General features: G+C 67.0%; 91 protein-coding genes, 2 pseudogenes and 1 CRISPR repeat array (2 of these 94 only partly in view). Of the genes and pseudogenes, 35 read left to right on the forward strand and 58 right to left on the reverse strand.

Features of this window, described 5'->3' with window-relative positions; translation table 11 throughout:
* The 12 genes from ahcY to ACVT6V_RS24860 form a co-directional block, all read right to left on the reverse strand.
* Positions 1–179 carry the 5' end (the start) of an adenosylhomocysteinase gene (ahcY, locus tag ACVT6V_RS24805; RefSeq protein WP_489896741.1) on the reverse strand. It extends 1,288 nt beyond the left edge of the window, so only the first 179 of its 1,467 coding nucleotides appear in the window; its start codon is at positions 177–179; its stop codon lies beyond the left edge, outside the window.
* Positions 180–304: 125 nt separating this feature from the next.
* The gene (locus ACVT6V_RS24810; RefSeq protein WP_489896742.1) at positions 305–1,798 is read right to left on the reverse strand and encodes an amino acid permease; all 1,494 of its coding nucleotides are present in this window, start codon (positions 1,796–1,798) and stop codon (positions 305–307) included.
* 144 nt (positions 1,799–1,942) lie between these two features.
* A complete protein-coding gene (locus ACVT6V_RS24815; RefSeq protein WP_489896743.1) occupies positions 1,943–2,875 on the reverse strand; it encodes a cation diffusion facilitator family transporter in 933 nt (310 codons plus the stop codon).
* Positions 2,876–3,025: 150 nt separating this feature from the next.
* Positions 3,026–3,322: a WXG100 family type VII secretion target gene (locus ACVT6V_RS24820; protein ID WP_489896744.1), complete on the reverse strand. Its 297-nt coding sequence runs from the start codon at positions 3,320–3,322 to the stop codon at positions 3,026–3,028.
* 30 nt (positions 3,323–3,352) lie between these two features.
* Positions 3,353–3,682: a WXG100 family type VII secretion target gene (locus ACVT6V_RS24825; protein WP_489896745.1), complete on the reverse strand. Its 330-nt coding sequence runs from the start codon at positions 3,680–3,682 to the stop codon at positions 3,353–3,355.
* Positions 3,683–3,807: 125 nt separating this feature from the next.
* Positions 3,808–4,629 carry an ESX secretion-associated protein EspG gene (locus ACVT6V_RS24830; protein ID WP_489896746.1) on the reverse strand — a complete coding sequence of 274 codons (822 nt, stop codon included), beginning with the start codon at positions 4,627–4,629 and terminating at the stop codon, positions 3,808–3,810.
* A 1-nt stretch (position 4,630) separates the two neighbouring features.
* Positions 4,631–5,668 (reverse strand): PPE domain-containing protein, encoded by a 1,038-nt coding sequence (locus tag ACVT6V_RS24835; protein ID WP_489896747.1) that lies wholly within the window; start codon positions 5,666–5,668, stop codon positions 4,631–4,633.
* 51 nt (positions 5,669–5,719) lie between these two features.
* Positions 5,720–6,025 (reverse strand): PE family protein, encoded by a 306-nt coding sequence (locus ACVT6V_RS24840; RefSeq protein ID WP_489896748.1) that lies wholly within the window; start codon positions 6,023–6,025, stop codon positions 5,720–5,722.
* A 46-nt stretch (positions 6,026–6,071) separates the two neighbouring features.
* Entirely contained in the window at positions 6,072–7,412 is a 1,341-nt protein-coding gene (locus tag ACVT6V_RS24845) for a hypothetical protein (RefSeq protein WP_489901004.1), read from the reverse strand.
* Positions 7,413–7,435: 23 nt separating this feature from the next.
* Entirely contained in the window at positions 7,436–7,744 is a 309-nt protein-coding gene (locus ACVT6V_RS24850) for a hypothetical protein (RefSeq protein ID WP_489896749.1), read from the reverse strand.
* Between the two features lie 117 nt (positions 7,745–7,861).
* Positions 7,862–8,182, reverse strand: a complete 321-nt coding sequence (locus ACVT6V_RS24855; protein WP_489896750.1) for a YbaB/EbfC family nucleoid-associated protein — start codon at positions 8,180–8,182, stop codon at positions 7,862–7,864.
* 9 nt (positions 8,183–8,191) lie between these two features.
* Complete coding sequence (locus ACVT6V_RS24860) at positions 8,192–8,608, reverse strand: YbaB/EbfC family nucleoid-associated protein (RefSeq protein ID WP_489896751.1); 417 nt, start codon at positions 8,606–8,608, stop codon at positions 8,192–8,194.
* A gap of 346 nt (positions 8,609–8,954) precedes the next feature.
* Between ACVT6V_RS24860 and ACVT6V_RS24865 the strand changes: the two genes are divergently transcribed.
* Complete coding sequence (locus ACVT6V_RS24865) at positions 8,955–10,175, forward strand: CaiB/BaiF CoA transferase family protein (protein WP_489896752.1); 1,221 nt, start codon at positions 8,955–8,957, stop codon at positions 10,173–10,175.
* Positions 10,176–10,314: 139 nt separating this feature from the next.
* Complete coding sequence (locus ACVT6V_RS24870; protein WP_489896753.1) at positions 10,315–11,805, forward strand: MinD/ParA family ATP-binding protein; 1,491 nt, start codon at positions 10,315–10,317, stop codon at positions 11,803–11,805.
* Between the two features lie 43 nt (positions 11,806–11,848).
* Here the strand turns inward: ACVT6V_RS24870 and ACVT6V_RS24875 are convergent, their stop codons facing one another.
* Positions 11,849–12,472: a DedA family protein gene (locus tag ACVT6V_RS24875; protein WP_489896754.1), complete on the reverse strand. Its 624-nt coding sequence runs from the start codon at positions 12,470–12,472 to the stop codon at positions 11,849–11,851.
* Positions 12,473–12,798: 326 nt separating this feature from the next.
* Between ACVT6V_RS24875 and ACVT6V_RS24880 the strand changes: the two genes are divergently transcribed.
* Positions 12,799–13,824: an alpha/beta fold hydrolase gene (locus tag ACVT6V_RS24880; RefSeq protein ID WP_489901005.1), complete on the forward strand. Its 1,026-nt coding sequence runs from the start codon at positions 12,799–12,801 to the stop codon at positions 13,822–13,824.
* A 62-nt stretch (positions 13,825–13,886) separates the two neighbouring features.
* A complete protein-coding gene (locus ACVT6V_RS24885; protein ID WP_489896755.1) occupies positions 13,887–14,369 on the forward strand; it encodes a TM2 domain-containing protein in 483 nt (160 codons plus the stop codon).
* Here the strand turns inward: ACVT6V_RS24885 and ACVT6V_RS24890 are convergent.
* Positions 14,364–16,331 (reverse strand): sugar phosphate isomerase/epimerase and 4-hydroxyphenylpyruvate domain-containing protein, encoded by a 1,968-nt coding sequence (locus ACVT6V_RS24890; protein WP_489896756.1) that lies wholly within the window; start codon positions 16,329–16,331, stop codon positions 14,364–14,366. The genes ACVT6V_RS24885 and ACVT6V_RS24890 overlap by 6 nt on opposite strands.
* A gap of 225 nt (positions 16,332–16,556) precedes the next feature.
* Between ACVT6V_RS24890 and ACVT6V_RS24895 the strand changes: the two genes are divergently transcribed.
* The 4 genes from ACVT6V_RS24895 (at position 16,557) to ACVT6V_RS24910 (ending at position 20,807) form a co-directional block, all read left to right on the forward strand.
* The gene (locus ACVT6V_RS24895; RefSeq protein WP_489896757.1) at positions 16,557–17,921 is read left to right on the forward strand and encodes an MFS transporter; all 1,365 of its coding nucleotides are present in this window, start codon (positions 16,557–16,559) and stop codon (positions 17,919–17,921) included.
* A gap of 42 nt (positions 17,922–17,963) precedes the next feature.
* Positions 17,964–18,902, forward strand: coding sequence for a shikimate dehydrogenase (locus ACVT6V_RS24900; protein ID WP_489896758.1), 939 nt, complete (start codon positions 17,964–17,966; stop codon positions 18,900–18,902).
* Between the two features lie 43 nt (positions 18,903–18,945).
* On the forward strand, positions 18,946–19,632 hold the full coding sequence (locus tag ACVT6V_RS24905; RefSeq protein ID WP_489896759.1) for a TetR/AcrR family transcriptional regulator: 687 nt from the start codon (positions 18,946–18,948) through the stop codon (positions 19,630–19,632).
* Between the two features lie 287 nt (positions 19,633–19,919).
* Positions 19,920–20,807: a hypothetical protein gene (locus ACVT6V_RS24910; RefSeq protein ID WP_489896760.1), complete on the forward strand. Its 888-nt coding sequence runs from the start codon at positions 19,920–19,922 to the stop codon at positions 20,805–20,807.
* Between the two features lie 41 nt (positions 20,808–20,848).
* On the opposite strand, the gene truA is transcribed toward ACVT6V_RS24910, so the two are convergent.
* The 9 genes from truA to ACVT6V_RS24955 all read right to left on the reverse strand — a co-directional run bounded on the left by truA (position 20,849) and on the right by ACVT6V_RS24955 (position 27,121).
* A complete protein-coding gene (truA, locus tag ACVT6V_RS24915; protein WP_489896761.1) occupies positions 20,849–21,724 on the reverse strand; it encodes a tRNA pseudouridine(38-40) synthase TruA in 876 nt (291 codons plus the stop codon).
* A gap of 22 nt (positions 21,725–21,746) precedes the next feature.
* Positions 21,747–22,370 carry a 50S ribosomal protein L17 gene (rplQ, locus tag ACVT6V_RS24920; RefSeq protein ID WP_489896762.1) on the reverse strand — a complete coding sequence of 208 codons (624 nt, stop codon included), beginning with the start codon at positions 22,368–22,370 and terminating at the stop codon, positions 21,747–21,749.
* Positions 22,371–22,431: 61 nt separating this feature from the next.
* Positions 22,432–23,484: a DNA-directed RNA polymerase subunit alpha gene (locus tag ACVT6V_RS24925; protein WP_489896763.1), complete on the reverse strand. Its 1,053-nt coding sequence runs from the start codon at positions 23,482–23,484 to the stop codon at positions 22,432–22,434.
* Positions 23,485–23,575: 91 nt separating this feature from the next.
* Positions 23,576–24,181 carry a 30S ribosomal protein S4 gene (gene rpsD / locus ACVT6V_RS24930; protein WP_489896764.1) on the reverse strand — a complete coding sequence of 202 codons (606 nt, stop codon included), beginning with the start codon at positions 24,179–24,181 and terminating at the stop codon, positions 23,576–23,578.
* Positions 24,182–24,205: 24 nt separating this feature from the next.
* Positions 24,206–24,613, reverse strand: a complete 408-nt coding sequence (gene rpsK, locus ACVT6V_RS24935; RefSeq protein WP_007616245.1) for a 30S ribosomal protein S11 — start codon at positions 24,611–24,613, stop codon at positions 24,206–24,208.
* Complete coding sequence (gene rpsM, locus ACVT6V_RS24940) at positions 24,613–24,981, reverse strand: 30S ribosomal protein S13 (protein ID WP_235725006.1); 369 nt, start codon at positions 24,979–24,981, stop codon at positions 24,613–24,615. Before rpsM ends, rpsK begins: the two co-directional genes overlap by 1 nt.
* A gap of 257 nt (positions 24,982–25,238) precedes the next feature.
* Positions 25,239–25,352, reverse strand: a complete 114-nt coding sequence (gene rpmJ / locus ACVT6V_RS24945; protein ID WP_005207978.1) for a 50S ribosomal protein L36 — start codon at positions 25,350–25,352, stop codon at positions 25,239–25,241.
* 74 nt (positions 25,353–25,426) lie between these two features.
* Positions 25,427–25,648 (reverse strand): translation initiation factor IF-1, encoded by a 222-nt coding sequence (infA, locus tag ACVT6V_RS24950; RefSeq protein ID WP_005170487.1) that lies wholly within the window; start codon positions 25,646–25,648, stop codon positions 25,427–25,429.
* A 273-nt stretch (positions 25,649–25,921) separates the two neighbouring features.
* On the reverse strand, positions 25,922–27,121 hold the full coding sequence (locus ACVT6V_RS24955) for an FAD-dependent monooxygenase (RefSeq protein WP_489896765.1): 1,200 nt from the start codon (positions 27,119–27,121) through the stop codon (positions 25,922–25,924).
* A 71-nt stretch (positions 27,122–27,192) separates the two neighbouring features.
* Here ACVT6V_RS24955 and ACVT6V_RS24960 point away from each other — a divergent pair, with 71 nt between their 5' ends.
* The 4 genes from ACVT6V_RS24960 (at position 27,193) to ACVT6V_RS24975 (ending at position 29,328) form a co-directional block, all read left to right on the forward strand.
* Positions 27,193–27,654: a MarR family winged helix-turn-helix transcriptional regulator gene (locus ACVT6V_RS24960; RefSeq protein WP_489896766.1), complete on the forward strand. Its 462-nt coding sequence runs from the start codon at positions 27,193–27,195 to the stop codon at positions 27,652–27,654.
* A 127-nt stretch (positions 27,655–27,781) separates the two neighbouring features.
* On the forward strand, positions 27,782–28,123 hold the full coding sequence (locus ACVT6V_RS24965) for an iron chaperone (protein WP_489896767.1): 342 nt from the start codon (positions 27,782–27,784) through the stop codon (positions 28,121–28,123).
* Positions 28,124–28,213: 90 nt separating this feature from the next.
* On the forward strand, positions 28,214–28,600 hold the full coding sequence (locus ACVT6V_RS24970; RefSeq protein WP_489896768.1) for a phage holin family protein: 387 nt from the start codon (positions 28,214–28,216) through the stop codon (positions 28,598–28,600).
* Positions 28,597–29,328, forward strand: a complete 732-nt coding sequence (locus tag ACVT6V_RS24975) for an SIMPL domain-containing protein (protein WP_489896769.1) — start codon at positions 28,597–28,599, stop codon at positions 29,326–29,328. The genes ACVT6V_RS24970 and ACVT6V_RS24975 overlap by 4 nt, the downstream gene beginning before the upstream one ends.
* Here ACVT6V_RS24975 and ACVT6V_RS24980 read toward each other — a convergent pair.
* Both ACVT6V_RS24980 and ACVT6V_RS24985 read right to left on the reverse strand, forming a co-directional pair.
* On the reverse strand, positions 29,309–29,827 hold the full coding sequence (locus tag ACVT6V_RS24980; RefSeq protein ID WP_489896770.1) for a flavodoxin domain-containing protein: 519 nt from the start codon (positions 29,825–29,827) through the stop codon (positions 29,309–29,311). The genes ACVT6V_RS24975 and ACVT6V_RS24980 overlap by 20 nt on opposite strands.
* Before the next feature lie 80 nt (positions 29,828–29,907).
* Positions 29,908–30,768, reverse strand: a complete 861-nt coding sequence (locus ACVT6V_RS24985) for an LLM class F420-dependent oxidoreductase (protein WP_489896771.1) — start codon at positions 30,766–30,768, stop codon at positions 29,908–29,910.
* 58 nt (positions 30,769–30,826) lie between these two features.
* On the opposite strand from ACVT6V_RS24985, the gene dtd reads away from it, so the two are divergent.
* The 3 genes from dtd to ACVT6V_RS25000 are packed head-to-tail and all read left to right on the forward strand — an operon-like array spanning position 30,827 to position 32,896.
* Entirely contained in the window at positions 30,827–31,276 is a 450-nt protein-coding gene (gene dtd / locus ACVT6V_RS24990; protein ID WP_489896772.1) for a D-aminoacyl-tRNA deacylase, read from the forward strand.
* Between the two features lie 32 nt (positions 31,277–31,308).
* Positions 31,309–32,169 carry a formate dehydrogenase accessory sulfurtransferase FdhD gene (gene fdhD, locus ACVT6V_RS24995; protein WP_489896773.1) on the forward strand — a complete coding sequence of 287 codons (861 nt, stop codon included), beginning with the start codon at positions 31,309–31,311 and terminating at the stop codon, positions 32,167–32,169.
* A gap of 4 nt (positions 32,170–32,173) precedes the next feature.
* Entirely contained in the window at positions 32,174–32,896 is a 723-nt protein-coding gene (locus tag ACVT6V_RS25000; protein ID WP_489896774.1) for a TIGR00266 family protein, read from the forward strand.
* 20 nt (positions 32,897–32,916) lie between these two features.
* Here ACVT6V_RS25000 and ACVT6V_RS25005 read toward each other — a convergent pair whose 3' ends face one another.
* The 11 genes from ACVT6V_RS25005 to ACVT6V_RS25055 form a co-directional block, all read right to left on the reverse strand.
* A complete protein-coding gene (locus ACVT6V_RS25005; RefSeq protein WP_489896775.1) occupies positions 32,917–35,031 on the reverse strand; it encodes a bifunctional lysylphosphatidylglycerol flippase/synthetase MprF in 2,115 nt (704 codons plus the stop codon).
* 134 nt (positions 35,032–35,165) lie between these two features.
* Positions 35,166–35,960, reverse strand: a complete 795-nt coding sequence (gene map, locus ACVT6V_RS25010) for a type I methionyl aminopeptidase (protein WP_489896776.1) — start codon at positions 35,958–35,960, stop codon at positions 35,166–35,168.
* Positions 35,961–35,995: 35 nt separating this feature from the next.
* The gene (locus ACVT6V_RS25015) at positions 35,996–36,550 is read right to left on the reverse strand and encodes an adenylate kinase (RefSeq protein WP_489896777.1); all 555 of its coding nucleotides are present in this window, start codon (positions 36,548–36,550) and stop codon (positions 35,996–35,998) included.
* Complete coding sequence (gene secY, locus ACVT6V_RS25020) at positions 36,547–37,872, reverse strand: preprotein translocase subunit SecY (protein WP_489896778.1); 1,326 nt, start codon at positions 37,870–37,872, stop codon at positions 36,547–36,549. The genes ACVT6V_RS25015 and secY overlap by 4 nt, the downstream gene beginning before the upstream one ends.
* 241 nt (positions 37,873–38,113) lie before the next feature.
* Positions 38,114–38,554, reverse strand: coding sequence for a 50S ribosomal protein L15 (gene rplO / locus ACVT6V_RS25025; protein ID WP_489896779.1), 441 nt, complete (start codon positions 38,552–38,554; stop codon positions 38,114–38,116).
* Positions 38,554–38,736: a 50S ribosomal protein L30 gene (rpmD, locus tag ACVT6V_RS25030; protein ID WP_489896780.1), complete on the reverse strand. Its 183-nt coding sequence runs from the start codon at positions 38,734–38,736 to the stop codon at positions 38,554–38,556. Before rpmD ends, rplO begins: the two co-directional genes overlap by 1 nt.
* A 5-nt stretch (positions 38,737–38,741) precedes the next feature.
* Positions 38,742–39,398 (reverse strand): 30S ribosomal protein S5, encoded by a 657-nt coding sequence (gene rpsE / locus ACVT6V_RS25035; protein WP_489896781.1) that lies wholly within the window; start codon positions 39,396–39,398, stop codon positions 38,742–38,744.
* A gap of 46 nt (positions 39,399–39,444) precedes the next feature.
* The gene (rplR, locus tag ACVT6V_RS25040) at positions 39,445–39,855 is read right to left on the reverse strand and encodes a 50S ribosomal protein L18 (RefSeq protein WP_489896782.1); all 411 of its coding nucleotides are present in this window, start codon (positions 39,853–39,855) and stop codon (positions 39,445–39,447) included.
* A 3-nt stretch (positions 39,856–39,858) separates the two neighbouring features.
* Positions 39,859–40,395 carry a 50S ribosomal protein L6 gene (rplF, locus tag ACVT6V_RS25045; protein ID WP_489896783.1) on the reverse strand — a complete coding sequence of 179 codons (537 nt, stop codon included), beginning with the start codon at positions 40,393–40,395 and terminating at the stop codon, positions 39,859–39,861.
* A gap of 14 nt (positions 40,396–40,409) precedes the next feature.
* Positions 40,410–40,808, reverse strand: coding sequence for a 30S ribosomal protein S8 (rpsH, locus tag ACVT6V_RS25050; protein ID WP_489896784.1), 399 nt, complete (start codon positions 40,806–40,808; stop codon positions 40,410–40,412).
* Between the two features lie 456 nt (positions 40,809–41,264).
* Positions 41,265–41,939, reverse strand: a complete 675-nt coding sequence (locus ACVT6V_RS25055; RefSeq protein ID WP_489896785.1) for a hypothetical protein — start codon at positions 41,937–41,939, stop codon at positions 41,265–41,267.
* A 90-nt stretch (positions 41,940–42,029) separates the two neighbouring features.
* On the opposite strand from ACVT6V_RS25055, the gene ACVT6V_RS25060 reads away from it, so the two are divergent.
* From ACVT6V_RS25060 to ACVT6V_RS25110, 11 genes and pseudogenes are all read left to right on the forward strand, one after another.
* Positions 42,030–43,112 (forward strand): PQQ-dependent sugar dehydrogenase, encoded by a 1,083-nt coding sequence (locus ACVT6V_RS25060; protein ID WP_489896786.1) that lies wholly within the window; start codon positions 42,030–42,032, stop codon positions 43,110–43,112.
* Between the two features lie 29 nt (positions 43,113–43,141).
* On the forward strand, positions 43,142–43,471 hold the full coding sequence (locus ACVT6V_RS25065; protein ID WP_489896787.1) for a cupin domain-containing protein: 330 nt from the start codon (positions 43,142–43,144) through the stop codon (positions 43,469–43,471).
* A 127-nt stretch (positions 43,472–43,598) separates the two neighbouring features.
* Positions 43,599–47,311: pseudogene (locus ACVT6V_RS25070) on the forward strand (nitrate reductase subunit alpha).
* Positions 47,311–48,975, forward strand: coding sequence for a nitrate reductase subunit beta (gene narH, locus ACVT6V_RS25075; protein WP_489896788.1), 1,665 nt, complete (start codon positions 47,311–47,313; stop codon positions 48,973–48,975). Before ACVT6V_RS25070 ends, narH begins: the two are co-directional and overlap by 1 nt.
* Complete coding sequence (narJ, locus tag ACVT6V_RS25080; protein WP_489896789.1) at positions 48,972–49,619, forward strand: nitrate reductase molybdenum cofactor assembly chaperone; 648 nt, start codon at positions 48,972–48,974, stop codon at positions 49,617–49,619. Before narH ends, narJ begins: the two co-directional genes overlap by 4 nt.
* A gap of 4 nt (positions 49,620–49,623) precedes the next feature.
* A complete protein-coding gene (gene narI / locus ACVT6V_RS25085; RefSeq protein WP_489896790.1) occupies positions 49,624–50,370 on the forward strand; it encodes a respiratory nitrate reductase subunit gamma in 747 nt (248 codons plus the stop codon).
* On the forward strand, positions 50,367–51,587 hold the full coding sequence (locus tag ACVT6V_RS25090) for a nitrate/nitrite transporter (RefSeq protein ID WP_489896791.1): 1,221 nt from the start codon (positions 50,367–50,369) through the stop codon (positions 51,585–51,587). The genes narI and ACVT6V_RS25090 overlap by 4 nt, the downstream gene beginning before the upstream one ends.
* 135 nt (positions 51,588–51,722) lie before the next feature.
* Positions 51,723–52,787 (forward strand): endonuclease domain-containing protein, encoded by a 1,065-nt coding sequence (locus tag ACVT6V_RS25095; RefSeq protein WP_489896792.1) that lies wholly within the window; start codon positions 51,723–51,725, stop codon positions 52,785–52,787.
* Between the two features lie 2 nt (positions 52,788–52,789).
* Entirely contained in the window at positions 52,790–53,518 is a 729-nt protein-coding gene (locus ACVT6V_RS25100) for a MarR family transcriptional regulator (RefSeq protein ID WP_489896793.1), read from the forward strand.
* Positions 53,518–56,781 carry a helicase HerA domain-containing protein gene (locus ACVT6V_RS25105; RefSeq protein ID WP_489896794.1) on the forward strand — a complete coding sequence of 1,088 codons (3,264 nt, stop codon included), beginning with the start codon at positions 53,518–53,520 and terminating at the stop codon, positions 56,779–56,781. Before ACVT6V_RS25100 ends, ACVT6V_RS25105 begins: the two co-directional genes overlap by 1 nt.
* Before the next feature lie 156 nt (positions 56,782–56,937).
* On the forward strand, positions 56,938–57,531 hold the full coding sequence (locus ACVT6V_RS25110; RefSeq protein ID WP_489896795.1) for a DUF4262 domain-containing protein: 594 nt from the start codon (positions 56,938–56,940) through the stop codon (positions 57,529–57,531).
* A 249-nt stretch (positions 57,532–57,780) separates the two neighbouring features.
* Positions 57,781–58,116: a CRISPR direct-repeat array (repeat unit 35 nt; unit sequence CCTCAATGGAACCCGGTCGTGAAGACCGGGAGCAC).
* Positions 58,117–58,439: 323 nt separating this feature from the next.
* Here ACVT6V_RS25110 and cas2 read toward each other — a convergent pair.
* The 13 genes and pseudogenes from cas2 to rplN all read right to left on the reverse strand — a co-directional run bounded on the left by cas2 (position 58,440) and on the right by rplN (position 72,974).
* Entirely contained in the window at positions 58,440–58,727 is a 288-nt protein-coding gene (cas2, locus tag ACVT6V_RS25115; protein WP_489896796.1) for a CRISPR-associated endonuclease Cas2, read from the reverse strand.
* A gap of 185 nt (positions 58,728–58,912) precedes the next feature.
* A complete protein-coding gene (locus tag ACVT6V_RS25120; RefSeq protein ID WP_489900698.1) occupies positions 58,913–59,686 on the reverse strand; it encodes an ExeA family protein in 774 nt (257 codons plus the stop codon).
* 38 nt (positions 59,687–59,724) lie between these two features.
* On the reverse strand, positions 59,725–61,185 hold the full coding sequence (locus ACVT6V_RS25125) for a transposase (protein WP_489896797.1): 1,461 nt from the start codon (positions 61,183–61,185) through the stop codon (positions 59,725–59,727).
* 38 nt (positions 61,186–61,223) lie between these two features.
* Positions 61,224–61,883: a helix-turn-helix domain-containing protein gene (locus ACVT6V_RS25130; protein ID WP_489896798.1), complete on the reverse strand. Its 660-nt coding sequence runs from the start codon at positions 61,881–61,883 to the stop codon at positions 61,224–61,226.
* 192 nt (positions 61,884–62,075) lie between these two features.
* Positions 62,076–63,676: pseudogene (cas4g/cas1g, locus tag ACVT6V_RS25135) on the reverse strand (CRISPR-associated endonuclease Cas4g/Cas1g).
* A 151-nt stretch (positions 63,677–63,827) separates the two neighbouring features.
* Positions 63,828–65,303 carry a type I-G CRISPR-associated protein Csb2 gene (gene csb2, locus ACVT6V_RS25140; RefSeq protein ID WP_489896799.1) on the reverse strand — a complete coding sequence of 492 codons (1,476 nt, stop codon included), beginning with the start codon at positions 65,301–65,303 and terminating at the stop codon, positions 63,828–63,830.
* Between the two features lie 3 nt (positions 65,304–65,306).
* The gene (gene cas7g, locus ACVT6V_RS25145; RefSeq protein ID WP_489896800.1) at positions 65,307–66,239 is read right to left on the reverse strand and encodes a type I-G CRISPR-associated RAMP protein Csb1/Cas7g; all 933 of its coding nucleotides are present in this window, start codon (positions 66,237–66,239) and stop codon (positions 65,307–65,309) included.
* A complete protein-coding gene (gene cas8g1 / locus ACVT6V_RS25150; RefSeq protein WP_489896801.1) occupies positions 66,223–68,472 on the reverse strand; it encodes a type I-G CRISPR-associated protein Cas8g1/Csx17 in 2,250 nt (749 codons plus the stop codon). The genes cas7g and cas8g1 overlap by 17 nt, the downstream gene beginning before the upstream one ends.
* On the reverse strand, positions 68,469–70,856 hold the full coding sequence (gene cas3g / locus ACVT6V_RS25155) for a type I-G CRISPR-associated helicase/endonuclease Cas3g (RefSeq protein ID WP_489896802.1): 2,388 nt from the start codon (positions 70,854–70,856) through the stop codon (positions 68,469–68,471). Before cas3g ends, cas8g1 begins: the two co-directional genes overlap by 4 nt.
* Positions 70,857–71,516: 660 nt before the next feature.
* Positions 71,517–71,702 carry a type Z 30S ribosomal protein S14 gene (locus ACVT6V_RS25160; protein ID WP_006338055.1) on the reverse strand — a complete coding sequence of 62 codons (186 nt, stop codon included), beginning with the start codon at positions 71,700–71,702 and terminating at the stop codon, positions 71,517–71,519.
* A gap of 1 nt (position 71,703) precedes the next feature.
* On the reverse strand, positions 71,704–72,285 hold the full coding sequence (gene rplE, locus ACVT6V_RS25165) for a 50S ribosomal protein L5 (RefSeq protein WP_489896803.1): 582 nt from the start codon (positions 72,283–72,285) through the stop codon (positions 71,704–71,706).
* A 1-nt stretch (position 72,286) separates the two neighbouring features.
* Positions 72,287–72,604 carry a 50S ribosomal protein L24 gene (rplX, locus tag ACVT6V_RS25170; RefSeq protein ID WP_489896804.1) on the reverse strand — a complete coding sequence of 106 codons (318 nt, stop codon included), beginning with the start codon at positions 72,602–72,604 and terminating at the stop codon, positions 72,287–72,289.
* A gap of 1 nt (position 72,605) precedes the next feature.
* Complete coding sequence (rplN, locus tag ACVT6V_RS25175) at positions 72,606–72,974, reverse strand: 50S ribosomal protein L14 (protein ID WP_004019493.1); 369 nt, start codon at positions 72,972–72,974, stop codon at positions 72,606–72,608.
* 623 nt (positions 72,975–73,597) lie between these two features.
* Between rplN and ACVT6V_RS25180 the strand changes: the two genes are divergently transcribed.
* The 4 genes from ACVT6V_RS25180 to ACVT6V_RS25195 are packed head-to-tail and all read left to right on the forward strand — an operon-like array spanning position 73,598 to position 89,421.
* Positions 73,598–87,376 carry a non-ribosomal peptide synthetase gene (locus ACVT6V_RS25180; RefSeq protein ID WP_489896805.1) on the forward strand — a complete coding sequence of 4,593 codons (13,779 nt, stop codon included), beginning with the start codon at positions 73,598–73,600 and terminating at the stop codon, positions 87,374–87,376.
* Complete coding sequence (locus ACVT6V_RS25185) at positions 87,373–87,615, forward strand: MbtH family protein (RefSeq protein WP_489896806.1); 243 nt, start codon at positions 87,373–87,375, stop codon at positions 87,613–87,615. Before ACVT6V_RS25180 ends, ACVT6V_RS25185 begins: the two co-directional genes overlap by 4 nt.
* A complete protein-coding gene (locus ACVT6V_RS25190) occupies positions 87,593–88,642 on the forward strand; it encodes an ABC transporter ATP-binding protein (protein ID WP_489896807.1) in 1,050 nt (349 codons plus the stop codon). The genes ACVT6V_RS25185 and ACVT6V_RS25190 overlap by 23 nt, the downstream gene beginning before the upstream one ends.
* Positions 88,642–89,421, forward strand: coding sequence for an ABC transporter permease (locus ACVT6V_RS25195; RefSeq protein WP_489896808.1), 780 nt, complete (start codon positions 88,642–88,644; stop codon positions 89,419–89,421). The genes ACVT6V_RS25190 and ACVT6V_RS25195 overlap by 1 nt, the downstream gene beginning before the upstream one ends.
* Positions 89,422–89,527: 106 nt before the next feature.
* Here the strand turns inward: ACVT6V_RS25195 and ACVT6V_RS25200 are convergent, their stop codons facing one another.
* A complete protein-coding gene (locus tag ACVT6V_RS25200) occupies positions 89,528–90,307 on the reverse strand; it encodes an anti-sigma factor (RefSeq protein ID WP_489896809.1) in 780 nt (259 codons plus the stop codon).
* Positions 90,300–90,878, reverse strand: a complete 579-nt coding sequence (gene sigK / locus ACVT6V_RS25205; RefSeq protein WP_489896810.1) for an ECF RNA polymerase sigma factor SigK — start codon at positions 90,876–90,878, stop codon at positions 90,300–90,302. The genes ACVT6V_RS25200 and sigK overlap by 8 nt, the downstream gene beginning before the upstream one ends.
* Before the next feature lie 214 nt (positions 90,879–91,092).
* Here sigK and ACVT6V_RS25210 point away from each other — a divergent pair, with 214 nt between their 5' ends.
* On the forward strand, positions 91,093–92,034 hold the full coding sequence (locus ACVT6V_RS25210; RefSeq protein WP_489896811.1) for an alpha/beta hydrolase: 942 nt from the start codon (positions 91,093–91,095) through the stop codon (positions 92,032–92,034).
* Between the two features lie 16 nt (positions 92,035–92,050).
* Here the strand turns inward: ACVT6V_RS25210 and ACVT6V_RS25215 are convergent, their stop codons facing one another.
* Entirely contained in the window at positions 92,051–92,446 is a 396-nt protein-coding gene (locus ACVT6V_RS25215) for a LuxR C-terminal-related transcriptional regulator (RefSeq protein ID WP_489896812.1), read from the reverse strand.
* A 232-nt stretch (positions 92,447–92,678) separates the two neighbouring features.
* On the reverse strand, positions 92,679–93,422 hold the full coding sequence (locus ACVT6V_RS25220) for a LuxR C-terminal-related transcriptional regulator (RefSeq protein WP_489901006.1): 744 nt from the start codon (positions 93,420–93,422) through the stop codon (positions 92,679–92,681).
* 267 nt (positions 93,423–93,689) lie between these two features.
* Between ACVT6V_RS25220 and ACVT6V_RS25225 the strand changes: the two genes are divergently transcribed.
* Positions 93,690–94,451: an acetoacetate decarboxylase family protein gene (locus ACVT6V_RS25225; protein ID WP_489896813.1), complete on the forward strand. Its 762-nt coding sequence runs from the start codon at positions 93,690–93,692 to the stop codon at positions 94,449–94,451.
* A 61-nt stretch (positions 94,452–94,512) separates the two neighbouring features.
* Positions 94,513–95,523, forward strand: a complete 1,011-nt coding sequence (locus ACVT6V_RS25230; protein WP_489896814.1) for a pirin family protein — start codon at positions 94,513–94,515, stop codon at positions 95,521–95,523.
* A gap of 13 nt (positions 95,524–95,536) precedes the next feature.
* Here ACVT6V_RS25230 and ACVT6V_RS25235 read toward each other — a convergent pair whose 3' ends face one another.
* Together ACVT6V_RS25235 and ACVT6V_RS25240 are read right to left on the reverse strand one after the other, a co-directional pair.
* The gene (locus ACVT6V_RS25235) at positions 95,537–96,232 is read right to left on the reverse strand and encodes a CE1759 family FMN reductase (RefSeq protein WP_489896815.1); all 696 of its coding nucleotides are present in this window, start codon (positions 96,230–96,232) and stop codon (positions 95,537–95,539) included.
* Complete coding sequence (locus ACVT6V_RS25240; RefSeq protein ID WP_489896816.1) at positions 96,229–97,323, reverse strand: LLM class flavin-dependent oxidoreductase; 1,095 nt, start codon at positions 97,321–97,323, stop codon at positions 96,229–96,231. The genes ACVT6V_RS25235 and ACVT6V_RS25240 overlap by 4 nt, the downstream gene beginning before the upstream one ends.
* A 125-nt stretch (positions 97,324–97,448) precedes the next feature.
* Between ACVT6V_RS25240 and ACVT6V_RS25245 the strand changes: the two genes are divergently transcribed.
* A complete protein-coding gene (locus ACVT6V_RS25245; protein ID WP_489896817.1) occupies positions 97,449–97,961 on the forward strand; it encodes an MTB12 C-terminal domain-containing protein in 513 nt (170 codons plus the stop codon).
* Positions 97,962–98,107: 146 nt separating this feature from the next.
* Positions 98,108–98,632 (forward strand): DUF4190 domain-containing protein, encoded by a 525-nt coding sequence (locus tag ACVT6V_RS25250; protein WP_489896818.1) that lies wholly within the window; start codon positions 98,108–98,110, stop codon positions 98,630–98,632.
* A gap of 53 nt (positions 98,633–98,685) precedes the next feature.
* Here ACVT6V_RS25250 and ACVT6V_RS25255 read toward each other — a convergent pair whose 3' ends face one another.
* The 3 genes from ACVT6V_RS25255 to ACVT6V_RS25265 all read right to left on the reverse strand — a co-directional run.
* Complete coding sequence (locus ACVT6V_RS25255; RefSeq protein WP_489896819.1) at positions 98,686–98,985, reverse strand: hypothetical protein; 300 nt, start codon at positions 98,983–98,985, stop codon at positions 98,686–98,688.
* Between the two features lie 267 nt (positions 98,986–99,252).
* Positions 99,253–99,507, reverse strand: coding sequence for an MbtH family protein (locus ACVT6V_RS25260; protein WP_489896820.1), 255 nt, complete (start codon positions 99,505–99,507; stop codon positions 99,253–99,255).
* Positions 99,504–115,343, reverse strand: the 3' portion of a protein-coding gene (locus ACVT6V_RS25265; RefSeq protein WP_489896821.1) for a non-ribosomal peptide synthase/polyketide synthase. 9,105 nt of this gene lie beyond the right edge of the window; 15,840 of the gene's 24,945 nt are visible here — the last part of the coding sequence; its start codon lies off the right edge, out of view — the gene reads right to left on this strand; the stop codon is at positions 99,504–99,506. Before ACVT6V_RS25265 ends, ACVT6V_RS25260 begins: the two co-directional genes overlap by 4 nt.

Genomic DNA, 115,343 nt, shown 5'->3' on the forward strand with positions numbered 1-115,343 from the left:
ATGCGGGCGCCCTTGAGCGGCAACACATCCGCGTTCTCGCGCCGCAGCGACATCAGGCCCGGCATCTCGTGCTCGGCCAGTTCGATCTCCTTGCGGCCGAAGTCCGCGAGGGACAGGTCGGCCACCTTGTAGTCGATCCCGTTGCGGCTGTCGGCAGCCAGCGCCTGCGCAGTCGTCATCAAATCCCCTTGTCGTTCGCGTCGGGCACTGATCGATTTCAGTGCGGAATGCGTTCCACTCAGGCTATCCGACCCCGGCCGACGACCTATCTCCGGGAGCTGACCCGGTCCGTCACCTCTCCGGGTCAGACGAAGCTGTCGCTGACCTCACCACGTTCACGTTTGCCGACCATCGAATGGCGCTGGCTGTAGAGGAAGTAGACCGCGATGCCGATCACCATCCACACCACGAACCGGATCCACGTCAGGGCCGACAGATTGAGCATCAGCCACAGGCACGCGAGGACCGCCAGCACCGGGATGACCGGCCCGCCGGGCACCGTGAACCCACGCTCGAGGTCGGGACGGGTCCGGCGCAACACCATGACACCCGCGGCGACGACGATGAACGCGAACAGCGTCCCGACGTTCACCATCTCCTCGAGCTTGTTGATCGGGAAGAACCCGGCGACGATCGCAACAACGACGCCGATCAGGATGGTCAGCCGAGCCGGTGTACCGAAGCGCGCACTCGTCTTCGACATCGAGCGCGGGAGCAAACCGTCGCGGCACATCGCGAACAGCACTCGCGATTGCCCCAACATCAGGACCATCACCACGGTCGTGAGTCCGGCCAGCGCGCCGATCGCGATGATCTTCTCCGCCCAGGTCACCCCGTTGAGCGCGAAGGCGTCCGCGAGGTTCTTCGCATCCCCGTCGCCGGTGGCGAGTTGCTTGTAGCTCACCATGCCGGTCACGACGATGGTGACCAGGACGTAGAGGACGGTGACGATGGCCAGCGAGCCGAGAATGCCGCGCGGCACGTCCTTCTTCGGATTGCGGGTCTCCTCGGCCGTCGTGGCGACGACGTCGAAGCCGATGAATGCGAAGAACACGATGGACGCCGCAGCCAACACGCCGTACCAGCCGTAGGACGAGTCGCCGCCACCGGTGATCAACGAGAACAGCGTCGAGTCGACCGACTTCTCCGTACCGGCACCGTGTTCGGCGGGTGGCACGAACGGGGTGTAGTTGTCGGCCTTGACGTAGAAGGCGCCGACGATGATCACCATCAGCACGACCGCGACCTTGATGGCGGTGATGACGGCCGAGACCTGCGACGACAGTCGCGTCCCGAGGACCAGGAGCGTCGTGACCACCGCGATGATCGCGATCGCTCCCCAATCGACATCGAGGCCCGCGACCTCGACCGTGCCGCCAGCGAACCCGAAAACGCTGCCGAGGTAGCTCGACCAGCCCTTGGCGACCACCGCGGCGCCGACCGCGAACTCGAGGATGAGGTCCCATCCCAGGATCCAGGCCAGGAACTCGCCGAACGTCGCGTAGCCGAAGGTGTAGGCCGATCCGGCCACCGGGACCGTGGAGGCGAACTCCGCATAGCAGAGCGCGGCGAGCGCGCAGGCAATCGCGGCCATCACGAAGGACACCGAGATGGCCGGTCCCGCCTTGTCCCCGGCAACCGATGCCGTGATGGTGAAGATGCCGGCGCCGATGACGACCGAGACGCCGAAGACGATCAGGTTCCAGGCCGACAGGTTCTTGCGCAGTTGATGTTCGGGTTCGTCGGTGTCGGCCATCGACTGTTCGATGGACTTGATGCGAGTGAGCGGATTGGCCATTCGATGGACCTCCCGTTATCCGAGTCCGGTCAGGATCGCTGCCCGACTCGATCGTCGCGAACGTCTGGTGAAGCGATCACCAACGCTAGCCGACCGTCACCACGTGTACGGGGTGAATTGTGTAGTTCACCCACGGACCGTGACTCAGGCCGTCGTCTGGGTGGATGCCCGGTCGATGTCGGGTTCGAGATAGATGACCCGCGCCTGCGGGACCGCGTTGCGTATCCGCACCTCAGCGGCATCGATCGTGGTCGCCACCGTCTGCGCGTCCGCGCCGGGCGGGATCGCGATCTTCGCTGCGACCAGCATCTCTTCGGGACCGAGGTATTGGGTCTTCATGTGGATGACCCGGTCGACGCCACCGGACTCCAGCGCGGCGTACAGGGCGCGTTCCTCTGCCTCGGTCGCACCTTCACCGATGAGCAGGCTCTTCATCTCCACGATCAGGATGATCGCGATGACACCGAGCAGCAGACCGATGCACAGGGTGCCGATCCCGTCCCAGACCGCATTGCCGGTCAGCATGGTCAGGCCCACCCCGGCGAGGGCGAAGAGCAGACCGATCAGCGCTCCGCTGTCCTCCAGCAGCACCACCGGCAGTTCGGGCGATCGCGAGTTGCGGATGAACCGCCACCACGACGCGCCTCCCTTCAGCGGTTTGGATTCACGGTAGGCGGTGGTGAAGCTGTAGCCCTCCAGGCAGATCGCCACGAGCAGGATGATGACCGCGACCAGCGGCGAGTCGAGGCCGTGATCGTTTGCATGGCGGATCTTCTCGATCCCCTCGTAGATCGCGAATAACGACCCGAGGCTGAAGAGCACAAGCGCGACGACGAACGAGTAGAAGTACCGACTGCGCCCATAGCCGAAAGGATGCAGGCGGTCGGCTTCTTTGCCTGCCCGGTTCTGACCGAGCAACAACAGGCCCTGGTTCGACGTGTCGGCGACCGAGTGCACGGCCTCGGCGATCATCGACGACGACCCGGTGATCAGGAATCCGACGAACTTGGCCAGTGCGATACCCGCATTCGCCAGCAGCGCGGCGATGATCGCCCGCTTGGAGCCCTCGACAGACACGAAAACATCTCCTTGCCCGCGCATTCTCCGGCGCGACCGATTCATCCGATTCCCAGTGCCGAAAAGTGACTCTACTGCCCGCATCACGGCCCGGACACACGACGAGACCCACCGGGAGAACCAGTCCCGGTGGGTCCCGTCGCGAGTGGGCTATGCGTGGAAGGTCGCGCCGACGGCGCGGTCGGCACCCATCATCCGCTCGGCGGCGTTGGCGACGCCGTGGCCGAGTCCGCTGAGCTGCATGCGCGCTTCGTCGAACAGCTTGTCCCAGTGGGCCTGCGCGGCGTGGTAGGCCTCGGCGCCGTCCTGCGACATCCAGTTGTTGCTCAGGTTGTTCACCTGAGACTTCAACTGATCCGCCAACTGTCCCAGAGCGACGAAGTGCTGATTCAGGTCGCCGGACAACACGTCCATGCCGGCGAAGTCGTACTTGATGGGTTCGGACATGAAGAACTCCTTACGGGTGTGTGGGGTGTGTCAGAGGTTGAGGTGACCGGTGCTCGACGCGATCGCCTGCGCGATGTTCTCGTCGTGCTCGGCATAACCCTTGAAGCCCGTGGTCAGCTTCGCCTCGATGTCATCGAGCGCCGCGTGCAGCTTCGCTGCTGTCCCACTCCAATCCGTCTGGGTGGTGTTGTACGACTTCGCAGCCGTACCGCCCCAGGTCGCCATGCCACTGTCCGCCGAACTCTGGATCTTGCGCAGTACCCCGTGCATCTGCTCGACGATCCCTGCGATCGCCTGCGACGTGGCCTGCGCGCTGCCTACGTCGAGATGCACACCTGAAGCCGGTCCTTGACCTGCCATGCTTGATCTCCTCCTGTGTTACGGCACCGGTCGTCGATGCCACGGTGGTATCCGCGGAAAGCTGCCCACTCGCGGTGCTCCCGGCGCCGGCGGCACAGATACCCTGACAATTCCCCCCGCCCGGTTCACGGCATCCACCGTCCCTCGGGCAGCGTCTCGATCAAGAGGCCGACGGCCTGCGTGATCCGATGACCGCTACCCGCGGAAAGGGTGGTCCACACCCGTCCGTCCGGAGACTTGCTGGGACTGGCCACGATCCGACCCCGATCGGTGTCGAAGATGGCCAGAGCACCAGAAGATTGTGTGCTGACTCCGCCCGACCACGAGACCCCGACGATCTCGGTGCGCGTGTGACAGCTGGTCAACGCCGTCGCGATGGCCACTGCGTCGGAACTCACCGCACCGAGTGCGTGCAGTGCATCCGCGGCGTCGTTGGCGCTCTGACAGGTCGCCAACCGCGACGCCAGTTCGTCGGCGGGGACGCTCAGGCCACCGAACCGCGCGCTCTCGGCGGGCGGGAACTCCCGGGCGACGATCGTGCCCAGCTCGGACTCGGCGGTCACATCCACCAGCCGAAGTTCGACACGGGATCCCTGCCGTCGGGCGAAAACGTGGTCATGGCCGTTGCGGGCCAGGCAGATTCGCCGAATCCCGGTTTCTTCACCCGCTACTGCGAACAGCATCCGCATCTCGATCTGCCGTTCCGGCGCGGCCAGCACCCGCAGCGCGGTGGCCATCCAAGCGATCGGCTCGCCGCCGTCGATCAGCCCGCGCGCGCGGATCTCGCGATCCGCCGCGGTCGCACTCGTGGCCATTGCGTCGGTGTCGTCGTCGGCGGCCCACATGTCGAGGACGACCGGCCAGGTCTGCACGCCGGCCAACTCGCCGATGCGCCGGAGCACGTCGACGTCGAGGGTTGCGCCCGGGTCGGTGGTGAGACTCCACATGTCAGGTCCCCGTCCCCTGGTCGAGGATCAAGGTCTCGTTCAGGTACCGGGGGTCGACCGTGGTTCCGCCGTCGACGTGGGTGAGCGGTTGCACGGCAGTTCTGTCCGCGACTGCCAACTCGGCCCAGGTGGCCGGGGCGTCGCCGGCGGCTGCCGACGGCTCCTGCTCATCCGGCTGTTCGGGACCGGCCGGGCCACGAGCGACGACCCGCTCGGCCGACGCTGCGCCCTGCGCCGGCGGCGGCGCGACCGGTGCGCCCGGCGCGGTGTGACCGGTGGGAGCCGGCGTGGTCGGAGCCGAGCTGTTCACCGCGGACCCACCGGCCAGGATGGTCGGTGCGTAGCTCGTCTTCGCCGGAGGCGACGCAGCGACGGTCATCGGCACGCCGACAGGTGACGTGCCGACAGGTTCGGCAGTGCCGGCCTTCGCGGGTGAAGCGCTCGGCCGCGCCTGTGCGGCACGGGCGGCACGCTCGGCGGCGAGTGGATGCCCGGACACCAGATCGGGGGCGGGCGGGCCGGAGGGCCACGGTCGTGCCGCCGACTCCGAAGCCGACTCGTAGGTCTGCATCACGCGGGCCGCGCGCATCCGTTGATCGTGCACGGCCCGCTCGGCCTGTGCCGCTGCGCCCACCAGTGCCGGCGCGAGTGCACTCACGGTCGTCGCGACCCGCCTGGCCTGCTCGGCGAGGTCGACTTCGGCGAGGTCGGGCATCGTCAATCGCGCCACGGCCACCGCCGCGGCCTGCGCCTCCGCTCGGGCGGCATTGCCGCCCGCGGCCTCGGCCGCCTCGGCGAACCACGGCCCCAGGCGACTCAGCCTCTCGAGGATCGTGCTGGTGTGCGAAGAGTCCCAGTGGATGCCGAGCGCGCCCAGGATGGCGCCGTATTCGGCTGCGGCCGAACCCAACTCCGCGGCCAGCTGCGCCCATCCCGCGCCCGCTTCGACCAGCGGAGCGGGGCCTGCGCCGTCGCCGAGATCCGAGGCGAGCTGCGCGGTGGTACGTGCGTCCCAGATGACACCGGTGAAGCCGGTCAACGTCGTCTCCCTTCTCGTCGACGCGAGTGGTGGGTGTGAAAGGCTCGTGCGTCAGACGCGGAACCCGGCGGCAGCCTCGTCCTCGCCGCGGGAATATCCGGCTGCCTGCGCTCGCAGCACCGCCGCGATCTTGCGGAGTTCCTCGACGCCGCGGGCCGAGTCGTCGGTGAACGTCTCGGCCACCGCGTTGAAGCTTGTCGCCGACGTTCGCGACACCTCGTCGCGGCCGGCGCTGGGCACGGTGAGGCCCGGCGCCGCGGTGATCAACGACCGTTCGAGCCGCTCGGCGAGCCTATCGAGTCGGCCGGCGGCCGAGATGAGTTCTGCGGGATCGACATTCAACTGGGTGTCGGTCATGTTTCCTCGTTCCGGGTGCTGTCGGTCGGGTCGGTCGATCAGATGGTCAGGTGTCGACGGGTGAGCCGGCGTGCCCGCCGGGTGCGGGTCCGAGGCGCAGCTCGATGTCCGGCGACGAGTCCGTGGCGGGTTCGTCCTCGTGGCCGAGTACCGCCGGCGCGACGTCGGGAACCTGACCGACGACCCGCTGCCCGTTGTCCTCGGTGACGAGATAGTCGGGCACCTGATGCTCGTCGGCGGCGGCGCCGGCTCCCCGCGCCGCACCCGCCGCGCCCATCGGCGCCATCGATGCCGGGACGGTCGACGTGGTCGGGACGGCGGCGCGGACCGGCTGCTGCGGGCTGTACCCCGCCGGCTCGGTTGCGCCGAGGGAAGGGCTCATGAACGGACGTGCGGCCAAGGGCGCGGTGATGGCGCCGACACCACCGACTCCTCCCCCTCCGGCAGCGTGAGTTCTTCCTCCGGCTCCTCCACCGCCTCCGTCGGGACCGCCTGGCTTTCCCGCGGTGGCGCCGGGGGTGGTCATCACCTGTTCGGTCCGGGCCGCCGACAACATGGAGGTGACCGGCGACGCGATCATCGAGGGCAACTCCGACGCCGACGACACCGCCGGTGTCGCACCGTCGAGAACGGCACTGGCCACGGCGAACGGGGATTGGGTTGCGCCGCCGGCCGCAGGTGCGCTCGTCACCGGCACCTGCGCACCGTTGGCCGTCATCTGTGCGGTGGGACCCAACAACTGAGCTCGGGTGACGGCGACCTGGGCGGTGGCCTCCGCGAGTCCTTCGGTCGCGAAGCCGACGGCCAGTCCCTGTCCGAACGGGGTCATGATGAGCGGGACGGTCCCGGCGATCTTGCTGATCGTCGCCGCGATGATGGCCTGTACCGCGGCCAGACCGGCCCCGACAATGCCTGCGGCGGCGTTGATGTCGAACGACATCCCGGTGCCCTGGGTGGAGACGTTCGCCGTGTCCGCAGTCGCGACCGCCGACTTGCCAAGGGCGGCGGTGGAGGCGGTCCCGGTCCACAACTTGTCGAGCGCCTTGACCGCGCCCGAACTCATCGACATCGTCGTCTCGAGGACTTTGGAGAGGCTCTCGAAGATCGCTGAGGGATCGAAATCCGCCATCGAGAGGTCGCCGGTGCCGAAACCGCCGAGAAGATCGGTCATCGGCTTGATCAGCAGGTCGAGGTCGATGGCGGGCAGCGGCGGAAGGCCGGGCAACGGCGGACCCGGAGGCGGGAGACCCGGCAGGGCGGGCAGTCCGTGGCCGGCGAGCACATCGGCGACCGACTTGTCCAGGATCGGCCCCAGCGGGGAGGCGTTGATCATCTCCTGAACGGTCATGTGCGACATCGCGGGAACGTCGGGGATAACGACCGGCATGGGGCCGGGTGCCTGCGTGCCGGTCACAGGACCGATCGGATGGTGGCACCGGAGGCGGCGTCCTCACCCTCCAGCTGGGCCAGGCCCGCGAATGTGGCTGCGGCGCTCCCGGCGTGGACGGCAGCGAGGTTGCCCACCGCCAGCAGGTGGTTGGCCTGCGCCACGATGAACGATGCCAGGAACTCCTGTCCGATCAGGCCGAAGACGGGGACCATCACCGCGGTGTTGGCCGCCGCGTTGATCGAGCCGGCGGCACCGACCGCGGTCGCCATGGCCGCACTCGTCGCCCCGAATGCCTCGACGACCTCTGGCACAACCGTCACATCGCTCAAAGCTCTTCCCTCCCCTTCACCGCTGTCGACAAGTCGCAGGTCCCGATGCGATCACTCATTCAGACGCACCGGCGATCGACCTGGTTCCACTGCATTGGAAAATTCATTTCCCCGCCCTCACCGTGGCCGCGACCCGAGCAGATCGCCGAACGAGTCGGTGAACTCCTCGGTGATCAGCGCGCGCTTGGCGAATGCCCGCTGCGCCGCGAGCGCGGCCGTGGCCACGATCTGATCGCCCAGGCGGGTGCCGCCCAACTCGTTGGCGCCCGGCGCCAGCCAGAGACCGGTCAACGCACCCACCCCATCGATTTCGACGGTCACCAGATCATCGTCCGAGGTCTCCCGGACGGCGATCGCGGCATACTTCTCGTTCAATTCGTACAAGCTGTTCAGCTGTGCGTTCGCCCTCGCCTCGAGCTCATCCATCGCCCAACTCATAGCGGTGCCTCAGACCGATCGCAGCCACGACGCCGGAGCGTCGAGATCGTGGTCGTCGACTTGCTCGGCGCGCGCCAGGTCGTCGGACTTCGGCAACTTCATCGCATCCACGACGTCTCGACCCACCCCCGACGTGATCAGCTGTTCCCGCAGCCGAATACCGGCGACCATCGCCGATTGCCGACACAGGCGCAGAATCTGGTCGGCCAGGACGGCCGGCTCCTTCGACAGCGCCGAGTCGTCGATGCGCACCGAAACGGGCAGACCCTGCGGAGTCGTCACCACGGCGACGGCGCCGGAGCGCGACCGCGCGGTCGACAATGCGTGCGCGGCGTCCACGGCATCGGTATCCTGCGACGGCACCGCGGCATCGTGCTCGCCGGAGCCCGTGCGGCCGGACCATGTGCTGTTACCTCGTGTCGACATGGTGATCTGTCCCCCTCAAGACACCTGGATCATCGTCGTGACAATTCTTTCGACGTCGCCCGGCCGCAATCGGTTCCCCTGATCCGTCAGATTGGATCGATCCGGGTCCCCCGACCAACCGTGCGTACGCCAATGGCCGTCCACACTGATCCGACCGGGCGGCGCTGCGCCCGGACGTACCCGACGATCCTGCCATAACAGCCCACCCGTAACCACACAACACCCGGGTTTCCCACCGTTCGAACGACCCCCGGCTCCGCGGACATCGGCGTCGTCGTCGGCCGACCGGAACACGGCCTCGCGCCCCGAGGTACCGGCGGGGAACCGGATCGGCAATCCTGGCAGGGTGACGAATACCGACGCTTCCCCACCGGGCGCACTCGACGGACTGCGGGTACTCGAACTGGGCACGCTCATCGCCGGCCCCTTCGCGGGTCGCCTGCTCGGTGACATGGGTGCCGAGGTCATCAAGATCGAACCGCCTGGCTCGCCCGATCCGATCCGGACCTGGGGACAGGCCGAACAGGACGGCGAGCGGGTGTACTGGACCGTGCACGCCCGCAACAAGAAGGCCGTCACTCTGGACCTGCGGACGCCGGCGGGACGCGCGGTCTTCCTCGAACTGGTCGACGTCGCCGACATCATCGTGGAGAACTTCCGTCCGGGCACCCTCGAACGCTGGGATCTGGGATACGACGTGCTGTCGGCGCGCAACCCCGGCATCATCCTCGTCCGCGTCTCCGGCTACGGACAGACCGGGCCCGCCGCCTCCCGTGCCGGATACGCATCCGTCGCCGAGGCCGAGAGCGGCCTGCGCTACCTCAACGGCTATCCGGGAGAGGCGCCGCCGCGACTGGCACTGTCCCTCGGCGACACCCTGGCCGGCATGTTCGCCGCGCAGGGCGCGGTGGCCGCCGTCTACCGCAGGACCGTCACGGGCCGGGGGCAGGTGGTCGACACCGCGCTCACCGAGGCCTGTCTGGCCGTACAGGAGTCGACGATCGCCGACTACGACCTGGGCGGTGTGGTCCGGGGGCCGTCGGGAACCCGGCTCGACGGAATCGCACCGTCGAATCTCTATCTGGCCGCCGACGGGTTGCGGGTCGTGATCGCGGCGAACCAGGACACGGTGTTCCGTCGGCTCTGCGCCGCGATGGAGCGCCCCGAACTGGCCACCGACGAACGGTTCGTCGACCACCGCGCCCGCGGCATCAACCAGGACGAGCTCGACGACATCATCGCGGCGTGGGCCAAGAACCACACGAGTGAGGACCTCATCGAGATCCTCACTGCCGCCGGTGTTGTGGTGGGCCCGGTGAACACGGTCGCCGAGGTCGTGCGTGATCCCCAGATGCAGGCGCGGGACATGCTCGTCCCACATCACGACGAACGGCTCGGCCGCGACATCCTGGGTCCCGGTATCGTGCCCAAACTCTCCGAGAGTCCCGGTGGTGTGCGCTGCGCCGGACCGCCACGCCCCGGCGCGAACAACGACGAGATCTACCGTGGCCTACTCGGCCTCGACGACGAGAAGCTGGCGTCGCTGGCCGAGCAGGGCGTCATCTGACCACCTGCCTCGCCACAACCTGCTGGTCAGCGGCACGGAGTCGCTGTCCGCTCCATTCGGTACCGCTCCGAGTCTTCGTTACACTCTGGGGTCACGACGGATTGCGCGCAGTCGAACACCAACGGGGGGACCTTTCCGCATGACGTACGACAACTCCGGGAGTGTGGACGATTCCGGTGTGCCTGCGCCCCCTCCCTGGCTCCAGTTCGCCGAGCCGGAGCCGACCGAGGCGCCCCGACCGACACCGCCGCCCCTCGAGCAGCCGGCCTCCGGGCTTCCGCCCGGCGCACCCCGGGATGTGACGGACCCCGGCACCATGCGTGGCGACCACCCGCCGATGCCTTCGGTTCCGCCGCCCCACCCCGGTTCGCCGACCGGTGACCGGCCGGAACCGGCGCCCGCGCCGAACGTCGTCCGCCCCGAGGTGGCCGCGCCGGGCGCCGAACCGCCGGGAGCGGGCGCGCCGCGACCGACCGGCTGGGTCGAGTCCGCGCCGGCACCGGGTGCACAGCCGCCCTACCCGCCCATGAACCACCCGCCACAGATGCCCCGCCACGACGCGTCATCGCCGCAGATGCCGCCTACGCAGATGCCGCCCGCGCAGATGCCAGGCCCGGCGTACCCGCAACCGCAGGGACCGGGAGCACACTACGGATACCCGATGGGTCCCCCCGCTCACGCCGAACCCCATTCGGGCCCGGCCCTCGACGAGGTGGCCCTGATCCGCAAGGCGCGCAGACCACCGAGCCGCGGATGGCGACGCGCGGTGCACACCATCTCCGCAGGCACGATCAATCCGGGCGAATCCTCCGCCGACGTCGAGTACAAGCGTCTTCTGGAGCGAGTCAACCGACCGGTCCGCGGCGACTACCGGATCGCGGTGTTGTCGCTCAAGGGTGGGGTCGGGAAGACAACCACCGCAGTCGGATTGGGGTCGACCTTCGCGTCGTTGCGTGGCGACCGCGTCATCGCGGTGGACGCCAACCCCGATCTCGGCACGCTCGCCCAACGGGTTCCCCAACAGACCCGGTCGACCGTTCGCGACCTGCTGGCCGACCCGAACGTCTATCGGTACTCCGACGTCCGCGCGCACACGTCGCAGGCGCCGAGCCGTCTCGAGGTGCTCGCCTCCGAACGGGACCCCGCGATGGCGGAGGCGTTCAGCGACGAGGAGTACCGCGGCGTCATGCGCATCCTCCAGCGCTTCTACAACATCATCATCACCGACTGCGGTACCGGACTGAGCCATTCGGCCATGGGCGGCGTCCTCGATCAGGCCAATGCGATCATCCTGGTCAGTTCGCCGGCGATGGACGGCGCACGCAGCGCCGGTGCCACGCTCGATTGGCTGGAGGCGCACGGTTTCGGCCATCTCGTCTCGCGCGCCGTGGTCGTGTTGAGTTCCTCACGACCGGGGGCCTCGACGATCGACACCGATCAGCTGGGTCAGCATTTCCTGACCCGCTGCCGCGCGGTGCACAAGATCCCCTTCGACGACCATCTGTCCGAGGGGGCCGAGGTCGACCTGGATCTGGTCGGCAAACAGACCCGGCGGGCATTCGTCGGGCTCGCCGCGACCATCGCCGACGACTTCGCCTCACCGGCGACCGAGCCGTTCTACCCGTCTTAGCTACGCCCCTCTCGGCGTCGCCCCTCGTGGCTTCGTAGGAGCCTCACGCGGACTGTTTCGGCGACCGGCGCGACTCTCGCCAGCGACGACCGATGTGGATTGCCGTCGGTATCACCACGGTGAGCACCGAGCCGACGATGAACAGTTCGATGTGGTCGCGGATGAGGGTCACCTGCCCGAGAAAGTAGCCGAGCAGGATGATCCCGGCCGCCCAGGCGATACTGCCGAGCACGCTGAAGACGGTGAAGATGCGGTAGGACATCCCGGTGAACCCGGCGACCAGGGGGGTGAGAGTTCTCACGATCCCGATGAATCGGGCGAAGAACACAGTCAGCGCGCCGAACCGCTCGAAGTAGCGATGCGTCTTCTCCAGGGGTTCCGGTCCGATCCACCGCATCAGGCGCCCCTCGACGACCCCGGAACCGAGCCGCCGGCCGATCAGGTAGCCCACCTGGTCGCCGGCGATGGCGGCCGCGGGCACCGCGATACACAGCAGCCACACCGGGGCGAACGGATCCGGTTGGGCGGCAAAGACGCCCGCGGTGAACAAGATCGAATCGCCGGGGAACACGAACCCGATGAGCAGGCCGGTCTCGACGAAGATCAGAACGCACAGACCGATCAGCCCACCGGTCGCGAGGAATGTGTCGACGTCGAACGGATTCATCGACCTCAAGCCTAGTGACGCGCAGTGACGGATGACCCAGGCAGCCGCCGGCGACGCATGTCACACCCGATGCGCGCGGCGGAGGTTAACTCGATGCAACATGTCGGGCGAACTGTGCCAAACTGCGGTTTACTCGATGGTAAGGATGTCGACGTCGCAGACCCGTCGGCGTCACCGGAGGCGGTCACACCCAGCTGATCGCCCGACACAGACCATCACACAGACGTGATCGCGAGGAGCCCACCGTGTCCGGAAACACCCACCCACCAACCAGGGGTTCCCGGAGCCAGGCACGCACGCGCACCCAAACCGGCAAGTCCCCCGCGCTGCGTTCGGTGACCGACACCCAGGTACGGATCGAATACCACACCATCCACGGGTATCGGCGCGCCTACCGGATCGCGGGCAGCGGACCCGCACTGCTGCTGATCCACGGCATCGGCGACAACTCGTCGACGTGGGACGAGGTGATCCCCACCCTCGCCCAGCACTACACCGTCATCGCCCCGGATCTGCTCGGTCACGGCAGGTCGGAGAAACCGCGTGCCGACTACTCGGTGCCGGCATTCGCGAACGGGATGCGAGATCTGCTCGTGGTCCTCGGCTACTCCAAGGTCACCGTCGTCGGACATTCGCTCGGCGGCGGCGTCGCGATGCAGTTCTGTTATCAGTTTCCCCGCTTCGTGGAACGGCTCGTGCTGGTCGCGGCCGGTGGCGTGACCCGGGAGGTCAACCCGGCGTTGCGTCTCGTCTCGATGCCCGTCGCCCACGAGATCTTGAACCTTCTGCGGGTGCCGGGGGTCGTCCCGTCGCTGCGGCTGGCCGCACGCACACTCGCCGCCGTACCCCACGTACCGGGTATCCCGTCCACGGTGTCACCGCGACGCCTGCTGAACGACCACGAGGACCTGGTCCGGGTTCTCGGTGACCTCACCGACCCGACCGCATCGTCGGCATTCCTGCGCACCCTGCGCGCAGTCGTCGACTGGCGTGGTCAGGTCGTGACGATGCTGGATCGCTGCTATCTGACCGAACGGCTTCCCGTCCTGTTGATCTGGGGCGATGAGGACACGGTCATCCCCTATCACCACGCTCAGCTCGCACACGCGGCGATTCCGCACTCCGATTTCGTAACCTTCTCGCGCTGTGGACATTTCCCCTTCCACAGCGATCCGGAACGATTCACCAAGGTCATCATCGACTTCATCGAGAGCAACGAGGCGGTGCAGTTCGATCCGGCGAACTGGCGTCATCTCATGAGCGAGGGTCAGCGCCCGGGCGAGTTCACCGGAGATGAGGAGACCGTGGAGGCGGTACTCGACGCCATCGAAGACGAACGCAGCGCGACCTGATCCGTCATTCACTCGACTCCCACAGCCGCCGGGTTCGCCGGAAATCGTGAAATGATGTGGCGATGAGCTATCAGGGCCCTCAGTACGGGCCGGGACCGGACCCGTATCAGTCGAATCCGTACACTCAGCCGCCCGCATTCGGCTCCCCCGAGCCGAGTCCCTGGGGATATCCCGCTGCACCGGGCGGATACGGCGGCTTCGTCGACCCGATGGCCCCGTTCGGCCGGGATCCCCGGACGGGCGAACCATACTCGGACAAGTCCAAGGTCGCCGCAGGCCTCCTGCAGATCTTCCTGGGCGGATTCGGTGCCGGCCGCTTCTACATCGGGGACAACTTCACCGCACTTCTCCAGTTGGGCCTGAACTTCGGCGGCATAGTCCTGATCTTCTTCGGGGCGATCCTGTCGTTCCTGATCATCCCCGTGCTGTTCGTGTTGGTCGGCCTCGCCATGACGCTGGGTGTCGGCATCTGGGTGCTGGTCGATGGGATCATGATGCTGACCGGCGGCGTCCGGGACAAGAACGGGCTGCCGCTGCGATCATGACGTGGCGCGTCGATGTAGTTCGGCAGCGACGCGACCCGGTGAGTTCACCTCACCGTATCCGCGGTAGCCGCCGCGCCGGCTCACGACCTCGAAGAAGAGATCCTCACCGATCGACGGAGTGAAGAAGTGCAGGAACTCGCCTCCCTCGCTGTCCGCGTCGTACAGGATGTCGAATTCCCGCAATTGCTTGATCATGTTCTCCGACAGGTCATATCGCGCTTGCACGTCGTCGTAGTAGTTGTCCGGGATGACCAGCGGTGAAAGCCCACGGGCCCGACACTGTCCGGCGGCCTCGATGATGTCGTCGCAGGCGAATGCGGCGTGCGTGAGTCCGCCGGGGCGGCGTAGCGGTCCGTGCGCGTCGAGTTGACTAGGCACCATCGCCGCGACGACGCGGACCGCAGATCCCGACGGCGTCGGCATCGTCAGTGCCTGACTGCGCATGGTGCCGACCGCGTCCGGGACGTCGAGGCCGTCGTCGACGCGCATCCCGAAGACCGAGCGCAGCAGCAGCATCGCGCCCTCCCAATCGGCTGTCGCGATGCCGATGCCGATGTGATCGACCCCGGTGAACAACGCCGACGGCAGCACCGGTTGTCGCGGCACGAGGTCGAACCGCTGCTGCCACTCGGCTGCCGAGACAACGGCCCGCAGGTCCACCGCCAGTGTGTCGGTGACCTCGAGCCGCACCACATCGTCGCGTTCCGAGGCCGCGGTGCCCGGCGCCGTCACGGGTGCGACCGGGACGTCGAAGGCGGCCGCTCGCTCCGCCCACGCGCCGGGATCGTCACTGCGCAGCCCGATCTGCGCGATGGTCGGCATGTCGGCCGGCACACCGGGCGCAGTCCACACCGTGCCTGCCGTGTTGTCGACGACGACGGCGATGTCTCCACCACGATGCAGGCGCAGGCCGGTCTCGCTGTCGACGCCTTGCAGGTCGAATCCGATCTGCGACAAGGTCTGGGCCACCAGCGGCGCCATCACCGGCCCGGCGGCAACCCGGATCGAGACCACATCCCCGGCGACGGCGCGACCGGCGCGCCCCGCCCCGGTCGGTGACGACGGGCGAGCACCGTCGATGCCGTCGACGCCATGGCCGACCAGTTCGGCCAGGTAGCGCAACGACCGATGGGCATCACGCGCGGTCCGCCCGGCATCGGCGTGCCGGAACAGGTCGCTGAACACCTCCAGTGACCACGGGCCGCGATAGCCGGCGTCACAGACCGCACGCATGAAACCGCCGAGGTCGAAGTTGCCCTGACCCGGCAGACACCGATGGTGGCGACTCCACTGGAGTACGTCCATACGCATGGCCGGCGCATCGGCGAGCTGCAGGAAGAAGATCGAATCCGGCGGAAGGTCTGCGATGCCGGCCGGATCGTCGGCGCGCGACAGGACGTGAAAACTGTCCAGGCAGGTGCCCAGAACCGGATTGTCCACTGCGGCGACCAGGCGCGCGGCGTGACGATAGTCGTTGACGTGGGTGCCCCAGGCAAGCGCCTCATAGGCGAGGCGTTTGCCCCGTCGCGCAGCCATCGACGCGGCCCGGGCCAGCTGCTCGGTCAGTCGGTCATCGTCGGCGACGGCGCCCGGCAGCGGCGAGGAGCAGACCAGCAGGAGGTCACATCCCAGCTCGTCCATCAGGTCGAACTTGCGTTCCAGCCGAACCAGGTTTCGGGCGAACTGATCGTCGTCGGCACTGTCGAGGTCACGGAACGGCTGATAGAGATCGATCGTCAGTCCGCGATCGGCGGTGGCAGCGGCGAGGGATCGCGGCCCCGACGGCGATGCGATCAGGTCGGGTTCGAAGATCTCGACACCGTCGAACCCCGCCGCGGCCGCGGCGTCGAGCTTCTCCTCGAGAGTCCCGGACAGACATACCGTGGCGATCGAGGTCCTCGGTAGCCGAACAGGGCCCCGGCGCGGTGATTCGACTCCCGTCGCGGTGGTGCCTGTGGTCATCGTCGACCTCCTACAGTGACGTCGGACACGGTGCCCATAATGTACCAAATAGTTCACTAGTCGTGTTCAGAGTTCCGACTATGCGAAAATTTTTATGGCCTCTGAACTGCCTAAATGGAACTTTTTATGAACTATCTGGTTAGTTGTCTTGACGAAGGCCGAACGTGTTTGTAGTCTCAGTCACACGCCATCCGAGCCGTGGCGCACACCACACCTGGAGGACCGATGACCACCACCCACCACGACCTGCCGGCGCCCGCGCCGCGCAAGGCGGCGCTGGCCAGCTTCATGGGCAGCCTGGTCGAGTACTACGACTTCTTCATCTTCGGCACCGCGTCCGCGCTGGTGTTCAACAAGATCTTCTTCCCCGAGTTCAGCTCCGGCGCAGGAACACTCGCCGCCTTCGCGACCTTCGGCGTCGCTTATGTCGCGCGTCCCGTCGGTGCCGTGATCCTCGGCCACTTCGGTGACCGGATCGGCCGCCAGCGCGTGCTGGTGTTCACCCTGCTGCTGATGGGGGCTGCCACGTTCCTGATCGGCTGCCTGCCCGATTACCACACCATCGGGATGGCGGCGCCCATCGCACTGGTCACCCTGCGCCTGCTGCAAGGGCTGTCCGCGGCCGGCGAGCAGTCCGGAGCCAGTTCCCTGACCGTCGAGCACTCGGACTCCGGGAAGCGCGCGTTCTATGCGAGCTGGACCCTCAACGGCACCCAGGCCGGCCTGCTGGTCGGCACCCTGGCCTTCATCCCGGTCGCAGCCCTGCCCGAGGACGCCCTGCTCAGCTGGGGTTGGCGCATCCCGTTCCTGTTCAGCTCCGTCGTGATGCTGGTCGCCTACCTGATCCGTCGCACCATGCCCGAGACCCCGGTCTTCGAGGCCGTCAAGGAGGCCGACGGCGTCTCCGAGGTGCCCCTGTTCAACCTCCTGCGCAACCATTGGCGTCCGCTGCTGCGCGTGATCGCCTGTGCCCTGATCGCCACGATGAGCACCCTGTTCTCCACCTTTGCGCTCAAGTACGCCACCGACGACTTCGACGTCTCCAAGGGCTCGATGCTGACCGTGAGCGTCGTGGCGAACCTGGTCATGCTGTTCACCCAGCCCCTGTGGGGCATGATCTCGGACCGCGTCGGTCGCAAGCCGATCTTCATCGGCGGTGCCGTGGGCTGCGCGGTGCTCTCGTTCCCCTACCTGTTCCTGCTCACCACCGGATCGTTCTGGGTGATCCTCTTCTCCACCCTCGTCATCCAGTCGTTCGTCTACGCCGCGGCCAACGCCATCTGGCCGTCGTTCTACGCCGAGATGTTCCCGGCGCAGGTCCGCTACTCGGGCGTGGCGATCGGCACCCAGATCGGCTTCATGGCCAGTGGCTTCCTCCCGCTGATCGCCGCCGCGATCCTCGGTGAAGGCCGCATGGGGTGGGTCCCGGTCGCGATCGTCGTCGCCGTCTGCGCACTGATCGCAGCGGCCGCCGCCACCACCGCGATCGAGACGAACAAGACCGACACGATGCGCCTCGGCGAGAAGGCCGGCACGGGCGAGTCCGACGCCGTGGCCACACCGCCGGTGCTCAACGGCGCGCCTGCCTGATCAACGTCAGCCCCCCAGCCCAGCCCGACCAGGAGACCACAGATGTTCGCTTCCGAGTTCGCCACCGCCACCCGACGGATCAACGAGGGAGCCACGGTCTGTGCCCTGGTCGGGCAGGGCATCTCCCGGTCCCTGACCCCGCCGATGCACGAGCAGGAGGCGGCCGCGCAGGGCCTGGACTACACCTATCTCATCCTGGATGTGCCCGAATCGACGTCGGCGACCGTCGACCTCGGAGAGGTCCTGCGTCGTGCCGAGCAGGCCGGGATGCGCGGGTTGAACGTCACACATCCGTTCAAGCAGCGCGTGCTCGAACACCTCGACGAGCTGTCCCCCGACGCAGAGCGGCTCGGCGCGGTCAACACGGTGGTGTTCGAGGGCGGGCGACGAATCGGGCACAACACCGACTGGTCGGGCTTCGCCCGCAACTTCGATCTCGGGTTCGGCGTCGAGAGCCCCCGCCCGGTGTCGCGATCATCGGTCGTCCAGGTCGGTGCCGGCGGGGCCGGCGCGGCGGTGGCCTACGCGATGCTCACCCGCGGCGTCGAGAACTTCCACATCGTCGACGTGGATCCGATACGGGCAGAGGCGCTCGCAGCGTCATTGCGCCCACTGTTCCCCGCGACCGCACTGACCGCGGGCGGCTCCGGCGACGCGGACCAGCGGATCGCCACGGCCGACGGCCTGGTGCACGCGACACCCATCGGGATGTCGGCGCACCCCGGGATGGCGGTCTCCCCCTCGGCGCTGCGGCCCGGGCTCTGGGTGGCCGAGGTGGTCTATCGGCCGGTCGTGACCGAGCTGGTCGCCACCGCCCGCGCAATCGGGGCGCGCACCCTGACCGGCGACGGCATGGCCGTCCACCAGGCGGTCGACGCGCTTCGACTGTTCACCGGCATCGAGCCCGACGCGGAGCGCATGACCCGGCACATCGGTGCACTGATCGCCGCCGAGGACCACGCCGCCCTGCGGACCGCGTGAAGCGCGCCGGGCCTGCCGATGAACTAACGATAGAGTTCACATGGTGACCACCGAGATCATCCGCCGACGCGACGCCGACAAGACCAAGGCGAACATCGTGGCCGTGGCCACCAAGGAGTTCGCCAACAAGGGCTACGCGGGCGCTCGGGTCGACGAGATCGCCGCGAAGACCCACACCACCAAGCGGATGATCTATTACTACTACGGCGACAAGGACGGGCTCTATCAAGCTGTCCTGGAGGCGTCGTACGGAAAGATCCGACGCCTCGAGCAACGGGTCACCCACATCGAGGACGACCCGGTGACGGCGATCCGCCAACTGGCCGAGATCACCTTCGACCACCACGACCGCAACCCGGACTTCATCCGTATCGTCGCCGGCGAGAACATCCTCAAGGGCGCGCACATCAAGAACTCTGCGGCCGTCCAGGAACTGGGCAGCCCGGCCGTCGACATCCTCGGACGCATCCTCGAGGTGGGCCGGGACCGAGGACTGTTCCGCACCGACGTCGACGCGCTCGACGTGCATCAGGCGATCAGCAGCTTCTGCTTCTTCCGGGTCGCCAATCGCTACACCTTCAAGACGCTGTTCGGCCGCGACCTGACCGCCCCGGAGCAACGCACCGGTCAGCGAAAGATGCTGGGCGACATGATCGTCGCCTACCTGACCGACATCGGCACCGCCGCCGACACCGATCACGATCACACAGACCACGATCACACAGACTGAGCGCGGCGGAGCCCCAAACCCCGCCGACAGAAACCACTTTCGCGCCGACAGAACCCGAAATCTTGCCGACAGCATCGCCATGCGCGAACTCCGCCGTCTTCCCGCCGCCGGTGCGTGTAGATCCGAGGACCGACCCGTTCGGCGAGGGCGGACCGTAGAGAACAGTCGACATCGGGCGGCTCGTCGTCCATGCGCGAGCCGTCGATGACTCCAATCAGCACTGATCGATTGCCCGATCGTTGTAGGCTCTGACCCACAGCGTGCAAGTATTGCCCCTGGGAGTCCTGATGGAATGGCTGCGCTATGTCCGCGTACTACCGATCGTCGCCATTCTGGCGGCGTCAACTGCTGCGACACTGGGGAGTCCGGGTCAGTCGTCGGCGGCCGAGATCGTTCAACCGTCGACCGTCAGCCTCGAGCCCCGGTCGTCCGTCGGATTCGAGCTCCGGCCGGTCGCCGGGCCGCCGCCGGGAGCCATCATCTTGGGGATGGCAAAGAACCAGTGGGAGTACTGCGTGCTGCTCTGCCCACCGATGATCGAGTTCGCGATCACTGTGCCGACTGCGGCGTTGCGCGCTCCCGATGTGTACGCCACAGCCCTGGCGGAGACCGGATCCGACAGCCGGGCAAAGGGTATCGCGTTGGCAACGGTGACCGGTCCGGCGAGCAGCGGGATCACCGACATGTTCGGCCACGATATCGCGATGGTGGTACCGAAGGTGAAGAACGTCATGGGAGTGGCAGCCGTCGAGATGATCAATGTTCTCGACACTGCCCGTTCGGGTGGCACACCTGATCAAGTCGGTGCGGCCTACGATGCGGGGCGCACCCGGATTCTCGACGCCGTCCAAACGCCGATGATGATGAACCCGCCGGACCTCAGACATCCGGAGACCAAGGCGCAGGCCGCCGCCGTCAACGCCGTCGACATCGGATGGACTGTGGGCTATGTGGTGCCGGAACTGATGCTGATCGGCGGTGCCGCCTCGGCCGACAAGGCTGCGAACACCCTGGCCGCGACGGGCGACCCCGACCAGGCACGGGCCGCGGGGACTGCAAGCCTCAATCAGGTCCTCAACAAGGTGGGTGACGTCATCACCGGGGCGATCCAGAATCGCCGGGTACCGGAGACGCCCACCGGCGCGCCACCCGCGAGCGATGCCGGCGCGCGGTGAGATCGATGTGCTTGCCCTCACCGGCCACGAGCTGATCGCGTTCAGCCGCCGCAGCACCCTCCGGAAGACCGCACGTCCCTGGTGATCTCGTTACGGGCGGCGAGTTCGTCGTCGGCGGGATAGTCGACGCCGGTCAGACATAAGCCGCGGGCCTCGGCGACGGGGATGCGGCTGTTGCGGGTGGTCTCGGTCAGCAATCCGACGCACCACTGCCCATCTCGCCGGCCATCCCCGACACTCGCAACGGCGCCGACGAGCGAGCGGACCATCGACCAGCAGAACGCGTCGGCGCTGACCCGGCCGATCAGCACTCCGCCCGGCCCTTCCGTCCAGTCGAAGTGCTGCAGATCGCGGATCGTGGTCGCGCCTTCGCGTCGCCGGCAGAAGGCGGCGAAGTCGTTGAGACCCACCAGCGACCGCGACGCTGCGTTCATCGCCTCGATGTCGAGCGGGCGGCGCCAGGTGGCGGTGGTGCGAGCCTCGACGGGCTCGGCACCGAACGGCGCGTCGGTGAGGCGGTAGCGATAGTGCCGGCGCAGGGCCGAGAATCGGGCGTCGAAGTCACCACTGACCCGGGTTATCTGCCGGACACGAACGTCGTCGGGCAGCATCTTCGCGAGCCGGCCGACCAGCCGAGAAGGATCACCCGCGATGGACCTGGCGGCCAGCGCCGATTCCGGGATGTCGGTGTGTGCGACCTGCCCCGTGGCGTGGACACCGGCGTCGGTGCGCCCGGCGACGGTGAGCCGGACCGGCACCCGCACGATGGTGCTGAGCGTGTCCTGCAGCACCCCGCAGACCGTGCGCTGCCCCACCTGGGTTGCCCAGCCCGCGAAGTCGGTGCCGTCATAGGAGACGTCCAACCGCAGACGACAGAACCCGCCGTCACCTGATGTGGTGACGGCGGGTTCTGGCAACTGATCTGCGCTCAGACGACGACTACTTCTTGTCGCCGTCGACGTCTGCGTCGGCAGCTTCGGCGTCGGCAGCGGTGGCGGCGGAGGACTCGTCGTCGACGGCCTCGGCAACGGCCTCGGCGTTCTCGACCTGAGCCTCGGTGGCCTCGGCCTCAACGGCCTCGACCACGTTGTCGGCCTCGGCAGCGTCCGACTCGGCGACGACCTCTTCGGTGGCGTCGAGCTTGTCCTCGGCGGCCTTCTTGGAGGCGGCGACACGGGTCGCGCGGCTGGCCTCGCTCGAGGCGGTCGTCTCACGCACCAGCTCGATCACGGCCATCGGGGCGTTGTCACCCTTGCGCGGCAGCGTCTTGATGATGCGGGTGTAGCCGCCGTTGCGCTCGGCGAAGAACGGACCGATCTCGTCGAACAGCGTGTGCACGATGTCCTTGTCACGGATGTCCTTCATCACCTGGCGACGGTTGGCCAGCGAACCGGCCTTCGCGTGGGTGATCAGCTTCTCGGCGTACGGACGCAGCCGTTTCGCCTTCGCTTCGGTGGTGGTGATACGGCCGTGCTCGAACAGCGACGTGGCGAGGTTCGCCAACATTGCCTTCTGATGGCTGGCCGACCCGCCGAGGCGGGCACCCTTGGTGGGCTTGGGCATTGTCTTCTCCTAGAAGAAACTCACGATCTCACGACCGGAAGTCAGGGTTTTGGCGACAGCCTTACAGCTGTTCGGTTTCAGCGAAATCCTCACCGGAATCGGCGTCGAAGGACGCGTCATCCGACCACGTACCGGTTGCCGGGTCGTATCCGGCGACCTGCGACGGGTCAAAGCTGGCCGGGCTGTCCTTGAGCGACAGACCCAGCGCGTGCAGCTTGACCTTGACCTCGTCGATCGACTTCTGCCCGAAGTTGCGGATGTCGAGCAGATCCGACTCGGTCCGTGCCACCAGCTCGCCGACGGTGTGCACACCTTCGCGCTTGAGGCAGTTGTACGACCGGACGGTCAGCTCGAGATCCTCGATCGGCAGGCTGAACGACGCGATGTGGTCGGCCTCGGCCGGCGACGGCCCGATCTCGATGCCCTCGGCCTCGACGTTGAGCTCCCGAGCGAGCCCGAACAGCTCGACCAGGGTCTTGCCCGCCGAAGCAAGCGCGTCCCGAGCGGTGATCGAGTTCTTGGTCTCCACGTCGAGCACGAGCCGATCGAAGTCGGTGCGCTGCTCGACACGGGTGGCCTCGACCTTGTAGGTCACCTTGAGCACCGGCGAGTAGATCGAGTCGACCGGAATGCGGCCGATCTCGGCTCCCGACGCCTTGTTCTGCACGGCCGGCACATAGCCGCGGCCCCGCTCGACGACGAGCTCGATCTCGAGCTTGCCCTTGTCGTTCAGGGTGGCGATGTGCAGGTCAGGGTTGTGCACGGTGACGCCGGCCGGCGGGACGATGTCGGCGCCGGTGACGGTGCCCGGACCCTGCTTGCGCACGTACATGGTGACCGGCTCGTCCTCTTCGGAGCTGACCACGAGGCCCTTGAGGTTCAGGATGATGTCGGTGACGTCTTCCTTCACTCCGGGAACGGTGGTGAACTCGTGCAGGACACCGTCGATCCGGATGCTGGTGATCGCGGCGCCCGGGATCGAGCTGAGCAGGGTACGACGCAGCGAGTTACCAAGGGTGTAACCGAATCCCGGCTCGAGCGGTTCGATGACGAACTTCGACCGGTTCTCGGCGATGATCTCCTCGGTGAGGGCGGGTCGCTGTGAGATGAGCATTTCTGTGTTTTCTCCTTTGGCCTACCGCTATTTGAAGGCCTCGAGGGTGAAACCGAACAGCCTTGTGGCTGTTGGCTGGACTGCTCGAGAACTACTTGGAGTAGAACTCGACGATGAGCTGTTCCGTGAGCGGCACGTCGATCTGGGCGCGCTCGGGCACCTGGTGCACGAGGATGCGCAGGGTCGACGGAACCACCTGCAGCCAGCCCGGAACCGGACGGTCGCCCTGGATCTCCTTGGCGATCTGGAACGGGACGGTCTGCAGCGACTTCGGACGGACGTCGATGATGTCGTACTGGCTCACGCGGTAGCTGGGCACGTCCACGTTCACACCGTTGACGGTGAAGTGGCCGTGGCTGACCATCTGACGGGCCTGACGACGGGTCCGGGCCAGGCCGGCGCGGTACACGACGTTGTCGAGACGGGTCTCGAGGATCTTCAGCAGCTCGTCGCCGGTCTTGCCGTTACGACGGTTGGCCTCTTCGTAGTAGCGACGGAACTGCTTCTCCATCACTCCGTAGGTGAAGCGGGCCTTCTGCTTCTCCTGCAGCTGCTGCAGGTATTCGCTCTCCTTGATCCGCGAACGGCCGTGCTGGCCGGGCGGGTAGGGGCGACGCTCGAACGCCTGGTCGCCGCCGATGAGATCGACGCGCAGACGACGGGACTTCTTTGTTGCGGGGCCGGTATAACGAGCCATGGTTTTCTAGTCCTCCCTTTCCCGCTAGACCCGACGCCGCTTGGGCGGACGGCAACCGTTGTGCGGCTGCGGGGTGACATCGGAAATCGTGCCGACCTCGAGACCGGCGGCCTGCAGCGACCGGATGGCGGTCTCACGACCCGAACCCGGTCCCTTGACGAACACGTCGACCTTCTTGACGCCGTGCTCCTGGGCCTTGCGTGCAGCGTTCTCGGCCGCGAGCTGAGCCGCGAACGGAGTGCTCTTACGCGAGCCCTTGAAGCCGACGTGACCCGACGACGCCCAGCTGATGACGTTGCCGTTGGGGTCGCTGATCGACACGATGGTGTTGTTGAACGTCGACTTGATGTGTGCGTTGCCGTGCGGGACGTTCTTCTTATCGCGACGGCGGGTGCCCTTCTTGGGGCCTGCGCTACGTGACTTGGGTGGCATTACTTCTTCTTCCCGGCGATGGTCTTCTTCGGGCCCTTGCGAGTGCGGGCATTGGTCTTGGTGCGCTGTCCACGGACGGGCAGGCCACGACGGTGGCGCAGACCCTGGTAGCAGCCGATCTCGATCTTGCGACGGATGTCGGCCTGCACCTCGCGACGCAGGTCACCTTCGACCTTCACCGAGTTCTCGATGTACTCACGCAGCTTCGCAACGTCTGCGTCGGTGAGATCCTTCGCGCGGAGGTCGGCGGAGAGGCCGGTCCCCTCGAGGATCTCCTTGGAGGTGGTACGACCAACTCCATAGATGTAGGTCAGTGCGATCTCCAGCCGCTTCTCGCGGGGGAGATCCACACCAGCAACACGTGCCATGTGGCGGTTTCCTTTTCTTCTCAGAGGTCTGCTCCCAGTCCGTCCCGAAACTCTTGTCGGGCTCCGGCCTCTGAACCGGAGGTAGGCGACGACCCGTATGTCGGCGCTGGTGCTGGGAGGGCTTCCCACTGTGTTGGCTACAAAATGTTGGCTACAAAATGTTCAGCTCTGTTTTCGTATTCAGTTGTTCTGTATCCATCGCCCGTTCGCTCTCGCTCCCGGCGCGACGCTCAAGCGACCACGAGGGTTGCCAGTGATCAGCCCTGACGCTGCTTGTGACGCAGGTTCTCGCAGATCACCATGACCCGGCCGTTACGGCGGATCACCTTGCACTTCTCGCAGATCGGCTTGACGCTCGGCTGAACCTTCACGTCCGCTTCTCCTTGACTGGTCCAGGCACGACAAAGCCGCACCCGATCTGTCCTCGCCCCTGTTGGGGGAAGTCTTACTTGTACCGATAAACGATGCGCCCACGACCGAGGTCGTACGGCGACAGTTCCACGACGACCCGGTCCTCGGGCAGGATGCGGATGTAGTGCTGCCGCATCTTGCCGCTGATGTGGGCGAGAACCTTGTGACCGTTCTCCAGCTCAATGCGAAACATCGCATTGGGCAGGGGTTCGATGACTCGTCCCTCGACCTCGATGGCCCCGTCTTTTTTCGCCATGTCCTCCGCGATCCTGGCTTCTGGTCCACCGAGACCGCGAAGCGATCCCACGACGTGAAGCCGGGTTGAATCCGTGTTTATCCGTTAGTGTGATGGCACTCCGATCATCACTGACCGGACCCACCGGTGGTGACCCATGCCGGACCCGCTGTTCCGCGGCCGGAAAGCCGAGGACACGCAGAGACCGGCGCGCGACGCACACCGACGTTCTATGTTACGCGAACTGCCAGTTCAGACCAAACCGCCAGGATCTCGCGCGCAGCACCCCACGTGTCACGAGCCGATCGACGCATTCGGGTCGAGTCGGACGCGGTGATCGAACATCCAGGACTGTGATCGCTCGGTAACGACATAGCGGAAGATCAGCCGCATGATCGCGTCGTTGAGCACCCTCCGCAGGCCGCCGGGCGTCTTGGTGCTGCTGGCCCGTGCCCCGACGGCGACGATCTTCTCGACGCGTGCCCGCCGTGCCGCCTCGAACGTCGCGAACCCGTCGTCGACGCGATCAGCCCCTGCCAGGCAGGACGCCAGCACCACGGCGTCCTCGAGTGCCATCGACGCCCCCTGCCCCGAGCTCGGCGCCGGCGCGTGGATCGCGTCCCCGACCAGTCCGATCCGACCGCGGTGCCAGACGGGCACGGTCGGCAGGTCATAGGTGTTGTCGCCGGCGAGCTCGAGTTCACCGGCGACGATGAGGTCGGCGAAACCTCCGTCGTCGCCGGAGGCCAGCTCGACGAGCAGGGCGCGCCACTGCGCCTCTGACGTCCGCGCTCGCTCGGACGGCGGGATCGGCTCCCGGGGCACGTTGGCGAACCACACCACGTCGCCTGCGGGTGTCGGCAGTGCACCGAAGAAGGCGCGGCGCCCGAAGACAAACGTCCAGGACTCGGCACGCAGCGCCGCCGCCATCGACGTGCCGCGGGTGATCCCGCCGAAGTTGGTGAGCCCGACGTAGCGCCCTCGCGGAGTTGCCGGGTCGATGGCGCCACGGACCACCGAATGGATCCCGTCGGCGCCGATCAGCAGATCTCCGGTGCACCTCTCGCCGTCGGCGAGGGTGACCACGACCCCGCCGGTGGCCTGTTCCACGGCAACGGCACGGGCCCCGTGCCGCACCTCGATCCCGCGTGCCGCGGCTTCGCCGACCAGCGCGGCCGCGAGTTCGGACCGTTGGAAGGACAAGGCCGGCGTGCCGTCCGGCAGGGGCGAGCCGAGCGAGAGCATCCCGAGTTCATTACCCGTCGCACCCATCATCAGGTTGTGACGCGTCGGCACGCCGAGAGCACGCACCGGGTCGAGCGCGCCCAGCGCATCGAGCGCCGCCAGCCCGTTCGGTGAGATGGTGAACCAGGATCCCACCGGCCGCGCCGACGCGGACCGGGACTCCACCACGACCGCATCGACGCCGACGGCCCGCAACGCCATCGCCGTCGCCGGCCCGGCGATTCCGCCGCCCACGATCACCGCGCGCATGTCATCATCCCTTCGTACGAAACTTGTATGATTCGAAAATCGAATCTTTCACTTATCGAAAGGAAAGCACGATGGCGACGCCCCGTCAAGAGGCGATGGATGCCGTCGGCCGTGCACTGCAGCGTTATCAGCGCACCGTGCAGTCATTCGACGACGCGGTAGGGCGACGCCTCGGGGTCGGGCCCGCGGATCTGCGCTGCCTCGACTGGCTGAGTGAAGGGCCGCGATCGGCCGGTGAGCTGTCCGTCGCGACCGGTCTGCGACCCGCCGCGACGACCGCACTCATCGACCGGCTGACCGACAAGGGATTCGTGCGCCGATCGCCCTCGCCCACCGATCGGCGGCGGGTCCTCGTGGAGCTGACAACTGCAGGACAGCAACAGATCTGGGATCTCTACGGCCCGATGGTCGCCGATGGCCAACACCTCTTCGACGACCACTCGACCGCACAACTGGACGCGCTGGCCCGTCTGCTCGGCGAGATGACCGACCTCACCGAGCGCCATCGTGCTCGCGTCGAGGGCGCCGAATGATCACCACGGTCGCGAAACAACCTGCGCCGCATGCCGTCAACCCCGTAGATTGACCCGCGTGGGCGGACCACTCGTCGGGACCCGCACCCGCCTCTTCGATGGTCCCGGCAACTCATAGAGGAGGCCGATGGCAACCATCGACGACTACCTGACCGGACTCGCCGACGACGATCGGCAAGCGATCGAGCGGATCTATGCGATAGCGCGCGAACTCGTGCCGGACGCCGAGCAGGGAAAGGGATACGGGATGCCGGCCCTCACCTACCAGGGCAAACCGTTGCTCTCGGTGATGCGGACCAAAAAGCACATCGGCATCTATCCGTTCAGCGCGGACGCGGTCGCGGCCGCGGCGCCGATGCTCGACGGCTTCGACGTCGAGAAGGGAACGATCCGATTCCAGCCGCAGACTCCCCCGCCGGCGGAAGCGATTCGAGCGCTGGTGTCCATTCGCCGCAGCCAGATCGGGTAGGTGCCGGAGCCATCTCCATGCACCGCCGACCCCGCGACCCGGCACGAGCGAAATCCGGGACGACGTCCACCGACCTGGCACACTGTGCCCATGTCCGCGTTCTTGATCCGTTCCGCATTCACCGGGTTCGCCCTGTGGATCGCGACTTTGATCGTTCCGGGGCTCGATTTCGTCGGGGGGTCGACGGGCTGGCAGCAGTTCGGCATCGTCGTGGTGGTCGCCCTGATCTTCGGTGTGGTCAACGCCTTCATCAAACCCGTCGTCCAGATCCTCTCGATACCCCTGTACATCCTGACCCTGGGTCTCATCCACGTCGTGATCAATGCCTTCATGCTGGAGATCACGGCCTGGATAACCCGGAACACCACACACTGGGGCCTGGAGGTCGACAGCTTCTTCTGGTCGGCCATCTTCGGCGCCATCGTGATCTCCATCGTCGGCTGGATGGTCGGTCTACTGCTCAAGGAGCCGGTGTGAGTACCCCGCGACGACCGGCGCGTCTGTTCGCGCTCCTCGCCGCCCTGTCCATCGGCGCACTGTCGCTGGCGGCGTGTGGCGACGACGGTGGCGGCGACAAGCCCCGAACGGTGACCGTCGTCGGCAATGGAAAGGTCACCGGGACACCGGACACCCTGCACGCCGATATCGGGGTGCAGGCAACCGCCGACGATGTGTCCGGGGCCCTGAACGAGACCAGCACGAAGGTCACACAGGTGACCGACGCCGTCGTCGGTGCCGGGGTCGACCGCAAGGACATCCAGACCCAGCAGGTCAACCTCAGCCCGCAGTATTCGTCGCCGGCGCCGGGCGGGACCAGCCAGATCTCCGGGTATCAGGCCACCAACACCATCCGGGTCACCATCCGTGACATCGGCAAGGCCTCCGACGTCCTGGCGGCGGCGGCGACCGCCGGCGGAGACAACACCCGGATCAGCAACGTCGGCTTCAGCATCGACGACGACTCCGAGTTGATGAAGCAGGCCCGGGAGGCCGCCTTCAACGACGCACGTTCCCGCGCGGAGCAATACGCGTCGTTGGCCGGGGATTCGCTCGGCAAGGTGCAGACGATCACCGAGCAGACCAGTGGACAGGACCAACCCGTGCCGCTGCAACGCGATTCCGTCGCGTCCGCGGCTCCGGTGCCGGTGGAACCCGGCCAGCAGACGCTCAGCTTCTCGGTGACCGTCACGTATGCGCTGAGCTGAGCTCCGCGGCGATACCGTCCGCCCACTGCCGGATGGCGTCCCAGTCGCGGGTGTCGCGGAACGCCTCCGGTGTGTTGCGGGCCATCGACTTCTCGATGAACCCGTGCGGATCGTCCGGAACGCGACCGGCGAAGACCTTGTGGCCCCTCACCCCGGCCGATTCCGCGAGCTCGAGGACCTTATGCGGTTCGAGCCATTTCGAGTCCTCGTCGAGTTGCTCTTCGGCATGCTCGCCGGTCGGCCCGGAACTGAAGATCCAGAACGGCATCGTCGCGAGCTCGTCGTGGTGCTTTTTCAGGAAATCTCGCGCATGTCTGCGCCAACGTCCCGTGTACACGGCGCTGCCCAGGACCACGGCCTGATAGCCGTCGCACCCGGTCTCACCGGCCTCGAGACAGTCGACGTCGAGACCACGGTCACGCAGTTCGGCGGCGATCGCCTCGGCGATCTCGGCAGTCGAATGATGCTTGCTGGCGTATGCGACGAGAACTTTCGACATGATGTCATCGTCACTCGCCGCCTCACGTCGGACCAGGGCCCAACGTCACATCGTTCGGGGCCAGGTGTTGTCCCGCGTGATCAGACCGTCGAGCCGGCCCCGAGAATCGCCGCGACTTCGACTGCAGGCGCCGCTGAGCCGAGCACCTGGATGGCGACGTGGTCGGCGCCCGCGGCCAGATGTTCGTCCACGCGGGCGCGCACCAGTGCGGCATCGCCGTGCGCCACCAGCGCGTCGATCAGGTCGTCGCTGCCGCCGTCGGCGATGTCGGCGTCGGTCCAGCCGAGCCGTTTCAGATTGGACGTGTAGTTGCGCAGATGCAGGTACGGCTGGTCGACGGGTGGACGACCGACGGCACGCGCGGCGGCCGGATCGGTGTCGACAACGACCTTGTGTTCGGGCGCGAGCAGCACACCCGCCCCCAGCTCATCCCGGGCGACCTCCGTGTGCGCCGGGGGCGTCAGATACGGGTGCGCACCGAGGGCACGATCTGCCGACATCCGCAGCATCCGGGGTCCGAGCGCGGCGAGCAGGCGGCGCTCGACCGGTACCCCCTTCTCGTCGAGCACATCGAGATACTCGCTGACCGCGTCGTACGGCTTGCGGTACTCGGCGATCGCCTCGGGATGTCCGGCACCGATCCCGAGGTAGAACCGACCGGGGAAATCCGATTCCACCTCGAAGAACTCGTCCGCCATGGCGGCGGCGTCGGTGTTCCAGATGTTGACGATTCCGGTCGCCACCGTGACGGTCTCCGTCGCGTCCAGGATCGCGCGGACCGGCGTCAGGTTCTTCGGCGAACCACCGAGCCAGATCGCGCCCAGACCCAACTCTTCGAAACGACGTGCCTCGTCGGGGGTGAACCGGTCCCACCGACCCCAGACGCCGTGGCTACCGAAGCGTGCGATGTGTGTTGACCTGTCGATGTCGTCGCTCGTCATATGCGGCACAACTCATCGCGGGCGCCGAAGATTCCACCGACATGGCACGCTATGGCCCATGCGTGCAGTGATCCAACGCGTCAGCCAGGCATCGGTCGTGGTCGACGGCGATACGGTCGGCGAACTCGACCTCGCCGACGGACGTCAAGGGCTGGTCGCGCTCATCGGTGTGACGCACGTCGACACCGTCGAGCAGGCCGCGAAGCTGGCCGACAAGATCTGGCGCCTGAGAATTCTGGACGGCGAGGACGGCCGCGAGAGTTCGGCATCCGATGTCGGCGCACCGATACTCGTCATCAGCCAGTTCACCCTCTACGCGAACACCGCGAAGGGACGGCGACCCTCGTGGAACGGTGCCGCCCCGGGTCCGGTGGCCGAACCACTCGTCGACGCGGTCGCCGACGCGCTGCGCGACGCCGGCGCGACGGTGGCCACCGGCCGATTCGGCGCGCACATGGAGGTCGCGCTCATCAACGACGGACCGGTCACGCTCATCCTCGACGTCTGATCACGCATCGTCGGATCGGTAGTCTCGACACCGTGGGACGTATCACCGCCCGACGACGGGTGACCAGGATTCGACGTGACGCACCGGCCTCGGTGCGCGCCGACGTCCTGGCCGTCGAGGAGCCGCTGGAGATCCGGGTGAACGGCACCCGGCTCTCGGTCACCATGCGCACACCGGGCAGCGACGTCGAACTCGCGATCGGGTTCCTGGTCTCCGAAGGTGTGATCACCAGCGGAGCCGACATCGAACTGGCCCGATACTGCGCGGGGGCCACCGACGAAGGCGTCAACACCTACAACGTGCTCGACGTCGTGCTCTCCCCCGGTGTCGCCCCACCGGCCCCCGAGCTGAGCCGCAACTTCACCACCAGCAGTGCGTGCGGCGTGTGCGGTAAGGACAGCATCGAGTCCGTGACCACCCGGTCGCACTTCGATCCAGCCGCCGACCCGATCGTCGTCGACGCCGGGATGCTGCTGGATCTCCCGGCCCGCCTGCGTGCCGGACAGGCGGTCTTCGACAAGACCGGCGGTCTGCATGCCGCCGCGCTCGTCGACGGCCATACCGGCGACATCCTGGTGCTCCGTGAAGACGTCGGGCGCCACAACGCCGTCGACAAGGTGATCGGGTGGGCGACGGCAGAGCATCGACTTCCCTTGCGCGGTCACATCCTTCAGGTGTCCGGACGTGCCAGCTTCGAACTCGTCCAGAAGTCGGCGATGGCAGGTATCCCGGTGCTGTCGGCGGTGTCGGCACCGTCGTCACTGGCCGCCGAGCTCGCCGACGAGCGCGGCATCACGCTGGCCGGCTTCGTGCGAGGCGACTCGATGGTCCTCTACACGCGACCCGACCGGGTCGATACCGACACCGAGCACGCCTCTGCCGCATTAGGCTGAGCGGGTGCAGACACGGATCACCGGCACCACGATGCCGGTCCTGGAACTGACCCTCGACCCCGGCGAACACATCATCGCCGAGGGCGGTGACGTGGCCTGGTTGACACCTGGTTTCGACATGGAGACATCGACCGCGTTCGGGTCGGGCGGCAAGGGCGGATTCATGAGCGGCCTCAAGCGCATGCTCGGCGGCGGCCAACTCTTCCTCACCAAGTACACCGCGCCGTCGCGTGGTGGATTCGTCGCCTTCGCGGCCAGCATGCCCGGCCAGATCCGGCAGTTGCAGATCGACGCGGCCGACGAATTCATGGTGCAGTCGGGCTCGTTCATGGCGAGCACCAACGACGTCGAAGTATCCGTGGGCATACAGAAGAAGCTGGGCGTCGGCGTGTTCGGTGGCGCAGGGGTGGTGTTCCAGAAGCTGTCGGGGTCGGGCGCCGCCTGGGTGCAACTGTCCGGCGAACTCGTCGAATACGATCTGGCAGCGGGCCAGTCGATGCTGGTTCACCCTGGTCATCTGGCCCTGTTCCGAGGCGAGATGACCCTGGACTTCGCCAAGATCAAAGGCGTCAAGAACAAATTCTTCGGCGACTCGCTGTTCCTCGCCGAAATCCATGGCCCCGGCCACATCTGGTTGCAGTCGATGACCCCGGACAAGCTGGCGGCAGCCCTGGAACCGTATCTGCCCAAGGACAACTCGCCGTCGGTGTCGACCGGGAACAACTGACGGTCACACTCTCGACGGGTTCACCCGTCGCCCGAGGTCGCCAGCCGGACCAGCTGTCCCGGTGTCGCATCCGGCAGGTAGGCCCGGCTGATGGCCAGGCCGATGCGCGGCAGGTCGGCCTCGTCGCGGTAGGCGAGATACACCGGTTCGTAGCGCGGATTGAACTTCTTCTTGAACACGTGCAGCGAGCGGAATCCGTAGAACGGCTCCATCGCCGCCCCGAGACTGTCGAGCACACGGTCCATCCGTTCCGGTTCCGGCTCGTCGTCGCTGTGTGCAAGCGGCGCTCCCGACAGCGAGAGGAACTGTGCCCCCTCCTGTTTGAATGCCACCGCCGATGATGCGATCAGGTATTCGATGACCGGGCCGAAACCATCGGTCCGACGACGCATGATGTCCAGGGTCCATCCCCGAGCCTCTCCGCCCGGAGCGAAGACGGGCAGCCACGACAGCACGCCGTGCACGCTGCCATCCTCGTCGAGGGCCAGCGCCACCCGGACCTCGCGATCCATCGCCTCCTCGACACTGCCCAGGGTGAACCCCATCTCGGGCAACCCCTTGTCGCCCACCCACTCCTCGGAGATCGCCCGTACCTGGGCCTTGATCGAGAAGGATTCTTCGGCCAGTCGGGTCAACCGAAACGAGATCGCCTGCTTCTTTGCCTTGTTCAGCGCTGACCGCACGTGCTGCCACTTCTTGCCGGTGAACTCCAGCCCGGGCAGGTCCACGATGGTGTCCTCGGCGATCTGCACACTGCGCCAGCCCAATTCCTCTGCCGTGCGGGCCGTGTCGGTTCCGACGGAGAACCAGCACGGTGTCTTCCCACTGTGCTCGGCCAGATCGATGAACCCCTGCACCGTGGGCCCGAGGTCTTCCTCGTCGCACACCGGATCGGCCAGAGCGAGCAGGGTTCCCACATGATTCTGATAGGCGACGACCCCGGACCCGTTGTCGGAGAACAGATACTCGTTGCCCGGCCAGGTGATCATCCAGGACATGGTGCCGCCGCCGTGCACACGCAGCAATTCCTTGACCGCGTCCACGGGGTCATTGCCGCCGGTGGGCCCCACATGGCGAACCCGCCAGGGCACCCGGAACGCGAAGCGGCCGGGGATCAGGATCGCCAGGACCACGGCCCACAACAGCGATGTGCCCACGGTGACGGTTCCCTGTGACCCGAAGTCTCTGGTGATCGCGACGAGCACCAGCACGATGACCGTCGCCACCACGTTGAGCGAACCGATGATCACGGCGACCCACCAGGCCCAGCGGCGCCCCCGCCGCAACTGGTCGGCGATCAGCACGTTGATGGCGACGCCGATCAGCATGGACCACAACGAATCGTCGTCGGTCGCGTCGGTCGGGCCCAGCGGCCCGCTGGTCGGGAAGAACCACACGACGAGACTCGCGGCCGCGATGATGAGGATGCCGACGCACCCGAGCATCCGCACCTCGCGCCTCGTTCTGGGAAACAGTCCCTTCTCGCCGGTGCTGAGCCATCGCTCACCGACGAAGATCATCAGCACGACGGCGATGACATACTCCGCGGTCGCCAGCGTGCCCTCGAAGAGGAAAGTGATCGCGACCGCTGCGGCGAGCAACGCGCGCAGACGAAGTCGCCACGGCGAACGAAGGGTTGCGGTTGCCGCGGCGACCGCGCACACCACCATCGTCATCGCGCCGACGGTCCGGGCATCGCCGAGTTCACGCGCCCACTGCCACGACAGTCCACCCCGAGTGAGCAGCCAGAACAGCAACGCGCAGAGCAACTCGACGACGACGAGACCGCCGACGGCGACAGCGAGCACCCGGGCCGTACCCAACCGCCATTCCGCCCAGCCGATCCCGACGGCGATCGCGATCAGTGCGACCGCGTATGTGCCGGGACTGGTCTCCACGACCGCCGAGGTGAGCAGCGTCCACCATTTCTGGTCGGCCAGCGACGGAACACCGAACGCGACGTCGGCGTACCAACCCTTGTCGGGCGCCTGACCCCACAGCGCTCCTGTCGCGATTCCGAGCACGAGCACCGCCAGCCACAGCACGATGGTGAACGGGACCCGTCGGACCGTCGCCGTCACCGACGCCGCGAGATCTGATGCCGTTTCAGGCTCTGCAATGTCGGCCGTGTTCATCGCTCACCGTCCGATCCGCCGGGCCCGACGGGCTCGTGGCGCCACCGGGAATCGATCTCAAGTGGTCAGCGTAACAATCGGCGGGTCGATCGGGTGGCGAACCGAGTCAGGCCGCGGCCCAGCTCGGCAGCGGCTCAGCTCGGACGGGTGGTGAGAATCCTCGGTCCGTCGCCGGTGACCACGACGGTGTGCTCCCAGTGCGCCGAGCGAGACCCGTCGTCGGTGACCACGGTCCAGTCGTCGTCGAGCACGGATGTCTCCGTCGTCCCGAGCGTGAGCATGGGCTCGATCGCCAGGGTCGAACCCACCACGAGAACCGGACCACGATTGGGTTTGCCCTCGTTCGCGAGGAACGGTTCCATGTGCATCTCGCGGCCGATCCCGTGGCCGCCATAACCGGAGACGATGCCGAACTGCCGACCGAACTTCTGCTCCGCGGCGCGAGTGCCCATCTCGATCGCGTGCGAGATGTCGGTGAGGCGGGCGCCATCCACCATGGCGGCGATACCGGCCTCCATCGATATCCGGGTGGCCTCGGACAGTTCGGCGTCGGCGGTGGACAGTTCGCCGACCCCGAAGGTCCAGGCGGAGTCACCGTGCCAGCCGTCGAGGATCGCGCCGCAGTCGATCGATACGAGGTCACCGTCGGCCAGGACCACGTCCGCCGAAGGGATGCCATGCACCACAACGTCGTTCACCGAGCTGCAGATCGAACCGGGAAATCCGTGATAGCCCTTGAACGATGGGACGGCGCCGGCCTCCCGGATGACTGCCTCGGCCACCTGATCGAGGTCGAGCGTGGTCACGCCGGGCGCGGCGGCCGCGCGTACGGCGACCAGGGCGGCGCCCACGACAGATCCGGCCGCAGCCATGGCGTCGACCTCACCGGCCGTGCGGAACGGGACCGGCTTGGGTTTGCGAAATGCCATGGGTGCGACCGATATCTGTCGTCAGTGAATGTGAGTCAGGACACACCGGCGCCCAGCGCGCTGAGGACGCGCTGATGCACGTCCTGCACGTCGCCGACCGCGTCGATGGTCTTGACCTCGGTGCCGTAGTACTCGAGCAACGGGGCGGTTTCCTTGGTGTAGACCGCCATCCGGTTGCGGATGACCTCTTCGGTGTCATCGGCGCGCCCGCGGGCCATCATGCGATCGACCACGACGTCGGTGTCCACCTCGAACGACAGCACCGCGTCGAGGCTGGTGTCGAGCTTGGCGAGAATGTCGGCGAGCGCGTCGGCCTGCTCGGTCGAGCGGGGGAAGCCGTCGAGGATGAATCCCTTTGCGGCATCCGGCTCGGCGACGCGTGCGCGAACCATGTCGACGGTGATCTCCGAGGGGACCAGGTCACCGGCGTCGAGGTAGCGCTTGGCCTCGATGCCCACCGCGGTGCCCTGGGAGATGTTGGCACGGAACAGGTCTCCAGTGGAGATGTGCGGAATGCCTAGGGCCTCCGAGAGCAGTTCCGCCTGGGTACCCTTGCCGGCGCCGGGGGGGCCGAGAATGACGAGTCTCACTTGAGGAATCCTTCGTACTTGCGTTGCATCAATTGACTGTTGACTTGCTTCATCGTGTCCAGACCCACGCCGACCATGATCAACACGGCCGTGCCCCCAAATGGCAGGTTCTGCACACCACCGCTGTTACCGATCTCGAGGAACAGGTTTGGCAGTACCGCGATGATACCCAGGTAGATCGAGCCCGGCAGTGTGATGCGGCTCAGCACATAGCCGAGGTAGTCGGCGGTCGGGGATCCCGGACGGATGCCGGGGATGAACCCGCCGTACTTCTTCATGTCGTCGGCACGCTCTTCCGGATTGAACGTCACCGCCACATAGAAGTAGGTGAAGAAGATGATCATCAGGAAGTACACGAGGATGTAGACCCAGCTGCCGGGGTCGGTCAGGTACTGATTGATGTAGCGCTGCCAGGTCGACTGCGTGCCGTCCGATCCCTGCGTCAACTGCAGGATCAGCTGCGGCAGGTAGAGCAGTGATGAGGCGAAGATCACCGGGATGACGCCGGCCTGGTTGACCTTCAGCGGCAGATATGTCGACGATCCGCCGTACATCTTGCGGCCCACCATGCGCTTGGCGTACTGGACCGGGATACGGCGCTGGCCCTGCTCGATGAAGACGACGCCCGCCACGATCAACAGGGCGGCGAGGCAGACGAGGCCGAAGACCAGACCGCCGCGGGTGTCGAGGATGTTCTTGCCCTCGGCCGGGATGCGGGCAGCGATACCGGCGAAGATCAGCAGCGACATACCGTTGCCGACGCCCCGCTCGGTGATCAGCTCACCGAACCACATGACCACACAGGCACCGGCGGTCATCACGAGCACGATGATCCCGAGACCGAAGATGGACTGGTCGTTGATGATCTGATCGGCCTGCGAGCAGTCCTGCAGCAGCTGGCCGCGATCGGCCAGCGCGACGATGCCGGTCGACTGCAGCAACGCCAGGGCGACGGTCAGATAGCGCGTGTACTGCGTCATCTTCGCCTGGCCGGACTGGCCTTCCTTGCGCAACTGTTCGAAGCGCGGGATCACCACGGTGAGCAGCTGCACGATGATGCTGGCGGTGATGTAGGGCATGATGCCGATCGCGAAGACCGACAGCTGCAGCAAGGCGCCGCCGGAGAACATGCTGATCAGCGAGTAGATGTTGGCCGCGCTACCGTGCGACACCTCGTCGATACACGCGTGTACGGCCTTGTAGTCGACGCCGGGGGACGGAATGGTCGCACCCAGTCGATACAGCACGATGATGCCGACGACGAAGAGGATCTTCTTCCTCAGATCGGGCGTCCGGAAGGCCGCGACGAGGGGGGAAAACACTAACTCCTCCTAGGAACGACCACGCGGATGGACTCGGACGTCCCCCACGTGCTCGGCAATCGACGTTGATCGAAGCGTCAAGACAACGCTTGAACTCTAACAGTCACGCCATCGGGCCTCGTCAGCGCGACGAGCTGATGTCCGGCTTGTCCTGTCCGGTGGCCGATGACAGACACCGATACCGCCGACGGGCCGGCAGCGTGAACGCAGCTGCCGGCCCGCGGCGGTACGGGCGAATCGATCAGAGTTCGGTCGCGCTGCCACCGGCAGCCGCGATCTTCTCCTTGGCCGAAGCCGTGAACTTGTCGGCGGTGACGTCGACCTTGACGCCGAGTTCGCCGTCGCCGAGCACCTTGACGAGCTGGTTCTTGCGAACCGCACCGGCTGCGACGAGCTCGTCGACGCCGATGGTGCCGCCCTGCGGGAACAGCTTGGCGATGTCGCCGACGTTGACGACCTGGTACTCGACCCGGTTGCGGTTGGTGAAGCCCTTCAGCTTCGGCAGCCGCATATGGATCGGCATCTGGCCACCCTCGAAGGCGGCGGGCACGTTCTTGCGCGCCTTGGTGCCCTTGGTGCCGCGGCCGGCGGTCTTACCCTTGGAGCCCTCACCGCGACCCACGCGGGTCTTGTCGGTCTTCGCGCCCGGGGCGGGGCGAAGGTGATGGAGCTTGATGGTCATTACTTAACCTCTTCGACTGTCACGAGGTGCCGAACCACGTTGATGAGGCCGCGGTTGATCGGAGTGTCCTCGCGGATGACCTCCTTGCGGATGCCCTTCAGGCCGAGGGTCCGCAGGCTGTCACGCTGGTTCTTCTTGGTACCGATGGTGCCCTTGATCTGGGTGATCTTGAGTTCTGCCATGTCGATCAGACTCCTTGTCCGGCACGAGCACGCAGCATGCCCGCGGGAGCGACATCTTCGATCGGCAGACCACGACGTGCGGCGACCTCTTCGGGGCGCTGCAGCATCTTCAGCGCGGCAACGGTGGCGTGCACCACGTTGATCGCGTTGTCGCTGCCGAGGCTCTTGGCGAGCACGTCGTGCACGCCGGCGCACTCCAGCACGGCACGCACCGCGCCACCGGCGATGACACCGGTACCGGGGCTGGCCGGGCGGAGCATCACGACACCGGCCGCGGCCTCACCCTGGACGGGGTGGGTCACGGTGCCGGCGATCAGCGGCACGCGGAAGAAGTTCTTGCGAGCCTCTTCGACGCCCTTCTGGATGGCCGCGGGAACTTCCTTGGCCTTGCCGTAGCCGACACCGACCATGCCCTGTCCGTCGCCGACGACGACGAGAGCGGTGAAGGAGAACCGACGTCCACCCTTGACCACCTTGGACACACGGTTGATGGAGACCACGCGCTCGAGCTGATTGCGGTCCTCGCGGTCGCGGCCACCGCGGTCGTCGCGACGGCCACGGCCGCCGCGGCGGTCGCCGCCACGCTGTTCGTTACCCGCCGAGGCGGTGTTGTTGTCGTTTCCGGCGGGTCCGTTTCCGCCGTCACGCTGACGTCCGGGCATCAGAGGTTCCCTCCGGTCAAGTTGGTGAAGCTGGTGAAGATGGTCATCAGAAACTCAGGCCTCCCTCGCGGGCGGCGTCGGCGAGTGCCGCGATCCGGCCGTGGTAGTCCTTGCCACCGCGGTCGAACACGGCGGCCTCGACGCCGGCAGCCTTGGCGCGGGCGGCGATCAGCTCGCCGACCTTGCGGGCCTGCGCGGTCTTGTCGCCGCCGGCGGCACGCACGTCGGCCTCGATCGACGACGCGGCGGCCAGCGTGTTGCCGGCCAGGTCGTCGATGAGCTGCACGTGGATGTGACGCGAGCTGCGCTTGACCGCGAGACGTGGGCGCTCGGGGGTTCCGCTGACCTTCTTGCGCAGGCGGAAGTGACGGTTCGTGGTCGCGGTGCGACGACGGGTCGACACGTCCTTGCCGAGCGGCTTGCGGGCGGTCTTGGTCTTGGTTGCTGTATCACTCATGGCTTACTTACCCGTCTTTCCGACCTTGCGACGGATCTGCTCGCCTTCGTAGCGAATGCCCTTGCCCTTGTAGGGGTCAGGACGACGCAGGCGGCGGATGTTCGCCGAGATCTGGCCGACTTGCTGCTTGTCGATACCCGAGACCGAGAACTTGGTGGGCGACTCCACGGCGAAGGTGATGCCTGCGGGCGCCTCGATCGGCACGGGGTGGCTGTAGCCCAGGGCGAACTCGAGGTCGCTGCCCTTGGCCTGCACGCGGTAGCCGACACCGAAGATCTCCATCTTCGTGGTGTAGCCCTGCGTGACGCCGACGACGAGGTTGTTCACCAGCGACCGGCTCAGACCGTGCAGGGCACGGCTGCGGCGCTCGTCGTTCGGCCGGCTGACAACGATGGTGTTGTCTTCCTTGGCGATGGTGATCGGTTCCGACACGGTCAGGCCGAGCTCACCCTTGGGGCCCTTGACCTTCACGTTCTGGCCGTCGATCGTGACGTCGACGCCGGCCGGGATCTCGATGGGGTTCTTTCCGATACGCGACATGTTGTGAGCCTCCCCTACCAGACGTACGCGAGGACTTCGCCGCCCACGCCCTGGTTGGCTGCCTGGCGGTCGGTGAGCAGGCCGGATGACGTGGAGATGATCGCCACGCCGAGGCCGCCCAGGACCTTGGGCAGGTTGGTGGACTTTGCATACACCCGAAGACCCGGCTTCGAGACGCGGCGCAGACCTGCGATGCTGCGCTCACGGCTGGGGCCGTACTTCAGAGAGACGACGAGGTTCTTGCCGACCTCGGCATCCTCGGTGCGGTAGTCGGTGATGTAGCCCTCGCGCTTGAGGATCTCGGCGATGTTCACCTTGATCTTCGACGACGGGAGAGTCACCTCGTCATGGAACGCCGAGTTGGCGTTACGCAGACGTGTCAAGAAGTCTGCGATCGGGTCAGTCATGGTCATGGTTGACCGTCAACCTTTCTCGTGGCGGTTCCCATACAGCGCCGATCGCGGGAAACAATCCCTGACCTGCGGTGGGCCTTCCACGAAGTGGATAGTTGTGCATAAGGTTCTCGCCGCCGATGCCCTTGGCTTTTCACCGGCACCGGCGACTATTCAGTTGTGTCGATGAGCCGGCCCAAGGGCAGGCAACCGCTCAAGTGTAGAGAATTCGCTGGCCAGACCCAAATCGGTGCCGCCGAGGGCGCCCCAACCGCCGATCGAGCGGCCCGCGAGCGGCTCGAACTACTCAACCAACGACGGGGCCACCCCACCGGCGCAATGATCCCCAACTCAACCAGCGGCGGGGCCACCCCCACCACGCAACCGCCGGCTCAACGGTCCCCCAACCAGCGACGGGACCACCCCAACCGCTGATCGAGTAGCCCGCGAGCCGCCAGGCGAGCGAGCGTATCGAGATCACCGCCGCCCCAGCTCGAAGTCATACCGTGACGTCGGGACGACGTCGAGGTGCCGGTCGGCACCGAACCGCGCCACACTCGCCAGCATCTCGGTCAGGCGGCGTTCGAGTTCGCGCTGGTCACCGCCACTGCCGTAGAAGGCGTGGACGTCGGAGACCGCGGCCATCGGGAACAGTTCCTCGACGATGGCGTCGACGTGAACAGGGTCGTCGGTGAGCGGCCGGTCGACGATGTTCTGGTAGTAGCCGAACGTCGCCTGGGTCTCGATGGCCACCGACGTGTGCTCGTCGAGCCACAACCGCAGCCACTCGACACGCTCGAGTTCCGTCGGCCGCCGGAGGAACGCCAGATTGGCCAGGGCGTCGACACGGGTGCCGTCACGCGGCAGGTCGGGATTCAGCGGCGCGCGTTCGGTCACCGCCCACGCGGCGACGCGTCCCACCCGTCGCGCCACTGCGTCGATGACCGGCTGCGGGTCGTCGGCCCAGAAACTCACCGCTCCGTCGATCGGTGGGTTCACCTCTCTGATCCGCATCGCGCCGGCGACCGGTTCGTCGCTGACGTTCACCTGCAGCCGCCCCACACCGGCTGCGGCGCAGGTCTCGAGAAACGTCTCCGACGTCAGCGTCGCCCTGTCCGCGCCCCACACCGCCACGATCACCTTGTCACCCACGCCGCGGACGGTAACCGGTCACACGGTGCGCCGTGTGGGAATCCCCGTCACCGCAGCGCACGAGCCGGGCAATTCCGGCACCATCGGGTCATGGACCGTCGACAGTTTCTGTCCGCGGGCGCGGTCGCCGGGCTTTCGGTCGTCGTCGCGGCCTGCGGAACCGACAACGCCACCACTCCGGCGTCGGACGCACCGACACGCGGCAGTGCGGCATCCGGCGGGAGGGCTCCCGCGGTGACCACGATCGCCGGTGGCCTCGATGTCCCCTGGGCCATCGCCTTCCTGCGCGACGCGAGCGCACTGGTCACCCAACGCGACGACGCCACGATCGTGCGCGTCTCCCCCGACGGCGCGGTGACGACGATCGGCGACGTATCCGGGGTCGCCCCACGCGGCGAGGGCGGCCTCCAGGGCCTCGCGGTGACACCGGACGAGTCCGCCGTGTACCTCTATTTCACCTCCGCAAGCGACAACCGCCTGGCCCGCGCCGACTTCGACGGCCGACGGATATCGGCGCCCCGACCGCTGCTAACCGGCCTCGACTCCGCCGTCAACCACAACGGCGGAGCAGTCGTAATCGGCCCAGACGGTGCGCTGTATGTCGCTGTCGGCGACGCTGCTCAACCCGATGTCGCGCAGGATACCGATTCGCTCAACGGGAAGATCCTCCGCCTGGATCGCGACGGTCGTGCGATGCCGGACAACCCGTTCGGCAACGAGGTGTGGTCCTACGGACATCGGAACGTCGAAGGCCTGGCATTCGACGCGGCCGGCCGCCTGTGGGCCACGGAGTTCGGCCTCGACGACTCCGACGAGCTGAACGTGATCCGCCGAGGCGGCAATTTTGGGTGGCCGATCGTCGAGGGAAACTCCGACGATCCCCGCTTCGTCGCGCCGATCACCACCTGGTCACCTCGGGAGGCCTCACCCGCGGGACTCGCCATCATCGGCAGCACCGCCTACGTCGCAGCACTGCGGGGACGGCGGCTGTGGCGGGTGCCCCTCGAGGGAGCGTCCGCACAACCGCCCGCCGATCTGTTCACCGGCGACTTCGGCCGGCTCCGCGCGGCCGCGGCCGCACCGGACGGGTCGCTCTGGATCAGCACCAGCAACACCGATGGACGGGGACAACCCGCCGATGGCGATGACCGAATCCTGCGAGTCGCGGTGTGAGCGACGGGTCGTGGTGCCAGAGTGAAACCATGGATGCCACACGCCTCCCAGAGCTCGTCGATCAACTGCTTTCCTCGGCACACTCCGCCCGCAGCGGCCGTGCGTCGCACACGCTCTTCGGCAGCGCCGACCACCGGCTGCGCCAGACCGTGATCGCGCTGGTAGCCGGCAACCGCCTGACCGATCACGAGAGCCCCGGCGAGTCGAGCCTCCAGGTCCTGCGCGGTCACGTGACCCTCAGCACGGCGACGGCGCAGTGGGAGGGCATGGACGGAGACCTCCTCGTGATCCCCCGGGAGCGGCATGGGCTTACCGCGCAGCATGATTCGGCAGTGCTGCTCACCGTGGTCACGGGTTGATCACCGCCGCAACACCTACCGAGACAAACCTCACACGCCACCACCTCCACTGTGAGCGGGCACGGTTCATCAACTGATTTCCGGCATTTCACCAATTGCCGCGGCGACGCTCGTATCGTTCCCGGGTATGAGCCGACCATCCGGTGTGGACGGTGAAGCGGCGAAGGCTCTGCTGGACCTCGGCAGATTCTTCACCCGGTGGGATGAGACCGATGACGGGCGCGCGGTATTCCGTCGCGGTGGGCGGACCGGCGACGTGTTCTATCGCGATCGCTGGAGCCACGACAAGATCGTGCGGTCCACCCACGGCGTGAATTGCACCGGGTCGTGCTCGTGGAAGGTGTACGTCAAGGACGGCATCATCACCTGGGAGACCCAGGAGACCGACTACCCGTCGGTCGGACCGGACCGACCCGAATACGAACCCCGCGGTTGCCCTCGGGGAGCGGCATTCTCCTGGTACACCTACTCACCCACCCGGGTGCGCTACCCGTATGCCCGGGGCGTTCTCATCGAGATGTTTCGGGAAGCGAGAGCACGCCTGGGCGACCCCGTCCTCGCCTGGGCCGACATCGTCGGCGACCCCATCCGACGGAAGTCCTATCAGCAGGCCCGCGGCAAGGGCGGTCTGATCCGGGTGTCCTGGGACGACGCCATCGAGATCGCCGCGGCCGCACACGTGCACACCATCAAGACCTATGGGCCCGACCGCTGCGCGGGCTTCTCCCCGATCCCCGCCATGTCGATGGTCTCGCACTGCATCGGAACACGATTCATCCAGCTGATCGGTGGGGTGATGACGTCGTTCTACGACTGGTACGCCGATCTGCCCGTGGCGAGCCCCCAGGTCTTCGGCGACCAGACCGACGTCCCCGAGTCCGGCGACTGGTGGGATGCCACGTATCTGATGATGTGGGGCTCCAACGTCCCGGTCACCCGCACCCCCGACGCCCATTGGATGGCCGAGGTGCGCTACCGCGGCACCAAGGTGGTGACGGTCAGCCCGGATTACGCCGACAACACCAAGTTCGCGGACGAATGGCTGCCGGCGCAGGCCGGTACCGACGCCGCACTCGCCATGGCGATGGGTCACGTGATCCTCACGGAGTTCTTCGTCTCCACACGTACCCCGTTCTTCGACGACTATGTCCGCACGTACACCGACCTCCCGTTCCTGATCCATCTCGACGAGCACACCGACGAGCACGGCACCGGCCACGTGCCCGGAAAGTTCCTGACCGCCGACGAGATCGCAGACGGCGAGAGCATCGACGATGACGTATGGAAAACGGTGCTGCTCGACGAGGCCACGGGCCAACCGGTGGTACCCAACGGTTCCATGGGATTCCGCTATGCCGAGGGGGGCGTCGGCCGCTGGAATCTGGATCTCGGCGGTGTCATACCGGCGTTGACGCTGTACGAAGACGCGGCCGAGACGACGACGGTGCGCTTCCCGGCCTTCGACGCACCCGACGGCAGCGGCACCGTGCTGCGCCGCGGTGTGCCCACCCGCCGGGTCGGCGGCCACCTGGTCACCACGGTCTTCGACCTGATGCTCGCCCAGTATGGGGTTCGGCGCGACGGGCTGCCCGGCGACTGGCCCAGCGGCTACGACGATGTCAGTACGCCGTACACCCCGGCCTGGCAAGCGGAGATCACGAGTGTCCCCGCTGACGCCGCCATCCGCATCGCCCGCGAGTTCGCCTCCAACGCAGCCGAATCCGAGGGCCGCTCGATGATCATCATGGGAGCCGGGATCTGCCAGTGGTTCCACGGCGACGCCACCTACCGGTCGATCCTCTCGCTGTTGATCCTCACCGGATGTATGGGCCGCAACGGCGGCGGATGGGCGCACTATGTCGGACAGGAGAAATGCCGTCCGATCACCGGTTGGATCTCGCTGGCCAACGCCCTGGACTGGACCCGCCGCCGCGAACCATGACCGGGACGTCGTACTGGTACATGCACACCGACCAATGGCGCAATGACGGGTATTCGACTGCGTCGCTCGCCTCCCCGCTGTCACGCGGCATCCTCGACCACCAGCACACCGCCGACGCGATCGCCCAGTCGGCGCGACTCGGCTGGATGCCGTTCTATCCGCAATTCTCCACCAACCCGCTCGACGTCGCCGACGCCGCCCGGTCCGCCGTCGACGACGGCCGCGCCGACACGGTCGGCGACTACGTGGCAGCGCAATTGAAGTCGGGGTCGTTGGTGCCTGCCATCAGCGACGTCGACGCGCCCGAGAACTGGCCGCGGACGCTGGTGCTGTGGCGCTCCAATCTGATGGGCTCGTCGGCGAAGGGCAACGAGTACTTCCTGCGTCATTTGCTGGGCACCCACCACAACGTGCTCGGCACCGAGGCGGCCGACACCCCGCGACCACGCGATGTCGCCTGGCGCGAGACCGCTCCCGAGGGCAAGCTCGATCTGCTCATGTCCGCGGATTTTCGGATGACCTCGACGACCCTGCTATCCGACGTGGTATTCCCGGCCGCCACCTGGTACGAGAAGTACGATCTGTCGTCGACCGACATGCATCCGTTCGTGCACGCCTTCTCGCCGGCCATCGACCCGCCATGGGAGGCCAAGACCGATTTCGACATGTTCGGTTTGCTCGCGCAGAAGCTGTCCGCACTCGCCCGGACCCATCTCGGGGTTCGTCGTGACCTGGTCAGTGTGCCACTGCAACACGACACGCCCGGTGAGACCGCCCAACCGCACGGCAGGGTGGCCGATTGGTGGCAGTCCGACATCGCTGCCCGGCCTGGCCGCAACATGCCGGTGTTCACCGTCGTCGAACGCGATTACACGGCGATCGCCGACAAGCTCGCCACGATCGGTCCGCTCGCCGACTCGCAGGGCTTCACCGTCAAGAACGTCACCTACGATCTGGACGAACCGATCCGGTTGCTCGGCGAGGCGAACGGGGTGATGCTCGGCGGTGCGGGAGACGGCCGCCCCGCGATCGACACCGACTCGAAACTGGCCGAGGCGATCCTCGCGCTCTCCGGGACCACCAACGGCGAACTCGCGGTGCAAGGTTTCCGCAAGCTGCAGCAACGGGTGGGCTTCGTGCTCGACGACCTCGCACGCGGCTCCGAGGAGAAACGAATCCGATTCGCGGACACCCAGCAGGCACCCGTGCCGGTCATCACGTCGCCGGAGTGGTCGGGCTCGGAGACCGGCGGTCGCCGCTATGCTCCGTTCACGGTGAACATCGAGCGGCTCAAGCCGTTTCACACACTCACCGGACGGATGCACTTCTATCTCGACCACGACTGGATGATCGACATCGGGGAATCGTTGCCGATCTACCGGCCCCCACTGGACATGCACCGCTTGTTCGGGGAACCCGAACTCGGCTCAGACGGTTCGCGCGCGATCACTGTCCGCTACCTGACGCCGCACTCGAAATGGTCGATCCACTCGGAGTACCAGGACAATCTGTTCATGCTCTCGCTGTCCCGCGGTGGGCCGACGGCATGGCTGAGCCCCGACGACGCGGCATCGATCGACGTCGCCGACAACGACTGGATCGAATGCGTGAACGCCAACGGGGTGCTCGTGTGTCGCGCGATCGTGAGTCATCGCATGCCGGCAGGTGTCTGCTATGTCCACCACGCACAGGAACGGACCATCGACGTGCCCAAGTCCGAGACGACCGGACGTCGCGGCGGCATCCACAATTCGGCCACCCGGCTACTCGTGAAGCCGAGCCACATGATCGGCGGATACGCCCAGCTGTCCTACGCCTTCAACTATCTGGGGCCGGCCGGAAATCAGCGCGACATCGTCGCCACCATCCGCAAACGTAGTCAGGAGGTGACGTACTGATGCGCGTGATGGCCCAGATGGGCATGGTCATGAATCTCGACAAATGCATCGGGTGCCATACCTGCTCGGTCACCTGCAAACAGGCGTGGACCAATCGCGCGGGCACCGAATACGTCTGGTTCAACAATGTCGAAACCCGACCTGGACAAGGCTATCCGCGACGCCACGAGGACCAGGAACAGTGGCGCGGTGGGTGGCACCTGAACAAGCGCGGCAAGTTGCGACTGCGCACCGGCGGGCGGCTGCAGAAACTGTTGACACTCTTCGCCTCCCCGGTCCAGCCGACCCTCGACGACTACTACGAGCCATGGACCTACGACTACCAGACCCTCGTCGACGCACCGCTGGGCGACGACTTTCCCGTCGCGCGGCCCAAGTCGCTCATCACCGGCAAGGACACCAAGGTCACCTGGTCGGCAAATTGGGACGACAATCTCGGCGGCGCGCCCGAAATGGGTGAACTCGACCCGATAGTCGCGAAACTCCGACGGGAGTCCGAGGAAGCGATCAAGTTCAGCTTCGAACAGACCTTCATGTTCTACCTGCCCCGGATCTGTGAGCACTGCCTGAACCCGTCGTGCATGGCCTCATGCCCGTCGGGGGCGATCTACAAGCGCGCCGAGGACGGCATCGTGCTCGTCGACCAGGATCGCTGCCGCGGCTGGCGGCAGTGCATCACCGGATGCCCCTACAAGAAGATCTATTTCAACCACAAGTCGGGCAAGGCCGAGAAGTGCACGTTCTGTTACCCGCGCGTCGAGGTGGGCCTCCCCACGGTGTGTTCGGAAACCTGCGTGGGACGGTTGCGCTACCTCGGTCTGTTCCTCTACGACGCCGACGCGGTGACCGAAGCAGCCTCGGTCCCCGATGAACACGATCTCTACCAGGCGCAACTCGACCTGATTCTCGATCCTGACGACGCCGAGGTGATCAGCGCGGCACGGGCCCAGGGAATCCCCGACGACTGGCTCGACGCCGCCCGCCGGTCCCCGGTGTACGCGCTGGCCAAGACCTACCGAGTCGCGCTGCCGCTGCATCCGGAATACCGCACCATGCCGATGGTCTGGTACGTCCCACCGCTGTCGCCCATCGTGGACCTGCTGTCCGATCAGGGACACGACGGGGAGAGTCACCGAAATCTGTTCGGTGCCATCGATTCCCTGCGCATACCGGTGAGCTACCTCGCCGAACTGTTCACCGCCGGTGACACCGCGGTGGTCGACGGTGTCCTGCGCAAGCTCGCCGCCATGCGGGCCTACATGCGTGATGTGACCCTCGGTCGTGAGCTCGACGCATCGATACCTGCCTCGGTGGGGATGTCCGAGGAAGAGCTCTACAAGATGTATCGGCTGATGGCGATTGCGAAGTACGACGAGCGCTACGTCATCCCCACCGCACACCTCGAACAGGCCCACGATCTCGAGGAACTGGGTTGCTCGTTGGACTACGACGACGGGCCCGGCATGTTCGACTCGTCGGCATTCGGCGAGGCCAGCGGCAAACCTGCGCCGGTCTCGGTGGAGACGTTCCACGCCCTACGCCAACGCCAGACCTCCGATACCGCAGCGGGTTCGGACAGTCTCGCGGGCCGCACCAATCTGCTGAACTGGGACGGCAATGGCGTGCCGGACGGCCTGTTCCCGCACCGATCGGAACGCCGATGAGGTGGGGCCGCGGTCACCCACCGGATGCTGCGGTCATCCGCCAGGTCGCGTCGGTGTGCCTGAGCTACCCCGACGACGACGTGCTCGCAATGGCGCCACTGCTGGAGGCCGCACTCTGCGAACAACCGGGGAACGAAACGGTCACCGCTCTAGGTGAATTCGTCGGCCACCTCCGACTTGGCGTCCCGGAGGTGTTGCGGCAGAACTACGTCGACCTCTTCGACCTGTCCCGCAAGCACACCCTCTACCTCTCCTACTGGACCGCCGGCGACACCCGGCGACGTGGTGAGATCCTCACTCGCTTCAAACAGTGTTATCGCGACGGCGGTTATGTCGTGGACCTGCGGGGCGAGTTGCCCGATCACCTCCCGATCGTGCTCGAGTTCGCCGCGCGCGTGGATCCCGTCGCCGGATCCGAACTGCTGCAGGAGTTCCGCCCGGCACTTGAACTGCTCCGGCTGTCGCTGGTCGAGGTGGAGTCGTCGTATGCCGCTGTGCTGGAGGCCGTCTGCTCGACCCTCCCAGGCACATCCCCCGCCGACCGCAACGCCGTGCTGGCCATGCGAGACACCCCCACGCCGGTGGAGACGGTCGGACTCGAGCCGTTCGACCCCCGATTGTTGCCGATCGCAGAGGCGAGGTGATCTCGTGGACGTCGTGCTGTGGGGAGTGCTGCCGTACATCACCCTGTTGCTCGTGATCGGCGGCACCATCTGGCGATACCGCTATGACAAGTTCGGCTGGACCACGCGGTCGTCGGAACTCTACGAGTCCCGGCTGCTGCGAATCGGCAGCCCACTGTTCCATTTCGGCATCTTGGTCGTGATCATAGGGCACGCAATGGGATTGGTGATCCCGGAGTCGTGGACCGAGACCCTCGGCATATCCGAGGACATGTACCACTTCACCGCTGCCTTCTTCGGTATCATCGCCGGCATCGCCACTCTCGGCGGCCTCGTGATCCTCATCTACCGGCGGCGCACCTCCGGGCCGGTGTTCATGGCCACCACGACGAACGACAAGGTGATGTACCTGGTGCTGACCGCCGCCCTGGTACTCGGCGTCTACATCACCCTCATCGGTACCGTTCCCGATGCCGAGGGCGTGAACTACCGCGAGACCGTGTCCCCGTGGTTCCGCTCGATCTTCTACTTCCGGCCCGACATCGACGCGATGAGCGAAGCGCCCTTGCGGTTCCACATCCACGTGCTGGTCGGGATGCTCGTCTTCGCGATGGTTCCGTTCACCCGCCTCGTACACGCGTTCACTGCGCCGGTTCACTATCTGTTCCGGCCCTACATCGTCTATCGAAGCCGGGACGTCGCGAACACTCCCGGTAGCCGTTCGTCCCGGCCCGGTTGGGCTCCCGTCGGAACAGAGGACCGAAAGCGATGACCACCGCCACATCCAACCCGGCCGTCCTGCGCACCGGCCAGACTCGCAACCTCGTCCTCGCCACCCTCGCCTTCTGTATCAGCTTCTGGGCGTGGAACATCATTGCGCCCCTGGGCGTCCGCTACTCCGAGGTCCTCGGCCTCTCGTCCACTCAGAAGTCGGTCCTGGTGGCCATCCCGATCGTGGTCGGTTCGGTCGGTCGAATCCTGACCGGTGCACTCACCGACCGTTACGGCGGACGACTCATGTTCCCGATCCTGCTGATCGCAACGGCTCCGTTCGTCGTGTTGGTCGCGGTGGCAGGCGAACTCGAGTCGTACCCGATGATGCTCGTCGTCGGGTTCTTCCTCGGCATCTCCGGTACCACCTTCGCTGTGGGCATCCCGTTCGTGAACGCGTGGTACGAGTCATCCAAACGAGGCTTCGCCACCGGAGTGTTCGGCGCCGGCATGGGCGGCACCGCACTGTCGGCGTTCTTCACCCCTCGTTTCGTCAGCTGGTTCGGCTATGTCACGACACACGTGATCATCGCGGTCGCGCTTGTCGTGGTGGCCGTCATCGTATGGATGTTCATGCATGACTCACCCGCCTGGCGGCCGAACCGCGCCGCGGTCACACCCAAGTTGGTCGCCGCCGCCAAGTTGCCGATCACCTGGCAGATGTCGTTCCTGTATGCGGCCACCTTCGGTGGGTTCGTCGCGTTCTCGACCTATCTGCCGACGTTCCTCAAGGATGTCTACGATTTCGACCTGCAGGCCGCCGGCACCCGCACCGCGGGGTTCGCGGTCGCCGCGGTCATCGCGCGCCCGGTCGGCGGAGTGCTCTCCGACCGCTTCGGTCCCCGGCTGATCACCTTCATCTCGTGTGCGGGTGCCGCAGTGCTGGCGCTCTGGATGATCACCCAACCGCCCCTGGAGATCCCCGCCGGGATCAACTTCGTGCTGATGGCCGCGTGCATGGGACTCGGCTCGGGTTCGGTGTTCACCTGGGTGGCCCAGGCAGCCCCGGTCGAACGTGTGGGGTCGGTGACCGGCGTCGTCGGTGCCTGTGGCGGCCTCGGCGGCTTCTTCCCGCCGATGGTGATGGGTGCGACCTACGACGCCGAGGACCACAGCTACACGATCGGACTGGCATTGCTGGCGGTGTTCGCGACCGGCGCGGCTCTGTTCACCCTGTTCGGGATCAAGAAACGACCTGTTCAGGATCAGCCGGTGTAGGTCGTTCATTCCCTTACCTGCCGCGCCCGTACCGATCGCGGCCACTTCATCGAGCCGCCGTGGGCGCCAGCGGATATATTTCTCAGCGATGAACGCCGCTCCCACGCCATCGGTTCTGCTGACGGCAGGCACCGGGTGACCCGCCACCGATCCGAGTGGCTCACCGGAGCACAGCGCCCGGGCCGCGTGCTGCGACTGGTCGACGTCTGCCGTGCCGATATCGACGCGATGGTCGCCGAGATCGTCGACGACCGACCGGTGATCCTCACCTATTGCGGGTCGGCGCCGGCCTCCTCGCGTGCGGTGGTCGGCGAGATTCTCGACGAGCTCGAGCAGATCGTCATCGCACTCGCACCGGCGTGGTTGGGCGGCGACGAACCGCTGGCTCGCACCATCGACGTCGACGACGCCGAGATGCGCGCACGCGCGTTGTGCGCTGCCGGCGCCGACTACCGCCCATTCGTCATCGACCTGGCCCGCGCCGCAGCGACCGGGACCGGGACCGCGCTGCGGGCCGGTCCCGCACCCGAGACGCGGGCCCGAGGCCTGACTCGGCTTCTCCGGCGCGCATACGCTCGTGAGTCGGTGGTCCTTGCGGTGACGGTGCCACCCGACCTCGACGGCGCCGCGGAATCCGTGGTGGCCACGGCGGTCGGGTGGATCGCCGAACACGGCGACGTCACCGTCTGGCTGCCCGCCGACACGCTGCCCCACCTCACGAGGTGCTCCCCGGTCCGCGGGCCGATCCGCACGCACCCGGCGGTCGCCGAACCGAGACCCGAGCCCCCCGCGGCGATCACGATCAGCCGATGCGAGGGCATGCCCGCACCACACAGCGACGCCGAGCAGGCGCTCGAGCGAGCGCTGAACCGGCATGCCTGGGCGGTCGAACGACGATGGAATCGTCGCATCCACGATCTCGATCCGATGCTCCCGATGGCGATCGCCGACATCCATTGGCCCGATGAGCGGGTGATCGTCGAGGTCGACGGCGACGATCATCGGCAGCCCGCGAAGTACGCGGCCGACCGCGCGCGTGACAACATGCTTCAGCGGCACGGATATCTCGTACTCCGCTACACCAACAGGCAGGTTCTCGCGGATGTCGGTGTGGTTGTCGACGAGATCCACGACGCACTCGCCGAACGAGCCACGTCCGGCACCCGCCCGATCCCGGCCACCACATCGAGGAGTCACTGACGTTGGAACACGTATCGCTCACGCCATCGCAGAGTGCGGTGCTGTTCGTCCTCATGTCGCAGGCACGCGACGTCGCAAACCCGGAACTCAAGGCACTCGCGCCCGAGTTGACGAAGCAGAGTCGTGACAAACTCAACCGGCTCGGTCTCATCGAGTCGGTCAAGGGCCCACGCAACAGCTTCGTGCATTCCCTCACCGACGACGGGTGGGCCTGGTGCGCAAGAGAACTCATGTCCGCTCCACCCAAGGGTGCGCAACCACCCATTCGCGCGCTGTACACGGTCATGGCGGGACTCGGGCGCTACCTGGATGCAGAAGACCTGCGACTGTACGAGGTGTTCCGCCCGCCAACCGAACCGGCGCCGGCCGCGCAACCGTCCGGCGCCGGAATCGAGAAGCGCATCAGGGACGCCTACGCAGATCTGGCCTCTCGACCCGGTTCATGGGTCGCGCTGAGGAAACTACGCGCGGCTCTCGGCGACGTGGACCCGACAGTTCTCGACGAAGCACTCGTCGAGATCCAGCGACACCCCGGGGTGAGCCTCATCCCGCAGGAGGACCGCAGCCTGCTCACCGACGCCGACCGGTCCACGGCAGTCCGCGTCGGCAGCCAACCGTGCCATCTCTTCGCGATCGAAGAATCGGCCGTTCTCCACACATCGAACGGCGGGCCCGTCACCCCCCGCTCCCTGAGGAGCGAGCCTGCGAGCGTCACGAAGGGCCGATACTGATGGACGAACGCACCCGAGACGCCCTGGAATCGATCCGGCTGGATTGGGCGGCCACCCCCGACGACGTGTGGGGAGCCCAGGCGCCGCTTCATGTTCCCGGGCTTCACGAATCGACCGTCCAGGACATCATGCGCGCCTTCGACGACGCGCAGCGCAGCGCGGCGGCCAGTCCCCTCGGTGTCGCCGTCCGCGGCCCTGCCGGGGCCGGCAAAACCCACCTGCTGGGTCAGGTACGCGAACGCGTCCAAATCGGCGGCGGCTACTTCTTTCTCGTCAAGCTGCTCGACGGCGAGGACTTCTGGCGGTCGGTCCTGGTCGCGATGCTCGAGGATCTCAGTCGACCGACCCCCACCCACCGATCCCAGTTGGCGCAGCTGCTGTACCGACTCGGCGCCGACACCGGAGTCGAGGCCACCGATCTGGCGGCGGTGACCGGCGAGGAAGAGGTCACCCCGGAGATCCTCGACCGGTTCGTGACGGCGGTCTACCGGAAACACTCGCGGCACCGTCGGCGGTCGCAGCACATCCTGCGCGCACTGGTGTTGACCGAGGCGGATGATTTCGCGACCAAGGACCTCGGCGAGGCCTTCCTGCATCTCGACGTCGACGACGGCGAGGAGTTGGCTGTGTGGGGCATTCGCAATGCGCGCCTCGGATACCAGGAGATCGTCGAGAACATCTCTCGGATAATCGCTTTCGACAACGCCGCGGTACTGGCGATCGACCAGCTCGACACACTCATCGAGGCGGCGAAATCGGAGAATCGGCACGATGCGAACGCGGTCGAGAAGGTCGCGCACGGTTTGATGTCGATCCGGGAGACGATGAGCCGGACGACGGCGGTGGTCTCGTGCATCACGGCCGCGTGGGAGTACTTGGAGAGCAATGTGATGGCGTCGGCGATGGATCGGTTCCGTCAGCCCCCGACGCTCCAGCGCCCCGCCTCGGCCGACTTCGGCGCGACGTTGCTGGCCAAACGTTTCGCCCCCTGCTTCGACGAAGCCGGTTTCATCCCGCCATATCCCACGTGGCCGGTGACCGGTCAGGCCCTGAGCGCATCCGTCGACTTCACGCCCCGGGAACTCATGCGCACGGCGGACCGACACATCGGCGCATGCCTCCGTGCCGATGTGTTCGCCGAGATGACGTCGTTGCGCACGGACCAGCCCGTCACGACGGTGTCAGCCACCGACGACAAACCCGAACTCGCCCAACTCGATCGGCGGTTCGCCGAATTGGCGGCCGCCGCCGACCCGACGTCGGCGCTGACCCCCGAGGACGAGGACCGGGTCGTCCCGCCGCTGCTGCACGCCGGATTCGCCTCGTGGATCGAGGCACTCGCCGACGAGGGCACAGCTTTCCAGCAGGACCCCAAGCCCGGGCCCAAGGCCGTTCTGCACGCACGCATACGGCGCACCCTCGATCCGGAGACCGACGCCGAACAGTCGTGGAGTTTTCGGGCACTGTCGGCGGCCCACTACCGGTCCGTGCAGGCGCGACTCGCCAACGCGACGACCGCGGCGGGGCTGTCCCTCGGCACGGTCGCGCGCACACTCGTCGTCCTGCGACGCGACCCGTGGCCGTCGGGCACGAAGACCGAGGAGATGGTGGCCGAACTCCACGAACGTGGCGGCATCGTCGTCGCCTGGACCGACGACGACATCCGAATCCTATCCGCACTGGCCCAGATACGTTCGGAGCGTTCCGAATTCCTCACCGAGTGGATCGCCCATCGCAATCCGGCGGCGAACGTCAGCTTCATCAAGGAGGTCCTCGAACCGGTCGTCGACGAGATGACTTCCGAGGCGCCCACTGTCGATACCACACCGCCACCGGCCCGCCAGACGTCGCGCCAGGAGACCACGCGACCCCGCCCCACACCGGACTCTGCGCCCGGCCTGGACCGCTATTCGGTACCGGCGCTCAGTGAGATCGCGACGAATGTCGTGCTGGGCGAGTTCAGCCCCTCGATCGCACGAGGGCCGATCGTACGAGCGCCATCAGCCGCGGTGGGCACCGATTCGGCCGGCACGATGTCGATCCCACTCGGTGTCGTCAGCGGGTCCAAGCGACCGGTCGGCGTCGCGCTCGAAGCGCTCCGCAAGCACACCGCGATTTTCGCGGGATCGGGCTCGGGCAAGACCGTGCTGATCCGTCGGATCATCGAAGAGTGTGCGTTACAGGGCGTTTCGTCGATCGTGCTCGATGTCAACAATGACCTCGCCCGACTCGGCACACCATGGCCGGACAATACCCGCCAGTGGCAGGGCGAGGACGAGCACAAGGCCGATGCCTATCTCGCCGGGACCGAGGTCGTCGTGTTCACCCCCGGCCGCAGCAACGGCAGGCCGCTGAGCTTCCGGCCGTTGCCCGACTTCGCCGACGTCCTCGACGACGCCGACGAGTTCAACGCCGCGGTCGAGTCGGCGGCGGCCGGTCTGACCCCTCGGGCGATGGTCGAGGGCAAGACCGCCAAGTCGGTGCAGTCCCGCGCCGTTCTCCTGGATGCACTCCGACATTTCGGCAGGCACGGAGGTACGTCGATCGGCGATTTCATCGAGTTGCTGTCCGACCTACCGGACGAGGTCAGCGATCTGATGAACGCGCGTAAGTTCGCCGGGGAGATCGCGGAGAACCTCAAGGCGGCCCAGGCAAACGATCCGCTCTTCGGCGGTGACCCGACCGCGGCCGATCCGGGGGTGCTGCTCACGCCCTCGCCGGGTTTCCGTGCGCGGGTGTCGGTGATCAACTTGGGCGCCCTCGGCAACGAGGACAAGCGGAACAACTTCGTCAACGAGCTGCAGATGGCCCTGTTCGCCTGGATCAAGCGCCATCCCGCCGGTGATCGCCCCCTCGGGGGCCTGTTCGTCATGGACGAGGCGCAGAACTTCGCGCCGGCGAACCGCACCACACCATGCACCCAGAGCACCCTCGCCCTGGCCTCACAGGCCCGCAAGTATGGACTCGGACTGATCTTCGCCACGCAGGCTCCGAAAGGGCTGGACAACAAGATCCCCGGCAATGCGGCGACCCAGTTCTACGGGCTTCTGCACAGCCCGGCGCAGATCACGGCGGCCCAGGACATCGCCCGCGCCAAGAACAGCTCCATTCCCGATATCGGCCGCCTGCCGACCGGTGTGTTCTACACCGCGCTCGACGGCGGCGACTTCGCGAAGACCCAGACACCGCTGTGCCTGTCGTATCACCCGAAGAGCCCGCCGACCGAAGAGGAGGTCGTGGCGATCGCACGCCAGGCTCGGTGACCGACAGCGCGGTCCGAGCACCTCGAGCAGCGCAACAGTGCGCCAGGCATGACGACGTTCTCCTGTGGACCGTCGCCGGCGACTGCCGACAGGTGCGCGCAACCTGTCAGACCTCGATGCTCTACTGGGTGGCACCTTCGAACAAAGGAGCGAATCATGTCGGACCATGCCGCCGCGATCCGGGGTCTTCGACGATGGCACCCGGACCCGCTCGTACACGACACCATCAACCGGATCCGCGCCTGCGGATGGGCGGTGACCGCGGTCAGTGGTGTCTGCGAGGTCTGCGCCCGCGAGCCGGACGGCTGTCAGACGCCCGCTTGTTCCTTCGCCTACACCTCGGGCCTCGTCCTACACGACATTCCCGAACTCGCCGTCTACGGCCTCGACGCCTGGACCAGTCGGGAAGTGCTCAACGAACTCGGCGACATCTTCCACACCCACGACTGGCGTGACACCATCGACCGCGGGGTCGCCATCGAGCTCAGTTCCCTGAGCGTCCCGGTCCGCCTGATCGAGATGATCGACAAGGACGATCTGATCATCACCAACGAGCTGTTCCCGGATGCTGCTGCCCTGCAAGCTGTCTGGCCAGATGAGGGCGGCTTGTTCCCGTGGGATGAGGGATATTCACTCGGCATCGTGGATCAGGACATCAAGGGCATCGAGGGAACCGGCGCGCATCGGGTGCGAGGGCCGCGGGTGATCACACCGGGCACAGCGTTCAACCGGGCGCGCCGTCGGCCATGACCTCGTAACTGGTCGAGTATCCGTGGAGCCCGCAGATCCCGCTGATTGATTAGTCCACGAGCCCACCCATCCTGCTGATCGAGTAGCCCACGAGCCGCAAGGCGAGCGAGCGTATCGAGATCACCGCACTCGTCCGAGGTAAATTGCACCTCAACAGATCTTGATTCGCCGTCTCGCCCAGGGACTCGACGGCTGCTCCACCAGCAGACCGGATTAGTAACTGAGTGAGCACTGACCCCACGAATGAAGTCACAATGGAACCCGGCCACGAAGACCGGGAGCACCTAATAGGAGCGGCTGACAACCGCGTCGGCCATCCGGCCACCTCAATGGAACCCGGTCGCGAAGACCGGGAGCACTCGAGTACGAGGTGCCGCGCCCGCATCACGCGTTCCTCGTGCCTCAATGGAACCCGGTCGTGAAGACCGGGAGCACAAAGCGGACAGCCGACTATTCCGATATTCCGAACTTCTGCCCTCAATGGAACCCGGTCGTGAAGACCGGGAGCACCATCACACAGGACTTTCCCCACGAACACAGTGACAGCCTCCCTCAATGGAACCCGGTCGTGAAGACCGGGAGCACCCACATTCCGCACACCCTGCCTACGGACTCCACCTCCCCCTCAATGGAACCCGTCGTGAAGACCGGGAGCACCGGAACTATCTGGAGTAGGTGTGCGGCGCAGGAGATGACCCCTCAATGGAACCCGGTCGTGAAGACCGGGAGCACCGCTCGCGAGATTCACCACCTCTGACCAGCAAAGATTCAGCTTCACGCGAGCAGTACCGTGAATTCGGCACGCGGGTAACGTTACCTATCGCTGTAGAGTTATCAAACAACATTCTGACCAGCGCGCGAGCGCTGACCGGGGATCGCGCGGCGGACCCACCGCTCGCATCAGGAGATCACACGACCGTGGGTCCGGAGTCGGGCATCGTACGCGGCCGGCCCAACTGTGTGACCGTAGCTGCGGTACCGACCGCGCCTAGGTCAATAACTATGACCGAGTCCTCACGGTAGTCCATGACGTCGTGGATATCTGTCCTCCAGCGGGTTCGCTCCAGTTCGGACAAATCGCACAGAAATACCGAGTACTGCAGACGCGTTCCGTATGCCTCCATGACCTTGCACACCCGCCTCAGTCTGGCGGGCTCACAGATGTCGTAGGCGATGAGATGTCGACGGCGCGCCACCGCCGATCACCTCGTCACCATGGCTGTGTAGGTGGGTGTTGTCCGTCGCTGAGTGTGCAGATGATGCCGTCACTGGTGTTGCCGATGATGTCGATATGGGTGGGCCCCGGCCGCGGTAGCGGTCGGGGCCCTGTGTCTGCGATGTGATGGTGTGGTCGGCGTGGTGACGTCGAGCGGTGAGTGCCTCAGTCGTTGCCGGATTCGGTGACGGCGATCCGGGCTGCTTTCTCGTCGACGATCGCAGATTTGGCGGCGAACGCGGCGGTGAGAGCGTGCACGGCAAGGTTGTTCACCGACCGCGGGTGCCCGCGTGCAGCGGTGTGAATCAGCGTGACGGCGTCGTCGGAGAACAGCGGGTCGGAACGGCCGGCAATCTTGAGGTGGTGGCCGATGTAGTCGGCGGTGTCGGCCGGCGCCATCCCGCCGAGCGCATATCGGACGGCGATGCGCTGATCGAGTGCCGCCAGGACGCCGAGTTTGAGCCGGTGCCGCAAGGTCGGCTGCCCCACCAATAGTGCGGCGAACGGGGAACCGGAGTCCATGTCGTGGTTGGTGAGCATGCGGATCGCTTCCATCTGTGCGTTGTCGAGCAGGTGCGCCTCGTCGACGACGACCACCGGGGTGCGGCCGCGTTCAGCGTGTTCGGCGGCCAGTGATTCCGCTGCTTGCGGCGCCAGCGTCGCGGTGTAGAAGTTCGGGGCCCGTCCCAGTGCGGTGACGATGTGGTGCAGCATCCCGCGGACCCCGACCGACGGGTTGGGCAGGTAGATGATCACATGGCGCGCCGGGTCCAATGCGGCTGTGGCCGAGCGGATCGCGACAGTTTTACCGGCTCCGACCTCACCGGTGATCACCCCGATGGCGTGTTGGTCCACGCACCAGGTGATGCGGGCGACGGCTTCGGCGTGACCAGGGTGGCGATGCAGCATCGACGGTGCGAGGTTACGCCCGAACGGCATCCTGGTGAAACCGTAATGTGCTTGTAGCCGTTCGATACTCACGCCGAACCCTCCGCTCGTTCGGTGTCTTCTCTGGCGATGTCATCGATGCTGAGCTGCCCCTCGATCTCTGTGTCGGTGCCTGCGCCGAACAGTGCATCGTAGCCGATGCGCCGATCTCGGCGCAGTTGATCATGATGGGCTTCGGCCACCAAGTGCAGGTAGTCGATCCCTGTGGCAGTGGGTGCCGGTGGTTCGGGTATCTCGGGTCGAGCTTTCGGATGGACGTGCCGAGTGATGTTGTGCGGCACCGCCCGACCATACGAAGCATCCTTGTAACGGACCTCGATGGTCTCCATGTCGAACGGGGAGAACACCAACTCCACCTTCCGCCCGACCAGCGCGCCGTCGACTTGATAGGTGTTGCCGTGCAACGACACTGTCGCCGTCTTGGTGACCGTGCGGTATTCCGACCACAGAAATGCTTCGGTGAGAGCGGCAGCGGTCGGCATCGCCGCGGTCCGGCCCAGGCGTGCCCAGCCCGCCTCCCACCGATCCAGCGGGGACTGCCCGGTCTCGGAATGGGGCTGGCGGTGGTACTGGGTTTCCACCCATCCGGTGAACAGCCGATTCAACTCCAGCAAAGCGGTGCGATGATCGACACCCGTCTGTGCGAGTTCCTCGGCGGTGGTGTCGGCGATCTCGACGAGGAACTGCTCGCGCACGGTGCGAAAAAACCGTTCGATCTTCCCCCGGCCTTGGGGGCGGTGCGGCGTCGAATGCACCAACCGGACACCGAGTTTCGCACACGCCCGCAGCAACCACGCATCGACGAACGCGGACCCGTTGTCGACATACACCGACTCCGGGACCCCGCGGGCAGCCAACGCCGGCTCGAGGGCGACACCGAGCCGGACGGTGTCTTCGGAAAACCCGAACCGATATCCGGTCAACAGGCGTGAATGGTCGTCGAGGAACGCGAACAGATAGCTCTTGCGGCCACCGATCTTCGGACCGTGCAGTGCATCGCCGACCCACCGGTCGTTCGGGTTCTCCGCCTCGAACCGCCCGAACACCGGCGCAGCGTCGGCGGCCGCCGGGCCGATCAACTCCAGGCGGTGGAAGTGCCGCAGCAACGTCGATTCCGACGGTGACCACCCCGACGATGCCCGCAGAATTCGTTGCACCTGCGCCGCGGTGCGAGCCGGGTTCTCCCGCTTCAACGCCGCCGCCATCTCCAACACCGAGGCATCGGTGCGCAACGTCGCCTGCCGCGTTGCCGGCACCAACGCCTCAAACCCGTCGGCCTTGTAGCGGCGGATCCATCGATCCAACGTGTCCCGCGAATACCGCACCGCAGTACCGAATGGGTCGGTGTGCTCGCGTGCGGCGATCGCACGCACCACCTTCCCACGGGCCTTCGTCGACAACCCGGCATCAAGGGCCGGGCAGATCAACTGATAGCGGAACAACCCCACCTTCTGACGCCGTTCCCGTTCCTTGTCGTGCGACACGACCAACCCACTCTCCCCACACTGAATGCTGCCTGAACCCTGTGTCAGGCAGTCGCATCCGAGGATCGCCGACCGTCACCCACACGGGGAGAGGCAACTGGTGTTGGGTCGGCGACCCCGTAGCCGGCCGGCCACCCGGGTGCCAGAAGCCGACTACCCGAGAGCGCCACCAACACACCCGCCGCCGTCACCGCACCGACAATGTCGGCACCGAATCGGCTGCCCACCGCCGACCGTGCCGCATCGATCGCCGCGAGTGCGTCACCGCACCGACTGCCGGTCGCCTTCGGAATGTTCACGTCGACACCCGCGGCGACCGCAATGCTGAGGAAGTGATCGCGCACCGCATCCGCCCGTGAGGCCAACACCCGAATCCAGCCGCGCACCGTCGTCGCCGGAACGCCCAAAGCGGCACCGATCGACCGGTGCCCCGACCCTGCCGCCGCCAACTGCAACGCCGCATAGATCCACTCCGCGAGATAGGCCCGGCGCAGCAGCAACACCACCGGAAGTAGCACGTGCGTCGCCGAACACCCCCGACAGCGCGAACGTCGTGGCCGAATCGGATCCGGTGCCCCGACAACGCGTCGAACCCGTGCGTGGCCCCACCCGCCGAGCACTCCCGACGGGCACGACGGGCACGCAAGATCGCCCGAGAGTAGACGGGACTCGACGCGTGCAGGATCGACCTCTACGGTGACCATCAGTGCCCTTTCGCACTACGCACGGCACCCCCGAACAATCTTGCCGGAGAGGGCGGGGGTGCCGGGCAACCATCAGTTCCTCGTCACCCTGACGACGCCGACGACCACCGTCAATTCCAACGCGCCGGCAATCAACAGATCCGCACCCTCAAAGACTCCACCCCACCCGGTGGTCGCCACCCCCAGAGACGGTCAACAGGTGGGCAGTTCGCCAAGGATCACGCCAGCAAGAATTCTCGCCTGCACGTCGAGGACCCTGCGATACGACACCTTGTACTTGAACACCGGATGGGTGACCTGCACATCGAGTCGACGCTCGTATGCTCGTATCACCTTTCGTCGCCCCTGCATGGTCAACCAGCATCCGCCACTGCGACGTTCGAAGTCTCCAGAGGTCACCTCGCCGTTGTTGAGCATCCCGATGACGGCCGAATCAGCCAGCAAGGGCCGAAACTCCTCCATGAGGTCGAGAGCAAGCGCTGGACGTCCGTAACGAGGACGGTGGTAGACGCCGAGATAGGGGTCAAGACCAACCCCGATACACACTGCAACAAGGTCCTTGACCAGCAAGGAGTACACGTACCCGAGTAGCGCGTTGACCGGGTCCGGTGCAGGGCGACGCTTTCTGCCGTTCGCGTCAAACTCCGCGGCCAGTTGCGCGTGCGAACCGCGGAGCAAACCACTGAAGTTCTCAAAGTAGATCCGGGCTGCTGCTCCCTCGACCCCCAACAGCTCGGATGGTGAGGCTGCGCCGAGCGCAGAGTCAGCCATTCCAGCGAGTGCATCGACCGCCCGCTCGGCGTCACCACGGGAGTTGCGTCGCAGCATCGTCCTGGCGTTCTTGATCTTGCCCGCGACGATCGATCGTGAGACATTTAACGCGAGGTCGGGCTTCAACCGGGCTTGCGCAGTCCGCAACTGGACGTACTTCGACATCTCGCCCTGCGCCCAACCGCGCAACCAGCCGTTATAGCTAAACCACAGCACCGGAATCCCGCGCCCCCCAACTCGGCCAGGGCCTGAGTGCTCACCTGGACGTTGCCGAACACGCACAAATGACTTACGTCAATCAGGCGAACCTCTGCAGGTTCAGTTCCCCTCTGCACAATGCGAATTCGACCGCCCTTCAGTCCGACGCTCGCACCGGCCGTAGTGACATACACTGGGCGACTGTCCGGATCGCGCGGAACGATTCGGCGCGGCTGCGCCTCATCTCGACGCAGGAGCGCGTTGGTCTCGTCGGGCAGGCACAACCCCAGCAGCGAGCACCGGGGACACCGCTTGCTTCCGATCAGCGGAAGTGGCGCCACTTCCCGTGCGGCAACATCACGCGCTTCGTTTGCAAGCTCCACCGCCGCAGCAACTTCGGTGTTACCGATCGGGACGGTCACACGCTTGTGCACTTCGGCGTAGTAGAGCACTCCATGATCCACCTCGTACCCTGCGTCCCGAAGGAGCGCTGCTTGCGCGTACACCTGCACGACGTCGGCAGTCCATGGCAAACCGTTAACCGTCGGCTTCCCCTTCTTGATATCGACAGGAACTACGGTTCCATCTCCCCCGTCCTCGACCCGGTCGAGGACCGCCACCAGGCCAAGCGTGTGGGATTCGATCCGAAGCGACGTCACGCGTGGTGTTACGTCCTCGGCCTCGGGCCCCGGTAGAGATCCGGTGCGCTTGTCAACAGCGCGGTGGGCAAAGTGTCCTTGCTCGGTGTCGTGGCTGTCAGCCCACCTGCGGTCGACCCACTCGAAGGAGAACAGGCGAGGACAGTACACATACTCGTTGAGCATTCGAGCGGGCAACAAACTCCGGCAGATCCGTGGTCATGATGGGCTCCGATGAAAGGGAAGTGTTCGGGAACCCCGGCCATCGTTGGTCGGTGCCAGGAAACCTTCGCACCGACCTCCGACAACTTACGCATCGTGTCGTTCGATCAGACGATCACTCCGCCACCGGAATGAACAATCCTGCACCGAAGTGGCTGAGTTGCCCGAGTAGTAACGGCCCTGTTACCGGCGCCGACAACCTAATCTTGAGCGAGAAGCCTCGACGGCTACTCTCGCGGCGCTCGTGCAGCCGTCTACGACGGAAGTGTACGAGGTCGGATGCCGAGGACCGCGAATCGTCCACCGCTACATCCACAACCTCGACACCAGCCGTGGCATCGCGATAACCGAGTTCCTTGTTCAAGTCGATCTCGAGCCAATCCTCGATCGACCGTCGTTTACGATGCCGTACCGGAAAATACGGTGTCGCGGAGATCCAGGTGACCGACCCCCCTTCACCCGCCATGACCTCGCCTCCAATGTCCGAGACACCACCTAGGCCGGCGACCAACACGCGTTGCGTCGGGAACGAGTTCTCAGAGATCGTGTCCGATGTCCACAGCCGATCGATCCGGCAGATCCGGCTCAACGCCTCCGACGACATCCCGCGTGGCGTCCACAACACGAGCGCCCGAATCGGCTCGCTCCCGCCGAAACGTCTTCCACGAACGTCGTCGGGAATCGGCAGCACATGTAGGTGATCGTGGCCTTGCCGGCGCGGGTCACCGCCGTCCTTACCGATGATCGCAGCGACCTCGGGATCACCGTCCAACGGCCGCAATGCCTTACGCACGGCGGAGTGTGCGACGTCCGTTGGCATCAGGAAGTCGCGCATTCGGACAGTTGCCGCGCCATGGAGCTCGAGCCGGATCGCGCTGGTCAGGTCACGCGACGACAAGTCTCCTCGCGGTCCCGATCGCCGAACCGCTCTGCGTTGCTCACGGTCCCGCCCGTACCCCAAGAGGCGCGTGGCAGGGGGGTAGACCGACCGAAGCTTGGTCCGTACCTTTGTTGGCGTCGCCTCGAGTGCGGCGCGTGTCGGTGAGCCGTCTGCCCCGAGCAACTCGACGATCTCGACGTCCTCTCCGACGGCACCGATCCGCCACCAAGTCGAGTCCGGCTGCGCAACCCGCACTGCGACCATTGCCTCGCAGACCGATTCACTTCTGCCCAGATAGGGAAGATTCTCGACGAGGACCATCAGCAGCTTGAGATCCTCTGCCGCCAGATCGACATCCCAGTGGATCCGCAGATCGGGTACCGAATCGCGATGTTCAATCGACACATAGCTGTCAATCACCAGGTCCCTGCCACCACGATTATCCGTCCGGTGCTTGACGTCGGGCATGTAGTGCCGCGTGGAACCCACTGTGACAGAGGCTGTCTCGAATGCGGAAGGATTGCCGAGCCGGCGAAGTAGCTCGACGGTCTCATCCACGTCGACGAATCGTGCGTGCGCAACTGCGACAAGTGCCCTCATAAGCCGCCACGGAGATGGTGGCCACTCCACATAGCCCGAGTTTGCGCCGGCGTCCCACGGGGTGGCGTGATACCGACCGAGCGGGAAGGTGATCTCTACCGTTGTCCCCATGTGCTATTTGCCCTTTGATCCAGTCCAGGTCAGCTCGGTAACTGGAGTGAGATCAGCGGCCGCGATCGCGTTGGTCAGACGCTCTTGTGACGCTTCGACGTCGGGAACTTCGCCCGCTCCCTCTACACCGGTGACCTGGAAATCACACGCTGTGCGTAACCGCAGACCGCCGTCAAGGAGCATCGCCACCTCCCAATCAGCGAGTGCCAAGAGAAGTTCCGTTGCGGTCTCCGGAAGTCCATAGGAGCTGATCTGCTGTTCGTCGATCACCACGAACAGCGTGATCTTGTCCGCTGTGTACTCGGTGCGATGATGCGGCACCATGCCGTAACCGTTCTCCGAGGTACGGCCCGACGGCTTGTCAACATTGTTGTTGACGCTGTCCTTCTTCACCCCACCGCTGACCGCTGAGCCAACTCCGTCCGCCTCGATGAACGCCGATACCGCCCGGCTGATCTTGGGTTGCCACGGCCACGACCCCTGAGCAAAGAAAACACCGTGAAGCAGGCTCAACGGGTCGAGTGCGTAAATCTCCGCGTAGACCTTCCTCAGGTTGAGCGGCTTGTTGTTCACCAAGCCGAATCGATCCGCGAGCACCTTACGGAACTCGGAGCTGCCGTCCGACGCATCGAGCACATAGGCCGACGCTAGCCGATGTGCTTCCAAACGACTGCTGGTGAGGAATCCTGCATCTGCATCGACGATGCGGACGTAAGGGATTCCTGCGACGGCCGAGACCGGCTGCTGCGCCGCCTCATCCCAGGTTGTTCCCTCCAGGTGGTTGGCCAGCGATTGCACCGACTCGACCAGCAGCCGTGTGACTCTGCCCGGCCCGTCGTAGATTGCGGCACCCAGGTCGGGGAAGCCTGTCGGCTGGAATCGACTCCCGGCGATAGGTTCGAGGACGTACTTTCGGATGTCACGCTTGCTGGCCATTGGGGATCTCACTTTCCGTTTCCTGGTCGTCGGGCTGGTCGGGCTGCGATCCTGTGTCGTAAATGGTCTTGGGCGAGAATGCGAAGCGTTCTGCCAGATCGCAGTGACGAGACCACGGCAGGAGTGCGGCCGCGACGGCCTGCGGATCTGGTCGAGCCGATACGGCACTCACCGCCACGAGACCTGTCTCGCGGAAACGTTGCTTCGCCAGCAATAGCGCGCGATCGACATTGCCTGCGATGAGCGCGCCCACGATCTCCGGGGTCAGACCCTTGGCCGGCTCGTCGGACTGCTCCTCCCGGCCGTCGGCCTTTCGTGCCGGTGGGGTGATTCCAACGCGCAAGAGACCGAGAAGTGCCAGTGCGGGTTCCGGCACAAGCGGCGCCCTCACCGGTGCGCCGAGATCGATCCGCTTGTCACTCCAGTCGAAGACAAGCAGTGCATCAAACCACGCCGCGACGGCGTCGTTATCCATCGCACCGGTGGCGAAAAGGTGCAAGTATGGCAGCGGAACAGCGATGCTCCTCGGCATCGTGAGGCCGGACATGGAATGTCCTGTCGCACTGTCCCTCTCGGGCGGTATGCCTGCCTCGATCGCGACCCGGGCCAAGACATCGGTCATTACGGCAGCGAGCGGCCGGATTCCGTAGCCTGCAACGCGACCTCCGTCTGTCCAGACCGGTCCACCCTGGCCGGCCGCAATAGGGAGAAGGAGATCGCGAAGCCCAACCCACCGCCCATCTCGCCATCTCAGCCTGATCGATGCCATCCCGAGTGCGACACGGAATTCAGGATTGTGGGCAAGATCGCCGAGGACTTTGGCATCGCGGAGAACCTCAAGCATCATTCTCCCGGATTCGCGCCGGACCGCTCGTGGCCGAACGGATTCCGTTACCGACCGGCTCCGACCGACCACGGCCTCGAGCCGCGTCAGCGATCGAAGGAGCGTTCGGAGCTGCCTCACCTGCTCCCCACTCGAGCGCGACCGTGCGAGCTCCACACGCGCCGATTCGAACCTCCGCACTTCCTCGGCCACGGTTCCGGGTAGCCCGCCGCGCCCACTGAGCCGCTGCGGCCAGTCTTCGACCGCGGCCACCACCCGTAGTATATGGCTGTCTGCCACACCAACAGAATCCACGCCAATTGCGGAGAACGCCAAACCATTTCGTTTAACTATGCTGAAACGATCGAACTTTGAGACCACATCTGAGACGCCACGCGTGCCGACCGCCAGGTACATGTCGCCGGACCGGGTGGCCGTCTTTCCACGCCACGTCGCGCGGCCTTCGACAAAGATGCGTTTGATCGCCGGCCAGCGAAGCCAATGGTCCCACCAAGGCAGCCATACTTCGCCACGAATATCCTCGTCATCGCTGCCGGAATCAAAACCTGCCCTCGAACCACGGGTCATGAAGGTCATCGCCGCGCGAGGATCCACCGTCGATTGCGCCGAGATACGACGTGCCGCTGCCGCTTCGAACAGCGTCGAGCCCTCGATCATGAGGACGAACAGCCACGGGTTCACCATTCCGGGCGCTGCCCCGAAGGCGGACGAGTTGGGGGTCCCGGCGGTTCCCGGATCGAACTGCCCCACTGACGCCTTGACCAGCTTTTCCCGCGACGTCCCGGCAAGTGCGTCCTCCGCCCAGGCCAGGCTGATGCGTTCGCGTTCCGCATCGGCCGGCAACACGTCGAGCAGTCGCTGGTGGTAGTTGCTCGAGAACTCTAGGCGGCCATCGTTCCCGCCCGAGCCGAGTAACGGAGGGAATGCCAGATCGTCGCTGCCGAGCACCACCACCGCGGAACGAAGCCACGGCAGCATTTCGTCGGGACAGTTGTTTGCGACTTCCCGGATCAGCGCCTGCTTGTCCCAGCTCTCCGCGTGGCCTCTCTCGAGCAGCCGATCGACAACGCCCACTGCCTCACGCAGGACCGCGACTCGGTCACGGTCCGGGAAGTCCAGCAATGCGTCGAGGCTGGCACGCTGGTTCTTGTCCTTCTCACCGAAACCGGAGCCGCCATTCCATGGACTCAGAACCGGCCGCGGCCGGTAATCGTTGACCAACCATCGGGCGATGTCATCGACCGCTGTCTCGATGACGAGGTCATCATTCTCGACCCGGCACCGCAGACCGGGGTCTCGCTGCTCAGCGATGATCCGTACCAAACCCAATGAAGCCAGCGACCGCTGCAGATTCCGGCCTCGCGCAGCGACAAACCGATGCTCGATCACACCTCTTCCCGCCTTTCGGGGGACGCACTCGCGTTCCAGTCGGCGATGCGCACCAGCGCCTCGAAATACGCCAGACAAAACGGGCCGTACCTGGCAAGGAGCTGATCGACCATGTCGGCCCACACTTCGACAGACTCCGAGAATGCCCGGTACGGTTCCAAGTCGATTGTCGCCTTACACGCCCCGGCTTCCAGCACAGCCGGCACCTGCACCTCCCCGGACGCAAGCCCCAGAAGGTGTGCCCCGCCCCGAGAGGCATCACGGATCTGCACACGAACCTTCCCGTGATGTGCTGCGATCAGATACCGCACAAGATCGCGGTCGTGTGCTGGTTCCAGCAGATCCGCGTACGCCGAGTCGAGCAGCGCGACACTCGCGAGTTCGTGCCGGAACGACGTCACACCGTCGTAGTCGAGTCGGCCACGTCCGGGCGACTTCGCCCACACCCGGCCGGGCGGGGCACCTTCCACACTCTTCCGTATCGCGTTCTGCCACACGGGGTGAGCTTTTCCGATGTCATGCAATCGTGCAGCCAGGACGATGTCCGAACGAATCGCGGGATCGATCGGAAGGTCGGCTACAATCGTCGCTGCTGCTGCAGCAGCATCAACGAGGTGTTGGTCGAGCTCAAGCCAGCCTCCGAAACCGACGGCACCACTGTCCGAGGTGTTTCCGTCGCTGCTGGGTTCCTCCCCGCCCTGCGGACCGTCCTCCGTCGCTTCTTCGGTCGGCGCAAGCGCCATGGACGACTTGGGGTCCAATCCATAGTCGGTGGTGTAGCCACCCGCCTCCGTATCGAGGACGAATACCTGACCTGGACGGATGGGCATTCCGGACCTCAGTTCGGACCACCGGGCACCACCCCAGCTGGGCTGTGCAACATCGAAGAACCATAATGCTTTACCAGCAGCGAGAAGACCTTTCACGTCGCTGATCCGTGCGCGGCAGCGGTGATCGTGCTCCGGCAAACGCAGGTCGGAGTACGGACGCCCATCTTCGTCGAAGTCCACCCACGCGACCTCGACGTCGAGTTCATCGGTGTCCCGGATATACGGCGAGATGTCCGGATCGTTCCCCGAGAGGTCCGGCGCGGTATCGAAGAGTGCGTGAAAGTCCGTGCGCCGCAGAGTCTGAACAACCGCAGCGGTCGTTTTGACGTCGCGCGCGAGTTCGAGCAGTTGAGCGTTGGTGACAGCCTGTCCTTCGAGCTCGCGGAGCGCGTGGGCGGTCGCTGCCACATCGTCTGCCTCGTAAGGACTCTTCTTCCCGGAAGTGAACCACCAGAGCTCGCCATCCTCGATGGTTCCTGCACGATTGCAGCGACCCGAGCGCTGAATGAGTGACGGCCACGGTGGCGCCTCGGTGACCAGAGTCCGAGCGTCAATGTCGACACCTGCCTCCACGATTTGTGTTGAAACCACGACGACATCGTCGAGTCTTTGCAGCTCATCGAACTTCACGTCACGATCCGATGGGCGGAACCGCGAGTGCAGCAGGACAACCGGCGTTTCTCCGAGAAGCGGCTGATTGCCTTTCAAACGTTTGCGCACCTCGATCGCTGTTTCGACGGTATTGACGATCACAAGCGTGAGCCCTGGACGGTGGTGCGCAGCAACCGCTTGGGCGATTTCCTTGGGGTTTGCCTGCGTGATCGAAAGCTCACGGACCACGCGCCGGGCATCGAGGCGTTGATGTACCTCGGGTGTCAGATCGTCATCGGTCAGCCGGACCACACGGGCGTCGGCGGTATACGGGTTGTCGACGGTATCAAGGAGGTCAATGTCGATGGTTGCGCTCATACAGGTGAGGCCCACGTTCACGGCTCCGGATTCACGTTGGAATGCGGCGATCTGTCGAGCCGTCACCGTCGACGCGGGCGCGAGCTGGGTTTCGTCAACAACCAGATGAGTGTCGTTGAGAAGCAGCCCGGCGTCGATCGGATAGACGCCGCGACTCGATCCATAGCCGCGCATCAGCATTCGGCTCCCGATCATGTCGACCGTCCCCACGATGATCTTGAGCTTGTGGGGCGAATGGCGCCAAGCATGGCCGCCGCGGCCAATCCCTCCGACGAGCGGTACCACGTCGACTTCCGTATCGAGGCCAAGCGCGTGTACCCACTGCGGGATGACGGTCAAGGCCTGCCGGGTCAACGTTCGCATCGGAAGTGCGATCGCCAGACGTCGCGGCGCCGTGTGGGCAGCTCCCGAACGATGACGCCATAGCCACCCGAGCACGACGGCCGCTGTCTTGCCGAGACCAGGCGGCACATCGATCACATCGGGCAACGTGTCACCTTCGGTGGCAACACGAACTTGGTAGGGGTAGGGCTTGCGCCCTGTTGCCATGCGAAAGAACTCGCCAAACGACTCGAATCGCGACATTCGCAAACTCCTCCGATAGGCGGGGCCAGGGGACGGCCGATGTGTCGGGGGCCCTTGGTACTACTGAGAATGCGTCACGGATTCGAAGTCCTCAAGGTCTTGCTCTGCAACTCTCACAAAAATGATCTGTTTGGATGAATGGATCGCGGCGCCGAATAGCTGCTCAGCAGCGCTCACACCTCAATGGAACCCGGGACGCGGGTCCCGAGAGGCACAGCAACAGCGGCGTTCGGGATGAACGCCGCAGGCGATCCATCACCTACTGTGCCAGATTGCGCCCACCTGAGTGTGACCTACTGGGACACAATCACGTAGCGTGGCGAGCTCTCGCTTCCGGGTCGCCGAGGCGGGTTCGTCGACCTCACGACCTGGCCCGAGCCTCACAAGCAGCCGTACAACGAAGAGGACGAGCAGATCGCGGCCGCGACATGGGTCAGGCTATTGCCGACCATCTGCGTGGCGGTCCCGGCCGGCGGTCTCCTCACCCACCCGATGATCCGAGCCGATGATGGCTTGGTCGCATTGGGGGTGCTCGCTCCCTCGTTTGAAATCCGCTTCGATCGAGCCCGCGGATACGAAACGAGGGAGCGAGCACGGGAAAGGCCCCGCTTTCCACCGGGAAAGCGGGGCCTTTCGGCGTCAGTACGTCGCGAAGTCAGCTCACCAGCTGGACTTCTGCACGCCCGGGAGCTCGCCGGCGTGTGCCATCTCGCGCAGGCACACACGGCACAGGCCGAACTTGCGGAACACCGAGTGCGGGCGACCGCACTTGTTGCACCGGGTGTAGCCCCGCACGGCGAACTTGGGCTTCTTGTTGGCCTTGTTGACCAGAGCCTTCTTTGCCATGTCAGTTGTCCTTCACGGAGTTGTCTTTGAACGGGAAGCCCAGGTGGCGCAGCAGCGCGCGGCCTTCCTCGTCGGTGGTGGCCGAGGTGACGACGGTGATGTCCATACCCCGCGGCCGGTCGATCTTGTCGATGTTGATCTCGTGGAACATCGACTGCTCGTTCAGACCGAAGGTGTAGTTGCCGTTGCCGTCGAACTGGCGGTCCGACAGTCCGCGGAAGTCGCGGATACGGGGAAGCGCGATGGACACGAGGCGGTCCAGGAACTCCCACATACGGTCGCCGCGCAACGTGGCGCGGGCACCGATCGGCATGCCCTCACGCAGCTTGAACTGCGCGATGGACTTGCGGGCGCGACGGATCTCCGGACGCTGACCGGTGATCAGTGCGAGGTCCTCGACCGCGCCGTTGATCAGCTTTGCGTCGCGGGCCGCGTCGCCCACACCCATGTTCACGACAACCTTGACGACGCCCGGGATCTGCATGACGTTGTCGTAGCTGAATTCTTTGTTGAGCTCGGCCTTGATCTCCTCGCGGTAGCGAGTCTTCAGGCGGGGCACAACTTTGGTCTCGGTGCTGGTCATGTCAGATGTCCTTCCCGTTTTTGCGGGAAATCCGGACCTTCTTGCCGGTCTCCTCGTCCACGCGGTAGCCCACGCGTGTCGGGTTTCCGTCGGAGTCCACGACCATCACGTTCGACACGTGGATCGAGGCTTCCTGGGTCACGATGCCGCCGGAGGCAGCCCCGCGCTCGTTCGCCGAGGCAGCGGTGTGCTTCTTGATTCGGTTCACGCCCTCGACCAGGACACGCTGCTCCTTCGGGAAGGCCTGGATGACCTTGCCCTTGGCGCCCTTGTCCTTGCCCGAGATGACGATCACGGTGTCACCCTTGTGCACCTTCATGTCAGATCACCTCCGGTGCCAGCGACACGATCTTCATGAACTTCTTCTCACGCAGCTCACGGCCGACCGGGCCGAAGATGCGGGTACCACGGGGGTCGCTCTCACCCTTGAGGATGACGGCGGCGTTCTCGTCGAAACGGATGTAGCTTCCGTCCGCACGACGGCGCTCCTTGGTGGTGCGCACGATGACCGCCTTGACGACCTCACCCTTTTTGACGTTGCCGCCCGGGATGGCGTCTTTGACAGTGGCGACGATCACGTCACCAATGCCGGCGTAGCGCCGCGAGGAACCGCCCAACACGCGGATGCAGAGGATTTCCTTCGCACCGGTGTTGTCGGCGACCCGCAGGCGAGATTCCTGCTGAATCACTCGTCAATCTCCTTGACCTGGATGTTGATGTCCGCCGGATTGCCGACCCGACGCACACGGTCTGTCGCCCACCGGACACGCGCCTGCCTGGGGTTTTGCGCTGACGCTGACGTCAGTGCGGCCATCCCAGTGGGTTCGCGAACCGAATTGCGGCACGTCAATGCCGCAGGCAACCCCACAAGTGTAGGGGAAACCGCAGGTCCGAACCAAATCCGTGCGGTACGCGGCGCTCGTCCAGGGTAGCGCCTCCGGGATTGTGGGTTCTGTCGGCGCGATTCCGGGTTCTGTCGGCGCGGTCGGGGGTTCCGTCGGCGCGGTCGGGGGTTCCGTCGGCGCGGTCGGGGGTTCCGTCGGCGCGATTCCGGGTTCTGTCGGCGCGGTCGGAGGTTCTGTCGGCGCGATTCCGGGTTCTGTCGGCGCGGTCGGAGGTTCTGTCGGCGCGATTCCGGGTTCTGTCGGCGCAGTCGCGGGTGCCGTGGGCGGAATGTCGGATTCGGTCCGTCAGGTTGGGATTTCACCCGAATTCGAGACCAATCTGCGCCCCCATCTCACGCGAAGCCCCCCATGACGGCAAACGCACGGCACACCGGCCGGGGCGAACTGCCGAGACGAGGGAGGACTGCGTGACCACCGACGACGTCATCCGCACCACTGCACACCACCAGGACTGGGACACCGCGAAAGCGATTCCGATGACCGCCGCCCAGCGCGGCATCTTCTACGCCCAGCAGCTCGACCCCGACGTGCCCATGTCGGTGGCGGCGTTTGCCGAGTTCCGCGATGCCGTCGACGCCGACGTCATGGAGCGCGCCGTGGCCGCGACGTGCGAAGAGACCGAGTCGGGTCTGCTCCGCCTCGTCGACACCGAGGACGGCGAGCCGATGGCGCTCGTCGACCCCCAACGGATGGTGCCCCTCGGCCGACACGACTTCGCCGACGCCGACGACCCGCGCTCCGCGGCGCTGGAGTGGATCGACGCACACCGCTCGCAGGCCACCGACCTGTACCACGACCACCTGCTCGAGACCCACCTGCTTCGCCTCGGCGAGAAGCACCACATCTGGTACTGCTGGGGCCATCACCTGGCCTTCGACGGCTACGCCGCGATGTACATGATGCTGCGGGTCGCCCAGCACTACACCGCCATCGTCGATGGCACCGACGTCCCGCCCGCCGATATCGCGTCGATGGCGAAGATCGCGGCACTCGACGCGGAGTATCGCTCGTCGGCCGCATTCGACGACGATCGCCGCCATTGGACCGAGCACCTGCTCGAACCCTCGGGAGCACTGCCGGAGATCACGTCACTGTCATCGACCACCGCAGCCGCGGCGAAAACCGCGACCGTCCGCGCCCACACCCTGCCCCAAGCGGTCGTCGACCGCATCCGCGCCATGGCCGATGCTCACCACGTCCGGCCCGCCTCGGTCATCACGGCGGCGGTCGCCGCCTATCTGGCCCGGTTCACCGACCGCGACCAGTCGATGCTGAGTCTGCCGGTCGCCGCGCGCGATCACGAGATCCTGCGCACCTCCGCCGGCCTGACCTCCAACGTCGTCCCGGTACGCGCCCGCATCACCGCGGCCGACGATCGGCCCGTCACCGTCGGCGATTTTCTCCGCACCGTGAACGCCGACGTCAAACAGGCCGTACGCCACCAGAAGTTCCGCCACGAGGACATCACCGGCGCCGTCCTCGGATCGCCGGGCGGCCGTCGCGGCTTCTTCGGCCCGATGGTCAACGTGATGCTCTTCTTCGAGCACATCGACTTCGGCACACTGCGCGGTGAGCTGAACGTATTGTCCACGGGCCCTGTGGAAGACGCATCGATCAACGTCTACGACGGTTTCACCGGCGGCATGCGCCTGGATCTCGAGGCGAACCCGAATGTGTATGCGCCGCAGGAGATCGCACAGCATCATGATCGGATCGTGTCGTTCGTCGAGCGATTCGTCTCGGCGGACGCCGAGATGTCGATCCCCTCCATCGGGTTGGTCGCCGCGAACGAGGCTGCCGAGATCGACCGATTCGCCACCGGCGAGAGGGTCGAACTCGGCGAGGCCACCCTGGTCGACCTCCTCACCGAGGCCGCACAACGCCACGGCGACCAGACCGCGATCGTCGACGCCGACAGCGGCATGTCGCTCCGTCACAACGAGTTCGCGGCCCATGCCGAGTCGGTCGCGGCCGGTCTCCGTGCCCGCGGCATCGGCCCGGAATCGGTCGTCGGTGTGGCGCTGCCACGCAGCGTCGAGCAGATCGTGGCGCTGCACGCGGTGACACTCGCCGGCGGCGCGTTCCTGCCGATCGATCCGGGCGAGCCGTCCGCGCGACTGGCGCACATCCTCGACATCGCCCGGCCGACGGTCGTGATCACCGGCGACGGCATCGCGCTCACCGGCCACGATGTCTCGACGGTGGGCCTCGACGAGCTACGCGACGACGCGTCCCCCGGTCACGGCCGGCACGCCGTGAGCGCACCGCGCGCCGGCCGTCGGCTGCATCCCGACCATCCGGCCTACGTGCTGTTCACGTCCGGCTCGACCGGAAAGCCCAAGGGCGTCATGATCAGTCATCGCGCCATCGTCAACCGGCTGCGGTGGATGCAGTCCCGGTACGGCCTCGACGGCTCCGACCGGGTCCTGCAGAAGACCCCCGCAACCTTCGACGTCTCGGTGTGGGAGTTCTACTGGCCCATGATCACCGGAGCGGCACTGGTCGTCCCGCGGCCCGACGGGCATCGCGATCCCTGGTATCTGCGCGACGTGATCGCCGAACATGCCATCACCACCACACATTTCGTCCCGTCGATGTTGTCGGCGTTCGCCGCCGCACTCGGTACCGACGATCATGCCCCCGCGGATCTGGGCTCACTGCGCCGGATCGTCACCAGCGGTGAGGCGCTCACGCCGGAGACCGTCGCCGCCATCGGACGGCTCACCGACGCCCCGGTGCACAATCTGTACGGCCCCACCGAGGCGGCCGTCGACGTCACCTTCCACGACGACTGCTCCGCCGATGCCGGCACCCTGCCGATCGGCGCACCCGTCTGGAACACCGGCGTGCATGTGCTCGACCACCGGCTCCAACCGCAGCCGATCGGCGCCGTCGGGGAGCTCTACCTCGCCGGCATCCAGCTCGCCCGCGGCTATCGGAACCGTCCCGACCTCACCGCGACCCGCTTCGTCGCCGACCCGCACGGCGCGGGCCGCCGCCTGTACCGAACCGGCGACCTCGTGCGGCGCCGCACCGACGGCGAGTTGGAGTACCTGGGCCGCACCGACTCCCAGGTGAAGATCCGCGGACAGCGCGTCGAACTCGGCGAGATCGAGGCGGCACTGAGTCGACTGGACGGTGTCCGCGCCGCCGGTGTGCTCGTCCGCGACGACGTGATCGCGGACTCGGCTGCCGTCATCGGCTATGTCAGCGGCGAGTCGGCACTGACCGACCGCGATCTGCGCACCGAGATGAGCGGGCACCTGCCCGAGCACATGGTGCCGACCATGATCGTCGTGCTCGACGAATTGCCCACCACCGCCAACGGCAAGCTCGACCGCCGTGCACTACCGGCGCCGGCACGCCCCGAGATCGTCGACCATGTCGCACCGACCGGGCGGATCGAGCGCCTCGTCGCCGACACCGTCGCAGCGGTTCTCGGCGTGGGACAGATCTCCATGTCGGACAACTTCTTCGCCGTCGGCGGCAACTCACTGTCGGCGACCCGGGTGGCCGCCCGACTCTCCCGGGCCACCGGCGAGCGAATCGATCTCCGCACCGTCTTCGACGCCACCTCCGTGCGTGGAATCGCCGACAGCATCACCGCACTCGGCGTCGACGAGGAGACGCTACGGTCGGTGACGGCGACCGAGACCGGCGCTCACGCCCCTGCCGACGGCCCGATCCCCTTGTCGCCTGCGCAGTACCGGCTCTGGCTGGCCGCGCGTCTCGACCCGGACGCCGCAGCCACCTACAACATCCCGTTCACGGTGCGGCTCGTCGGCGAACTCGACGTCACCGCACTGGGCGCCGCGTTGCGCGATGTCGTCGCCCGCCACGAGCCGTTGCGCACCACGGTGACCGAGCGTGACGGCGTCGCCTACGCCGAGGTGACCGACGCGGCGCAGGCGCACGTGCCTCTCACTCTGCTGGACGCAACCGAGTCCGAGATCTGCAGCGCGCGCGACTACGCCTCGATCCCCTTCGATCTCGCATCCTCGATGCCGATGCGGGCGCGACTGGTCCGCACCGGCGACGACGACCACCGGCTCACCGTCGTCATCCATCACATCGCTGCAGACGGCTGGTCGCTGGCACCGCTGGCCGCCGACCTCGCGACCGCATACCGCGCCCGCCGCGACGGCGACGAACCGGATTGGCCTGCGCTGCCGACGACCTATTCGCAGGTGAGTGCCGCCCGTAACGCCTGGCTCGAGGACACGAGCCCCGGATCGCCCGCCGGTGCCGACCTCGCGTACTGGACCGAGCGCCTGGCCGACGCACCGCGGGAGACCGAACTCCCCTTCGACCGGCCGCGCCCGCGTACCCCCGACCCGGCCGGCGCCACATTGCACGCCGGAATCCCGGCACCGCGCCACCACGGACTGCGCAAGCTCGCCGCCGACAACGACGCGACGACCTTCATGGTGCTCCACTCCGCAGTCGCCGCACTCCTGCGCACGCTGTCCACCAACCCCGACATCACCGTCGGCACGCCCGTCTCCGGACGCGGCGACGCCGAGACAGACGGCCTCGTCGGTATGTTCGTCAACACGGTGGCCCTGCGCACCCAGGTGGACAAGGCCGGCGCCTTCACCGACCTGGTGGCGCAGGTCCGCGACACCGATCTGGCAGCCTTCGCGCACGCGGACCTTCCCTTCGACCGCCTCGTCACCGAACTGAATCCCGAGCGGTCCGGCAACCTGCATCCCTTCTTCCAGGTGTCCGTCGCGGTCGAGGACAGCTCGGCGATCGAGCTGGAGTTCGCCGGACTGTCCGCCACCGCGTCCCGGGTCGAGATCGGACAGACCAAATTCGACCTGCAGTTCACCTTCACCGAGCACACCGACGCCGATGGGAATCCCGGCGGAATGGGCATCGACATCGACTATGCGACAGCGCTGTTCGACCGCCGCACGGTCTCGGCCCTGTCCACCCGGCTGATCCGTCTGATCGATGCGGTCACCGCTTCCCCCGACATCACCGTCGGCGACATCCAGCTGCTCGACCCCCATGAACAACTCGATCTGCTTCCCGCGGTCGGCGCCGGGCGGCGCCCCGTCGAACACCTGAGCCGCATCCTCGCCCGCGCCGTCGACGCCGAGCCCGACCGGATCGCGGTGCACGACGGGACATCCGCGCTCACGTATCGCGAACTCGACGCGGCGGCCAATCGGCTCGCGCGGCTGCTGATCGCGCACGGCGCCGGTCCGGAACGCTATGTGGCGGTGTCGCTACCCCGCAGCGTCGACTGGATGGTCACCCTGTGGGCCATCACCCGCACCGGCGCGGCGTGGGTCCCCGTCGATCCGAACTACCCCGCCGAGCGCATCGGTTTCATGCTCGGTGACTCCGGCACCGGTCTCCTGATCGCCGAGCGTGCGTCCGCGCCCGCGCTCGAACCCGTCGAAGACGGCGGTCCCCCGATCGACGTCCTGCTGCTCGACGATCCCGAGACGGCCACCGCCCGACAGGCTTTCCCGGACACTTCGATCCGTGGTGACGAGCTGCGCGCACCCACCGCGGTCGACCACCCGGCGTATCTGATCTACACCTCGGGAACCACCGGCACCCCGAAGGGCGTCGTGGTCAGCCACCGGGGCCTCGCGGATTTCGCGGCACAACAGGTGACCCACTTCGGGATCACCCCGCGCTCGCGGACCCTGCATCTCGCGTCTCCGAGTTTCGACGCGTCCGTGCTCGAGGTGTTGATGGCCGTCTCCGCGGCGGCGACGATGCATGTGGCCCCGCCGACCATCGTCGGGGGCCCGGAATTGGCCCACCTCATGCGATCCGAACGCATCACCCACGCATTCCTGACGCCGTCACTGCTCACGACGATGTCCCCCGACGAACTCCCCGATCTGGCGGCGCTGGTCATCGGTGGCGAGCATCCGAACGCCGAGGTGGTGCGCCGCTGGTCGGCGGGCCGTGCGATGTTCAACGCCTACGGCCCGACCGAGACCACCGTGGTCGCCACCATCTCCGAGGACATCAGCCCCGACGACCCGGCCGTGACCATCGGACGTCCGATCCGCGGGATCGCCGCGATGGTGCTCGACGAGCGACTGCGGCCCGTCACGCCGGGCGCGGTCGGCGAGCTGTACATCGCCGGCACCCACCTGGCCCGCGGCTATCACGGTGTGCGACCGCTGACCTCCAAGCGTTTCGTCGCCAACCCCTACGGCGACCCGGGTGACCGGATGTATCGCACCGGCGACCTCGTGCGCTGGACCACCGACCGCGAACTCGAGTTCCGGGGCCGGGCCGACCATCAGACCAAGATCCGCGGTCACCGCATCGAATTGGGTGAGATCGATGCGGCGCTCGTCGCCGACGACTCCGTCCGCGCCGCGGTGACCATCACGACCGGAGACGGTGCGCAGGCACGCCTCGTGTCCTACGTCACCGTCGACGACCGAAGCACTGGCGCGGCCCCGCGGACGGCCGCCGACGTCACCCGGGCCATCCGGGAACGCCTGGCCGGGCGCCTGCCCCGCCACATGGTGCCGCACACCATCATCGAGCTCGACGAGATCCCGACCACGCCCATCGGCAAGGTCGATCTGCGCGCCCTCCCCGATCCCGCCACCGCGGCCGGCTCCACCGTCAGCGACGTCGAGACCGTCGCCCTGCGGACCGACACGGAGCGGGCGATCGCGCAGATCGTCGCCGAGCAGCTCGGACTCGACGTCGCCGACATCGGACGCGAACACGACTTCTTCGAACTGGGCGGGAACTCGTTGTCCGCCACCCAGATCGTGAGCAGGATCGAGCAGATCGGCGGCCGGCGGATCGCGGTCCGCGACATCTTCGATCACTCGACGATCGCCGCCCTCGCCGAGCTCGCCGCACCCGGCGAGGACGCCACCGATGTCGCCGATCCCCGCCCACTCGCGACACTGCGCCACGACCCCGATCTGGTCATCGCCCCGGGGCCGGCGCAGCAACAGTTGTGGTTCCTCAATCAGCTCGGGCAGCGGCGTTCCGGCGACGATGCCCCGGACACCGAACCGCAGAGCTCGGGCCAGTACAACATCGCGTTCGCCCTCGACCTGCGTGGCGATCTCGACGTGGCCGCCCTCGGCGGCGCACTGCGGCATGCGGTCGAGCGGCACGAACCGCTGCGCACGGTCTATCCGGCGCCTGACGGCACACCGGTCGTCGACATCCGCTCCGCCGACGACGTGTGCGGCGAGCTGTCGCCGACGGACATCCGGTCAGAGGAGTGGGCGACCGCCGCACAAAGCCTGGCCCGCACTGCCTTCGATCTCACCTGCGAGGCCCCGCTGCGCGTCATGCTGCATCGCATCATCGCGGAGCCCGACGGCGCACAGCCGGCGGCGGGCTCGCATCACAAGCTGACCATCGTCGTGCATCACATCGCTGCCGACGGATGGTCGATGGCGCCGCTCGCGCGTGACATCGCCGGCGCCTACGCGGACCTGCGTGACGGTCGATCACCGTCGCAGGCGCCGCTTCCGGTCGGCTACCGCGATTATCTCCGGTGGCAGGCCGAGAATCTGGAAGGCCGGCTCGACGAGCTGGCCGGGTGGTGGAGTCGAGAACTCGACGGTCTCGACTTCACCCCCATCCTGATCCCCGACGCGGAATCCGCCGCGGGCGAGATGAGCGCCGCCGCGGGGGTCGTCGACGTCGAGTTCGACAGTGGACTCCGCTCGGCGCTCCGCGCGATCGCGGGCGGCCGGACCACCGAGTTCATGACCATCCACGCCGTGTTCGCCGCCCTGCTGCACCGGCTGCACGCCGACCCCGACACACACGTCACGGGGGCACCGTCCGATGTCGTGATCGGTACCCCGGTCGCCGGGCGGACCGATCCCCGCCTGTCCGATCTCGTCGGCATGTTCGTCAACTCGGTGGTGCTGCGGACGCCGGTCGACGGCTCGGCCGGCTTCACCGGACTGCTCGACGAGATCCGGCCACGCGATCTCGAGGCGCTGTCGCAGGCCGACATGCCGTTCGAGAACGTCGTCGCGGCCGTCAACCCGCCACGCACCGGACGCCATCCGATCTTCTCGATCGCGTTGGCCTTCGATGCCGACGCCGGGTCGACGACCTCCGGGCTGGGTGTCGACCTACATCTCGACGGTCTCGAGGTCTCCGCCGAGGAGGTGGACACCGGCGCCGCGCGCTTCGACCTCGAGATGAGGCTGCGCGGCGACACCATCCGGTTCACCTACGCCACCGACGTGTTCAGCCGTGCACGGGTCGAGGCCATCGCCGAGGGCCTGCTCACCTTGAGCCGTCAGATCGTCGCGAGTCCCGACCGTCCCATCGACGAGCTGCCGCTGACGGTGGACGTCGCGCACCCCGAGGCAGCTCTGCGCCCGCCGCGTCATCTCGCCGACATCCTCGCCGACACCGTCGGCGCCCATCCGACCGCGGTGGCCCTGTGCGACGGCGCGACCTCGCTCACCTACGCCGAACTGGACCGGCGCGCGCAGCTGTGGGCGAACCGGCTCACCGTCCTGGGGATCGGTGCTGAGGACGTGGTCGCCGTCGCCCTGGACCGGTCGGCGGAATCGGTGGTCGCCACCTGGGCGATCACCCGCACGGGCGCCGCGGTGCTGCCGCTCGACCCGCGATACCCGGCAGATCGGCTGCGGCTCATGCTCGACGACGCACAGGCGCTGGTCGGGATCACCGATCCGGATCGATTCGGGGACCTGTCGCGTGACCTGTGGTGGCTCACCACCGATGAGCTCGATGTCGCCGACGCCGCTACCGATGTCAGCCGGATCGGGCCGGGCGATGTCCGCCGCAACCCGGACACCGTCGCCTACATCGTCTACACCAGCGGATCGACCGGAAAGCCCAAGGGTGTCACGGTGACCCATCGCGGCCTGGCCGCCTTCGCCGCCGCCCAGCAGCAGCATTACGGGGTGGGCGTGGGAGATCGCACGCTGCACTTCGCCTCACCCGGCTTCGACGGCTCGATGCTCGAGTTCCTGATGGCTTTCGCCACGGGGGCGACGATGACCGTCGCACCGCCATCGGTGTACGGCGGCGACGAACTCGTCGAGTTCATGGCCGAGCAACGCGTCACCCACGCATTCATCACCCCGGCGGCACTCGCCGCCGCGACGACGTCGGACCTCCCGCAGCTGCGCTGCCTCGGGGTCGGCGGCGAGGCCTCCACTCCCGCCCTCGTCGCCGAGTGGGGCTCGGACCGCCGCTACCTGAACAACTACGGCCCCACCGAGACCACCATCGTGTCGACGATCTCCGAGCCGTTGCGCGCCGGTGATCCGATCACCATCGGCACGCCCATCCCCGGATGCACGGCCCGGGTCCTCGATCATCGGCTGCAACCGGTTCCGGCGATGGTTCCCGGTGAGCTGTACCTGTCCGGGCCCGGTGTGGCACGCGGATATCTCTCCCGTCCCGACGTCACGGCCGGCCGATTCGTCGCGGCACCGCACGGCGACGGATCGGTGATGTACCGGACCGGTGACATCGTGCACCGCGAGTTGTCCGGCGCACTGATCTATCACGGCCGCACCGACAATCAGGTCAAGGTGCGCGGCTACCGCATCGAGCTCGACGAGATCTCCGGTGCAATCGCCGATCACCCGGCCGTCGACTTCGCCACCACGCTGGTGGTCGGCGAGGGCGCTGACGCGGTCCTCGCGTCGTACGTGACCGTGCAGGACGACATCGACGGCGCCACCGCACCCACCGCCAGCGAACTGCGGAACACGGTGCGCGAGCGCCTGCCGCGTCAGATGGTGCCCTCCTCGGTGACCATCCTGGACCGCATCCCGCTGACCACCAACGGCAAGCTCGACCGGGCCGCCCTGCCCGCGCCGGTCGCGGTGAGCGACGCCGCCGGCCGGGCCCCGTCCACACCGGCGGAGGCGGCGATCGTCGACATCCTCTCCGAGGTCCTCGGCGTCGAACCCACCACCGTGTCGGCCGACGACGACTTCTTCGGGCTCGGCGGTACGTCGCTGCAGGCGACCGCGGTCGTCGGACGACTCGGCCATGCCTACCCATCAGTGGACTGGCGTGTCCGCGACATCTTCGACACCCCGTCCATCGCCGGGTTGGCGAAGCGGGTTCCCGCAGATGCTCCGGCACCCGACAAGCGTTCGGCCACAAGGCATCCCGATCAACCCAGGCCCACCCGGGTACCATTGGCACCGGTCCAGCGCCGACTGTGGTCACTCGCGCGCTCCGCACCGGATGCCACCGACTACCTGATGCCGTTCGCAGTCCGGTTGAGTGGGCGACTCGACACCGACGTCCTCCGCGACGCCTTGGTCGATCTGGTTTCCCGGCACGCCTCGCTACGGACCATCTATCCGCTCGTCGACGGTGCACCCATCGGTGTGGTCCTCGAGGACGCCGAGTCCGTGGTCGGTGAGCTCGGCCCGACACCGCAGACGTCCGTCCATCACGGCGAGCTCCTGGCCCCGATGGACGTGACCACCGATGCACCCCTGCGCTGCGCGGTGCTCACCGATGGTCCCGACGATCACACTCTCGTCCTGGTGATTCATCACATCGCCGCGGACGGCGCGTCTCTGCCCGTCCTGATGGGCGACCTCGTGACCGCTTACACCGAGCGCGCCGGGGGCCGCGCCGAGGCATGGCCGGCGGCCGGAATCGACTATCGGGACTACGCACTGGAGGTGACCGGCGAGAGCGCGACGGAGGCCACCGCCGCGGATCGCGCCTACTGGGCCGATGTCCTCGCCGGCGCGCCGGCCGAGACGACGGTCGACGTGCATCCCGGACATGAGCCGAAGGCGCACGGCGGCGCATCGGTGTCGGCCGAGATCGACCCGGAACTCCGTGTCGCACTGGCGGAGTTCGCCCGCGACCGGGCGACGACCCCGTTCGCTGTGATGCACACGGCACTGGCCGTCCTGCTCCATCGTCTGGGGGTCGGCGACGACCTGCTCATCGGTACGCCGGTGGCGAACCGGGCCCCGCGCGGCTCGTCCGCCGGATACGACCGAGTCGTCGGGATGTTCGTCAACACGTTGGCGCTGCGCACCCGATTGGCCCCCGAGGAGTCGGTCACGAACCTGCTCGACGAGGTCCGGGCCGCCGACCTCGAGGCACTCGATCACCTCGACGCACCCTTCGACGACGTCGTCACCGATGTCAATCCGACCCGCGAGATGGGCCGGCATCCGCTGTTCCAGATCGCGCTGTCGGTACACGACTTCGCCGAATCGTCCCTCGCCGGCGGTGAGTCGATCCCCATCACCGACGACCTCACCCTCGGACTGGACGAGATCGGGACGCACACCGCGAAGTTCGACATGCAGTTCACCGTGACCGGCATGGCGTCCACGGCACCGCAGGCCACCGTCGAACTCACCTATGCGACCACCCGCTACGCGCGCTCCGAGGCCGAACAGTTCGTCACCCGCCTGCTGCGGGTGGTCCGTGCCATGATCTGCGACCCCCTGCGCGCGGTCGGGGACATCCGGATCACCGATCCGCTGGAAGCGGCCGCACTGAGTCCCGTGACCGGGCCCGACGCTGCGTCCCCGGCGACGTTCGGCGACCTGCTCGCGGATGCGGTACGCCGCAATCCCGAGGGCTGGGCCGCGGTCACCGACGGTGACGCGATCACCTACGCCGATCTCGACTCCCGGTCGAACCGTCTGGCGCGGGTCCTGCTCGGTAGAGGCGTGGGTGACCAACCGGAAACCGTTGTCGCGATGGCGATTCCCCGGTCGGTGCAGGCGGTGGTCGCGGTGTGGGCGATCGTCAAGACCGGTGCGGCCTACGTTCCCGTCGACCCCACCTATCCGTCCGAACGGATCCGGCACATGCTCGCCGACAGCGGGGCGTCGATCGTCGTCACCACGTCGGCACACCGCACCGGCTTCGACGACGACCTGCCCGTCCTGGTGCTCGACGACCTGTCGACCCGCACGCGACTGGGCCATTCGTCGCCGACCCCCATCCGTGACAGCGAACGCGCCGCGCCGATCCGGCTGGATCAACTGGCCTACATCATCTACACCTCCGGTTCCACCGGACGACCGAAGGGCGTGCTGGTCCCACACAGCGGCCTGGCCGCGGTGCACGACGAACTCCGCACCCGGATGCGGCCGGACACCGGCTCTCGTGTCCTGCATTTCGCGTCGCCGAGTTTCGACGCGTCGGTGCTGGAGTTCCTGATGGCCGCCGCCGGTGCCGCGACCCTCGCGATCGTGCCGCCCGGCGTGTACGGCGGCCACGACCTCGAGCGGTTCATCGAACGTCACCACGTGAGCCATGCGTTCATCACGCCGGCGGCGGTCGCCACCATGGACCCGGCCGCGGTCCCGCAGCTGACGGCACTCGCCGTGGGCGGCGAGGCTTTCGGCGGTGAGTTGGTCCGCCGGTGGGCACCCGGGCGCGCCATGTACAACGTCTACGGGCCCACCGAGACCACCGTGATCATCACCGGCAGTGACGCATTGAGCCCGGATGAGCCGCTGACGATCGGCACCCCGAACAACGGGGTCGGCACGCTGGTGTTGGACCGGCGACTGCACCCGGTGCCCGCAGGCGTCGTCGGCGAGCTCTATCTGGTGGGCGATCAGGTGACACGTGGCTATCACGGCCGCCCCGAGCTGACCGCGACCCGATTCGTCCCGGCTCCGATGGTCACCGGGGACGGGTATGCGGGTCACCGGATGTACCGCACCGGCGACCTGGTGCGCTGGACCGCGGACGGCCGCATCGACTACGTCGGACGCGCCGACAACCAGGTCCAGGTCCGCGGCTTCCGCATCGAGCTGGGCGAGATCGACGACGTTCTCGGCGGCCATCCCGCAGTCGATTTCGCGGTCACGGTGGTCGATTCATCCGCCGGTGCGCCGACCCTGCGCAGCTATGTGACCACCTATGCCGACCGGTCGATCGATGTCGATGACGTCCGCGCACACCTGCGTTCGCGCCTGCCGCGGCACATGCTCCCGTCGTCGATCACGCGGCTCGACGAGGTGCCGCTCACCCCGACCGGAAAGCTGGACCGCGACGCGCTGCCCACGACGTCGGCGACCCCTACGTCGCGTGCGCCGCGTCCGGGGATCGAACAACAGATCGCCATGGTGTTCGCCGATGTGCTCGAGCTCGACGATGCGGGCGTCGGTGCCGACGACGGATTCTTCGATCTCGGCGGCAACTCGCTGATGGCGACCGGCGTCGCCGCCCGACTCGGGGATCTGCTCGACTGTGAGATCCCCGTGCAGACCCTGTTCGCGGCACCGACCGTCGCCGAACTCGCGGCGGTCACCGAAGCCGCCGGACGCCGGGCGCGCAGCGGGTCCGACACGGCCTCGGCCGCGACCGGCGTGGGTTTCGATCCCCTGCTGGCCCTGCGTCGAACCCCACGTTCCGCCGGCGACAAGCCACCGTTGTTCGTGGTGCATCCCGCGATCGGGCTCTCGTGGAGCTTCGCGTCGGTGCTGCCGCATGTCGCGCCCGACCGCGCCGTCTACGGGCTGCAGAATCCGACGCTGACCGGCCGACCCGCCGCGCAGACGATCTCGGAGCTGGCCGCGGACTATGTGGACCGCATCCGGTCTGTCGCACCGCACGGCCCCTATCACCTGGTCGGCTGGTCGCTGGGCGGCCTGATCGCCCATGAGATGGCGATCGCGCTGCAGTCGGCCGGAGAGGAGGTGGCGCAACTGGTGCTGCTGGACTCGTTCGTGCTGTCCGGCCGCCCAGAACTCGCGACCGAACCGTCGGTGGCCGAACTGCTCGGCGAGTTCGGCCTCTCGGCGGGCGAGGACGGGCACGAGCCCACCGTCACCGAGGCATGGCAGGCCGTGCGATCGGCCGGTGGCCCCCTCGCTGGTCTGGCGGAGTCCGATTTCGCGGCGGTGCACGAGACCTTCCGGGCCGCCACCCCCCTGGCCGAACATTGGCGGCCGGGACTGTTCCGCGGTGACGTGACCTTCGTGACCGCGGCCGGCGACCCGCCTGCCGGGCGGCCTGCCGTGGACGACTGGCACGAACACGTGACCGGCTCCGTCGACGAGGTGGTCGTGGACTGTACACACGCACGAATGCTGCTCCCGGAGAACGTGACCGGATACGCATCGGCCATCGATCCCGCCACCGCCGCCCAAACCGCCCCGCAGAGCTCGTTCACCGACACCGACACCGACACCGACACCGACACCGACACCGAGGAGGAAGCATGACCAATCCGTTCGACGACACCGAGGGCGTGTTCCTTGTGCTCGTCAATGACGAAGGGCAGCACTCGCTCTGGCCCGAGTTCGCCGCGGTGCCCGAGGGGTGGCGCACGATGCACGGGCCCGCCGGACACGACGACTGCCTCGCCTATGTCGAGGAGCACTGGCGAGACATGCGGCCCGCGAGCCTGATCCGGGCCATGGAAGGAAGTGGGAAGGCCTATGGGACGACACACGATGAGTGACCGGAACACCCGACTCGCCCTGGAGTTGCGTGGGGTGACCAAGACCTTCCGTTCCGGGCTGCTCGGTCGTGGACCCCGCGTCTGCGCTCTGAACGGCATCGATCTCGCGGTCTCCGCCGGCACGATCCATGCGCTGCTCGGGCCCAACGGTGCCGGCAAGACCACCACGGTCCGGGCCGTCGCCACGCTGATGCGACCCGATACGGGATCGGTCGTCGTCGACGGCATCGACGCCCTCGCCGAACCGGACACCGTACGCGAGATGATCGGCGTCTCAGGACAATACGCCGCCGTGGACGGGAATCTCACCGGGTTCGAGAATCTGCGGATGGTGGCTCAACTCTATGGCCATCGACGCCGGGACGCGGCCGAGCGGGCGCGGGCGATGATCGCCGAGCTGAAGCTCGCCGATGCCGCCGACCGCCCGATGCGGACGTACTCGGGGGGCATGCGCCGCCGCCTCGATCTCGCCGGCGCGCTGATCAACGAACCATCCCTGGTGATCCTCGACGAACCCACCACAGGTCTGGACCCGCGTGGCCGGCGGCAGATGTGGGAGGTGATCACCGAACAGGTGGCCTCGGGCACCACCGTGCTGCTCACCACCCAGTACCTCGAGGAGGCCGACGCGCTGGCCGACGAGATCACGGTGATCGACCACGGCGCGATACGCGCCCAGGGCACCGCTGCCGAACTGAAGAACACCACCGCACAATCCATCCTGACGATCGAGCTCGACAACGAGGTCGACACCGCACTCGTCGCGACCACTCTCGGTGACATCGGCGTGGGCCTGCCCCGGCAGCTGGAGGCGCGGCGCTGGTCGGTTCCCGTCACCGGTGGCAGCCGCAGCGCGGTGGAGGCGGTACGCGCCTGCGACGGTGTCGGAATCGACGTCGCCGACGCCACGGTGACCACACCGACACTCGATGACGTCTTCCTCACGCTCACCGAACGGGCCGAACCCGGACTGGGCTCCGGCGAGGACCTGCCCGACGTCACGACCGAACGATTGGAGAAGGTCTGATGCTCGCCGACACCGCGGTCATCGTCGAACGAAACCTGTTGACGGTCCGCCGTATACCGACACTGCTCATCAGTGCCACGATCCAGCCGCTGATGTTCGTGTTCCTGTTCGCCTACGTCTTCGGCGCGACCTTCGGCGGTGGGTCGTATCGCGAGTTCCTGATGGCCGGGATCTTCACGCAGACCGTCGTGTTCAACGCGGCGTTCACGACCGTCGGACTCGCGGGCGACATGTCCGACGGCATCATCGATCGGTTCCGGTCGCTGCCGATGTCGCGGCTCGGTGTCATCGCCGGACGGGTCAGCTCCGACATGGTGCTCGGTGTGCTCGGCCTGGGCGTGATGGTGGTCTGCGGACTGGCCATCGGATGGCGGGTGCGCGGGGATGCTGCCGACGCGGCGATCGCGTTCGGCATCATCCTGCTGTTCGCGTTGGCCATGGCCTGGGTGGGTGCGGTGACCGGGCTCGCTGCACCGAATGTCGAAGTGGCCCAGAGCATCGGATTCCTGTGGATGTTTCCGGTGACGTTCCTCTCGAGCGCGTTCATCTCCGCCCAGAGCCTGCCGGGATTCCTGCGTCCGATCGCCGAGTGGAACCCGGTGACCGCCGTCGCCACGGCCTGCCGACAGCGCTTCGGCAACGCGTCCCCGCCGGACTTTCCCGCACCGACGGGATGGGTGGCCGACCACGCCGTCGGGTACTCGATCGGATGCAGTGTCGCGATCCTGGCGATCTGTATCCCGTTGTCGGTCATCCTCTATCGCCGCTCGGCCAACTGACGCCTGCAACCCTGACGCCTACCACTCTGCCGCCTGCAACTCTGACGCCTGCAAACTCTGTGAGGACAACCCGCGGGAAAGCGGGTTGTCTCCACGGAATCGCCGGTCAGATCGGGATCTGCGCGAGGATCGGCGTCGTCGGCTGCTGGGAACCACCCTGTGGTTCGATCGTCACGGCCAGCACCGTCGAGGAATCCAGATCCTCGACCAGCGTTGGTGATTGCGCCCCACTCGACGGGATCAGCCCGGCCGAGACGGGCTGATCGCCCTTGCCCACGAGCCAGAGCTGGAACTCGCGGTCCTCCGGAATCGGGTTGCGGAGGTCTCGCAGCAGGGCAACCGCCTGATTGCGTTCACGTGAGGTCACCACCGACATCGTGCCGCGCTGGTCGTCGAGTTGGCGGACCGCCAGCTGTGCGTCCGGCGCGGACAACACGTCGAGAGTCTGTTGCTGCGCAGCCGAGATCGTGGGTGCGGCGGGCTCCGGTGCCGTGCTGCGCCCGATCAGGACTCCGGCGCCCAGCGCGACCACGACCGCGGCCGCGGCGGCCGCCACGACCGCGGCGAGCCGGCGTCGCCGGGCACGGCCACGATCGATCGGCACCACTGTGGACTCCGCACCCGTCGCGGTGCCATCGCCCTCGGCGGGTGCGGTGAAGACATGGTCGAGCACGCGCGCGCGCAGCCCGGAGGGCGCGTCGAGCGCGTAGGAGCTGGCGAAGTCGACGATGGCCGAACGTGTCTCGGCGATCCGGCTGTCATAGATCTGTCGCTCGATCGCGGACAGCCCGTCGAGCTCTCGCGTCACCCGGTCGTGTTCGGCGGGCGGGAGGACGTCCACGGCATACAGTTCGATGTGCTCATCGAGCCAGTCGGTGTCAGACATGGTCCCGGCCTCTCAGGCAATTGCGAAGTTTGCGCAGCCCGTCGCGAATACGCGTCTTGATCGTGGGCAGCGGCGTCGACATGTGCTCGGCGACCTCGGGATAGGTCATGCCGTTGAAGTACGACATCTCGATGCTGTCGCGCTGGAGATCAGTGAGACGATCCAGGCACAGCCGCAGCTCGCTACTCTCCTCCCGGTCGACGACGATCTCCAGGGGCGCCGCGACTCCCGGTGTCCGATTGGCCGATTCGTACTCGGTGGACTTGCGGGTCTGCAGTTCCTCGGTGCGCACCCGGTCGACCGCGCGCCGGTGCGCGATGGTCATCATCCAGCTGATCACGGTGCCGCGGGCCGGGTGATAGTCGTCGGCCTTCTGCCAGAACTGCAGATACGCCTCCTGCACGACCTCTTCGGCGTAGTTGCGATCACGTACGACCCGCAATGCCAACCCATAGATCCGCGCGCTGGTGAGGTCGTACAGGTGCGCGAATGCACCGCGGTCACCCAGCGCAGAATCCGCGAGCAACGAGCGGAGAAGGTCGGGATCGTTCGCCGCCCCGGTGGATGTCATGCCCCTACGGTAGCCAAGACGGGGGTCTGGGTACGGCTGTCGGCACCGGCCGGGCGCTATCAGGAACGACCGCTACACTGGGCCCGCCCCGTGGTGCAGGCAAAACTGCTGCTGTGAAACGCGGGACGTGTGAATACCGATAAGGGGAATCGTGGGGAAAATTCAGCGACCGGTCCTCGGGGTGATCGTGACGATAGCGGCGATTGTCGCATCGATGGTGACCGGCACGGCCGGCTCCGCGTCTGCGGCACCGCAGTCGCGGATCGTCAGTTCATATGACGACGATCCGCAGCAGGTCACCCTGATCGTCTACTCGGCGGCGATGGGAAAGAACATCCCGGTGACCGTGTTGACCCCTCGTGATCGGGCCAAGCCGAGCCCCACGCTGTATCTGCTCAACGGCGCGGGTGGGGGCGAGGATTCCGCGACGTGGGATGCCCGCACCGACTACAAGCAGTTCTTCGCCGACAAGGACGTCTATGTGGTCACACCCATCGGTGGTGCGTTCTCCTACTACACCGACTGGCAGCGCGACGACCCCGCGCTCGGGCGCAACAAGTGGCAGACCTTCCTCACCGAGGAGCTACCGCCGCTGATCGACACGCACTTCGCGACCACCAGGCGCAACGCCGTCGCCGGGATCTCGATGGCGGGAACCACCGTGTTCAACCTGGCCATCGCCGCGCCGAAGCTGTACCGGTCGGTGGCCGCGTTCAGTGGGTGTGCGCGGACCAGCGATCCCGCCGGCCAGCAGTACATCCGGTTCGTGGTCTCCGACCGTGGGGGCGGCAACCTGGTCAACATGTGGGGACCGCTGAACGGTCCGGGCTGGCGCGAGAACGACCCCTACGTGAACGCCGAGAAGCTGCGCGGGACCAAGATCTACATGACCGCCGGAACCGGCCTGCCCGGCACGCACGAACGTCTGCAGGACCCGTTCGTCGAGGGGGACCCGTTCTTCCTGGCGAATCAGGCCGCCCTCGGCGGGCTCATCGAGGTGGCCATCGACCAGTGCACCCGTCAGATGGCCGACCGGCTCGCCGCGCTGCACATTCCCGCGAAGGTGACCTTGCGGTCCACCGGCACGCACTCGTGGGGCTATTGGCAGGACGATCTGCACCGCACCTGGCCGCAGATCGCCCGCGACCTGCGCTGAGCGCGGCACCGGCGGGTCACCAGGCGTCGAGCTCGGTGTATCCGTCCTGGAGGGCCCGCGCGAGTAGATGCGCCTTCGTCGGTGCGTCTCGTCCGACGGCGGCGTACTTCGCCCGGATCCGCGCCAGGTGGGTGCTCACGGTGGATGCGGCGATGAACAGCACGGCAGCGGCCTCCTCCTTCGATTCGGCCGCCAACCAGGCGAGCAGTACCTCGACCTCCCGCGTGGAGAGTTCCGGCGCTCGATCCTCTGGCATCCCAACATCTCCGTGGCGGTAGTCCGACATGCATGTCACGGGGAGGCCGCCTGGCGGCCTGATCCTCGACGACACGAGCGCCGGCGGCGGGCCGGCAGCACCTGAGCGCAACGCCGGCACCACCGACCGGTTCGGCATTCGTGAATGAGCGGTCATCGGCCATCCTTCGTTCGCAACACAACCTCCGTTGCCACAAAGCGACCCGGTCCCCCGACGAGACCGCTGCTGGTCGACTGCAGGCTAAGGCATCCGGCGGCGCGACTGTAGACCCAGGATTGGGGACAAGGGCGCTCGACGCCGCCACTATCGGGCAACGCCGATGCCGGTGACACCGGCAGTCACCGAGACGGGAGATGAGATGATTTGTGACAAAAGTCTCATCGAGTGACTATTCGGTCGGCGGGCCGGCCTCTCCGTGCCGCGACGACCGTCTCCTCGACGAACGGCCCGGTGACGACGAACGACCCGGTGACGACGAACGACCCGGTGACGGCTGATTCGGCGACGCGGGCCCGTGCCCCGGGAAGGGCAACCAACCGTCCTCGACCGCCCGTTTGAACAGGTCGAGTTTGGTGTGCGTCGGACGACCGGCTGCGGCATACTTCTGCCGAATCCGCTTGAGGTACTCGTTGACCGTCTCGACGGTCACGCCCAGCGCCGCCCCTACGCCCGCCGAGGTCTCCCCCGACGCATACAGGGTAAGAACACGCTGCAACTGCGGACTCAGATCCACCGCCGCGAGCTCGGGGTCACCATCGATCGCGGCCGCCCATTCGGTGGTCAGCACCTCGCGGCCGGCGCCAGCCGCACGGACGGCCTCGACGAGCTCATGCTCTGACGCGGACTTCAGTATCATCCCCAGCGTGCCTGCCCGCGCCGCCGAGCGCAGCAACGCGGGATGCTCACCGGAGGTGTACACGACGGTCCCGATGCCCGCTTCGGTGAGCCGCGTGACATTCTCGCCGGGCGTCGTGCCGTCGTCGAGGCGCAGATCCAGGATCACGATGTCCAGAGGGATCTGCTGCGCGAGCAGTGCGCCGACGGTGGGCGCCGAGCACACCAGTTCGAGATCGGGCTGACGGTCGAGGATTCTCTCGATCCCCCAGATCGGCGAAGGATGATCGTCGACCATCCCTACGCGGATCACGGGAGGATTGTCAGACGTCACCCTCACCTCCGGTTCCACACCACGCCGTTCCACACCACGCCGTTCCACACCACGCCGTTCCGGCGATCACAGGCCGTCTCTCGACACTATCGGTCGCCCCCGACGTCCGAACGCGGGGCGCGCCGCGCCGCGCGGAGGCGACCGAGGGATCGGGTCGCTCTTCGCCGCCCGACCTGGCACCATGAAAACGAGAACACGTTCTAGGTCCGCACAACGGAGGAGATCCCACCGATGGCATCAGCCGCTTCCACTCACGAGGTCCTGGGCAGCACCGTCACCATGCCCGTGGAGATACGGCACGCACGCTGCTTCGTGGCCGGGTTCACGGCGGACACCGCGGCGGTCGAGCAGGCCATCCGGAGTGCGGGCCCCGGCGCGAATCACCCGCGACCACTGCGCATCCGCCCCGGCCGGACGATGTGCATGCTGGTGTTCGTCGACTACGTCGACGGTGATCTGGGGCCGTACAACGAGTTCGGCGTCTGTTTCCTCGTGGAGGACCCGACCCGGCCGCCGGCATCCCCGCTGCGGGCACTTCGGTCGCTGGTGAGCGGAGATGCTCGCGCGCTCATCCATCGACTACCCGTCGACGGCGACTTCACCCTGGCGGCCGGCCGTGGGATCTGGGGGTTCCCCAAGACGCTTGCCGAGTTCGAGGTGGACCATGATTCGGCGACCAGACACGGGCGCGTGGTCGCCGACGATCAGCTGGTCGCGGATCTGACGGTGCGTCCGGGTATCCGGGTTCCCGACTCCACCAAGGACGCGGTGCTCAACGCCTACTCCCAACTCGACGGGGTCCTGCGGATGACGCCCTGGAAACTCACGTCGACGTCGGGCACCCGCACCCGCATCGGCGGGGCCGACCTGGTACTGGGCACCCACCCGATCGCCGACGAACTGCGGTCGCTGCAGCTGGGCCGGCATGCGTTGATGACGTCGTCGGTGGAGCGGGTGACCATGACCTTCGACGACGCGACCGTGATCTCCTGAGGGCCCGCAGGGCCTACACTGGCTCGACAGCCCAGAACGAAATCCTGCGGACGGTGCGCGCATGAGCAACCTGGAAACACGGCCTGATGAAATCGACTGCCACTCAACAGCGCAGCGCAGCGATGCCGGCGAAGGACTGGTCGCGGTGGAGGTGCTGACCGCGCGTGACGTCCCCCTGGGTGGCCCGCGGGCGATGACGGTGCACCGGACCCTGCCGCAGCGCCGGCGGTCGTTGATCGGGGCGTGGTGCTTCGCCGATCATTATGGTCCCGACGATGTCTCGGCAACCGGCGGGATGGATGTGCCCCCGCACCCACATACCGGCCTGCAGACGGTGAGCTGGCTCTTCGCCGGTGAGATCGAGCATCGCGACACGATGGGAAATCACGCGATGGTGCGGCCGGGCGAGGTCAATCTGATGACCGCAGGCCACGGCATCGCCCACACCGAGGTGTCGACACCCGACACCTCGATCCTGCACGGGGTACAGCTCTGGATCGCCCTGCCCGAGAACGCCGCCGACACCGCGCGCGACTTCGCACATCACGCCCCCGGGGTGATCGAGCGCGACGGCGTCGCAGTTCGGGTGTTCCTCGGCGAGTTACTCGGCGAACGTTCACCGGTACACACCTTCACTCCCCTGCTCGGCGCCGAGCTGACGATGCCGGCCGGGACCGAGATCGCCCTGCCCGTCGCCGCGGACCATGAACACGGCATCCTCGTCGACTCGGGGACGATCCGCGTCGTCAACTCCACGGCGGATCCTCTGAAACCAACCGAACTCGGGTACGTCGGTCTCGGCGCCACGCAGCTGCACCTGCGCAACGAATCCGACGACGCAGCCCGTGCGGTGCTCCTCGGTGGGGTCCCGCTCGACGAGGAGATCATCATGTGGTGGAACTTCCTCGGCCGCAGTCACGACGACATCGTGCGGCTCCGCGAAGAATGGACCGACCGCAGTGAGCGGTTCGGTCAGGTCCGAGGCTATGAGGGGCAGATCCAGCACCTGCCCGCACCGGCACTGCCGACGTCACGCCTGCGCCCGCGACACAATGTCCCGGGCCAGGCGTGACACCGACGACCGGTCAGCTCTTCTCGCCGAGCAGTCGCGCGAAGTTGGCGATCCCGGCGTCCTCGAACGCCGTGTGACGCTGGCCCTGCTTGGTGCGCGCGGCAGCCCGCATCGTGTCCGATTCCATCGGCGCCGCAACGGTTTCCGATTTACCCATCGCGGTACCGAGTTCGTGCGCCGCCCGGGCGATACGGTCCGAGAGCAGCGCGGTGTCGCCGGTGGCACCCGCCCAGTCCTCGGCCGCGGCGTACACCCCGGTCGGGACGACGATTGCGCGCAGATAGACGAACAAGGGACGCACGGCGTGGTCGAGCACCATCGAGTGGCGCGGGCTGCCGCCGGTCGCGGCGATGAGAACCGGGATGCCCTGCATCCGCTCCACCTCGAGCAGATCGACGAACGACTTGAACAAGCCACTGTAGGACGCGTTGAACACCGGTGTGGCGACGATCAGCCCGTCGGCCGCGTAGACCTTCTCCAGGGCGGCGGCAACCGAACTCACCGCGAATCCTGTTGTCAGCGAACGCATGACGTCGACCGCGACATCGCGGAGATCGATCACCTCGATCTCGAGATCAGCACCGCCCAGGTCGTCGGCGACCGCCTCCACGAGACGGTCCACCAGCAGCCGGGTCGATGACGGATCACCGAGGCCGGCGTTGACGGCGACCAACGAGCGGGTCGGCCGGTGTGAGTTCGATCCGCTCACGCTCCCACCTCCTCGCGTTCGGACGTCGATGCGGCGACCAATGAGTCGTGGGTGGGTGCGTCCGGGACGTCGGCGGGACGTCCCGCCTCGAAGCCTGCTCGCAGATCGGGAAGGACCGCGCCGAGTTCATCGAGTTGCTCGAGCACCGTCTTCAGGGGCAACCCCGCGTGATCGACCAGGAACAGCTGTCTCTGGTAGTCACCGAAGCTCTCCCGGAACGACAGCGTCTTGTCCAGGAACTCCGCAGGGCTCCCGACGGTCAACGGCGTCTGATCGGTGAACTCCTCCAGCGACGGGCCGTGCCCGTAGACCGGTGCGTTGTCGAAATACGGGCGGAACTCGCGAACCGCATCCTGGGAGTTCTTCCGGATGAAGAACTGCCCGCCGAGTCCGACGATCGCCTGGTTCGCCGTGCCGTGGCCGTAGTGCTCGAAACGCTCACGGTAGAAGCCGATCAGCCGTTGGAAATGCTCCTTCGGCCAGAAGATGTTGTTGGCGAAGAAGCCATCCCCGTAGTAGGCGGCCTGTTCGGCGATCTCGGGACTGCGGATCGAACCGTGCCAGACGAACGGTGCCACCCCGTCGAGCGGTCGGGGCGTGGAGGTGAACGACGTGAGCGGCGTCCGGAACTGTCCCTCCCAGTCGACGACCTCTTCGGTCCACAGCCGATGCAGCAGGTGATAGTTCTCGATCGCCAGCGGAATGCCCTGGCGGATGTCCTGACCGAACCAGGGATAGACCGGCCCCGTGTTACCACGCCCGAGCATCAGGTCGACCCGTCCGCCGGCGAGATGCTGCAGCATGGCGAAATCCTCTGCGATCTTCACCGGATCGTTCGTGGTGATGAGCGTCGTCGCGGTGGACAGCTGCAGAGTCGTGGTCTGCGCGGCGATGTAGGCGAGGGTCGTCGTCGGTGACGACGAGAAGAACGGCCGGTTGTGGTGCTCGCCGAGTGCGAACACGTCGAGCCCGATGTCCTCGGCCTTCTTCGCGATCTCCACGATCGCCTTGATCCGCTCGTGTTCGCTGGGCTCGACGCCCGTCGTGGGGTCGACGGTGATGTCACTGACGCTGAAGAGTCCGAACTGCATGTCGCGCCTCCTGAATGCTATGAAACTGTCACCACATCTAACCGGACCACGGTCCGATTAATTCCGCTGCGCGGAGCCCCCGGATGCGTCAGTTAGTGTGGGCTTACCCACGAGGAGGAGTCTCAATGAACGTTCGGAAGTCCATGGCCGCAGTGTTGCTCGCCGGCTCCGCAGTGTTACTCGCTGCCGGCTGCTCCGACGACACGTCGAACACGGTCAGCAGCGCCGCCAACAACGCGTCCGCGGCGATCGCGTCCGCCGCGAGCAACGCCAAACAGGCGATCGTGGGACTGAGTACCGACGACGCACAGGTGATCGTGCGCAAGGCGGTGGACCCGGCCACCTCGTCCGATGAGCTCGAGACGGTCGTGGACACCACGAACCCGGTGACGAAGGTGGCCCTCCAGGGTTACGCGAAGGCGTCCAACGCGGCCGGGTACACCCCCGACGTCTACACCGTGAAAGAAGTGAAGGCCGAGGGTGACAACAAGGCCATCGCCACGGTCTCGATCAAGAGCCCCCACGCATCGCAGCCGGTCGACCTCACGCTCGAGTACGTCAAGGTCGACGGCGACTGGAAGCTCAGCGGCAGCGCCATCGATCAGCTGACGACGATGGGCGGCCAGCACGGCGGCTGATCACGCCGAAACACACAAACCTCTCGCCGTACCCTGATCACCCGGGTGCGGCGAGAGCCGTTTCCAGACCGATCGTCATCAGATCAGGAAGAATGGACGCGAAGCGGACCGCCGTCGAGATGTGGTCCGCGCGCAGGAGGTACGTCATGCGGGGAACCGACCATCCCACCGACTCGATACCGCCCGCGGTCACCGATCGGATACTGACGTGGCCGTCGGAGAATTCCACCGGCGAGGACCGGGTCACCACCGGGCCGTCGACCATCCGCGACGACCGGGACCTTCCGCCGGCGCTCGACCTGCCGTTCGGTCCGGACCCCGTGGATCGCCCGCTGCCGCCGATTCGCGACATCTGGTTGCCATCGGCGGAGTTCGCCGCGCAGATGCCGCCGATGCGCCCGAGTGCTGCCACGGCCACCGCTGCGCTCGTCATCTCGATGGTGTCGATGCCGCTGGCACTCGTGGGCGTCGGCGCGGTGACGGGCATGGTCGCCGTGATCCTCGGCGTCGTGGCACTGATCCAGATCAGCGCCGGACGACGCCGCGCTCCGGAGCCCAACCGCTATCGCGGGACCGGACGTGCGGCCACCGCGATCGTCGCAGGAATCGGCAGCGTCGTCGTCGGCACGCCGATCCTGCTGGTGATCCTCATGGTCCTGGCCGTGTTGTGAGGGCACGCGGCATCCCGATCTGACCTCAGCCGGCGGGAGTCAACCGGGACAGGTCAGCTGACCGCGCGAAGGCGGCCACCGCTGTTGCCGTCACCGAGGTCGCGGCCCAGCCAGGCAACCACTTCGCTCATCACACGATTGCGTTCGGCGGCACCGTCAATGCGTGTCAACGCCGGCATGCAATGGATGAGACCGGCGTGAAACGCCGCTTCCTGTGACATGCCGTGACGGTCGGTGACCGACCCGTATGATTCGATTGCCTCGTTGAGCGCGCCGTACGTGACCACATCGTCGCCGACCCGCACTGCGGCCAGACGCGGAGTGATCTCCGCTCGCCGTCGGATGTCTGCCATCACTTCAGTCACCACAGCCGTTCCCCCGAACTCGTCTTCTCGACCCTGGCCACTTTGCCCTCCCACAGAACTGGCACCGGGTCCTTACATATACCTTGCCTTGCTAAAGGCCTTTTGGAAACCGGTGATGCGAATTGGTGGCGAATTACACAGAAAACCCATGGTCATCGCCGTGCATCACCCATGTTACTCACGTGATTCAAGTTGTTGGAGTGACGTATGTTGCTTGATGTGCAAGCGTTATCGCGGCGTCATGCACCCGCGACGTCACTCCGCCGATGCCCCGCCGGACGTCTGACTCGACGCCACAGCATCGCCCTCCATGGCATCGACGAGGCTCTTCGGGCGCAGGTCGGTCCAGTTCTTCTCGACGTACTCCAGGCACGCGGCGCGGCCGTCTTCGCCGAACACCCTGGTCCAACCGGCGGGGATGTCGGCGAAGGTGGGCCACAGCGAATGCTGGTTCTCGTCGTTCACCAGGACGTAGAACCGTCCGTTCTCGTCATCGAAGGGGTTGGTCATACTCGATCCTTTCCGTAGGAGACGTTGCTGTCGTCACCGTGGCGGCCCGGGCCGCGACGGTTGAGCCAGTCGTCGAGCGCCGGCCCGATGACCTCGAGCGCCGCCGCATTGGCGAGACCGAGGTGGTCCGCATCGACGTCGACGTTGGCGATCGGTCCCGAGACGTAGGGCTCCCACCCGCGGGCCACCGCACCCGGGTCCGCCTTGTCCCGGGTCGCGGTGAACACCAGCAGTGGCCCGTCGAAGGAGTCCGGCCGGAAGTCGGCCACCAGTGCTTCGCCGGTGGCGAAGCTGTCCATCACCCATTGCACCTGATCGGCCTCCAGCAGGCCCATCGAGGCGATCTGCTGCCGGATCACCTCGGCGACCTCCTCGGCGCTGTCGGCGTGGACGCTCTCGTCCAGATCGAACAGGTCACGCCAACCGCCCAGGAAGTCACCGACGAAGTCACCGCCGAGCGCGACACCGACCGGCGCCGGTTCGTCGGGTGCGGCCGCGACCGGTACGGGCGAGGAATCCATGACGCCGAGGAACGCGATCTCCTCGCCTTCCGCGGCCAGGCGGGTCGCGATGGCGTAGGCGACATAGCCACCGAGCGACCAGCCGAGCAGGTGATATGGCCCGTGGGGCGACACCCGCCGGATCTCTTCGAGGTAGCGATCGGCCATCGCCTCGATCGACCGGGCGCTCGGTTCGCCGGAGACGACATGCGGGTCCTGCAGTCCGTACACCGGGCGATCGGTCAGGTAGGGCACGAATCCGCCGTAGAACCAGGCGAGGCCGCCCGCCGGGTGGACACAGAACAGCGGTGGCCGCGACCCCTGTCCGTTCAAGGTGATCAGCACCTCGCCCGCCGCCGTGACCTCGCCGCGCAGCCGCGCCGCCAGCCCTCGCGGTGTCGGATCGTTGAACAGCCAGGCCAGTTCCGGGTCGTGACCTCCCTCGCGCAGCCGGGCCAGAACCTGCGTCGCCGACAGCGAGTTGCCACCCAGATCGAAGAAGCTCTGTGTGACACCCACCCGGGCCACGCCCAACACCTCCGCGAACGCGGCGGCGACGGCTTCCTCCGCCTCGTTGTCCGGGGCGACGTACTCGTCGGCCGCGGCGTCGATCACCGGCGCCGGCAGTGCCCGCTTGTCGAGCTTGCCGACCGGCGTCAACGGCAGGGCGTCGAGAACCGCGATACTCGCCGGCACCATGTGCGACGGCAGTCGCCGACCCACATGGTCGCGCAGCGCCGCGATGTCGGTCGCCGGGTCCGCCACGACATAGCCCGCCAGTGCCGTGGCAACCGAGCCGCCCACGCCGAGCACGACCGCCGACTCGACGGCCGGATGCGATGCCAGCACGGCCTCGATCTCGCCCAACTCGATCCGCAGTCCGCGCAGTTTCACCTGATCGTCGGTACGCCCCGCATACTCGAGAACCAGATCTCCGGCGGAGCCGAATCGCCATCGGACGACGTCACCGGTGCGGTACATGCGATCCCCCGCAGCCCCGAACGGATTGGCGACGAACCGCTCTGCCGACAGTCCCGGCCGGTCGAGATATCCGCGCGACAAGGCTCCGCCGACGGCATAGAGCTCCCCCGGGACGCCGACCGGAACCGGCGACATGCGCTGATCCAGGACGAGCAGGCCGACGCCCGCGAGCGGACCGCCCAGCCGGACGGGCCGTCCGGCATGCATCGGCTCGCTGAGCGTGATGCCGATGGTGGTCTCGGTCGGACCGTACAGATTCTGGATCCGCGTGTGCGGCGACCACGTGTCGACCACGCCGGGTGGGACCGCCTCACCACCGGCCATGAGCGCCTGCAGATCCGGCAGCTGCCGCGGATCGAGCGTCGACAACACGGTCGGTGTCAGGAACGTGTGCGTGACCCGATGCTCACGCATGAAGTCCTGTAGCACCGCGCCGCCCACCGCATCGGTCGGTCGGTACGCCAGCGTGCCGCCGTTGATCGTCGCGAGGAGGTACTCGAGGACCGATGCATCGAAACTCGGCGATGCGAATCCCAGCACCACGGGGTCCTCGCCGACGTCCAGGCGACGCGTCTCCTGCGCGGCGAAGTTCGCCAGGCCGGAGTGGGTCACCGCGACGCCCTTCGGCCGACCGGTCGAGCCCGATGTATAGATCACGTACGCGACATTCTCCGGGCGGACCCTGCCCAGGATCTCCGTGGGGCTGATCTCTTCGTCGCCGAACATGTCGAGTTCCGCGCCGATCTCGTCGCTGTCGAGTCGCACCCATGCGAAGCTTTGATCCGGCAGCTCTCCGGTGGCGGCGGTCAGACCCAGGATCGCCCCGGAGTCCTCCACCATCGTGGCCACGCGTTCGGCCGGGTAGTCGGGGTCGATCGGCACGTAGCCGGCGCCGGTCTTGGCGACCGCCCAGATCGCGGTGAGCAGTTGCGCCGACCGCCCGATCGCCAGCGCCACCAGCGACTCCACTCCGATGTCCCGCGAGATCAACCAGCGCGCAAGACTGTTCGACCGTGCGTCCAGTTCGGCATAGGTCAGTTCGACACCGTTGCCGTCGACCACCGCGATCCGGTCGGGGTGCGCCCGTGCGGCGTCGCCGAACATCGTGGCCAGCAGCCGCGCGGGCGTGCCGTCACCCCCGGACACCGGCGTGAGCGACCCCACGGACCGGGGCGCGAGCAGCCCTATGTCCGCGGTCAGTGTGTCCGGTCGCGTTGCGACCGTGCGCAGGATCTCGGTGAGCGCGTCGATGAAGACCCGGACCTGCTCGGCCTCGAACGCATCCGGCAGATACTTCAGTGTCAACGAGATCCGTTCTCCGGCAACCGGAGACGTCGACATGTTCAGCGGATAGTGAGTGGCGTCGGTGCCCTCGAAGTCCAGGATCTCCAGACCGCCGGTGAGCGATGCGTCCGTGGTGGACAGGGAATCGGAGTCCACCGGATACGACTCGTGCACGGTCAGGGTGTCGAACAGCGCACCGGTCAGGTCCGGCCGCAGCGCGGTCAACTGCGGCAACGTCAGATGCTGATGATCGAGCACCGACACCTTCGCGGCCTGCAGCCGGGCCAGAACCGCCGAGATCGGGGCGTGTGGATCGACGTCCACCACCGCCGGCAGCGTGTTGATGAACAACCCGACCATGGACTCCACCCCCGCGAGTTCGGCCGGCCTGCCCGACACCGTCTCCGCGAAGGACACCACCCGGTTGCCGGTCAACCGCGACAGCAGCACCGCCCAGGCGAACTGCAGCACGGTCGCCACCGTCGCCCCCTCGGCGCGGGCGACGGCGTCGATCCCGGCGGTCAGTTCGGCGTCGAGGATCACCGAGAGGTCCTGCGGCAACGACTCCCCTGTCGCGACAGCGCCCGGCGCCACCAGCGTCGGCGCCTCGACCGGCGCCAGCACCTCACGCCACGCGATCAGTCCCGCCGAGTCGTCGGCGGCGGCGATGTGTCGGAGGTAGTCCTCGAAATCACCGTCCCCACCACCGATCTGAGAAGTGTAGGTGTCGCCGGTGGCGTACAGCGCCAACAGATCCGCCAGCACGAGCGGACCCGACCAGCCGTCGATCAGGATGTGGTGATTGGTCACCACGAGATGGGCGGTGTCACCATGGCGGACCACGGCGAACCGCATGAGCGGCGGCCGTTCGAGATCGAACGGTTCGCGCCGCTGCGCATCCGCCACCATCCGGATCCTGGCCTCGATCAGGCCGCCGGTGTCCTCGACGGTGTCGTCGATGCCGGTGTCCTCGATGTCGGTGTCGATCAGTTCCCACGGCACCTCGACCGTGCCAGGGACCACCGCCACCACCGCACCGCTGACGGTGCGGACGAACCCGGACCGCAGGGCGCGATGGTGGGCGAACAGGGCTTGTGCGGCGGTGTGCAGACGCGCGAGGTCCACCTCCCCACCCAGCTCCAGGATCGACTGCACCACATAGACGTCGACGGACGGTGTGTGGCTGCCCGAGGCCAGTTCGGCCTCGAAGTGCAACCCCTTCTGCAGCGGCGACAACGGCCAGATGTCCGCACCGGGGAACCGCTGCGCGAGCGTGTCGAGGTCGTCCTGGGTGACGGCGGTCCCCGGCACATCCGACGGGGACAGGCCCGGGCTCCCGACGAGCGAGAGATGGTCGACGATCGCGACCAGCTCGCGGCGCCAGCGCGCCGCGATGTCGGCGGCATCCTCCTCCGACAGCACGGATCGGGCGAACAGGAATTCCGCCGAAAGTTCCCGGCCATGCTCGTCGGCGCGGGCACCCACGTTCACGGTCAGGGAATTCATCGCGGTCATCGCACCCGACACCGTCGCCGGCAGCACGGGTGCGCGCGTGTCGGCCATGAACGGGACGGCGACCTCGTCGGCGGCGCCGGCGCGTGCTCCGGCACCGAGGAAGTTGAAGCCGATGGACGGCAAGGCCGTGTCGGCCAGCTGAGCGTGGTCGCCGAACCGCAACAGCCCGAACCCGACTCCACGATCGGGCTGTGAGAGCCGTTCCTCCTTGGCGGCCTTCACCGCGTGCACCACATCGTCGGCGGGATCCAGGCTGACCGGCGCGATGGTGGTGAACCATCCCGCGGTGCGGGACAGATCAGCGGTGCGCGGATCGTCGCCGCGCGCCAGCACCTCCTCGTAGCGGCCGTGGCCTTCCATGAGCACCGACACCGGATTGTCGTCGGCGATCCCGGCCTCGCGCTGCCACGACCGCACCGCCCTCGCGAGGCCGGCCACCAACGCGTCGTTGACATGCCCGGCGTACGCCTGAGGCACCGCGGTGAGTAATGCCTCCGTGGTAGCCGCGTCCACATCCACGGTGACCGAGCCGACCGTCGAGAACTTGTCGCGGTCCCGGTCGAACCCCACACCGAAGGAGGTGGGCTCGCGATCCACACGGGCCGACCAGTACCCCACCTCGCCGGCCCGATCGGACGCCCGATCGGCCAGTGCGGCATGCCAGGCCCGGGCGGAGGTCACCTCCGGGCGGACACGGGCCTGCTGACCCGTCTGCAACTGGCCCCACACGGTGATCATGTCCTCGATCACGATGGGCCACGACACCGCGTCGACACCCAGATGGTGGATCGCCAGCACCACCCGGGCACCGTCGACCCCCGAGACGAGCATCGCCGACACGATCACCCCTGTCGACGGGTCCAAGCTGCCCAGCGCCTCCTCGTGCGCGACGCGCAGGGCGTCCGAGAAGTCCGCCGAGCCGACCCCCGCGTCGACGGTCACCTCATCGGCCACACAGCCCGGACCACGGCCGATCGAGTACGTCCACTCCCCGGAGGCCCCGGTGAGTCTCGCCGACAGCATCGGATGCGCCTCGACGACGACGTCGAGCACCGTGGTCAGCATGTCGAGGTCGAGCCCGTTGGGCGCCACCAGCACCATCGCCTGCGAGAAGTCGGCGAAATCGGCTGCCGAGTCCGACAACTCGGTCATCCACGCGGCCACCGGGGGCATCGTGATCCGGTCATCCTCGTCGCCGGCCGGCTCGGCCAGCAGCGGCAGCCGGTCCCCGCCTGCAGCCACCGCCTGCGCCATCGCCCGGACGGTCTTGTGTTCGAAGATGTCGCGTGGGGACACCGCGAATCCCGCCGCCCGGGCCGCCGACGACAGCTGGATCGCGAGGATCGAGTCTCCACCCAGCGCGAAGAACGACTCCGCCACGCTCACCCGGTCGACCCCGAGCACGCCGGCCATGACCCGGGCCAGAGTCTCCTCCGCCGACGATTCGGGCGCCACATGGTCCTCGCCACCGCTGTCGAGTTCCGGCACCGGCAGCGCACGCCGATCGAGTTTGCCGTTCGCGGTCAGCGGCAACTCGCCGACGGGCACGATGAAGCCGGGCACCATATAACCCGGCACCGCCCGAGTGACCGTGTCCCGCACGACCTGCGGATCGATCGCCGCTCCCGGTGCGGCGACCACATACCCGACCAACTGCTCACCGCGGCCCGCCAGTTCGATGACGTTCGCGGCGGCCGCCGTCACCCCGTCCACCCCGAGCAGCGCCGCCTCGATCTCCCCGTACTCGATGCGGAAGCCCCGCAACTGGACCTGTGCGTCACCGCGCCCGAGGTATTCGATGTCACCGCCGACCCGACGGGCCAGGTCGCCGGTCCGATACATCCGGCCACCCCGCGCATCGAACGGGTTCGCGACGAACCGCGTCGAACTCAGGCCCGGGCGACCGAGATAGCCCTGCGCCAATTGGCCGCCGGTGACGTACATCTCGCCGACGACGCCCGGCGGGACCGGATGCAGCCGGTCGTCGAGGATATGGATCGCCAGCGAGTGCAACGGCCGGCCGATCAGCGACGCATCACCGGCCGCGACGAGCTCACGGTCGAGCGGGCGGAAGCTGACGTGCACCGTCGTCTCGGTGATGCCGTACATGTTCACCAACTGCGCGGTGTCGGCCGGATGGTCGCCGTACCATCGCCGCACCTGCTCGAATCCGAGCGCCTCGCCACCGAACACGATGTACCGCAACGGTAGATCCACCGGGTTGCGGCGTCGGGCATCGATCAACTGGTAGAACGCCGATGGTGTCTGACTCAGCACCGTGACGCGCTCGGCGGCGAGCAGATCCACGAATGCATCGGGATCTCGTGCGAGACCACGGTCGACGATGACCAGTCGGGCCCCCGACAGGAACGGGCCCCACAGCTCCCACACCGAGAAGTCGAAGGCATAGGAGTGGAACATGGTCCACACGTCCGTCGGCCGGAACTCGAAATCACCTGCTGCGGTGTCCATCAGGGTCACCACGTCGCGGTGGGTGATCTCGACTCCCTTGGGCTGACCGGTCGAGCCCGAGGTGTAGATCACATACGCCCGTGCGGACGGCGACACCGCCGCCGACGGCACATCGCCGTGAGCACCTGCGCGGGCCAGGTCATCCACGTCGGCGGCCGTCACCGACTCGGGCAGCGCGCCGAACAGCTCGTGGCCGGCCGTCGCGGCATCGGTGATGATGGTCTCGACTGCGGCGTCGGACACGATGAACGCCAATCGATCTGCCGGATTGGTGGTGTCCAGGGGCAGATACCCCGCGCCGACCTTGAGGACGGCGACGATCGACACCGCGAGGTCGACCGTGCGGGCGGTGGCGATACCGACGAGATCACCGGGGGCGACCCCGCGGGACACCAGCGCCGAGGCCACCGCATCGGACCGGCGGTCGATGTCGGCGTAGGACAGCGACGTCCCGTCGGCCGTCACCGCGGTCCGCTCCCCATGTCGATCGACGGTCGCCCGGAACAGATCGACCAGGCTCGCATCGCCGTGCTCCGTGTCGAGCACCGGCGCCGGAAGTGCCGACAGCACATCGGCTTCCGAGTTCGACAGCATGGGGATGTCGCCGACCACCACGCCCGGATCGGCGACGCAGACGCCGAGAATCCGCACGAAGCGTTCCGCCATCGCGCGGATCGTCGCGGCGTCGAACAGATCGGTGGCGTACACGATCTGCGCGGGCCAGGCCGCGTCGTCGGTTCCACCCGCGATGCCGAACGTGAGGTCGACCTTCGCCGGTGTCTGGGGCGCCTCGACCGGCGAGATCTCCAGACCCGCCACCGTCGTCGTCTCGACTGCCGAGAACTCGGGCAGCGTGTTCTGATGGAAGGTCAGCAGCACCTGGGTCAGGGGTGCGAACGCCTCGGACCGCACCGGGTCGAGATGCTCGACGAGGGTCTCGAACGGCACGTCCGCATGCGCGAACGCATCCAGATCGGTCACCCGGACCTGATCGAGGAGCCCCGCGAACGACTGTGCCGGGTCGATTCCGGTCCGCAGGACCAGAGTGTTGACGAACATGCCCACCAGCGCATCCAGTGCGCGCTGTCCTCGACCCGCGATGGGCGTGCCCACCGCGATGTCCGAGCCGGCCGAGAGCCGGGCGAGCATCACCGCGAGACCAGCGTGGACCACCATGAACGGCGTCACGCCACGGTCATGGGCCACGGCGGCGATCCGGGCGACCACGTCGGCCGGGATCTCGAAGGCCACGTGGTCGCCACGTTCGGACGCCACCACCGGCCGAGGCCGGTCGGTGGGCAGCTCGAGCACGTCGGGCAACTCGCGCAGCGCCGACGACCAGTATGCCAACTGTTGTCCCACAGGCGATTCGATATCGTCGGCCGATCCCAGCACATCGTGCTGCCAGATCGCGAAGTCGGCGAACTGGACGTCGAGCGGCGCAAAGGCGGGCTCGGCACCGTCGGCACGGGCGGCGTAGGCGGTGACGAGATCGGCGACCAACGGCGCCATCGATTCACCGTCGGCGGCGATGTGGTGTGCCACCAGACCGAAGACGAACTCACCCTGGCCGACACGCCAGAGGCGGGCCCGCAGCGGCCAGTCGCTGGAGACGTCGAAGCCGGTGGTCACCGCGGTCTCGAGGTCAGCGGCCGATGTCACCTCGGCCCAGTCGATGTGCTCGCCGACCCGGTCGGCGGACGCGATCACCTGGACCGGGACGCCGTCCACCGCAGGGAAGGTCGTCCGCAGCACCTCGTGGCGCACCACGACATCGACCAGCGCAGCGCGCAACGCCGGCACATCCAGGTCACCCACCAGGCGCAGCAGCACGGGGACGTTGTAGGTCGCCACCGACGGGTCGAACTGGTTGATGAACCACATTCGCAACTGCGCGAACGACACCGGGATCCGCTCGGGACGTGGCACCACGGGCACCACCGGTGCCAGTCCGGCGCCGCGGCCGGCAACCGAGGCGGCGAGGGCGCGCACAGTGGGCGCCTCGAACACGTCACGGACCGAGACGTCGACGCCGAACACGTCGGCGACGCGCGCCGCCACCCGGGTCGCCGACAACGAGTTGCCGCCGATGTCGAAGAAGCTCTCCACGACACTGACCTCATCGGCGCCCAGCACGTCGGCGAAGACCTGCGCCACGGTCTGCTCGCGGTCGCCGTCCGCGGGCACGAACTCCCGACCACCCTCGATCACCGGCTCCGGCAACGCACGCTTGTCGAGCTTCCCGACCGGGGTCAACGGCAACGCGTCGAGTACGGCGATACTCGCCGGGACCATGTGGGACGGCAGATGCGCACCGACATGGGTGCGCAGCTCGGCGGGGTCGACGGCGTCGCGCAGGACCACATAGCCCGCGAGCGCGGTGGCCACCGAACCCCCGACACCGATCACCACCGCGGACTCGACCGACGGGTGGGCGGCCAGCACCGCCTCGATCTCGCCGAGTTCGATGCGCAGGCCGCGCAGTTTCACCTGATCGTCGCTACGCCCGACGTACTCGAGTTCGAGGTGCCCGGCGCCACCGCGGCGCCAGCGCACGACATCGCCGGTGCGGTACATGCGGTCACCGTCACGCCCGAACGGGTTGGGTACGAACCGGCCGGCGGTGAGATCTGCTCGCCCCACGTAGCCACGGGCCAGGCCACCACCGACGACATACAGCTCCCCGGCGACGCCCGCGGGCACCACCCGCAGCCGGGAATCGAGGACCAACAGACCCACACCCGGGATCGGGCCGCCGAGAGTCTTGGCGCGGCCGGGCAGCATCGCCTCGCTCATCGTGATCACGATCGACGTCTCGGTGGGGCCGTACATGTCGAAGAAGCCGACCCGTGGTCCCCATCGGTCCACCATCGACGGCGGCACGGCCTCGCCACCGGCCGCGAGTACTTGCAGGTCCGGCACCGATTCCGGATCCAGAGTGGCCAGGACGGTGGGGGTCAGGAAGGCGTGGGTCGCCCGCTGCTCACGGATGAACGCCGCCAACGGTTCCCCGCCGAGGGCCTCGTCGGGCCGATAGACGAGGGTCGTACCGGCTCCGAGGGCCATCAACCATTCCAGAACCGAGGCGTCGAAGCTCGGCGACGCGAAGCCCAGCACACGTGATCGTTCGGTCACCGCGAGCCGATCGACCTCCGCCCTCGCGAAGTTCTCGAGTGCTCGCGCGGTCACCTGAACGCCCTTCGGCGTACCGGTCGACCCCGACGTGTAGATCACGTACGCGACCGCGTCCACGTGCGGTGTGCCGAGCAGTTCGTCCGCGGACATCGGTTCCGGGCTCAGACCGTCGATGTGCGCACGGAACTGCGTCGTATCGACGGCGGTCCAGTCGACCTCGGAGCCCAGTGCCGAGCCGAGACTCTCGGTGGTCAGGCCCACCCGCACCCCGGAGTCGGTGAGCATGTGGGCGATACGCTCGGCCGGGTAGCCGGTGTCGACCGGTAGGTAACCCGCTCCCGTCTTGGCCACCGCCCAGATCGCGGTGAGCAGTTCCACGGACCGGCCGATCGCCAACGCCACCAGCGACTCGACACCGATTCCCTGCGAGATCAGCCAACGGGCAAGACGATTCGAGGCCGCGTCGAGGTCCGCGTAGCTCAGCGCGGCGCCTGTCGCATCGAGGACCGCCAGGCGGTCCGGGTGGTCGCGCACGGCGTCGGCGAACAGGTCCGGAAGCGGCCGGGGCGCGATGGCCGGCCCACCGGTGACCGGTGCCAGGGCGGCCGAATCCGCCTGCGTGAGCAGCTCGATGTCGCCCACCGGCACCGACGGATCCGCCACCATCGACCCGACCACACGCAGCCACGAGTCGGCGAAGCCGGCCACGGTCGATTCGTCGAACAGAGAGCGGGCGTACACGAAGTCGATGGTCATCGGCGACGCCGACGTCCGGTCGGTCACCGCCACCGAGAGTTCGAACTTGGCAACCTGATCGGGCAACTCCAGGGCCTGTGCGGTCAGCCCCGCCGCGTGCAACGCCGTCGTACCGGGATCGCCGTCGACATGCGTGAAGGCGATCTGTGCGAGCGGCGGGAAGGCCGTCGACCGGGTCGGTGCCAGTTCCTCGATCAGCTCCTCGAACTGGACGTCGGCGTGGGCGAACGCGTCGAGATCCTCGGTGCGTACCTGTGCGATGAGTTCGGCGACCGGGCGACCTGGGTCGACGATGGTGCGCAGCACGAGTGTGTTGACGAACATACCGATCAGGTCGCCGACCGCGGCGTCGGTGCGGCCGGCGATCGGCGTACCGATGACCACGTCGGATGTGGCCGCCAACCGCGACACCAGGATCGCCAGCGCGGCATGCGATGCCATGAACGGTGTCACACCGTGCGCGCGGGCGAACTCCTCCAGGCCCCGGGCCAGATCGTCGGGCACGGTCATCGACACCACTCCCGCCGTCGTGGCCATGACCGACGGACGCGGCCGGTCCATCGGCAGGTCGGTCACCGACGGCAACCCGCGCAGACGTTCCCGCCAATAGGCGAGTTGGCCTGCCAACCTGCTCGACGGATCGTCGGCGCTGCCCAACGTCGTGCGTTGCCAGAGGGCGTAATCGGCGTACTGCACCGGTAGCGGCGACGCGACGGAGAAGGTGTTCTCGACGCGATTCAGGTACGCGCCCAGCAGGTCACGGACGAAGACGGCGGTCGAAGCGCCGTCGAAAGCGATGTGGTGGGCGGTGAGCACCACATCATGGGTGTCGGTTCCGGAGCGACGGATGCGGCCGCGGAGCGGAAGGTCGACGGTGACGTCGAAGCCGCGGCTCGCCGACTCGGCGAGTTCCGCCTCGTCGTCCACCACCCGCCAGTCCAGTTGCCCGCGAGCCTGTTCGGGGTCCAGGATGACCTGCGTCGGACCGTCGGCGTCGAGCGGGTAGACGGTCCGCAGCACCTCGTGACGATCGAGGACGTCGCCGACCGCGCCGGTGAGCGCATCGAGATCGAGGTCGCCGGTCAGTCGCAGCGCCATCGGGATGTTGTAGGCAGGTGAGGCAGCGTCGAATCGGTTGATGAACCACATCCGGGCCTGAGCCATCGACAGCGGTAGCCGTTGTGGCCGTTCACCGGCGACGAGCGGCGCCACGGTCTGCTCGCGTCCCGCGACGGCGATCACCAGATCGCGTACGGTCGGCGACTCGAACAGGTCACGCACGGACACGTCGACCGCGAGGTCGTCGGCAACCCGTGCGGCGACCCGCATCGCCGACAGCGAGTTGCCGCCGATGTCGAAGAACGAGTCGGTGACGCCGACCCGATCGGCACCGAGCACGTCGGCGAACACCGCTGCGACCGAGGCCTCGACGTCGGTGGCCGGAGCAACATACTCACCGACCTCGAACACCGGGGCCGGCAACGCCTTTCGATTGAGCTTGCCCGAGCTGTTCAGGGCCAGGTCGTCGAGCAGCATCCACACCGACGGACGCATGTACTCCGGCAGTGCGTCGGCGACCACCGCCTTGACCGCATCGTTGTCCACCGAAGCCGGTGAGACGTAGGCGACGAGCTGCCTACCGCCCGTCGGGGCGTCGGCGATCGCACACGCGGCGTGCACGACCCCGGGCGCCGAGGCGATCACCGCCTCGATCTCACCGAGTTCGATGCGCTGGCCGCGCAGCTTCACCTGGAAGTCGGTGCGGCCCAGATACTCGATCTCGCCTCGGGAGTTCCACCGCACCAGGTCGCCGGTGCGGTAGAGCCTCGACCCGGGCTCGCCGAACGGGTCGGCGACGAAGCGTTCGGCGGTCAGCCCCGGACGTGACGCGTAGCCGCGGGCCAGCTGCACACCACCCAGGTAGAGCTCACCGGGAACACCCGGCGGCACCACCCGCAGCCGGGCATCCAACACGTGGGTCGACGTGTTCCACACCGGCACACCGATCGTGACGTCGTCCGCACCGGTCACATCCACCGACGTGACGTCGACGCAGGCCTCGGTCGGCCCGTACAGATTATGGATCGCGGCGCCGGGCAGCGCCGCATGTGCACGAGTCGCCACCGAGGACGGCAGTGCCTCACCGGAGGTGAGGAGCCATCGCAGCGAGTCGATCCGCGCCAGCTTGTCGGCCGGCACCACGTCGAGGAACACCGACAGCATCGACGGCACGAAATGCACGGACGTCGCGCGTTCGGCCGCAAGGAGATCCGCGAGGTAGCCGGGCTCGGCGTGTCCGCCCGGTCGCGCGATGACCGTCGTCGCCCCGGCCATCGCCGGGCCGAAGAGCTCGGGCACCGATACGTCGAAGGTGACCGGGGTCTTGAGCATCACCCGATCATCGGCAGACCACCCGAACTCGCTCAGGCACCACCGCAGTCGGTTCGTCAGTGCGCGATGTGAGACCGTGACGCCCTTCGGCCGACCGGTCGACCCGGAGGTGAACAGGGTGTAAGCGGCGTCGTCGGAACGCAACGGGGCCAGGCGATCCGCATCGGTCACCGGCGCGACGGAAACGTCGACATCTGCGGTGGCATCCACCTCGATCGCCGACACGCCCTCCCCCGTCGCCGCGACAGCTCCATCACCGGCCGCCACGAGGATGACCGCGACGCCGGCCGTCACGGTCATGTACTCCGCACGGTCGAGCGGGGTGTCCGGATCGATCGGCACGTATTGTGCGCCGGCCGCGAGGACGGCGTGCACGGCGACGACCAGCTCGACCGAGCGGTGCAGCGACACACCCACGGTGACCCCGGGTCCCACACCCGCCGCGATCAGCTCACGGGCCAGCACGGACACCCGGGCGCCGAACTCCGCGTACGACACGACTCTGCCCTCGAAGACCAGAGCGGTGGACTCCGGCGTTCGGATCGCCTGGGCGGCAGCGATATCCGGGACCAGCTCGGCGGGCACGTCGACCACGGCACCCCGCGACCAGTTCTCGACGACCGTGCGTTCGTCCGCGGTCACGAGATCCACGTCGCCGACCGCGGTGGCCGGGCGGGCGACCAGCGCCGCCAAGGCGGCGGTGAACCGCTCGGTCATCGTCTGCACCGTCGAACGGTCGAAGAGGTCGGTGGCGTAGACGATCGAGCACGGCCAGTCGTCGGCGGCGTCCGCCGAACCGACCGTCACCGACAGGTCCAGCTGCGCCGGTACCCAGTCCGGCTCGACCGCGCGGACCTCGAGTCCGCCGACCGAGATGTCGGTCTTCTCCGCGGAGGCGGCCGGGTCGAACGACAGCATGACCTGGGCCAGTGGCGCGAACGCTTCGGATCGCGACGGATCGAGCGCCTCCACGACCGTCTCGAACGGGACGTCGGCGTGGGCGAACGCGTCGAGATCGGTGACCCGGACACGGTCGAGGAGATCGGCGAAACTCGTGGACGGCTCCACCCGGGTCCGCAGCACCAGCGTGTTGACGAACATACCGATGAGCGGGTCGAGGTCGGCCTGCCCACGCCCGGCGATCGGTGTGGCCACGGTGATGTCGTCGGTGGCCGACAACTGTGCCAGCACCACCGCCAATCCGGCGTGCACCACCATGAACGGGGTGACGCCGAACTCGTGGGCGACTGTCCGGATCCGCTCCCCGACCTCGGCGCCGATCGTGAATTCGACGCGGGCACCGCGATGGGATGCGACCGCAGGCCGCTCCCGGTCCGCGGGCAGGTCGAGCACCTCCGGAACGCCCTCGAGTTGCTCTGTCCAATGGGACAATTGGCGGCCGACGACAGAATCGGGGGCATCGGGGGAACCGAGCTCGGTGTGCTGCCAGATGGCATGGTCGGCGAACTGAACGGCCAATGGCGCGAACTCCGGTGCCCGCCCGGCGGCCCGTGCCACATAGGCCGCCACCACGTCGGTGATCAGCGGCAGCATCGACTCGCCGTCCGCCGCGATGTGATGTGCGATCAATGCGAACAGGAACTCGTCGTCGGAAACCCGCCGGAGCCGCACTCGCAGCGGCCAGTCGACGGTCACGTCGAAGCCTGCCGTCACAGCCGCGTCCAGTTCGGCCTGCGTATCCACGACCGCCCAGTCGAGCCGCTCGTCGACCAGATCGGCCGGATCGATCGCCTGCACTCCCACACCGTCGACGGCCGGGAAGCTCGTCCGCAGCACCTCGTGGCGCACCACGGTGTCGACGACGGCCGCGCGCAGGGCGTCGACATCGAGGTCGCCGGTCAGACGCAGCACGACCGGGAGGTTGTAGGTCGCGGTCCCGGGCTCGAACCGGTTGATGAACCACATCCGGGTCTGCGCGAAGGACAACGGGATCGGGGCCGGCCGCGGGGTCAGCGCCACCAGCGGCGCGCGACCCGCGCCTCGGGTCGAGACCACGGCCGCCAGGTCCCGCACGGTCGGGGCATCGAACAGGTCGCGCACCGTCACCTCGGCGCCGAACTCGTCGGCCACCCGGGCCGCGACCCGCATCGCCGACAGCGAGTTGCCGCCCACATCGAAGAAGGAGTCGGTCGCGCTCACCCGCTCGACCCCGAGCACCTCGGCCACGACCGCAGCGACCGTCACCTCGGCGGCGGTTGCCGGCGCGACGTGGTCGGTCGTCTCGAACACCGGCGCCGGCAGCGCCCGCCGATCGAGTTTGCCTGCGCTGTTGAGGGTGATGTCATCGAGCAACATCCACACCGACGGCCGCATGTACTCCGGTAGCGCGTCGGTGACCGCGTCCCGCACCACCGTCTCGTCCACCGTGGACGGTGACACGTACGCGACGAGATGCTGTCCACCGCCGGGGGTCTCGACCACGGTGCACGCCGCGTGCACCACGCCGGGCGCCGAGGCGATCACCGACTCGATCTCGCCGAGCTCGATCCGCTGGCCCCGCAACTTCACCTGGAAGTCGGTGCGGCCGAGATACTCGATCCAGCCGTCGACATCCCACCGGACGAGGTCACCGGTGCGATAGAGCCGTGCCCCCGCTGCACCGAACGGGTCGGCGACGAATCGTTCGGCCGTCAGCCCCGGACGCGACTCGTAACCGCGGGCCACCTGCACGCCACCCAGGTACAGCTCGCCGGGCACCCCCGGCGGCACCACCCGCAACCGCGCATCCAGCACGTGGGTCGACGTGTTCCACACCGGAACACCGATCGGCACGACGTCGGG

It is taken from the genome of Gordonia sp. LMA167 (assembly GCF_058130025.1).

Bases quoted from the DNA above. Each gene is read 5' to 3' on its own strand.
- ACVT6V_RS24810 (WP_489896742.1), bottom strand. From the start codon at position 1,798: ATGGCCAATCCGCTCACTCGCATCAAGTCCATCGAACAGTCGATGGCC.
- ACVT6V_RS24820 (WP_489896744.1), bottom strand. From the start codon at position 3,322: ATGTCCGAACCCATCAAGTACGACTTCGCCGGCATGGACGTGTTGTCC.
- ACVT6V_RS24825 (WP_489896745.1), bottom strand. From the start codon at position 3,682: ATGGCAGGTCAAGGACCGGCTTCAGGTGTGCATCTCGACGTAGGCAGC.
- ACVT6V_RS24830 (WP_489896746.1), bottom strand. From the start codon at position 4,629: ATGTGGAGTCTCACCACCGACCCGGGCGCAACCCTCGACGTCGACGTG.
- ACVT6V_RS24840 (WP_489896748.1), bottom strand. From the start codon at position 6,025: ATGACCGACACCCAGTTGAATGTCGATCCCGCAGAACTCATCTCGGCC.
- ACVT6V_RS24845 (WP_489901004.1), bottom strand. From the start codon at position 7,412: ATGCCGGTCGTTATCCCCGACGTTCCCGCGATGTCGCACATGACCGTT.
- ACVT6V_RS24855 (WP_489896750.1), bottom strand. From the start codon at position 8,182: ATGAGTTGGGCGATGGATGAGCTCGAGGCGAGGGCGAACGCACAGCTG.
- ACVT6V_RS24860 (WP_489896751.1), bottom strand. From the start codon at position 8,608: ATGTCGACACGAGGTAACAGCACATGGTCCGGCCGCACGGGCTCCGGC.
- ACVT6V_RS24870 (WP_489896753.1), top strand. From the start codon at position 10,315: ATGACGTACGACAACTCCGGGAGTGTGGACGATTCCGGTGTGCCTGCG.
- ACVT6V_RS24875 (WP_489896754.1), bottom strand. From the start codon at position 12,472: ATGAATCCGTTCGACGTCGACACATTCCTCGCGACCGGTGGGCTGATC.
- ACVT6V_RS24885 (WP_489896755.1), top strand. From the start codon at position 13,887: ATGAGCTATCAGGGCCCTCAGTACGGGCCGGGACCGGACCCGTATCAG.
- ACVT6V_RS24890 (WP_489896756.1), bottom strand. From the start codon at position 16,331: ATGACCACAGGCACCACCGCGACGGGAGTCGAATCACCGCGCCGGGGC.
- ACVT6V_RS24895 (WP_489896757.1), top strand. From the start codon at position 16,557: ATGACCACCACCCACCACGACCTGCCGGCGCCCGCGCCGCGCAAGGCG.
- ACVT6V_RS24900 (WP_489896758.1), top strand. From the start codon at position 17,964: ATGTTCGCTTCCGAGTTCGCCACCGCCACCCGACGGATCAACGAGGGA.
- ACVT6V_RS24910 (WP_489896760.1), top strand. From the start codon at position 19,920: ATGGAATGGCTGCGCTATGTCCGCGTACTACCGATCGTCGCCATTCTG.
- rplQ (WP_489896762.1), bottom strand. From the start codon at position 22,370: ATGCCCAAGCCCACCAAGGGTGCCCGCCTCGGCGGGTCGGCCAGCCAT.
- ACVT6V_RS24925 (WP_489896763.1), bottom strand. From the start codon at position 23,484: ATGCTCATCTCACAGCGACCCGCCCTCACCGAGGAGATCATCGCCGAG.
- rpsD (WP_489896764.1), bottom strand. From the start codon at position 24,181: ATGGCTCGTTATACCGGCCCCGCAACAAAGAAGTCCCGTCGTCTGCGC.
- rpsK (WP_007616245.1), bottom strand. From the start codon at position 24,613: ATGCCACCCAAGTCACGTAGCGCAGGCCCCAAGAAGGGCACCCGCCGT.
- rpsM (WP_235725006.1), bottom strand. From the start codon at position 24,981: ATGGCACGTGTTGCTGGTGTGGATCTCCCCCGCGAGAAGCGGCTGGAG.
- infA (WP_005170487.1), bottom strand. From the start codon at position 25,648: ATGGCGAAAAAAGACGGGGCCATCGAGGTCGAGGGACGAGTCATCGAA.
- ACVT6V_RS24955 (WP_489896765.1), bottom strand. From the start codon at position 27,121: ATGCGCGCGGTGATCGTGGGCGGCGGAATCGCCGGGCCGGCGACGGCG.
- ACVT6V_RS24960 (WP_489896766.1), top strand. From the start codon at position 27,193: ATGGCGACGCCCCGTCAAGAGGCGATGGATGCCGTCGGCCGTGCACTG.
- ACVT6V_RS24965 (WP_489896767.1), top strand. From the start codon at position 27,782: ATGGCAACCATCGACGACTACCTGACCGGACTCGCCGACGACGATCGG.
- ACVT6V_RS24970 (WP_489896768.1), top strand. From the start codon at position 28,214: ATGTCCGCGTTCTTGATCCGTTCCGCATTCACCGGGTTCGCCCTGTGG.
- ACVT6V_RS24980 (WP_489896770.1), bottom strand. From the start codon at position 29,827: ATGTCGAAAGTTCTCGTCGCATACGCCAGCAAGCATCATTCGACTGCC.
- ACVT6V_RS24985 (WP_489896771.1), bottom strand. From the start codon at position 30,768: ATGACGAGCGACGACATCGACAGGTCAACACACATCGCACGCTTCGGT.
- dtd (WP_489896772.1), top strand. From the start codon at position 30,827: ATGCGTGCAGTGATCCAACGCGTCAGCCAGGCATCGGTCGTGGTCGAC.
- ACVT6V_RS25005 (WP_489896775.1), bottom strand. From the start codon at position 35,031: ATGAACACGGCCGACATTGCAGAGCCTGAAACGGCATCAGATCTCGCG.
- map (WP_489896776.1), bottom strand. From the start codon at position 35,960: ATGGCATTTCGCAAACCCAAGCCGGTCCCGTTCCGCACGGCCGGTGAG.
- rplO (WP_489896779.1), bottom strand. From the start codon at position 38,554: ATGACCATCAAGCTCCATCACCTTCGCCCCGCCCCGGGCGCGAAGACC.
- rpmD (WP_489896780.1), bottom strand. From the start codon at position 38,736: ATGGCAGAACTCAAGATCACCCAGATCAAGGGCACCATCGGTACCAAG.
- rpsE (WP_489896781.1), bottom strand. From the start codon at position 39,398: ATGCCCGGACGTCAGCGTGACGGCGGAAACGGACCCGCCGGAAACGAC.
- rplR (WP_489896782.1), bottom strand. From the start codon at position 39,855: ATGAGTGATACAGCAACCAAGACCAAGACCGCCCGCAAGCCGCTCGGC.
- rplF (WP_489896783.1), bottom strand. From the start codon at position 40,395: ATGTCGCGTATCGGAAAGAACCCCATCGAGATCCCGGCCGGCGTCGAC.
- rpsH (WP_489896784.1), bottom strand. From the start codon at position 40,808: ATGACCATGACTGACCCGATCGCAGACTTCTTGACACGTCTGCGTAAC.
- ACVT6V_RS25060 (WP_489896786.1), top strand. From the start codon at position 42,030: ATGGACCGTCGACAGTTTCTGTCCGCGGGCGCGGTCGCCGGGCTTTCG.
- ACVT6V_RS25065 (WP_489896787.1), top strand. From the start codon at position 43,142: ATGGATGCCACACGCCTCCCAGAGCTCGTCGATCAACTGCTTTCCTCG.
- narH (WP_489896788.1), top strand. From the start codon at position 47,311: ATGCGCGTGATGGCCCAGATGGGCATGGTCATGAATCTCGACAAATGC.
- narJ (WP_489896789.1), top strand. From the start codon at position 48,972: ATGAGGTGGGGCCGCGGTCACCCACCGGATGCTGCGGTCATCCGCCAG.
- ACVT6V_RS25090 (WP_489896791.1), top strand. From the start codon at position 50,367: ATGACCACCGCCACATCCAACCCGGCCGTCCTGCGCACCGGCCAGACT.
- ACVT6V_RS25105 (WP_489896794.1), top strand. From the start codon at position 53,518: ATGGACGAACGCACCCGAGACGCCCTGGAATCGATCCGGCTGGATTGG.
- ACVT6V_RS25110 (WP_489896795.1), top strand. From the start codon at position 56,938: ATGTCGGACCATGCCGCCGCGATCCGGGGTCTTCGACGATGGCACCCG.
- ACVT6V_RS25120 (WP_489900698.1), bottom strand. From the start codon at position 59,686: ATGCCGTTCGGGCGTAACCTCGCACCGTCGATGCTGCATCGCCACCCT.
- ACVT6V_RS25130 (WP_489896798.1), bottom strand. From the start codon at position 61,883: ATGGTCACCGTAGAGGTCGATCCTGCACGCGTCGAGTCCCGTCTACTC.
- csb2 (WP_489896799.1), bottom strand. From the start codon at position 65,303: ATGGGGACAACGGTAGAGATCACCTTCCCGCTCGGTCGGTATCACGCC.
- cas7g (WP_489896800.1), bottom strand. From the start codon at position 66,239: ATGGCCAGCAAGCGTGACATCCGAAAGTACGTCCTCGAACCTATCGCC.
- cas3g (WP_489896802.1), bottom strand. From the start codon at position 70,856: ATGTCGCGATTCGAGTCGTTTGGCGAGTTCTTTCGCATGGCAACAGGG.
- ACVT6V_RS25160 (WP_006338055.1), bottom strand. From the start codon at position 71,702: ATGGCAAAGAAGGCTCTGGTCAACAAGGCCAACAAGAAGCCCAAGTTC.
- rplE (WP_489896803.1), bottom strand. From the start codon at position 72,285: ATGACCAGCACCGAGACCAAAGTTGTGCCCCGCCTGAAGACTCGCTAC.
- rplX (WP_489896804.1), bottom strand. From the start codon at position 72,604: ATGAAGGTGCACAAGGGTGACACCGTGATCGTCATCTCGGGCAAGGAC.
- ACVT6V_RS25185 (WP_489896806.1), top strand. From the start codon at position 87,373: ATGACCAATCCGTTCGACGACACCGAGGGCGTGTTCCTTGTGCTCGTC.
- ACVT6V_RS25190 (WP_489896807.1), top strand. From the start codon at position 87,593: ATGGGACGACACACGATGAGTGACCGGAACACCCGACTCGCCCTGGAG.
- ACVT6V_RS25195 (WP_489896808.1), top strand. From the start codon at position 88,642: ATGCTCGCCGACACCGCGGTCATCGTCGAACGAAACCTGTTGACGGTC.
- ACVT6V_RS25200 (WP_489896809.1), bottom strand. From the start codon at position 90,307: ATGTCTGACACCGACTGGCTCGATGAGCACATCGAACTGTATGCCGTG.
- sigK (WP_489896810.1), bottom strand. From the start codon at position 90,878: ATGACATCCACCGGGGCGGCGAACGATCCCGACCTTCTCCGCTCGTTG.
- ACVT6V_RS25210 (WP_489896811.1), top strand. From the start codon at position 91,093: ATGGTGACCGGCACGGCCGGCTCCGCGTCTGCGGCACCGCAGTCGCGG.
- ACVT6V_RS25215 (WP_489896812.1), bottom strand. From the start codon at position 92,446: ATGACCGCTCATTCACGAATGCCGAACCGGTCGGTGGTGCCGGCGTTG.
- ACVT6V_RS25220 (WP_489901006.1), bottom strand. From the start codon at position 93,422: ATGGTCGACGATCATCCTTCGCCGATCTGGGGGATCGAGAGAATCCTC.
- ACVT6V_RS25225 (WP_489896813.1), top strand. From the start codon at position 93,690: ATGGCATCAGCCGCTTCCACTCACGAGGTCCTGGGCAGCACCGTCACC.
- ACVT6V_RS25230 (WP_489896814.1), top strand. From the start codon at position 94,513: ATGAGCAACCTGGAAACACGGCCTGATGAAATCGACTGCCACTCAACA.
- ACVT6V_RS25240 (WP_489896816.1), bottom strand. From the start codon at position 97,323: ATGCAGTTCGGACTCTTCAGCGTCAGTGACATCACCGTCGACCCCACG.
- ACVT6V_RS25245 (WP_489896817.1), top strand. From the start codon at position 97,449: ATGAACGTTCGGAAGTCCATGGCCGCAGTGTTGCTCGCCGGCTCCGCA.
- ACVT6V_RS25250 (WP_489896818.1), top strand. From the start codon at position 98,108: ATGCGGGGAACCGACCATCCCACCGACTCGATACCGCCCGCGGTCACC.
- ACVT6V_RS25255 (WP_489896819.1), bottom strand. From the start codon at position 98,985: ATGGCAGACATCCGACGGCGAGCGGAGATCACTCCGCGTCTGGCCGCA.
- ACVT6V_RS25260 (WP_489896820.1), bottom strand. From the start codon at position 99,507: ATGACCAACCCCTTCGATGACGAGAACGGACGGTTCTACGTCCTGGTG.